The 115,343-nt window shown below is 63.4% G+C and carries 98 protein-coding genes and 2 tRNA genes; 30 read left to right on the top strand and 70 right to left on the bottom strand.

All coding sequences use genetic code 11. The annotated features are described in order from the left end of the window. Window positions 1–17: 17 nt before the first annotated feature. On the bottom strand, window positions 18–2,000 hold the full coding sequence (gene acs / locus ACWFUC_RS12855) for an acetate--CoA ligase (protein ID WP_489625071.1): 1,983 nt from the start codon (window positions 1,998–2,000) through the stop codon (window positions 18–20). A 419-nt stretch (window positions 2,001–2,419) separates the two neighbouring features. Here acs and ACWFUC_RS12850 point away from each other — a divergent pair, with 419 nt between their 5' ends. The 4 genes from ACWFUC_RS12850 (at window position 2,420) to ACWFUC_RS12835 (ending at window position 5,754) form a co-directional block, all read left to right on the top strand. Beyond that, on the top strand, window positions 2,420–3,031 hold the full coding sequence (locus tag ACWFUC_RS12850) for a YqhA family protein (RefSeq protein ID WP_489625070.1): 612 nt from the start codon (window positions 2,420–2,422) through the stop codon (window positions 3,029–3,031). A gap of 31 nt (window positions 3,032–3,062) precedes the next feature. Continuing rightward, window positions 3,063–4,604 (top strand): fumarate hydratase, encoded by a 1,542-nt coding sequence (locus ACWFUC_RS12845; RefSeq protein ID WP_075257626.1) that lies wholly within the window; start codon window positions 3,063–3,065, stop codon window positions 4,602–4,604. Between the two features lie 43 nt (window positions 4,605–4,647). Then, the gene (gene murI, locus ACWFUC_RS12840; RefSeq protein ID WP_489625069.1) at window positions 4,648–5,541 is read left to right on the top strand and encodes a glutamate racemase; all 894 of its coding nucleotides are present in this window, start codon (window positions 4,648–4,650) and stop codon (window positions 5,539–5,541) included. Between the two features lie 137 nt (window positions 5,542–5,678). After that, window positions 5,679–5,754 (top strand) — tRNA-His (locus ACWFUC_RS12835). 118 nt (window positions 5,755–5,872) lie between these two features. Here ACWFUC_RS12835 and ACWFUC_RS12830 read toward each other — a convergent pair. Then, complete coding sequence (locus ACWFUC_RS12830) at window positions 5,873–6,538, bottom strand: response regulator (protein WP_039786075.1); 666 nt, start codon at window positions 6,536–6,538, stop codon at window positions 5,873–5,875. Window positions 6,539–6,939: 401 nt separating this feature from the next. Next, window positions 6,940–7,749 (bottom strand): ferredoxin--NADP reductase, encoded by an 810-nt coding sequence (locus ACWFUC_RS12825; protein WP_489625068.1) that lies wholly within the window; start codon window positions 7,747–7,749, stop codon window positions 6,940–6,942. 323 nt (window positions 7,750–8,072) lie between these two features. On the opposite strand from ACWFUC_RS12825, the gene ACWFUC_RS12820 reads away from it, so the two are divergent. The 4 genes from ACWFUC_RS12820 to ACWFUC_RS12805 all read left to right on the top strand — a co-directional run bounded on the left by ACWFUC_RS12820 (window position 8,073) and on the right by ACWFUC_RS12805 (window position 16,063). Continuing rightward, window positions 8,073–9,848, top strand: a complete 1,776-nt coding sequence (locus ACWFUC_RS12820) for an autotransporter assembly complex protein TamA (protein ID WP_209568507.1) — start codon at window positions 8,073–8,075, stop codon at window positions 9,846–9,848. Between the two features lie 57 nt (window positions 9,849–9,905). After that, window positions 9,906–13,931 (top strand): translocation/assembly module TamB domain-containing protein, encoded by a 4,026-nt coding sequence (locus ACWFUC_RS12815; protein ID WP_489637616.1) that lies wholly within the window; start codon window positions 9,906–9,908, stop codon window positions 13,929–13,931. A 206-nt stretch (window positions 13,932–14,137) separates the two neighbouring features. After that, the gene (locus ACWFUC_RS12810; RefSeq protein ID WP_134221869.1) at window positions 14,138–15,697 is read left to right on the top strand and encodes a sensor domain-containing diguanylate cyclase; all 1,560 of its coding nucleotides are present in this window, start codon (window positions 14,138–14,140) and stop codon (window positions 15,695–15,697) included. Window positions 15,698–15,700: 3 nt separating this feature from the next. Beyond that, window positions 15,701–16,063 carry a hypothetical protein gene (locus ACWFUC_RS12805; RefSeq protein ID WP_039786081.1) on the top strand — a complete coding sequence of 121 codons (363 nt, stop codon included), beginning with the start codon at window positions 15,701–15,703 and terminating at the stop codon, window positions 16,061–16,063. A 57-nt stretch (window positions 16,064–16,120) separates the two neighbouring features. Here ACWFUC_RS12805 and ACWFUC_RS12800 read toward each other — a convergent pair whose 3' ends face one another. The 8 genes from ACWFUC_RS12800 to ACWFUC_RS12765 form a co-directional block, all read right to left on the bottom strand. Beyond that, a complete protein-coding gene (locus tag ACWFUC_RS12800) occupies window positions 16,121–17,593 on the bottom strand; it encodes an ABC transporter ATP-binding protein (protein WP_489625066.1) in 1,473 nt (490 codons plus the stop codon). Then, window positions 17,590–18,417: an ABC transporter permease gene (locus ACWFUC_RS12795; protein ID WP_489625065.1), complete on the bottom strand. Its 828-nt coding sequence runs from the start codon at window positions 18,415–18,417 to the stop codon at window positions 17,590–17,592. Before ACWFUC_RS12795 ends, ACWFUC_RS12800 begins: the two co-directional genes overlap by 4 nt. After that, window positions 18,414–19,394 carry an ABC transporter permease gene (locus tag ACWFUC_RS12790; RefSeq protein ID WP_489625064.1) on the bottom strand — a complete coding sequence of 327 codons (981 nt, stop codon included), beginning with the start codon at window positions 19,392–19,394 and terminating at the stop codon, window positions 18,414–18,416. The genes ACWFUC_RS12795 and ACWFUC_RS12790 overlap by 4 nt, the downstream gene beginning before the upstream one ends. Continuing rightward, window positions 19,385–20,962 carry an ABC transporter substrate-binding protein gene (locus ACWFUC_RS12785; protein ID WP_489625063.1) on the bottom strand — a complete coding sequence of 526 codons (1,578 nt, stop codon included), beginning with the start codon at window positions 20,960–20,962 and terminating at the stop codon, window positions 19,385–19,387. Before ACWFUC_RS12785 ends, ACWFUC_RS12790 begins: the two co-directional genes overlap by 10 nt. 11 nt (window positions 20,963–20,973) lie before the next feature. Then, the gene (locus ACWFUC_RS12780; protein WP_310160570.1) at window positions 20,974–23,091 is read right to left on the bottom strand and encodes a TonB-dependent siderophore receptor; all 2,118 of its coding nucleotides are present in this window, start codon (window positions 23,089–23,091) and stop codon (window positions 20,974–20,976) included. A 275-nt stretch (window positions 23,092–23,366) separates the two neighbouring features. Continuing rightward, the gene (locus ACWFUC_RS12775; RefSeq protein WP_121038628.1) at window positions 23,367–24,353 is read right to left on the bottom strand and encodes a magnesium and cobalt transport protein CorA; all 987 of its coding nucleotides are present in this window, start codon (window positions 24,351–24,353) and stop codon (window positions 23,367–23,369) included. 30 nt (window positions 24,354–24,383) lie between these two features. Further along, complete coding sequence (locus ACWFUC_RS12770) at window positions 24,384–25,274, bottom strand: DMT family transporter (protein WP_039786234.1); 891 nt, start codon at window positions 25,272–25,274, stop codon at window positions 24,384–24,386. A gap of 46 nt (window positions 25,275–25,320) precedes the next feature. Continuing rightward, window positions 25,321–26,724, bottom strand: a complete 1,404-nt coding sequence (locus ACWFUC_RS12765; RefSeq protein WP_489625062.1) for an MFS transporter — start codon at window positions 26,722–26,724, stop codon at window positions 25,321–25,323. A gap of 198 nt (window positions 26,725–26,922) precedes the next feature. Here ACWFUC_RS12765 and pabB point away from each other — a divergent pair, with 198 nt between their 5' ends. Then, window positions 26,923–28,752: an aminodeoxychorismate synthase component I gene (gene pabB / locus ACWFUC_RS12760; protein WP_489625061.1), complete on the top strand. Its 1,830-nt coding sequence runs from the start codon at window positions 26,923–26,925 to the stop codon at window positions 28,750–28,752. 23 nt (window positions 28,753–28,775) lie between these two features. Here pabB and ACWFUC_RS12755 read toward each other — a convergent pair whose 3' ends face one another. The 6 genes from ACWFUC_RS12755 to ACWFUC_RS12730 all read right to left on the bottom strand — a co-directional run bounded on the left by ACWFUC_RS12755 (window position 28,776) and on the right by ACWFUC_RS12730 (window position 39,385). Beyond that, window positions 28,776–30,317 (bottom strand): efflux transporter outer membrane subunit, encoded by a 1,542-nt coding sequence (locus ACWFUC_RS12755; RefSeq protein ID WP_134134856.1) that lies wholly within the window; start codon window positions 30,315–30,317, stop codon window positions 28,776–28,778. Window positions 30,318–30,339: 22 nt separating this feature from the next. Next, complete coding sequence (locus ACWFUC_RS12750; protein ID WP_286869175.1) at window positions 30,340–33,576, bottom strand: efflux RND transporter permease subunit; 3,237 nt, start codon at window positions 33,574–33,576, stop codon at window positions 30,340–30,342. Between the two features lie 12 nt (window positions 33,577–33,588). After that, the gene (locus tag ACWFUC_RS12745) at window positions 33,589–36,738 is read right to left on the bottom strand and encodes an MdtB/MuxB family multidrug efflux RND transporter permease subunit (protein WP_489625060.1); all 3,150 of its coding nucleotides are present in this window, start codon (window positions 36,736–36,738) and stop codon (window positions 33,589–33,591) included. A gap of 15 nt (window positions 36,739–36,753) precedes the next feature. Further along, complete coding sequence (locus ACWFUC_RS12740; RefSeq protein WP_489625059.1) at window positions 36,754–38,346, bottom strand: MdtA/MuxA family multidrug efflux RND transporter periplasmic adaptor subunit; 1,593 nt, start codon at window positions 38,344–38,346, stop codon at window positions 36,754–36,756. A gap of 30 nt (window positions 38,347–38,376) precedes the next feature. Continuing rightward, window positions 38,377–38,619, bottom strand: a complete 243-nt coding sequence (locus ACWFUC_RS12735; RefSeq protein WP_489625058.1) for a hypothetical protein — start codon at window positions 38,617–38,619, stop codon at window positions 38,377–38,379. Window positions 38,620–38,836: 217 nt separating this feature from the next. Next, on the bottom strand, window positions 38,837–39,385 hold the full coding sequence (locus tag ACWFUC_RS12730) for a Spy/CpxP family protein refolding chaperone (protein ID WP_039786102.1): 549 nt from the start codon (window positions 39,383–39,385) through the stop codon (window positions 38,837–38,839). 235 nt (window positions 39,386–39,620) lie between these two features. Between ACWFUC_RS12730 and ACWFUC_RS12725 the strand changes: the two genes are divergently transcribed. After that, entirely contained in the window at window positions 39,621–40,358 is a 738-nt protein-coding gene (locus ACWFUC_RS12725; protein WP_199900344.1) for a response regulator, read from the top strand. Further along, window positions 40,355–41,737 carry an ATP-binding protein gene (locus ACWFUC_RS12720; RefSeq protein WP_489625057.1) on the top strand — a complete coding sequence of 461 codons (1,383 nt, stop codon included), beginning with the start codon at window positions 40,355–40,357 and terminating at the stop codon, window positions 41,735–41,737. Before ACWFUC_RS12725 ends, ACWFUC_RS12720 begins: the two co-directional genes overlap by 4 nt. Before the next feature lie 89 nt (window positions 41,738–41,826). Here ACWFUC_RS12720 and trpS read toward each other — a convergent pair whose 3' ends face one another. From trpS to rpsP, 11 genes are all read right to left on the bottom strand, one after another. Continuing rightward, window positions 41,827–42,870 (bottom strand): tryptophan--tRNA ligase, encoded by a 1,044-nt coding sequence (gene trpS / locus ACWFUC_RS12715; protein ID WP_489625056.1) that lies wholly within the window; start codon window positions 42,868–42,870, stop codon window positions 41,827–41,829. A 275-nt stretch (window positions 42,871–43,145) separates the two neighbouring features. Next, the gene (locus ACWFUC_RS12710) at window positions 43,146–43,703 is read right to left on the bottom strand and encodes a glycine zipper family protein (RefSeq protein WP_489625055.1); all 558 of its coding nucleotides are present in this window, start codon (window positions 43,701–43,703) and stop codon (window positions 43,146–43,148) included. A gap of 48 nt (window positions 43,704–43,751) precedes the next feature. Next, window positions 43,752–44,096, bottom strand: coding sequence for a hypothetical protein (locus tag ACWFUC_RS12705; protein WP_034332345.1), 345 nt, complete (start codon window positions 44,094–44,096; stop codon window positions 43,752–43,754). A gap of 319 nt (window positions 44,097–44,415) precedes the next feature. After that, window positions 44,416–45,804 carry a class II fumarate hydratase gene (gene fumC / locus ACWFUC_RS12700; RefSeq protein WP_134134844.1) on the bottom strand — a complete coding sequence of 463 codons (1,389 nt, stop codon included), beginning with the start codon at window positions 45,802–45,804 and terminating at the stop codon, window positions 44,416–44,418. Between the two features lie 417 nt (window positions 45,805–46,221). Then, window positions 46,222–46,572, bottom strand: coding sequence for a DUF3579 domain-containing protein (locus tag ACWFUC_RS12695; protein WP_008327247.1), 351 nt, complete (start codon window positions 46,570–46,572; stop codon window positions 46,222–46,224). A gap of 305 nt (window positions 46,573–46,877) precedes the next feature. Then, the gene (locus tag ACWFUC_RS12690) at window positions 46,878–47,837 is read right to left on the bottom strand and encodes a CobD/CbiB family protein (protein ID WP_121038589.1); all 960 of its coding nucleotides are present in this window, start codon (window positions 47,835–47,837) and stop codon (window positions 46,878–46,880) included. 163 nt (window positions 47,838–48,000) lie between these two features. Further along, window positions 48,001–48,672 (bottom strand): CoA pyrophosphatase, encoded by a 672-nt coding sequence (locus ACWFUC_RS12685; protein WP_134221848.1) that lies wholly within the window; start codon window positions 48,670–48,672, stop codon window positions 48,001–48,003. 107 nt (window positions 48,673–48,779) lie between these two features. Beyond that, window positions 48,780–49,163 carry a 50S ribosomal protein L19 gene (gene rplS / locus ACWFUC_RS12680; RefSeq protein WP_008327243.1) on the bottom strand — a complete coding sequence of 128 codons (384 nt, stop codon included), beginning with the start codon at window positions 49,161–49,163 and terminating at the stop codon, window positions 48,780–48,782. Window positions 49,164–49,344: 181 nt separating this feature from the next. Beyond that, window positions 49,345–50,100, bottom strand: a complete 756-nt coding sequence (gene trmD, locus ACWFUC_RS12675) for a tRNA (guanosine(37)-N1)-methyltransferase TrmD (protein ID WP_121038584.1) — start codon at window positions 50,098–50,100, stop codon at window positions 49,345–49,347. 84 nt (window positions 50,101–50,184) lie between these two features. Further along, entirely contained in the window at window positions 50,185–50,805 is a 621-nt protein-coding gene (rimM, locus tag ACWFUC_RS12670; protein ID WP_209533439.1) for a ribosome maturation factor RimM, read from the bottom strand. 70 nt (window positions 50,806–50,875) lie between these two features. Next, entirely contained in the window at window positions 50,876–51,130 is a 255-nt protein-coding gene (gene rpsP / locus ACWFUC_RS12665; protein WP_008327198.1) for a 30S ribosomal protein S16, read from the bottom strand. Window positions 51,131–51,444: 314 nt separating this feature from the next. Between rpsP and ACWFUC_RS12660 the strand changes: the two genes are divergently transcribed. Beyond that, entirely contained in the window at window positions 51,445–51,873 is a 429-nt protein-coding gene (locus ACWFUC_RS12660) for a TM2 domain-containing protein (protein ID WP_134134839.1), read from the top strand. An 81-nt stretch (window positions 51,874–51,954) separates the two neighbouring features. On the opposite strand, the gene ACWFUC_RS12655 is transcribed toward ACWFUC_RS12660, so the two are convergent. The 11 genes from ACWFUC_RS12655 to ACWFUC_RS12605 form a co-directional block, all read right to left on the bottom strand. Then, window positions 51,955–53,739, bottom strand: coding sequence for an acyl-CoA dehydrogenase (locus tag ACWFUC_RS12655; protein WP_489625054.1), 1,785 nt, complete (start codon window positions 53,737–53,739; stop codon window positions 51,955–51,957). Between the two features lie 95 nt (window positions 53,740–53,834). Further along, window positions 53,835–54,764 (bottom strand): electron transfer flavoprotein subunit alpha/FixB family protein, encoded by a 930-nt coding sequence (locus ACWFUC_RS12650; RefSeq protein WP_039787724.1) that lies wholly within the window; start codon window positions 54,762–54,764, stop codon window positions 53,835–53,837. A gap of 2 nt (window positions 54,765–54,766) precedes the next feature. Then, a complete protein-coding gene (locus tag ACWFUC_RS12645) occupies window positions 54,767–55,522 on the bottom strand; it encodes an electron transfer flavoprotein subunit beta/FixA family protein (RefSeq protein ID WP_343743089.1) in 756 nt (251 codons plus the stop codon). Between the two features lie 220 nt (window positions 55,523–55,742). Then, window positions 55,743–56,702, bottom strand: coding sequence for a 2-hydroxyacid dehydrogenase (locus tag ACWFUC_RS12640; RefSeq protein ID WP_489625053.1), 960 nt, complete (start codon window positions 56,700–56,702; stop codon window positions 55,743–55,745). Between the two features lie 169 nt (window positions 56,703–56,871). Then, window positions 56,872–57,813 (bottom strand): sugar kinase, encoded by a 942-nt coding sequence (locus ACWFUC_RS12635; protein ID WP_489625052.1) that lies wholly within the window; start codon window positions 57,811–57,813, stop codon window positions 56,872–56,874. 11 nt (window positions 57,814–57,824) lie between these two features. Further along, window positions 57,825–58,568: a sugar phosphate isomerase/epimerase family protein gene (locus tag ACWFUC_RS12630; RefSeq protein ID WP_034332365.1), complete on the bottom strand. Its 744-nt coding sequence runs from the start codon at window positions 58,566–58,568 to the stop codon at window positions 57,825–57,827. Next, window positions 58,565–59,299 carry an amino acid ABC transporter ATP-binding protein gene (locus tag ACWFUC_RS12625; RefSeq protein WP_134221841.1) on the bottom strand — a complete coding sequence of 245 codons (735 nt, stop codon included), beginning with the start codon at window positions 59,297–59,299 and terminating at the stop codon, window positions 58,565–58,567. The genes ACWFUC_RS12630 and ACWFUC_RS12625 overlap by 4 nt, the downstream gene beginning before the upstream one ends. Then, a complete protein-coding gene (locus ACWFUC_RS12620) occupies window positions 59,286–59,936 on the bottom strand; it encodes an amino acid ABC transporter permease (protein WP_121038556.1) in 651 nt (216 codons plus the stop codon). Before ACWFUC_RS12620 ends, ACWFUC_RS12625 begins: the two co-directional genes overlap by 14 nt. Next, window positions 59,936–60,631, bottom strand: coding sequence for an amino acid ABC transporter permease (locus ACWFUC_RS12615; protein ID WP_121038554.1), 696 nt, complete (start codon window positions 60,629–60,631; stop codon window positions 59,936–59,938). The genes ACWFUC_RS12620 and ACWFUC_RS12615 overlap by 1 nt, the downstream gene beginning before the upstream one ends. 126 nt (window positions 60,632–60,757) lie before the next feature. Next, complete coding sequence (locus tag ACWFUC_RS12610; protein WP_121038551.1) at window positions 60,758–61,561, bottom strand: transporter substrate-binding domain-containing protein; 804 nt, start codon at window positions 61,559–61,561, stop codon at window positions 60,758–60,760. A gap of 303 nt (window positions 61,562–61,864) precedes the next feature. Beyond that, window positions 61,865–62,992, bottom strand: a complete 1,128-nt coding sequence (locus ACWFUC_RS12605) for a LacI family DNA-binding transcriptional regulator (RefSeq protein ID WP_489625051.1) — start codon at window positions 62,990–62,992, stop codon at window positions 61,865–61,867. A 394-nt stretch (window positions 62,993–63,386) separates the two neighbouring features. Here ACWFUC_RS12605 and ACWFUC_RS12600 point away from each other — a divergent pair, with 394 nt between their 5' ends. The 8 genes from ACWFUC_RS12600 (at window position 63,387) to ACWFUC_RS12565 (ending at window position 72,154) form a co-directional block, all read left to right on the top strand. Further along, window positions 63,387–65,507, top strand: a complete 2,121-nt coding sequence (locus ACWFUC_RS12600; protein WP_489625050.1) for a TonB-dependent siderophore receptor — start codon at window positions 63,387–63,389, stop codon at window positions 65,505–65,507. A 75-nt stretch (window positions 65,508–65,582) separates the two neighbouring features. Then, on the top strand, window positions 65,583–66,137 hold the full coding sequence (gene mchS3 / locus ACWFUC_RS12595; protein ID WP_489625049.1) for an MchS3 family protein: 555 nt from the start codon (window positions 65,583–65,585) through the stop codon (window positions 66,135–66,137). A 500-nt stretch (window positions 66,138–66,637) separates the two neighbouring features. Further along, window positions 66,638–67,825 (top strand): acyl-CoA dehydrogenase family protein, encoded by a 1,188-nt coding sequence (locus ACWFUC_RS12590; RefSeq protein WP_489625048.1) that lies wholly within the window; start codon window positions 66,638–66,640, stop codon window positions 67,823–67,825. A gap of 138 nt (window positions 67,826–67,963) precedes the next feature. Beyond that, the gene (locus ACWFUC_RS12585; protein ID WP_489625047.1) at window positions 67,964–68,923 is read left to right on the top strand and encodes an ABC transporter substrate-binding protein; all 960 of its coding nucleotides are present in this window, start codon (window positions 67,964–67,966) and stop codon (window positions 68,921–68,923) included. A 3-nt stretch (window positions 68,924–68,926) separates the two neighbouring features. Beyond that, window positions 68,927–69,724 carry an ABC transporter ATP-binding protein gene (locus ACWFUC_RS12580; protein WP_259434550.1) on the top strand — a complete coding sequence of 266 codons (798 nt, stop codon included), beginning with the start codon at window positions 68,927–68,929 and terminating at the stop codon, window positions 69,722–69,724. A 44-nt stretch (window positions 69,725–69,768) separates the two neighbouring features. Then, window positions 69,769–70,539 (top strand): ABC transporter permease, encoded by a 771-nt coding sequence (locus tag ACWFUC_RS12575; protein WP_489625046.1) that lies wholly within the window; start codon window positions 69,769–69,771, stop codon window positions 70,537–70,539. Window positions 70,540–70,653: 114 nt separating this feature from the next. Continuing rightward, a complete protein-coding gene (locus ACWFUC_RS12570) occupies window positions 70,654–71,214 on the top strand; it encodes a nuclear transport factor 2 family protein (RefSeq protein ID WP_134134823.1) in 561 nt (186 codons plus the stop codon). A gap of 127 nt (window positions 71,215–71,341) precedes the next feature. Next, a complete protein-coding gene (locus tag ACWFUC_RS12565) occupies window positions 71,342–72,154 on the top strand; it encodes an alpha/beta fold hydrolase (protein WP_489625045.1) in 813 nt (270 codons plus the stop codon). Between the two features lie 3 nt (window positions 72,155–72,157). Here ACWFUC_RS12565 and ACWFUC_RS12560 read toward each other — a convergent pair whose 3' ends face one another. Both ACWFUC_RS12560 and ACWFUC_RS12555 read right to left on the bottom strand, forming a co-directional pair. Beyond that, window positions 72,158–72,481: an antibiotic biosynthesis monooxygenase family protein gene (locus ACWFUC_RS12560; protein WP_489625044.1), complete on the bottom strand. Its 324-nt coding sequence runs from the start codon at window positions 72,479–72,481 to the stop codon at window positions 72,158–72,160. 25 nt (window positions 72,482–72,506) lie between these two features. After that, window positions 72,507–73,433 (bottom strand): LysR family transcriptional regulator, encoded by a 927-nt coding sequence (locus tag ACWFUC_RS12555; protein ID WP_489625043.1) that lies wholly within the window; start codon window positions 73,431–73,433, stop codon window positions 72,507–72,509. A 204-nt stretch (window positions 73,434–73,637) separates the two neighbouring features. Between ACWFUC_RS12555 and ACWFUC_RS12550 the strand changes: the two genes are divergently transcribed. Then, entirely contained in the window at window positions 73,638–74,138 is a 501-nt protein-coding gene (locus ACWFUC_RS12550; RefSeq protein ID WP_121038533.1) for a flavin reductase, read from the top strand. A gap of 259 nt (window positions 74,139–74,397) precedes the next feature. Here ACWFUC_RS12550 and ACWFUC_RS12545 read toward each other — a convergent pair whose 3' ends face one another. The 6 genes from ACWFUC_RS12545 to ACWFUC_RS12520 all read right to left on the bottom strand — a co-directional run bounded on the left by ACWFUC_RS12545 (window position 74,398) and on the right by ACWFUC_RS12520 (window position 82,709). Continuing rightward, window positions 74,398–74,625: a formate dehydrogenase subunit delta gene (locus tag ACWFUC_RS12545; protein ID WP_489625042.1), complete on the bottom strand. Its 228-nt coding sequence runs from the start codon at window positions 74,623–74,625 to the stop codon at window positions 74,398–74,400. 61 nt (window positions 74,626–74,686) lie between these two features. Further along, window positions 74,687–75,529, bottom strand: coding sequence for a formate dehydrogenase accessory sulfurtransferase FdhD (fdhD, locus tag ACWFUC_RS12540; RefSeq protein ID WP_489625041.1), 843 nt, complete (start codon window positions 75,527–75,529; stop codon window positions 74,687–74,689). A 79-nt stretch (window positions 75,530–75,608) separates the two neighbouring features. After that, on the bottom strand, window positions 75,609–78,482 hold the full coding sequence (fdhF, locus tag ACWFUC_RS12535; RefSeq protein WP_489637615.1) for a formate dehydrogenase subunit alpha: 2,874 nt from the start codon (window positions 78,480–78,482) through the stop codon (window positions 75,609–75,611). 53 nt (window positions 78,483–78,535) lie between these two features. Next, entirely contained in the window at window positions 78,536–80,098 is a 1,563-nt protein-coding gene (locus ACWFUC_RS12530; RefSeq protein WP_489625539.1) for a formate dehydrogenase beta subunit, read from the bottom strand. Further along, complete coding sequence (locus ACWFUC_RS12525; RefSeq protein WP_489625039.1) at window positions 80,098–80,574, bottom strand: formate dehydrogenase subunit gamma; 477 nt, start codon at window positions 80,572–80,574, stop codon at window positions 80,098–80,100. Before ACWFUC_RS12525 ends, ACWFUC_RS12530 begins: the two co-directional genes overlap by 1 nt. A 488-nt stretch (window positions 80,575–81,062) precedes the next feature. Beyond that, the gene (locus tag ACWFUC_RS12520) at window positions 81,063–82,709 is read right to left on the bottom strand and encodes an OFA family MFS transporter (protein WP_489637614.1); all 1,647 of its coding nucleotides are present in this window, start codon (window positions 82,707–82,709) and stop codon (window positions 81,063–81,065) included. Between the two features lie 229 nt (window positions 82,710–82,938). Between ACWFUC_RS12520 and ACWFUC_RS12515 the strand changes: the two genes are divergently transcribed. Together ACWFUC_RS12515 and ACWFUC_RS12510 are read left to right on the top strand one after the other, a co-directional pair. After that, a complete protein-coding gene (locus ACWFUC_RS12515) occupies window positions 82,939–84,006 on the top strand; it encodes a substrate-binding domain-containing protein (RefSeq protein WP_034332988.1) in 1,068 nt (355 codons plus the stop codon). 135 nt (window positions 84,007–84,141) lie between these two features. After that, window positions 84,142–85,125, top strand: coding sequence for a LysR family transcriptional regulator (locus ACWFUC_RS12510; protein WP_489625037.1), 984 nt, complete (start codon window positions 84,142–84,144; stop codon window positions 85,123–85,125). Between the two features lie 10 nt (window positions 85,126–85,135). Here ACWFUC_RS12510 and ACWFUC_RS12505 read toward each other — a convergent pair whose 3' ends face one another. After that, window positions 85,136–86,050: a LysR family transcriptional regulator gene (locus ACWFUC_RS12505; RefSeq protein WP_034332993.1), complete on the bottom strand. Its 915-nt coding sequence runs from the start codon at window positions 86,048–86,050 to the stop codon at window positions 85,136–85,138. Window positions 86,051–86,218: 168 nt separating this feature from the next. Here ACWFUC_RS12505 and ACWFUC_RS12500 point away from each other — a divergent pair, with 168 nt between their 5' ends. From ACWFUC_RS12500 to ACWFUC_RS12485, 4 genes are all read left to right on the top strand, one after another. Then, window positions 86,219–87,157 (top strand): D-hexose-6-phosphate mutarotase, encoded by a 939-nt coding sequence (locus tag ACWFUC_RS12500; RefSeq protein WP_489625036.1) that lies wholly within the window; start codon window positions 86,219–86,221, stop codon window positions 87,155–87,157. 210 nt (window positions 87,158–87,367) lie between these two features. Continuing rightward, complete coding sequence (locus tag ACWFUC_RS12495) at window positions 87,368–88,447, top strand: tartrate dehydrogenase (RefSeq protein WP_489637613.1); 1,080 nt, start codon at window positions 87,368–87,370, stop codon at window positions 88,445–88,447. 287 nt (window positions 88,448–88,734) lie between these two features. Then, a complete protein-coding gene (locus tag ACWFUC_RS12490) occupies window positions 88,735–89,175 on the top strand; it encodes a surface-adhesin E family protein (protein ID WP_034332390.1) in 441 nt (146 codons plus the stop codon). Window positions 89,176–89,253: 78 nt separating this feature from the next. Next, window positions 89,254–89,338, top strand: a tRNA-Leu gene (locus ACWFUC_RS12485). 738 nt (window positions 89,339–90,076) lie between these two features. Here the strand turns inward: ACWFUC_RS12485 and ACWFUC_RS12480 are convergent. Continuing rightward, a complete protein-coding gene (locus tag ACWFUC_RS12480; protein ID WP_489633704.1) occupies window positions 90,077–90,985 on the bottom strand; it encodes a LysR family transcriptional regulator in 909 nt (302 codons plus the stop codon). A 109-nt stretch (window positions 90,986–91,094) separates the two neighbouring features. Between ACWFUC_RS12480 and ACWFUC_RS12475 the strand changes: the two genes are divergently transcribed. Beyond that, on the top strand, window positions 91,095–91,901 hold the full coding sequence (locus ACWFUC_RS12475; protein ID WP_489625034.1) for a substrate-binding domain-containing protein: 807 nt from the start codon (window positions 91,095–91,097) through the stop codon (window positions 91,899–91,901). Window positions 91,902–91,958: 57 nt separating this feature from the next. Further along, complete coding sequence (locus ACWFUC_RS12470) at window positions 91,959–93,266, top strand: MFS transporter (protein ID WP_489625033.1); 1,308 nt, start codon at window positions 91,959–91,961, stop codon at window positions 93,264–93,266. Here the strand turns inward: ACWFUC_RS12470 and ACWFUC_RS12465 are convergent. The 20 genes from ACWFUC_RS12465 to ACWFUC_RS12370 all read right to left on the bottom strand — a co-directional run bounded on the left by ACWFUC_RS12465 (window position 93,170) and on the right by ACWFUC_RS12370 (window position 112,367). Further along, on the bottom strand, window positions 93,170–94,828 hold the full coding sequence (locus ACWFUC_RS12465; RefSeq protein WP_489625032.1) for a methyl-accepting chemotaxis protein: 1,659 nt from the start codon (window positions 94,826–94,828) through the stop codon (window positions 93,170–93,172). The two genes, ACWFUC_RS12470 and ACWFUC_RS12465, sit on opposite strands and share 97 nt — an antisense overlap. A gap of 208 nt (window positions 94,829–95,036) precedes the next feature. Continuing rightward, a complete protein-coding gene (locus ACWFUC_RS12460; RefSeq protein WP_489625031.1) occupies window positions 95,037–96,122 on the bottom strand; it encodes a porin in 1,086 nt (361 codons plus the stop codon). A 256-nt stretch (window positions 96,123–96,378) separates the two neighbouring features. Then, window positions 96,379–97,326, bottom strand: a complete 948-nt coding sequence (locus ACWFUC_RS12455) for a PDR/VanB family oxidoreductase (protein WP_204725164.1) — start codon at window positions 97,324–97,326, stop codon at window positions 96,379–96,381. A gap of 38 nt (window positions 97,327–97,364) precedes the next feature. Continuing rightward, entirely contained in the window at window positions 97,365–97,808 is a 444-nt protein-coding gene (locus ACWFUC_RS12450; protein ID WP_489625030.1) for a RidA family protein, read from the bottom strand. Next, window positions 97,805–98,854 carry an aromatic ring-hydroxylating oxygenase subunit alpha gene (locus ACWFUC_RS12445; RefSeq protein WP_034338505.1) on the bottom strand — a complete coding sequence of 350 codons (1,050 nt, stop codon included), beginning with the start codon at window positions 98,852–98,854 and terminating at the stop codon, window positions 97,805–97,807. The genes ACWFUC_RS12450 and ACWFUC_RS12445 overlap by 4 nt, the downstream gene beginning before the upstream one ends. A 34-nt stretch (window positions 98,855–98,888) precedes the next feature. Beyond that, window positions 98,889–99,122 (bottom strand): recombinase-like helix-turn-helix domain-containing protein, encoded by a 234-nt coding sequence (locus tag ACWFUC_RS12440; protein WP_034338512.1) that lies wholly within the window; start codon window positions 99,120–99,122, stop codon window positions 98,889–98,891. Further along, on the bottom strand, window positions 99,122–99,427 hold the full coding sequence (locus ACWFUC_RS12435) for a hypothetical protein (protein ID WP_375163968.1): 306 nt from the start codon (window positions 99,425–99,427) through the stop codon (window positions 99,122–99,124). The genes ACWFUC_RS12440 and ACWFUC_RS12435 overlap by 1 nt, the downstream gene beginning before the upstream one ends. A gap of 41 nt (window positions 99,428–99,468) precedes the next feature. Then, window positions 99,469–100,623, bottom strand: a complete 1,155-nt coding sequence (locus ACWFUC_RS12430; protein ID WP_489625029.1) for an FAD-dependent monooxygenase — start codon at window positions 100,621–100,623, stop codon at window positions 99,469–99,471. A 23-nt stretch (window positions 100,624–100,646) separates the two neighbouring features. Further along, a complete protein-coding gene (locus ACWFUC_RS12425; protein ID WP_121038470.1) occupies window positions 100,647–101,618 on the bottom strand; it encodes a VOC family protein in 972 nt (323 codons plus the stop codon). A 19-nt stretch (window positions 101,619–101,637) separates the two neighbouring features. Next, window positions 101,638–103,116 (bottom strand): aldehyde dehydrogenase, encoded by a 1,479-nt coding sequence (locus ACWFUC_RS12420; protein WP_489625028.1) that lies wholly within the window; start codon window positions 103,114–103,116, stop codon window positions 101,638–101,640. 22 nt (window positions 103,117–103,138) lie between these two features. Continuing rightward, the gene (locus tag ACWFUC_RS12415; protein WP_489625027.1) at window positions 103,139–103,939 is read right to left on the bottom strand and encodes an aspartate dehydrogenase; all 801 of its coding nucleotides are present in this window, start codon (window positions 103,937–103,939) and stop codon (window positions 103,139–103,141) included. Between the two features lie 10 nt (window positions 103,940–103,949). Next, window positions 103,950–105,671, bottom strand: a complete 1,722-nt coding sequence (locus ACWFUC_RS12410) for a thiamine pyrophosphate-binding protein (RefSeq protein WP_489625026.1) — start codon at window positions 105,669–105,671, stop codon at window positions 103,950–103,952. Next, entirely contained in the window at window positions 105,664–106,488 is an 825-nt protein-coding gene (locus ACWFUC_RS12405) for an SDR family oxidoreductase (protein WP_039787815.1), read from the bottom strand. The genes ACWFUC_RS12410 and ACWFUC_RS12405 overlap by 8 nt, the downstream gene beginning before the upstream one ends. Before the next feature lies 1 nt (window position 106,489). Continuing rightward, window positions 106,490–107,323, bottom strand: coding sequence for an IclR family transcriptional regulator (locus ACWFUC_RS12400; protein WP_166675535.1), 834 nt, complete (start codon window positions 107,321–107,323; stop codon window positions 106,490–106,492). A gap of 5 nt (window positions 107,324–107,328) precedes the next feature. Then, on the bottom strand, window positions 107,329–108,225 hold the full coding sequence (locus tag ACWFUC_RS12395) for an alpha/beta fold hydrolase (RefSeq protein ID WP_489625025.1): 897 nt from the start codon (window positions 108,223–108,225) through the stop codon (window positions 107,329–107,331). Window positions 108,226–108,242: 17 nt separating this feature from the next. Continuing rightward, entirely contained in the window at window positions 108,243–108,779 is a 537-nt protein-coding gene (locus tag ACWFUC_RS12390; protein ID WP_034340408.1) for a cupin domain-containing protein, read from the bottom strand. A 67-nt stretch (window positions 108,780–108,846) separates the two neighbouring features. Next, complete coding sequence (locus ACWFUC_RS12385) at window positions 108,847–109,617, bottom strand: SDR family oxidoreductase (RefSeq protein ID WP_166675534.1); 771 nt, start codon at window positions 109,615–109,617, stop codon at window positions 108,847–108,849. A gap of 40 nt (window positions 109,618–109,657) precedes the next feature. Beyond that, window positions 109,658–110,518, bottom strand: coding sequence for an ABC transporter permease (locus ACWFUC_RS12380; protein WP_209582990.1), 861 nt, complete (start codon window positions 110,516–110,518; stop codon window positions 109,658–109,660). Window positions 110,519–110,520: 2 nt separating this feature from the next. Further along, window positions 110,521–111,516, bottom strand: a complete 996-nt coding sequence (locus tag ACWFUC_RS12375; RefSeq protein ID WP_034340420.1) for an ABC transporter substrate-binding protein — start codon at window positions 111,514–111,516, stop codon at window positions 110,521–110,523. Window positions 111,517–111,581: 65 nt separating this feature from the next. Then, window positions 111,582–112,367 (bottom strand): ABC transporter ATP-binding protein, encoded by a 786-nt coding sequence (locus ACWFUC_RS12370; protein ID WP_489625024.1) that lies wholly within the window; start codon window positions 112,365–112,367, stop codon window positions 111,582–111,584. A gap of 705 nt (window positions 112,368–113,072) precedes the next feature. Between ACWFUC_RS12370 and ACWFUC_RS12365 the strand changes: the two genes are divergently transcribed. Continuing rightward, on the top strand, window positions 113,073–114,701 hold the full coding sequence (locus ACWFUC_RS12365) for a methyl-accepting chemotaxis protein (protein ID WP_489625023.1): 1,629 nt from the start codon (window positions 113,073–113,075) through the stop codon (window positions 114,699–114,701). 12 nt (window positions 114,702–114,713) lie between these two features. Here ACWFUC_RS12365 and ACWFUC_RS12360 read toward each other — a convergent pair whose 3' ends face one another. Beyond that, window positions 114,714–115,247 carry a hypothetical protein gene (locus ACWFUC_RS12360; RefSeq protein ID WP_489637612.1) on the bottom strand — a complete coding sequence of 178 codons (534 nt, stop codon included), beginning with the start codon at window positions 115,245–115,247 and terminating at the stop codon, window positions 114,714–114,716. Between the last annotated feature and the right edge of the window lie 96 nt (window positions 115,248–115,343).

Below are 115,343 nucleotides of genomic sequence, written 5' to 3'. Positions count from 1 at the left end.
CAGCGGCGACTTCAGGCTTACTGCGCTTCTTTCAGCTGATCCAGGATGGCCGGATTTTCCAGCGTGGAAACGTCCTGGGTGATCGCCTCGCCCTTGGCCAGCACGCGCAACAGACGACGCATGATCTTGCCCGAGCGCGTCTTGGGCAGGTTGTCGCCGAAGCGGATTTCCTTGGGCTTGGCGATGGGGCCGATTTCCTTGGCCACCCAGTCGCGCAATTCCTTGGCGATCTGCTTGGCTTCTTCACCGGTCGGGCGCGGCCGCTTCAACACCACGAAGGCGCAGATCGATTCGCCGGTGGTTTCATCCGGCTTGCCCACCACGGCCGCTTCAGCCACGATGCTGTTGGCCACCAGCGCCGATTCGATCTCCATGGTGCCCATGCGGTGACCCGACACGTTGAGCACATCATCGATACGGCCGGTGATGGTGAAGTAGCCGGTCTCCTTGTTGCGCACCGCGCCGTCGCCGGCGAGGTAGATGTTGCCACCCAGTTCTTCCGGGAAGTAACTCTTCTTGAAGCGTTCCGGATCATTCCAGATCGTGCGGATCATCGACGGCCACGGACGCTTGACCACCAGGATGCCGCCATTGCCATTGGGGATGTCATTGCCGGTCTCGTCGACGATGGCCGCCGTGATGCCCGGCAGCGGCAGCGTGCACGAACCCGGCACCTGGGGCGTGGCACCCGGCAGCGGCGAAATCATGTGGCCGCCGGTCTCGGTCTGCCAGAAGGTATCGACGATGGGGCAGTTCTCGCGGCCGACGTTCTTGTAGTACCACATCCAGGCTTCCGGATTGATGGGCTCGCCCACCGAACCGAGGATGCGCAGCGAAGACAGGTCGTATTGCTTGGGATGAACCTTCTCATCCGCATCGGCCGCCTTGATCAGCGAACGGATCGCCGTCGGCGCAGTGTAGAAGATGGTGGCCTTGTGGCGCGCCACCATGTCCCAGAATCGGCCGGCGTTCGGATAGGTCGGCACGCCTTCGAAGACGATCTGGGTCGCGCCCACGGCCAGCGGACCGTAAGCAATGTAGGTGTGGCCGGTGATCCAGCCGATGTCGGCGGTGCACCAGTAGACATCGTCGGGCTTGATGTCGAAGGTCCACTTCATGGTCAGCACGGCCCACAGCAGGTAGCCCGCCGACGAATGCTGCACGCCCTTGGGCTTGCCGGTGGAACCTGAGGTGTAGAGGATGAACAGCGGATGCTCGGCATCCACCCATTCCGGCTCGCAGGTGTCGGGCTGGTGCGCGACCACGTCGGAGAGCCACAGGTCACGGCCTTCGACCCAGTTGATCTCGGCACCGGCGCGCTTGTAGACCACCACGTGCTTCAGGGTATCGCAACCGCCCATGGCCAGGGCTTCGTCGACGATGGATTTCAAGGGCAGCTGCTTGCCGCCGCGCACCTGGTAGTCAGCGGTCAGCACGGCCACGGCACCGGCATCGATCACGCGTTCGTGCAGGGACTTGGCGGAGAAGCCGCCGAAGACCACCGAGTGCGTCGCGCCGATACGGGCACAGGCCTGCATGGCCGCCACACCTTCCACCGACATGGGCATGTAGATGACCACGCGGTCGCCCTTCTTGATGCCCAGCGATTTGAGGCCATTGGCGAACTGGCAGACCTTCTGGTGCAGTTCGCGATAGGACACGCGGGTCACCTTGCCGTCGTCGGCTTCGAAGATGACGGCGGTCTTGTCGGCATTGCCGTTTTCCAGGTTGACGTCCAGGCAGTTGTACGAGACGTTCACCTGGCCATCGGCGAACCACTTGTAGAACGGGGCGTTGGATTCATCCAGGGTCTGGGTGAAGGGCTTGTGCCAGTTGAGGTTGTCCTTGGCCAGCTTGGCCCAGGTGCCTTCGTAGTCTTTCTCGAATTCGGCGTTCAGGGCCTGGTAGGCGTCCATGCCCGAAATGGCGGCGTGACGGGCCAGCTCGGCCGGGGGTGCGAATACGCGGTTCTCTTGCTTGAATGTCTCGATGTCTGCCACGGTAGTCTCCAGTAGGTTTGTTTTTGCTTTCCGCAAAACATAGGCCGTTTCACTTACTCAGTCCTTACACAAGCAGCGCCCCTGTCGGGCGGGAGGCCGCTTGCATCAGGGCTGGGACAGCGATGGCTGCCCCCTTGCGCCAACCCGGGCAGGACCGCACCCGGCTGGCTCCATGGACGCAGACCTTCATATCGCTGCGATGTTCTCTGATGTTCAAGACAACATATTGGCATTCTGGCACAGGTCGATGTTTCCCGCAGGCACTGCGCACGCGGGATGCAGGGCAGGCCCCGGAAATGGGCCAAGGGCGTGTAGAATACGGCCCCAAATCCGGAGCCGGACAGTGAGCGCAAACGCAGCTGCAGCGGCGCACCGGATATCGTCATCCTCAGCCAGAATCACGCGTAGCACGGACACCCATGAAAAACTCGTCGCCCCAGCCTCCCCGCAAGATCGGCATCCTGCCCAACCTGATTTTCATGAGCCGCTGGCTGCAGCTGCCGCTCTACCTGGGCCTGATCCTGGCGCAGTGCGTCTACGTGTATCACTTCTGGGTCGAGCTGGTGGATCTGATCGGCGCGGCCATGGGCAGCGCCAGTTCGCTGGACCACATCCTGGATGCGGTCGCCATTCCCGGCGCCACCCGCCCCGAGAAGCTCAATGAACAAACCATCATGCTGGTGGTATTGGCCTTGATCGACGTGGTGATGATTTCCAACCTGCTGATCATGGTGATTGTGGGCGGATATGAAACCTTCGTCTCGCGCATGAACCTGGAAGGCCATCCGGACCAGCCCGAGTGGCTCTCGCATGTGAACGCTTCTGTCCTGAAGGTCAAGCTGGCCACGGCCATCATCGGGATCTCGTCGATCCACCTGCTCAAAACCTTCATCAATGCCAATCTGTATGACGCCAAGACGCTCATCGCCCAGACCGGCATCCATATCGCTTTCCTCTTGTCGGCCATGGCCATCGCGTATTGCGACCGGCTGATGGTGCATCCTTCCGACCCCTCCGACAAGCCGCACTGACTTTGCCTCATCCAAACCGAGAGAACCAGCCATGACCATCATCAAGCAAGACGATCTCATCGAATCCGTCGCCGCCGCGCTGCAGTACATCAGCTACTACCATCCGGCCGATTACATCCAGCATCTGGCGCGCGCCTACGAGACCGAGCAGAGCCCGGCCGCCAAGGATGCGATCGCCCAGATCCTGACCAACTCGCGCATGTGCGCCGAGGGCAAGCGCCCGATCTGCCAGGACACCGGCATCGTCAACGTGTTCCTGAAGATCGGCATGGGCGTGCGCTTCGAGGGCTTCTCGGGCTCGATTGCCGACGCCGTCAACGAAGGCGTGCGCCGTGGCTACTCGCACCCGGACAACGTGCTGCGCGCCTCCATCGTGGCCGACCCGCAATTCGAGCGCAAGAACACCAAGGACAACACCCCGGCCGTGATCCACATGGAACTGGTGCCCGGCAACACCGTGGACGTGCAGATTGCCGCCAAGGGCGGTGGCTCCGAGAACAAGACCAAGTTCGTCATGCTCAACCCCTCCGACAACCTGGTGGACTGGGTCCTCAAGACGGTCCCGACCATGGGCGCCGGCTGGTGCCCGCCGGGCATGCTGGGCATCGGTATCGGCGGCACGGCCGAGAAGGCCATGCTGATGGCCAAGGAAGTGCTGATGGAAGACATCGACATGTACGAGCTGCTGAAGCGCGGCCCGCAGAACAAGACCGAAGAGCTGCGGATCGAGCTCTATGAGAAGGTCAATGCACTGGGCATCGGCGCACAGGGCCTGGGCGGCCTGACCACCGTGCTGGATGTGAAGATCATGATGCACCCGACCCACGCGGCTTCCAAGCCGGTGGCCATGATCCCCAACTGTGCCGCGACCCGTCACGGCCACTTCGTGCTGGATGGTTCGGGCCCGGCCTACATGGAACCGCCGTCGCTGTCGGATTGGCCGGAAGTGCACTGGGTGGCCGACACCGAGAAGTCCAAGCGCGTCAACCTGGACACCCTGACCAAGGAAGAAGTCGCCTCCTGGAAGCCGGGCCAGACCCTGCTCTTGAACGGCAAGATGCTGACCGGCCGCGATGCCGCCCACAAGCGCATCCAGGACATGCTGGCCAAGGGCGAGAAGCTGCCGGTGGACTTCACCAATCGCGTGATCTACTACGTCGGCCCGGTCGATCCGGTGCGCGACGAAGTGGTGGGTCCGGCTGGCCCGACCACCGCCACCCGCATGGACAAGTTCACCGACATGATGCTGGAGCAGACCGGCCTGATCTCCATGATCGGCAAGTCCGAGCGCGGCCCGGCCGCCATTGAGGCGATCAAGAAGCACAAGTCGGCCTACCTGATGGCCGTGGGTGGTTCGGCCTACCTGGTGTCCAAGGCGATCAAGTCGGCCAAGGTGCTGGGCTTTGCCGACCTGGGCATGGAAGCGATCTACGAGTTCGACGTCAAGGACATGCCGGTGACGGTGGCCGTGGACGCCAACGGCATCTCGGTGCACAACACCGGGCCGGCCGAATGGAAGGAAAAGATCGCCCAGAGCGTGTCCCTGTCCAAGATCCCCGTCACCACGGCCTGATTCGATACCAGGCCAACCCCGTTGCAGGAGCGCGCGCAGCACCATGAATGAAGCCGTCAAGCAGGTCAGTGCGCCTTCTGCCGCCGGGTCCGACAGCAGTAGCCCGATGCCGGCCGCAGCCAACGCTGCGGTCGGCATTTTCGATTCCGGTATCGGCGGCCTGTCGGTGCTGCGGCACATTCATTCCGCCCTGCCCCGTGAACAGCTGATCTACTTCGCCGACTCCGGCTATGCACCCTATGGTGACAAGACCGAGGCGCAGATCGTGGAGCGCTCGCTGACCATCGCATCCTTCTTGCTGGAGCAGGGAATCAAGGCCCTGGTGGTGGCCTGCAACACGGCGACGGCGGCGGCCATCCAGGCGATACGCGCGCGCTGGCCGCAACTGCTCGTGGTGGGCATCGAACCCGGCCTCAAGCCTGCCGCGCAGCAAACCCGCAGCGGCACCGTCGGCGTGCTGGCCACCCGCAGCACGCTGGCCAGCCAGCGCTTTGCCTTGCTGCAGCAGCAGATGGAAGCCCGGTATCAGGTGCGCTACCTGCCCCAGGCTTGCGTGGGGCTGGTGGACCTGATCGAGAAAGGCGAACTGTATTCGCCGGCCACGGTGCAATTGCTGGAGCGCTACCTGGGTCCGCTGCTGGAACAAGGGGCGGATACGCTGGTACTGGGCTGCACCCACTACCCCTTCGTGCGACCAGCCATCGAAAGCGTCTGCCAGCGCCTGGCGGGCGGCGTTCCCGACATCATCGATACCGGCCAGGCCGTGACCCGGCAGTTGCAACGCCTGCTGGCCACCGAAGGCCTGGAAGCGCAAGCAGCGACCGGATCGCTGGCGGGCTTTACCACGGCCAGCCGCTCGACGCTGGAACAGGCTTTCCGGGGACTGCTCAAGCTTGATCCGCCGGTGCAGGCCTTGCAGCCGCAAACGGGCGGCTGACGCGGATAGGTAGGGCTGCGGAAAGAAATTTCAGGGCAATTGCCAATTTGCATTGAAATATGTTGCCATTCCCTGCAAGTGTTTGTATAATCTTTTGCTTACTTGATGACGGACGCAAGTCTGTCTGACAGTCGACGGTGGCTGTAGCTCAGTTGGTAGAGTCCAGGATTGTGATTCCTGTCGTCGTGGGTTCGAGTCCCATCAGCCACCCCAAAGATTCATGCAAAAAGCCCGGTCCTGGTGACCGGGCTTTTTGTTTTGGCGCGCTGTATGTGCGTCTGGCTGCTCTCTGCCAAGCCGGCACCCCTGCGGTGCCGGGAGGCCGCAGACCTCAGTTGATCATCCCCGTCGAATACGCATACTTGATCAGCTCCGCATCCGTACTCAGGCCCAGCTTGCGCATGGCGTTGTTCTTGTGGGTACTGATGGTGCTGGGCGTACGCGACAGGCGCACGCAGATTTCACCCAGAGACTGGCCTTCCACGAACAGGCGCACTACTTCCAGTTCGCTCTGGGTCAGCTCGCGCACCAGGCCGAAACCTTCACCCTGCGCCCAGCTCATCTCCAGCTCGCCACGCAGCGAGACCGGAAAATACAGCTGCTTGCTGCTCTGCGTGGCCAGGCAGGCATTGATCAGCTCGTCGGTCTTCTCGCGCTTGTTGATGACGGCAAATACGCCCATGCGATACAGGCGGCGGATCACCGCACCATTGTTCATCGCGGTGTAGACAATCACCTTGGTCGACGGATGCTCGGTCTTCAAGCGCTTGACCAGCGCAAAACCATCCGACTCGTCGCTGTCATCGGCCGGCATGGCGAAGTCGGTAATGACGATTTCGCACGGCGAACGCTTCAGCGCACTGATCAGCGCCTCGCCATTCTCAACCTCCAGGTCGATGCGGATTTCCGGCAAACGCGCCAGCTCACCCCGAAGCGCTCCCAGCACGATGGGATGATCATCGGCAATGGCAACGTGCAGGACTTTCTTCAAATTCATGCTACCCCCAAATGGTTCAATTGACTGACAGGTGGCGACGCCGCGACATCATTGCCCTCGCTCATCCTCCCCTGATTCGCCTCGACTTGCGGCCCTCGATTTGTCTGCATCGATGTCGACTCCCCCGCCCAGGGCGATGCCGCAACGGCATCGCGAAAAATTCCACTCCTAGGAGATAGAGAAAATCTGGAGAAAATAGAAAGGAAACTGCGTTATTCCCACAAAAAATCGAATAAATTCGACGTGTCAATAGAAACTATTCTATCTACGGCTTATAGCGGAGATATCTAAAAGATATTTGTTGAAAGGCTCGACATCGTTTGAAGTCCACCTGCGTTTTCACGCACCCTCTTCTTCGATGTCTCACTCGCTTCAGTTGCTTCACCTGTCACAGCACAATCTCACCAATAATCCTCGGTCACGAACTGTCCGCCCCCGGTGCGCCGCAAGGGCGTCATGCCGCGCTCGCGCAGCAGCTCACGCACCTCGGTGACCATGTCCGGATTGCCGCAGGCCATCACGCGGCTGTGCTCGGGTGCCAGGGTCAGTCCGCTGGCCTGTTCCAGCCGGCCTTCCTTGAGCAGGGTAGTGATGCGTCCGGCCAGCCAGCCCGGCTCGTCCGGCAGAGCGGCATCACGCGTCACGCAGCGCAGCAGTTGCAGGCGCCCCGGCCACCCTTGCGCACGGGCCTGTTGCTGCAGACGGGAGAAGGTCTCGGCGTAGGCCAGTTCCTCGCGCTGGCGCACCCCGTGCACCACCACCAGATCGCTGAACCGCTGCCACACCTCCGGCTGCTGCAGGATAGCGACATAAGGCCCCAGCCCGGTACCCGTGGCCAGCATCCACACCTGCCGGCCGTCAACGAAACGGTCAGCCGTCATGAAGCCATAACTGAGCTTCTCGACCCAGACCGCATCGCCCGGCTGAAGCTGGTTCAGGCGCGATGTGAATTTTCCTTCAGGGACGATGATGGCGTAGTACTCCAGATAGTCGTCCCCTTCCGCCGAGGTGATGGAATAGGCACGCGAGACCACCTCGCCGTCGATCTCCAGTCCCAGGCGCGCGAACTGGCCTGCCGTGAAACGATAGCCGGCCGGGCGCGTGGTGCGGAAGCTCAACAGCTTGTCAGTCCAGCGATGTACCCATATCAGGCGCTCACAGGTCGCTTTTTCCGAATACGCATCAATACTCACACTCACACTGCTGCTCACTGCATTCTCCTTCGATGTGCTGCCAGATTGCCCGCGCGGCAACCACTGCCGGGGCATTACAATAGCGGGATGAACAGGAGCGAGGGCCATTCAGCCCTTGCTCCGGCACGACCGCAAGCGGCGGGGCAACGAACCAGTGTCACGAGAGACACCCGGGACGACCCGGACATGAAGCTTTCGCCGCCTGCACCGGCCAGGAACTATCCGCGCCGCGCGCGGGTCAGGCCTGAGTGGCGTGCGCCGCCAGCCCTCATCCTACCCGACTTGCCCCACGGCGCGTCAGGCTGGCCGCCTCAACCGACAACCGATGATGCAGTGAATCAATGACTTGGACCCGCAGCCTGGCCATCGCCTTTTTATTTTGCGCCGCCGACACCGCCCACGCCGCCTACAAGGTACAGATCGACGCACCCAAGCCGGTGCAGTCGCTGCTGAAGGATTTCCTCGATATTTCGCGCTACCAGGACCGCGACGACATCAGTGATGAACAGCTCAAGTTCATGATGGATACCGCCGGCGACCAGGTGCGCGAACTGACCTCCACCGAGGGTTATTTCACCCCGGTCACCAAGGTCAGCGCGCAGACCGAGGCCGGTGCCGAAGGCAAGCAGGCCGTACGCCGCATCACCATCAGCGTCGACCCCGGTCCACGCACCGAGATCAGTTCGGCCGAGGTCAGCGTCACCGGCGTGGCCGCCCGTGACGATCAGGCGACCGTGGCCCGCCTGCGCGAGGATTGGTCGCTGCCCGTGGGCCAGCCCTTCCGCCAGGAAGACTGGAACCGTGCCAAGAACGCCGGCCTGGAAAAGCTGCAGCAAAAGAAATACGCCGCCGCCCGCATCGCCAGCTCCGAGGCGCGCGTCGATCCGGACGAACACCAGGCCGACCTGGCCGTGCGCTATGACAGCGGCCCGGCGTTCACGCTGGGCCCCTTGCAGATCACCGGCACGCGGCGCTATCCGGAAAGCATCATCCGCAACGTCAATCCGCTCACCGTGGGCGAGCCCTATGACGTCAATCGTCTGCTGGCCCTGCAGCGGCAGATCCAGAACACGCCGTATTTTTCCAATGCCATCGTGGCCATCGATGACGATCCCGAGCACCCCGAGCAAACGCCGGTGAAGGTGCAGGTCACCGAATTCCCGACCCAGCGCGTGCGTGCCGGTGTCGGCTACAGCACCGATACCGGTGCCCAGGTCGAAGGCCGCTATTCGCACTACAACGTGTTCAACAAGGCCTACGTTTTCGACAGCCAGCTGCGTCTGGAGCAGAAGCGCCAGTACGGCGTGCTGTCGCTGGCCATGCCGCCGGATGACAAGGCCTTCGTCAACAGCATCAACACTTCTTACGACCGTACCAAGCTCGAAGGCATCGACCTGCGCAGCCAGCAGGTCGGTTTCAAGCGGGCCCGCAACAGCGAGAATTACGACACCACCTACTCGCTCACCTACTACCGCGACGAGCTGAGCCAGGAAGATGGCAGCACCCTGCCCGCCAACACCATCGTCACGCCCGGCAAGCACCGTGCGCTGGTGCCGGGCTTCGCGTGGTCGCGCCGCAATGTGGATGATCCGATCTTCCCGCGTAAAGGCAATCTGCTGACGCTGGAAGCCGGCTTCGCGCTCAAGGGCTTGCTGACCGACCAAAGCTTCTCGCGGCTGTATGGGCGTTTCAAGCAGTTCCTCCCGGTCGGCAAGCGCGACATCGTGGTGCTGCGCGCCGAGCTGGGCGGGGTCTTCACCGCAGGCAGTGCCGGCGCGGTACCGCCCTCGCTGCTGTTCCGTACCGGCGGCAATGACTCGGTGCGCGGCTACAGTTACCAGAGCATCGGCAACGAGCAGAATGGCACCGTCTATCCGACCAAGTACCTGGCCGTGGGCAGCTCGGAATACCAGCGCTGGTTCAGCGAGAACTGGGGCGCGGCGGTGTTCTACGACGTCGGTGCCGCGGCCGACAACTGGAACAACAAGACCTTCTATCACGGGGTCGGCACCGGTGCGCGCTGGCGCAGCCCGGTCGGCACACTCAATCTGGACCTGGCCTATGGCATCCAGAAGCGCCAGATCCGGCCGCACATTTCGCTGGGCATCGCCTTCTAGCGCCCGGGCAGCATCCGCGCAGTCTCCCGATGAACTGAATTCGAATCACCCACCAGCATGAGCGAACCGCAACACGATCCGCAGCAAGCCCCCTCCGCACCGCCGCCGCGCCGTCGCGCCAGCCGCGGCCGCCGTATCGCCGCCTGGAGCGGTGGCACCGTGGCCCTGCTGGTGCTGGCCGCCGCCGGTGCCGCCCTGTATGCCACCCATACCGAGAGCGGCGCTCGCCTGCTCTGGAATACCGCCGTCAAGACGCTCGACGGCAAACTCTCCGGCCAATTGCTGGGCGGTACCGTGGCCGACGGTCTGCGTCTGCGCGATCTGCATTACCAGGATGAGAAGCGCATCCTCGACATCGACAGCGTGGATGCGCGCTGGCATCTGGCGCTGCTGCAACGCAGATTCAGTATCGATTACCTGCGCGTGGGCAAGGTGCGCCTGAACCAGCAACCCTCGCCGTCAGAACCGAGCAGCATGCCGGGCTCGCTGGAGATCCCGCTGGCACTGGACATCCGCGAGATCAGTCTGGCCAGTCTCAGCCTGACCCAGGGCACCTCCACCACCGAACTCTCCAAACTGAAATTGCACGGCAACTCCGACGGCGTGCAGCACACGCTGGTGCTGGACAGCCTCACCACGCCGTTCGGTGACGCCACCGCCCTGCTGCACCTGAACGGCAAGCAGCCCTTCGCCATCGGCGGCGGGCTGGAACTGGCCGGTGCCTACCAATATGGCGAAAGCAAGGAGCAATACCAGCTGGCGGTGCAACTGTCTGGCTCGCTGCAGGAACTGGGCATCGCGCTCACCGCCGGCGGCGACAAGCTCAAGGGCCATGCCGACATCGTCGCCACGCCCTTTGCCAGCGTGCCGCTCAAACGCGCCAAGGTGGACCTGCAACACCTCAATCCGCAAGCCTTCAACGCCGCCGCACCAGCCGCCGACCTGAACCTGCGCGCCGACCTCGCGCCGCCCGCCGGGCTGGCCGCCGACGCACCGCTGCAAGTCGCCGGCCGCGTCGAGATCGACAACGCCCGTCCCGGCAGTCTGGACCAGCAACGCCTGCCGCTGCTCTCGGCCAGCGCCGACCTGAAACTGGACCTGCAGCAACAAACCCTGTCACGGCTGGAGATCCGTCTGCCGCAGCAAGGGCGCATCGAAGGCAGCGGCCAGTTCCGGCCCGGCAGCAGCGAGCCCGGCACGCCGGAACCGCTGTCCGGACAGTTCAAGCTGCGCGTGAGCGATCTGGACCTGAACCAGCTGCATCGCCAGGTGCGCCCGACCCGGCTGTCCGGTCCGGTCGACCTCACGCTCGCTCCCGACGCGCAGCAAGTCCTGCTGACACTGCAGGACAGCACGCTGAAGCTGCATGTGGACAGCGTGATCGGCCAAGATCGCGTGCAACTGCGCGAAGCCTCGCTGACGGCCGGCAAGTCGCGCCTGGAAACCTCCGGCACGCTGCAGACCGCCGCTGCCATGGAGTACGCCTTCAAGGGCCGCCTGGTGGACTTCGATCCGACCGCCGTGCTGCAGGCAGTGACGCCGCCGCCCGCCAGCACGGGCAAGGGTCGCAAACGTACCGCAGCAGCGGCTTCAAAACCGGTGCCGGCGCGCATCAACATGGATTTCAATGCCGCCGGTGCACTCTCGCCTGAGCTGAAGCTCAAGCTGGGCTTCCGCATCCATGACAGCACCTACGACGCCCTGCCCATGAGCGGCCAGGGCGACATCAACCTGGCCGGCATGCGCCTCTTGCCCAGCCGCGCCAATGTACAGATCGCCGGCAATACGCTGGATCTGGACGGCAGCTTCGGCAGCACCCGCGACAAGCTCAAGCTCAAGGTCGATGCGCCGCAACTGGCGCGCCTGGGTTATGGCCTGGGCGGGCTGTTGCGGGTGGACGGCATCCTCAGCGGTACGCGCGAACGCCCCAACCTGCTGGCCAGTTTCCAGGCCGAGCAACTGGCCTTCGGCCCGCACAAGCTGCATCACCTGTCCGGCCAGAGCGAGTTGCACAGCAACCTCGCTGCCGGCGTGGCTTCGCCCGACAACCGCCTGGCCCTGAGCCTGGAAGGCGATGGCTACAACGGCCCGCAAGCCGAACTGGCACGTCTGTCGCTCAAGCTGGATGGCACCTATGCCAGCCACACGCTGGCCCTGCAAGCCAAGGGCAAGCTGGCTGATCAGGTGCTGGACCTGAACCTGGCCGCGCACGGGAAAGTCACTGAAAAGACCCTTGGCAACTATGGCTGGGCCGGCAGTCTCGACCAGTTCAGCAACCAGGGCTTGCCGCGCATCGCCATGACCAGCCCGCTCACGCTGGACGCCTCGGCCGAGGGCATCGAGGCCGGCAGCACCCGCATCGAGATCGACCGTACCGCGCTGGATCTCAAGCGCCTGTCCTACCGCCAGGGCCGTCTGGCTTCCGCCGGACAGGTACGCGCGCTGGATGTGGGCCGGGTGCTGGAACTGGTACAGCAGTTCACCGGCACGCCGCCACCGGTCAAGACCGACCTGGTGCTGGACAGCGACTGGGACTTCAACTTGGCCGAGACCGCCAGCGGCTATCTGCAGATCGCGCGCAAGTCAGGCGACGTGCGCGTGACCACCAGCGTCGGCGAAGCGGCCATGGGCCTGTCCGAACTGCAGCTGCGCAGCCAGTTCCAGGGCGAGCGCATGAACGTCACCGGCCGCGTCAACGCCGCCCGCATCGGCACGCTGGACCTCGGCGGAGATATCGGCCTGCGCCGGGTGGACACGCTGCTGGCGCTGGCCCCGGAGTCTCCGCTGAACCTGAAGGCCAGTCTCGATGTACCGGAACTCAAGCGCGTGGGCGACCTGATCGGTCCGCAAGTGAGCCTCAACGGCAAGCTGGCCGCCAGCCTCAATGCCGGCGGCACGCTGGCGCAGCCGCGCCTGTCCGGGGCCATCAATGGCGACAACCTGGCCGTGACCGAATTCGACCAGGGCATCCAGCTCAAGGATGGCATCGTGCGCATCGTCATGGACAGCAACGTGATCGAACTGCGCCAGATCGAATTCCACGGTGGACGCGGCACCCTGCGCGCCGGCGGCAAGATCCAGCTGGGGGCCGACAATCCCGACCTCAACGCCACCCTCACCGCCGACCATCTGGAACTGTTCGCCAGCCCGGACCGCCAGCTGATGCTCTCCGGCGAAGGCAAGATCAGCAACGTCAACGAACAGTTGCGGGTGGATGGCAAGTTCACCGTGGACCGTGCCCTGTTCGACCTGCCCAAGAGCAGCGCCCCCAAGCTGGGCGATGACGTGGTCATCGTCAGCCGCAGCGGCAAGAACCGCGTCGGCGCGGCGGCCTCCTCGCAACAGAAACTGGAAGCGGCCACCGAAAAACCGGCCAGCAAGTTCGCCCCGGTCATCAACCTGGCGGTCGACCTGGGCAACGACTTCCGCTTCCGCGGCAGCGGCGCAGACCTGCGCTTGCGGGGCGATATGAATGTTCGCAGCGAACCGCTCTCGCCGCTGCGCGCCACGGGCACCATCAACGTGGCCGAGGGCAGTTATGAAGCTTTTGGCACAAAACTCAATATCGAGCGTGGCATCATCAACTTCCAGGGGCCGATCGCCAATCCCAACATCAACATCCTGGCCATGCGCCGCAACCAGGACGTCGAAGCCGGGGTCTCGGTGACCGGCAATGCCAACCAGCCGCGCGTGCAGCTGGTGTCCGAACCCAACGTGCCGGATGACGAAAAACTGTCCTGGATGATGTTCGGCCACGGCACCGACAGCTCCAGCATCGGCCAGCGTACCGCCAGCAGCCAGGCGCTGGCGCTGGTGGGCAACATGGGCGGCAAGCGCATCGCCAAGGATATCGGGCTGGACCAGTTCAGCATCGGCTCCAGCGAATCGGGACTGACGGACGACCAAGTGGTCAACCTGGGCAAGGCCATCACCGAGAAGATCACGCTGGGCTACGAGCAGAGCCTGCAGGGGGCCGCCAGCGTGGCCAAGGCCACCTGGCAGATCTCGCGGCGCTGGTCGGTAGTGGCGCGCGCCGGGACCATCAATGGCCTGAACATCCTCTTCAGCCGCCGTTACGACTGAGGCGGGCACACCACGGCAGCGGGCATCAGGGGCCCCGCTGCCGCACGTGCAGCACGGGGAGGCTTGCCCTTGCGGAGGGGGAATCTGTTAATCTCCGTACAAGTTCAGGACATCCCTGATAGACGTGCCCAACAGCTTCAACAACAATGCAATCGGGCAAGAAAGGTGCCGGGGGGGAAACGCCGTTTCCGGGGGAAAGCGACAACATGCCAGAACAAAGAATTCAGCGCGCATCCAAGACGGCCAAGCTGTTCGTGGTCGTGGTCTGTCTCATCATCGTGGTACTGGAGGCCTGGTCGGCCTGGCGAGCCTATGAAGTGGCCACCGACGAGGCCATCCGCAATGCCTCCAACATGGCGCTGGCCCTGACCCAGCATGCCGACCAGTCCTTCAAGGAAATCGACGTGGTGCTGCTGGGCATCCAGGAGCACATGGAATATGACGGCCCCGGCGTGGCCGGCCGTCGCCGCACCCACGAATTCATGGTGGCCTCGGTGGCCGCCGTGCCGCAACTGGCCGGGCTGATGGTGTATGACGAAACGGGTCTGGCCATCGGCACCTCGCAAGCCACCCTGGAGCACCGCTACATCCAGGATGATTATTTCCTGCATCACCAGCGCCTGCGCACCGACCAGGCCTACATTGGCAAGCCCATGCGCAGCCGTACCAACGGCCAGTGGATCGTGACCATGAGCCGCCGCATCAACCATGCAGACGGCAGCTTTGCCGGGGTGGTGGTGGCCGATGTCGATCTTTCCCACTTCCAGCGCTATTACGAACAGTTCGCCATCGGCCGCGATGGCGCCATCCTGTTCGGACTCAAGGAAGGTACCGTGATCTACCGCCAGCCGCTGCTGAGCTATTCGATCGGGCTGGACATCTCCAAGTCCACGCTGGTCACCAATTACCTGAGCAAGGCCGAACAAGGCAGCTTCGAGTTGCGCTCGCCGCGCGACGACATCGTGCGCCTGACCAGCTTCCAGCATTGCAGCCTGTATCCCTTGTTCGTGGCGGTGGCGCTGGCCAAGGACGACGTGCTGGAAGACTGGACGCGGCGCGTGTGGATCCGCGGCATCGCGGTGATGCTGTTGCTCATCATCATCGCCTATGGCGGCAATCGCCTGGTGGCGCAAGTGGCCGGGCGCGAGAATGCGGAGCTGGAAGCCATCACCGCGCGGACCGAACTGGAACGCCTTTATCGCACCCTGGAAGCGCAGTCGCAGAAGGATGGCCTGACCGACGTCTTCAACCGCCGCTATTTCGATGCCGCCCTGACGGCTGAACTGGCGCGCCTGAACCGCTCCGGCGAATCGCTCTCGCTGATCATGGTGGATGTGGACCATTTCAAGCGCTACAACGATACCTACGGCCACGCTGCGGGCGACATCTGTCTCAAGCAGGTGGCCGCCGCCCTCAACAGCGTGGCGCGCCGCCAGGGCGACATCGTGGCGCGCTACGGCGGCGAGGAATTCGCGCTGATCCTGCCCAATTGCAATGCCGCCAGTGCCAGCGCCATTTCCAGCCGCCTGGTGCAGGCCGTACGCGCCCTGAACATCCCGCACGAAGGCAGCTCGGTCGGCCATGTCACCATCAGCGTGGGCGCCGCCAGCCTGGCCAGCGGCAAGGGTGCGCAGGTCGATGCACGCGAACTGATCGACACCGCCGATGCCGCTCTCTATCGCGCCAAGGAGCAAGGCCGCGACCGCGCCATCCAGCATGACTATCCCCGCCTGTCCGTGATCTCCGACTATCCTGGCCTGAGGTGAACGATGCGCTGCCTGATCCGCTACCAGTTGCGTGATGAAGCCAGTCCGGCCCATCACGAATTCATCACCGAAGCATCCGATGCCGAACAGGTGATCCGGCACCTGACCGAATTCCTGCATCCGGAGGTGGTGTTTGAATTTCTGCCCATGCAGCCCGGCGGCAAGGACAGCATCACCCAGCTGCGTGCGCGCATGGCGCATGCGCGCGATTATCTGGAACAGTATTGCGGCTTGCAGAGCCTGTCCTACATGCTTCTGCCCGAGGGCGCGACCTCGGCCCAGGGCAAGTGGAACAGCGTGCTGTTGAGCGGCCAGATGGCCTCCGGATCACTGCACCCGGAAGGCCGCGACGAAGACAGCGCCTGAGCGGCCGGCGGTCAGCGCCCCGCTGTATTACGCCAGGCTCAGGCTGTATTGCGCCACTCAGGCAGGCTGCGCCGCCGGCCCCAGGTGCAAGCGGCGATCCGCCACACAACGCACGATATCGGCATCGTGCGTCACCAGCAGCACGGCACTGCCCGCCTGCCTGGCTTCTTCCACCAGCAAGGCAATGACTTCCTGTTGGGTCAGCGGATCCAGGCGCGAGGTCGGTTCATCCGCAAAGATCAGTGCCGGCTGCATCAACAGCACGCGCGCCAGCGCGATGCGCTGCAGCTCGCCGCCCGACACCTGGCGCGGCAGACGCTCCAGCAGTGCGGGCGAGACACGCATGCGTGCCAGCAGCGCTTCCAGGCGCTGCCAGTCGAGGCCGTGCAGGCGCACCAGATCGCGCAGTGACTGACGCAGCGTGACGGCGGGCGCGAACGCTGCCGCCGGATCCTGATAGATCTTCTGGAAGGCGGTAAGCGCCAGGCCGGGAGCGCGCGTGACCTGCCCGGCATCCGGCGACAACAGGCCCAGCACGATGTTGCCGAAGGTGGTTTTGCCGGCCCCGCTGGGTCCGCTGATGGCGACGATTTCGCCGGCATGGATACGGGCACTGACATCGCTGAACAGCGCCTGCTGGCCGAAAGTCTTGGCCACCTTGCTGACCTCGACGATCACCGGTGATGAAGGGCCGGCGCTCGCCCCAGTTGCTACCGGTGGCGTCCAGCAGGCCGGATCCGCCGCCAGCAGGCGGCGCGTATAGGCATGCTGTGGCCGGGCCAGCAGCGCGTCGGCCGGACCGCGTTCCACCAGGCATCCGTTGAGCATCACCGCCAGTTCACCGCCCAGCGCTCGCGCCAGCCATACATCATGGGTGATGCACAGCAGGCTCATGCCCTGCTGCTGCGCCGCCTGCAGCAAGGCCAGCACCTCGCCGCGCCGGTCCGCATCCAGCCCCTTGGTCGGCTCATCGATGATCAGCAGCGGTGCGCCAGCCGCGTGCGTGGCCAGGAAGGCTACACGCTGCGCCATGCCGCCCGAGATCATGAAGGGATACTTGTCGGCCGCGTCCTGCAGCCCCAGGCTGGCCAGTGCCTGCCCGGCCAGGGTGCGCGCTTCTTTGCGTGCAGCGCGCAGGCTGTCGTCCTGGGTATCGGCGGCGGGATGGCTGACCAGTTCATAAGTTTCGGCCACCTGGCGCGCGACCGTCATGGTCGGGTCCAGCGCCAGCCAGGGTTCCTGCGGCAGCAGCGCAATGCGCCGTCCCCAGCCGCGCTGGCGCACGGCGGTATCGGCCGCATCACTGCGCTGGCCATCGATCTCGATCTGCCCGCTGCAGCGCAGGCTGCCCGGCAGATTGCCCATGATGGCCTGGGCCAGCAGCGACTTGCCCGAACCGCTCTCGCCCAGCAGGGTCATCACCCCGCCGCGCGCAATGGAAAAATCGATGCCCTGCACCAGCGCGCTCTGGCCGTGCCAGACGGACAGGTCCTGCACCCGCAAAGCCGCATCCGGGGAAAGTGTGTTCATGCCTGTCCCTTCTGTGGTGACAACAACAGCAAACCCAGCAAGGTGAGGAACAGTACCCCTACCGGCGCACCCAGCAGCCACGGCGCCTCGCGGTAATACGGCAGCAGTTCGATCATCATCACGCCCAGTTCCGGCGTGGGCGGCTGCAAGCCGACGCCAACGAAACCAAGTGCCGACATCGCCAGCACCGCCCCCGCCAGCCCGAAGCGCATCAGCGTGAACAGGCGCGGCAGGAGTGCCGGCAGCAGGTGGCGCCGCACGATGTAGCCGGGACCAAATCCCAGCAAGCGCGAGGCTTCCACCTGCGGACTCGCCAGCAGGATGCGGCTGGCCGCACGCACTACGCGGAAATATTCGACCCACAAGGCCAGCGAGATGCCGACATAGAGCGGCCAGAACCCGCCCGGCGCAAACGCCGCCAGCAACAGCACCAGCAGCAGGCCCGGCAAGGCCAGCACGGCGTCCGCGAAGGCCGCCAGCACGCGCTCGATCCAGCCGCCGCACCACGCCGCCAGCAAACCGATGAGCACACCGGGAATGGCTGCCGACAGCACGCTCACCACCGCCAGCGACAGCGACAGCCGGGTGCCGTGCACCAGTCGCGCCAGCATGTCGCGGCCGAGCTGGTCATAGCCCAGCGGATGGGCCAGGCTGGGTGCTTCCAGAAAGCGCGCCAGTTGCTGGCGCGCCGGATCGGCATCGATCAGCAAGGGTCCCAGCCACGCGAACAGCACGATCAGCGCCAGCAGCAGTACGCCTGCGATCTGCGCGGTGCTCCAGCGCCGCGCCTCGGGTTCAAGCAAATAGTCGGAAGACAGGCTCATGGTCGGCGACGCGGATCGATGAAAGCGCAGGCGGCATCCACCAGCGCGTTGAAAAGAACGAAGAGCAGGCCCAGCACCAGCGCCGTGCCCTGGATCATCGGCACATCGCGTCCGAAAATGGCATGCACCAGCGCGTGGCCGATGCCCGGCCAGGCGAAGATGGTTTCCACCAGCACCACACCTTCGACCAGCATCACCAGCTGCACGCCCAGATAGGCCGTGACCGGCGCAGCGACATTGCGCACGCCATGGCGCAACAATGCCTGCGCGGGAGTGAGGCCCTTGGTCAGCGCGAAAGCGAAATACTCGGAGCCCCGCACCTGCACCATGGCATCGCGCGCCACCCGGCAGGACACCGCCGCCAGCCCCAGGGCCAGCGTCAGTGCCGGCAGCAGGATGCCGCCGTGGTCGGTGTGCCCGGCCGCCGGCAAGGCGCCCAATTGCACCGAGAACAGCAACACCAGCACCAGTCCCAGCAGGAAGGACGGCAAGGCCCGCAACAACACCGACACCGCCAGCGTGGCGCGGTCCAGCCAGCCACCGGGATGCAGTCCCGCCAGCACACCCAGGGTCGGACCGATCAGCAGCGACAGCACCATCGCCAGGAAAGACAGGCGCAGCGTCGGGCCCAGCTGATGCGTGATTTCCACCAGCACCGGCAGTGCCGTCACTTGCGACACGCCCAGGTCCAGATGCAGCAGGCGGCTCCACCACTCGCTCAAGGCCATGAACCAGGGCTGATCAAGGCCCAGTTCGGCGCGCACGGCCAGGGCCGCTTCGGTGGTCACCATGTCGTAGCCATAGCGGCCGGCGGCGATGCGATAGGCCATGTCGCCGGGCAGCAGGCGCGTCATGAAGAAGCACAGCGTGCCGACCAGCAGCGCCACCAGCGCTGCTTGCAGCAAGCGCTGGCCCAGGGCGCTGGCCAGTCGCCGGCGCGTGGCCGGGGGTAAGGTCAGGAGGCGGGTCAGGTCCATTGCAGGGAAGCGATGCGGTAACTGCGTTCAAAGGGATCGATGCTGGCACCGCGCAGGCGGCGGCTGACGGCGCAGGTCTGGCGATACCAGACCACCGGGATCACCGGCAACTGCTCCTGCAGTACCGCCACGATGCGCGCGCGTTCGGCGCGGCCGCTGTCGGCCTCACCGGCCGGAGTGGCAGCCAGTTTGGCCAGCAGGGCCGGCACTTCCTGGTTATGCCAGCCCATGGCACCCCAGTCACCGCCCTGCGGGCCGAAGTCCTGCAGGAGACTGGCCACCGGGTCGGGCAGGTTGCCGTAATTGCGAGCGGCCAGCGCCATCTGCAATTGGCCGCTGCGATGGCCGGCGGGAATGTCGCTGGAATTGCCGATGGTCACGCGCACGGCGATGCCGATCTGGCGCATCTCTTCCTGCAAGGCGGTGGCGATCAGCGGCAACTCGGGACGGTCCACAAAGGTGGTCAACGTCAATTGCAACTTCTGGCCGTCCTTCCAGCGTGTGCCATCGGCACCGAGACGCCAGCCAGCCTCTTCCAGCAGGCGGCGGGCCTGCTTCAGATCGGTATGCAGGGGCGGCAGGCGAGTGTCATGCCAGCGTGCCAGCGAAGGCGGCAGCAGTTGCGTGGCCCCGAGGTCGGCATCGCGCAGCAAGGCACGTGCGATGCCCTCGCGCTCGATGCACAGGGCAATGGCGCGGCGCACGCGTACATCGGCCAGGAAAGGATGACCGGCATTGAGCTTCAGGAGAGTGGTACGCGGCAGCATGGCCGACAGCAGCACGGCACGCGGACTGTCCTGCAAGGCGCGGATGCTGGGGGGATCGAGCGAGAAGGCCAGGTCGGCCTGTCCGCTCTGGACCAGCAGGGTGCGCGTTTCCGCACGCGAGACGCTGATGTAGCGGGCCCGCTGCACCGCCCTGCCCGGCGCGGCCTCCACCCGTTCGGCATCGAACTGCTGCGGCAGACTGATGGACGTGATGCGAAACGGCCCCGTACCGAGAATGGCCACCACATTGCCCTGCGCATCGAAACTGGCCGGGGCCAGGATCTGCGTGGAGTAATGCGTGAGCAGATAAGGCAGCGGACCAAAGGGCTGGCGCAGGGACAGTACCAGTTCACTTTGCTGTACAGCCATCCCGGTGATCCCTGCCAGTTGCAGTACACCTGGCCGGACAGCGGCGCGCTGCAGACAGGCCAGGATACTGGCGGGCGTGACGTCGCTGCCATCGTGGTAGCGCCGTGCACGTGGCAGGGCAAAGCGCCATTGCAGGCCATCGGCACTGACCTGCCAGCCCGTGGCCAGTCCCGGCCGCAACTGGCCGGCATCATCGACTTCCAGCAGGGTCTGCAGCACCTCCATGCGGGCGAACATGTAGCCGGAGCGCGAAGGGTCGAGCCCGGTGAGTTCCCACGGACCGACCACGGTCAGGACATCGCTGCCGGTTTGCGTGATGGCGTGGGAATGGGGCCCGGCCTCATCGCCATGCGCCCATGCCAGCGGCCACGGACTCGCTGCCAGCAGCGCCAGCAAGGCGCGCCGGCGCGGCGCGGGGGGTGGACAAGCCAAGTGGCGCTCCTTCAGAACTTGACGTTGAGCGCCAGCGTAGCGGTACGCTCATCACCCGGCATGATCCATACGTTGCTGTAGGAGCTGCTGTAATACCGCTTGTTGAAGAGATTGTTCACGTCCAGCGACAGCTTCATCTTGGGCGTGAACTGCCAGTAAGCCAAGGCACGCGCCGTCACGTAGGCGGGCAGCTTGAAACTGCCGGCCTGGTCACCGGTACGGTTGCCCACGTAGTTCAGGCCACCACCGATACCGTAGGGCGAGCCACTTGCGGACGCATCTTCAAACACCGCCAGTACACTTCCCGATACACGCGGCACGTTGATCAGCCGCGAGCCCACCGTCAGGGTGTTGTCCTTGCTGACGTAAGCGTCGGTATAGGCAAGGTTGCCGGTCAGGCGCCAGTGGTGGCCCAGGCGTGCGTTCGCATCCAGCTCCACGCCCTTGCTGCGCACTTCGCCGGCGGCAATCGAGAAGGACGGATTGGCCGGGTCGGTGGTCAGCACGTTCTGCTTGGTGATGTCAAACACGGCCAGCGTCGCGCCGCTGCGCTGGTCTTCACTCTGGAACTTCAGGCCGATTTCGGCGGCGCGCGAAGTCTCGGGACTGAAGGCGTTGCCGCTGACATCGCTGCCGCTGTTGGGACGGAAGGATTTGCTGGCGCTGACGTAAGCTGACCACGCAGGCGTGAACAGATAGGTCAGGCCCAGGCGCGGGGAATAGGCGGTCTTGTCCTGGCGGGTGGTGGTACCGGTGCGCAGGTTGTTGAGCGTGGAGCGGAAGCCGTCGGCACGCAGGCCGGCCAGCAATTTCCAGCGATCGCCGAGACTCACCTGGTCCTGCAGATAGAGCGCGGTGCTGATCTGGCGTTCGCTGGTATCGGTGTTGGGCGCGGGTGTGGGCTGCGGCTGGCCGTAGACCGGGTTGTAGATGTTGAGCGCGTAGGGCGCGGCAGCGGTCGGGTTCACGCGCAGCATGCGCTGATCCAGCGTCAGCCAGTCCACTTCCGTGCCCACCAGCACTTCATGCTGCATGCCTCCGGTCTGCAGCTTGCCGCCCAGTTCCGCCTGCAGCGACGTGTCGTGCCAGCTGTAATCGCGGTAGCGGCGCTGGCGGCGCAGGGTGGCGTTGTCGGCCTGCAGGGCCGAGGCTTCGGTGGAGTAGCCATCCAGCGTGCCATCCTTGTGGAACACGCCGGTGCGCAGATGCCAGTTGTCGTCCAGGCGATGCTCCAGCGTCAGCAGGTGGTTGGTGTTCTGCATCTTGATGTCGCCATCGCGCGGCTCGCCCAGGAAGCGCGAGACCGGCAGCACGCCCAGATTGCCGTTGACGGCCACGATGCCGCGATCCAGCGGGGCCTTCTGGCGCAGGTATTCGCCTTCATAGTTCAGGATGGTCCGGTCGCTGAGCACCCAGGTAAAGGCCGGTGCCAGGAATTCGCGGTCGCTGCTGACGTTGTCGCGGAAGCTGTTCTTGTGCTCGAAGGCCGCATTGAGCCGGTATGCCACTTCGCTGTTGAGCGCGCCGGTGGAATCGACTGCGCTGCGGTAGCCGCCGCGGCTGTCCACCGACAGATCCAGCGAATTCGCACTCTTGAACTGCGGCTTCTTGGTGACCACGTTGATGGTACCGCCCGGCTCGCTGTTGCCGTACAGCGCTGCGGCCGGCCCCTTGAGGAAATCGATGCTCTCGACATTGGCGGTATCGCGCGGGGGCGCGTAGCCGCGATTGGAGGCGAAGCCATTCCAGAGAATGTTCATGCCGCCATTCTCGCTGCCGGAAAATCCACGGATCGAGTAGTTGTCCCACAGCCCGCCGAAGTTGTTCTGCTTGGCCACGCCGCTCACGTAAAGCAGCACATCATCCAGGCGCGTGGCGGCCAGGTCATCCATCAGTTGCCGCGAGACCACCTGCACCGACTGCGGCAACTCCTGCAACGGGGTCTCAGTCCGGGTGGCACTGGAGGTGGTGCTCTGGCGGTATTGCTGGCGTTCACCGGTACCGGTGACCACTACCTGCCCCAGGCCCTTGTCGGCGCTGGCGTCGTTATCGGCGCTCCAGGCCAGTTGCTGGCTCTGGCCCATGGCGAGCGCGCCCAGCACGGCGGCCCGCAGTGCGGTCATTTTCATCTTTTCCCTTGTGATGTCGTTGTGCTGCGGCTGGGTACGTGGCTGCCTGACCGCGATGGAGTGACCGTCGTGCGCGGTCAGGGCGGGATTCTAATGCAACTTTGTTGCACTTATCAAGAAGAATGAATCGCATTCAGGACGCGAGTCCGGATTCGGGGGACAAGATGTGGCCACCAAGAGACGCCGAGAGCAGTGTAGCGATGCAAACGAGCCGGCGGGTGCGACATATTGCCGCACCCGCCGGAGGTCTTTACACAGGTTTCAGAAAAAGCGCTCTAGAGCCAGCCCGCCTTGCGCAAACGCCGCCACAGCAGCGTGCAGGCGGTGATGATGCCGCCCAGCACCAGCGGGAAGCTCCATTGCCAGGACAGCCCCGGCATGTGCGCGAAGTTCATGCCGTAGAGGCTGAAGATCATGGTCGGGATGGCCAGGATGGCACCCCAGCCGGCCAGGGTCTGCACGATCTCGTTCTGGTGGATGGTGACCTGGGCCAGGTTGATCTGCACGGCCGACTCCACCATTTCACGCAGGCGGTCGCCGGTATCGATGAAGCGCACCACGTGATCGTAGATGTCGCGGAAGTAGGCCTTGCCCTCCTTGGTGATGAGCCCTTCATGGAAGCGCAGCAGCTGGGTACACACGTCCAGCAGCGGCGTGGCCGCCGAGCGCAGGCGGATCAGCTGGCGCTTCAGCTGGTACAGCTCCTGCAAGTAGGCCTTGCCGCTGAGCGCACCGGGATTGAAGAGCTGTTCCTCGTACTGGCTGAACTTGGTTTCGAGGTCGTCCATGATGGGACGATAGTTGTCGACCACGAAGTCCATGATGGAATACAGCACGAAACTGGGTCCGCGCACCAGGCGCTCGGGCAGCATCTCGCAGTGCTCGCGCACCTTGGCATAGCTGCGCGAGGCACCATGCCGCACCGTGACCACGAAGCGCGGACCGGTCAGGATGTGGGTCTCGCCGAACAGCACTTCGCCGCCGGCCAGCTGGGCCGTGTGCAGCACCACGAAGAGGGTGTCACCGTACTCCTCGATCTTGGGCCGCTGGTGCGCGGCGTAGGCATCTTCCACGGCCAGTTCGTGCAGGCAGAATTCTTCCTTGATCTTGTTCATCAGCTCGACGTTGGGCTCCAGCAAGCCCAGCCAGACGAAGGTGCCCTCTTCTTCCAGCACGTCGCTGATTTCATCGAGGCTGATGTCGCGCAGCTTCTTGCCCTTCTTGTAGACCGTGCAGTTGACGATCATGGCGGGATCGATCATGTCTCTTTCCTGTTCCTGTTTTTTATGAGATCAGCCGGTGCGCCAGCGCAGTCGCTGCTTGAAGACCTGGGCCATGATCACGCCGGCCAGCGTGATGAGCCCACCGATGGCGTGATAGCCGTGCAATTGCTCGCCCAGCGCCACCACCGCAATGATGACAGTGAAGACCGGCATCAGGTTCACGAAAATGGCACAGCGGCTCGCCCCCAGATACTGCACCCCGCGCATCCACAGGAACTGCGACAGGATGGAGGCGGCAATGCCCGCATAGAGCAGGATGGGCAGGTTCTCGCGTGTGAGCGGCGAATGATGGCCCAGCACGTAGCCGGGAAACAGCAGCACCACCGCCATCAGCACCTGCATGTACAGCAGTTGCCAGGTACGCAGCGGCAACGCCCAGCGGCGCAGCATGACGCCATAGAGGCCATAGGCGATGGTGGCCAGCAGCATCAGCAGGTCGCCCGTGACCACGCCCTGGTCGAACAGCGCCAGCGGATGGCCGCGCCCGATCAGCACGGCCAGTCCGAAGAGCGAGAGGATGCCGCCAGCCAGGGTGCCGACCGTCGGCGGTTCAGAGAGCAGCTTGATGCTCAGTACCAGCGTGAGCAGCGGCATCAGCGAGGCGATGATGCCCATGCTGGTGGCCGACGCCGTGGCCGCCGCGAAATACGCCAGGCTCTGGAACAGCACCATCCCGAGCAAGGCCAGCACCAGGATCTTGCCCAGATAGGGACGAATCTGCGCGCGCGCCGCCCAGGTCGGCCGCGCCAGGAAGGGCGACATCAGCAGCGCCGCCAGCACCCAGCGATAGAAGGAAATATCTTCCGGGGCAATCACGCCCGCAGACATCTTGCTGATGACGGTATTGCCGGCCCAGATCAGGACCGCGCCCAGCGGAAACCACAGGGACTTGTACGTCATGGGCTGCATGGTTCTCCTCGTTATGCGTGGGCCTGATGACGCTGCATCAGGCCGGCTTGTTCTCTTGCTGCCCGGCCATCTCGGCCCCGGCGTTGGGTGGCAGCTGGCGCAGCATCAGCAGGGCCAGCGCCGACACTGCCCCCACCACCAGGAAGGCCGGCCAGAAGTCCTGCGCCACCAGCGTGGCATGGCCCTGGAGCTCGTTGGACATCTGCAGCGCAAAACCGGCCAGCACCACGCCCATGCCGATCGACAACTGCTGCGCCACGCTCGCCATGCTGGTGGCCTGGCTCAGGCGGACCTTGTCGACATCGGCATAGGAAATCGCATTGAGGCTGGTGAACTGCAGCGAGCGGAAGCAGCCGCCAACCAGCAGGATGATCAGCATCACCAGATAAGGCGTCTGCGGCGTGAAGGTAGCCAGCGCCCACAAGCCCAGCACGCCCAGCGCGCCATTGACCAGCAGCACCCGGCGAAAACCGTAGCGGCGCAGGAAGCGCGCGGCGATGGTCTTCATGAACATCGCACCCGCAGCCGAAGCGCAGGTCAGCAGGCCCGAATGGAAAGGCGTATAGCCAAAGCCCAGCTGCAGCATCAGCGGCAGCAGGAAGGGAATGGCCCCGATGCCCACGCGATACAGCGAGCCGCCGAAGACGCCGGCCCGCAGCGTGGGGATCTTCAGCAGCGCCAGGTCGATCAGCGGTGCCGTGGCGCGGCGCGCGTGCCAACCGTAGGCGCACAGGAACAGCACACCCGCTACCACGCAGGCCAGCGAGATATCGCCCGAGACCAGGTGACGGCCCGACGTCGCCAGTCCCATCATCAGCAGCGAGCAGCCCAGCGCCGAGAGGATGAAGCCGACGATGTCGAGCCGTGAAACCTGTTCCGCCTTCAGATCAGGAATGAAGCGCGTGGCAAGATACAGACCGAGGACGCTGATCGGAATGTTGATGAAGAAGATCCAGCGCCAATGGAAATAGGTGGTGATGAAGCCCCCCAGCGGCGGCCCCAGTACGGGACCGAACAAGGCCGGAATGGTGAGATAGGACAGCGCCTTGACCAGGTTGACCTTCTCCACGCTGCGCAGGATCACCAGCCGTCCGACCGGCACCATCATGGCCCCGCCTATGCCTTGGAGGAAACGCGCAGCGACGAATTGCGGCAAGGTCGAGGACGCCCCGCAGAGGATGGAGCCCAGCATGAACACGCAGATGGCCGCGCGGAAGATGGTGAGCGAGCCGAAGCGGTCAGCCATCCAGCCGGAAATCGGAATGAAGACCGCCAGCGAAACCAGGTAGGAGGTCAGCGCCAGCTTGAGCGAAATCGGATCGACCTTCATGTCCAGCGCCAGCGCCGGCAGGGAAGTCGAAATGACGGTGGAATCCATCTGTTCCATGAACAGCGCACAGGCGACGATCAGGGGAATGATGAAGGTGCGGGGTATGGGCATCGTCAAGGGTGAGGATTAAGAGTGCGAAGGCGGCGTGCAGCGCGAATGACCGGCAATTGACCGACGTTGCGTGCCGCCCGGCAAGCCTTCAAGTATACCTTTTACGCTATCATGCTGCCGACCGCGCCCCGCGACGGCTTGCCCGGCGGCATCCCTGTCCCTGCGGCCTTCCCCGCTCTTCTGTTTGCACGGCCCTTCATGAACGATTGCTTCGCCCTCCTCGACGACCACCAGGCCAGCCCGGCCGAACCGCGCTCGCGCCTCTATACCGGGCATGTGCGCACCCTGGCCTGCGCGGATGCGGCGGGCTTCCCGGCGATGCTCGAAACGATGCAGGCGGCGCTGGCCGAGGGGCAGCACGCCGTGGCCTTGTGGAGCTATGAACTGGGCGCGGCGCTGCAGGGCTTGCCGCATCGTGCGCTCTCCGGCCCTTTGGCGCGCGTGCTCTTGTTTGCGCATTGCGCGCATTTGTCGGCCGCCGAAGTGGATGCATGGCTGTCTGCGCAAGTGCAATCCGACAACGCGGGCATTACACGTCTGCGCAGCAACGTCGATGAGGCCGCCTTCACTGCAGCCATCGACCGTATCCGCGAGTACATCGCGGCCGGTGATACCTACCAGGTCAACTACACCTATCGCCTGCACTTCGATGTGCTGGGTGATCCCATCACCCTGTACCGTCACCTGCGTGCGCGCCAGCCGGTGCCGTATGGCGCACTGGTGCGCGATGACGCGGGCGGCATGGTGCTCTCGTGTTCGCCGGAATTGTTCGTCGCCCATCAGCAAGGAACGCTCAAGGCCAAGCCCATGAAGGGCACCGCACGCGCCGTACCGGCCACACAGGAAGGTGCGGACACGCTCAATGCCCAGCGCGCCCTGGCCCTGGCCAACGATGAAAAGAACCGTGCAGAAAACCTCATGATCGTCGACCTGCTGCGCAATGACCTGGGCCGCGTGGCGGTGCCGGGCTCGGTGCAGGTGCCGCATCTGTTCGACGTGCGCCGCTACGGGCAGGTGCTGCAGATGACTTCGACCATCCGCGCCCGCCTGCGCGAAAACGCCACGCTGGCCGACACGATGGCTGCGCTCTACCCTTGCGGCTCGATCACCGGTGCGCCCAAACGCCGCACCATGCAGATCATCGATGAACTGGAGACCGCGCCGCGCGGACTCTATACCGGTGCCATCGGCTGGTTCGCGCCGCCGCGTGCGGAGGGTCCGGCCATCGGTGACTTCTGCCTCTCGGTACCGATCCGCACGCTGGAATTGCAGGCAGCCCAGGACGGTGTGCGCCAGGGTGTGATGGGGGTTGGTGCAGGCATCGTCTACGACAGCGAGGCTGCGTCCGAATTTGCGGAATGCCAGTTGAAGTCAGGCTTCCTCACGGAATTGGCACAAAGCGTCAGCTTGTTTGAAACCATCCACGCCACGCGCGCTGGCTGCCGCCATCTGGAGCTGCATCTGGCGCGCCTGAAGAATTCTGCTTCACAGCTGGGCTATCCCTGCGATACGACGGCGATTGCACTGCGGCTCGATGCGGCCTGTGCTGAACTTTCTGACCAAACGTCCTATCGGCTGCGGCTGGCGCTGGATGCCCAGGGCGGCATCACGATCCAGCATGCGCCCCTGAACCCGCTGACCGCTCCGGTCAAGGTCTTCCTGGCCGACAACGCCACCGACAGCAGCGACCTTTTCCTGCGTCACAAGAGCAGCCAGCGCGCCTGCTACGACGCCGCCTGGCAGGAGGCCGAACGACGGGGCGGCTTTGACCAGCTCTTCTTCAATGAACGGGATGAACTGACCGAAGGCGGCCGCAGCAATGTCTTCGTCAGGATCGGCGGCCGCTGGTGCACGCCACCGCTGGCTTGCGGCGTCCTGCCGGGCGTGATGCGGCGCGTACTGCTGGACGACCGGCAATGGGATGCGGTGGAAGCCGTCATCACCCGCACCGACCTGCTGGCGGCAGAGGAAATCGTGGTCTGCAACGCCTTGCGCGGTGCCGTGCCAGCGGTGCTGGTCACCGCCTGACCCGACTACACACCCAATTCAACTCAACGCAGCGCTGCGTTGTCCTTCAATCCCTTGGCCTTGTCGGCCACCTGCTGTTGCAGCGGGCCGAGGTCATCCAGGCTATGCCCGTCCCAGCCCCCGCCCAGCGCCTTGGCCAGCAGCACGCTGGCGGCCATGCGGCGGTTGAGGATGCTCAATGAAGTCAGCTCGGCCGACAGCGCGGTGGCCTGTGCCGTGATGACGTTGACGTAGCTCACCGTCCCCGCCTTGTACTGATTGGTCACCAGCGTGACGGCCTGGCGTGCGGCCTGCAGCGCTTCGCCTTGCACCGCCGCTTCCTGCTCCAGGATGCGCAGCGCGGCCAGGTTGTCTTCCACATCCTGGAAGGCGGTCAGCACCGTCTGCTTGTAGGTGGCGACCGTGCCGTCATAGGTGGCAATGGCCTGGTCGGTGGCCGCTGCGCGCGCACCGCCATCGAAAATCGTTTGCGCCAGTTGCGGACCGAGCGACCAGACGCGTCCCGGCAGCGTGAACCAGTCGGCGAAGGTCGAGCTTTGATACCCGCCCGAGGCCGACAAGGTCAGGCTGGGAAAATACGCCGCCTTGGCTACGCCGATCTTGGCATTGGCCGAGGCCACGCGGCGCTCGGCGGCGGCCACATCGGGACGGCGCTCCAGCAGCATCGACGGCACGCCCTGCGGTACCGGCGGGGCCACGGCCGTGAGCGGTGCGCGCGGCAGCGAGAATTCAGCGGGCGTCTTGCCCACCAGCAGCGCGATGGCATGCTCCACTTGTGCTCGCGTGACGCCGTTGTCCAGCGCGGAGGCCTGCGCCGATTTCAGTTGCGTCTGCGCCTGGATCACATCGGACTTGGCCACCAGACCGGCGGCATACTGGTTCTGCGTGACCTGCAGCGAACGCTGGTAGGCCTGCACCGTGTCTTCCAGCAATTGCTGCTGGGCGTCCAGCACGCGCAGTTGCAGATAGTTCTGCGCCAGCTGTGCCTGCGCCGACAGGCGCGCACCGGCCAGATCGGCCGCGCTGGCCTGGGCGCTGGCCTGGCTGGATTCCACATCGCGCCGCACCTTGCCCCAGATGTCCGCCTCCCACGAGGCAGTCAGCGAGAAGGTATAGGAATTGCGCACACTGCCCGAACTGGAACTGCCGGACGATGAATTCGACGAAGTGGACGTGCTGGAAGACGAACCGGCCGAACCCGACCGTCCGCGCGACGCACCGGCCGAGGCCGCCAGCGTCGGCGAATAGGCCGAGCGCGAGCTTTGCACCAGCGCCACGGCGTTGCGGAAATTGGCTTCGGCCAGCGCCAGGTTCTGGTTGGAGATATCGACCTGCTCGGCCAGCGCATTCAATTGCGGATCGCCGAACATTTCCCACCACTTGCCATCGGCAGCGAGGTCGCGCGGCTGGGCCGGCTTCCAGTTCTGGCCTTCCTTGAAGACGGCGGGGCCGATGTCCATCTGCGGGCGCACGTAGTCGGGGCCCACCGAGCAGGCCGCCAGCGCGAAGCTGGCCGCCAGCACGGTCAGCAGGGGCTTGAGTTTGAACAGGTCTTGATGCGTCATGCGTTTCTCCATGGCGGCAGCCTCAGGCCGCCGAGGTTTCTGTCTTGTTCTTGCGGCCGAAGCGGCGGCGGCTCCAGGCGCTCAGGCGTTCCATGTACAGGTACACCACCGGGGTCGTGTAGAGCGTGAGCAGCTGGCTCACCACCAGCCCGCCCACGATCGAGATGCCCAGCGGCTGGCGCAGTTCAGCGCCATCGCCGTGGCCGATCGCCAGGGGGATCGCACCCAGCAACGCTGCCATGGTGGTCATCATGATGGGACGGAAGCGCAGCTTGCAGGCCTCGAAGATGGCATCGCGCGGCGACATCCCGCGATTGCGTTCGGCATCGATGGCGAAGTCCACCATCATGATGGCGTTCTTCTTGACGATGCCGATCAGCAGGATCACGCCGATCAGGGCAATGAGGCTGAAGTCGGTGCCGGTCACCATCAGCGCCAGCAGCGCGCCCACCCCTGCCGAGGGCAGCGTGGAGATGATGGTGATGGGATGGATCAGGCTCTCGTACAGGATGCCCAGCACGATATACACCGCCAGCAAGGCCGTGAGGATCAGGATGGGCTGGCTGGAGGTGGAAGCCTGGAAGGCATTGGCCGTGCCCGCGAAGGTGCCCAGCACGCTGGTCGGCACGCCCAGTTGCGCCATGGCGCGGTCGATGGCGGCGGTGGCCTGCGACAGCGACACGCCCTCGGCCAGGTTGAAGGACAGCGTGGAGGCCACGAACTGGCCCTCATGGCTGACCGACAGCGCCGTGGTGGTGGGCTCGAAGCGCGAGAAGGCCGCCAGCGGGATCTGTGTCGATGCCGCCGTCGAGATGGTTTGCGCCAACCCCGTGTTGGCATTCAACTTGCCGGCTGCCGACAGCGCCGGCGGTGTCGAGAGGCTGGAGGTGGTCGGCGAGAGATTGGACGAGCCGGCCAGGCTGACATAGGTATCGCGCAGGGTTTCCGGACTCTGCCAGTATTGCGGGGCCGCTTCCATCACCACGTGGTACTGGTTCATGCCGCTGTAGATCGTGGAGATCTGGCGCTGGCCGAACAGATCCGACAGGGTGGAGTCGATCAGCTGCGGCGTGACGCCGGCCCGCATGGCGGTCTCGCGGTCGATGGTCAGCGTGGTCTGCAGGCCGTTGTCCTGCTGGTCGGTGCTGATGTCTTCGAGCTCCTTCAGGTTGGACAGCGCCAGGCGAATCTTGGGCTCCCAGATGCGCAAGAGTCCGACATCGTCCGACTTGAGTGAATACTCATACTGCGAATCGCTCTGCCGCGCGCCGATGCGGATGTCCTGCACCGGCACCAGGAACACCCGCGCACCGGCCACCTTGGCGGTCTTGATGCGCAGCCGTGCCACGATCTTGTCGGCACTGTCTTTTCGTTCAGAGAGCGGTTTGAGCGTCACGTACATGAAGCCGCCGTTGCGCCGTTGTCCGCCGGTGAAGGCCACCACATCGGAGACGGCCGGATCGGCCTTGACGATGTCGATGAACTCGTTGAGCTTGGTGCGCATGGCCTGGAAGGAAATGGCCTGGTCGCCCCGGATGCCGCCGACCAGGCGGCCGGTATCCTGCTGCGGGAAGAAGCCCTTGGGAATCGCCTTGTACAAGTAAACGTTCAATGCAATCGTGCCCAGCAGGATCAGCATCATCAGCGGTGCAGCGCGCAGGGCCCAGGCCAGCGTGCGTTCGTAGGCCAGCAGCATGTCCTCGAAGATGGCCGCACTCTGGTCGGCAATCTTCTGCAGCCACGGGTGGCGGCGCTCGCGGCGCGCGGCATCGCCCTCAGGATCATGGCGCAGCAGCTGCGCGCACATCATGGGCGTGGTCGTCAGCGACACCACCAGCGAGACCAGGATGGCCACCGACAAGGTGATGGCGAATTCGCGGAAGAGCCGCCCGACGATGCCCTCCATCATCAGGATGGGAATGAAGACGGCGATGAGCGAAATGCTCATCGACAGCACCGTGAAGCCCACCTCGCGCGCGCCCAGCAAGGCCGCCTTGTAAGGCTTCATGCCGGCTTCGATGTGGCGCGAAATGTTTTCCAGCACCACGATGGCATCATCGACCACGAAGCCGGTGGCAATGGTCAGCGCCATGAGCGAAAGATTGTCGAGGCTGAATCCGGCCAGGTACATGATGCCGAAGGTCCCGATCAGCGAGACGGGAACGGCCACCGCCGGGATCAGCGTAGCCCGCGCATTGCGCAGGAACAGGAACACCACCATGATCACCAGCGCCACCGACAGCATCAGGGTGAACTCGGTTTCCTTCAGAGAGGCGCGGATGGTCGGGGTGCGGTCCAGCACCACCTTCATGTCGATGGCCGACGGGATCGAGGCCTGCAACTGCGGCAGCAAGGCGCGCACGTTGTCGACCGTCTCGATGATGTTGGCGCCCGGCTGGCGGTTGATGATGATGAGCACCGAAGGCTTGCCGTTGGAAGAACCGGCATTGCGCACATCGGCCACCGAGTCGCGCACCTCGGCCACATCCTGCACCCGCACCGGCGTGCCGTTGCGGTAGGAGACGATCAGCGGCGCATATTCAGCGGCGGTCTTGGCCTGGTCGTTGGCGTAGATCTGCCAGTTGCGGCCATCATCCTCCAGCAAACCCTTGGGGCGATTGGCATTGGTGGCGGCCACGGCCGTGCGCACGTCGGCGCTGCCGATGCCGTATTTGTTGAGCGCCGTCGGATTGAGCTCGATGCGCACCGCCGGCTGCGAACTGCCGCCCACGCTCACCTGCCCCACCCCGCGCACCTGCGACAGTTTCTGCGCCACGATGCTGTCGGCAGCGTCATACATCTGGCCCTGGGTCATGGTGTCGGAGGTCATGGCCAGGATCAGGATGGGCGCATCGGCCGGGTTGACCTTGCGATAGGTCGGATTGCTCGGCATACCGGTAGGCAGCAGGTTGCGCGCGGCATTGAGCGCGGCCTGCACGTCACGGGCGGCACCGTCGATGTCGCGGTTCAGGTCGAACTGCAGGGTGATGCGGGTCGAGTTCTGCGAGCTGGTCGAGGTCATCTCGGTCACGCCCGCAATCGCGCCCATGGCGCGTTCCAGCGGCGTGGCCACGGTGGCCGCCATGGTCTCGGGGCTGGCGCCCGGCAGCGAGGCCGAGATCGAGATGGTCGGGTAATCCACCTGCGGCAGCGGCGAGACCGGCAGCAGGCGGAAGGCCACCATGCCCGCCAGCGCAATGCCGATGGTCAACAGCGTGGTCGCGATGGGACGCTTGATGAAGGGAAGCGAGATATTCATGCGCGCATCCGCTTACACCGCCGGCGGCAGCGTGGCCGGCTTGCCGTCATCATCATCCTCGCCGCCATGGCCCGGCTCACGCTGCCCGAAGCGCGCACGCAGACGGCGGCCCAGGCTGTCGAAACCGAGATAGATCACCGGCGTGGTGAACAAGGTCAGCACCTGCGACACCAGCAGGCCGCCGACCATGGTGATCCCCAGCGGCTGGCGCAGCTCGGAGCCGACACCGGTGCCCAGCATCAGCGGCAGCGCACCCAGCAGTGCCGCCATGGTGGTCATCAGGATGGGGCGGAAGCGCAGCAGACAAGCCTGGTAGATCGCCTCGCGCGGGCTCTTGCCCTGGTGCCGTTCGGCTTCCAGCGCGAAGTCGATCATCATGATGGCGTTCTTCTTGACGATGCCGATCAGCAGGATGATGCCGATGATGCCGATGATGCCGAGATCGGTCCCCGAGATCATCAGCGACAGCAGCGCACCCACACCCGCCGAGGGCAAGGTGGAGAGGATGGTGATGGGATGGATGTAGCTCTCATAGAGCACGCCCAGCACGATGTACATGGTGATGATGGCCGCCAGGATCAGCCACAGCGTATTGGACAGCGAGGCCTGGAAGGCGAGTGCCGCGCCCTGGAAGTTGGTGACGGTGGAATCGGGCATACCGATCTCGTCTTCAGCCGCCTTGATGGCCTTGACCGCTTCGCCCAGCGATGCGCCCTTGGCCAGGTTGAAGGAGACGGTCGCCGCCGGGAACTGGCCGATGTGGTTCACCACCAGCGGGGCCGTGCGTTCGGTGACGGTGGCAATCGAGGACAGCGGGACCTTGCCGCCGGCCGAGGTGACCAGGAAGATGCTGTCCAGTGCCTCGGGGCCGCGCTGGAATTCCGGCTTGACCTCCATCACCACGCGATACAGGTTCGATTGCGTGTAGATGGTGGAGATCAGGCGCTGGCCGAAGGCGTTGTAGAGCGCATTGTCGATGGCGGCCGTGGTGATGCCCAGGCGTGAAGCGGCATTGCGGTCGATCTCGATGTAGGCCTGCAGGCCCTGGTCCTGGAGGTTGGTGGCGACGTCGGCCAGTTGCGGTACCTGCTGCAGACGTGCGATCAGCTTGGGCACCCAGGTACTCAACGTGCCCGGATCGGCATCTTCCAGCGTGAACTGGTACTGCGTGCGCGAGACGCTGTCTTCGATGGTCAAGTCCTGCACCGGCTGCATGTAGAGCGTCACGCCCGGCACCGCCTGCGTGAGCTTCGGTTGCAGGCGGCGGATCACGTCCGAGGCCGAGACATCGCGCTCTTCATGCGGCTTCAGGTTGATGAGCATGCGGCCGCTGTTGAGCGTGGCGTTGGTGCCATCCACGCCGATGAAGGAGGAGAGGCTTTCCACGGCCGGATCTTCCAGCACCACCTTGGCCAGTTGCTGCTGCTTCTCGCCCATGGCACCGAAGGAGATCGATTGCGTGGCCTCGGAGATGCCCTGGATCACGCCCGTATCCTGCAGCGGGAAGAAACCCTTGGGCACGAACACGTACAGCAGCACGGTCAGGCCCAGCGTTGCCACGGCCACCAGGAGCGTCAGCTTCTGGCGCTCCAGCACCCATTCCAGCATCACGCCATAGCGCGCGATGATGCGGTCGAAGAAGGCCTGGCTCTTGTGATAGAACCAGCCCTGCTCTTCTTCCGGCTGGTGGCGCAGCAGGCGCGCGCACATCATCGGGGTGAGGGTCAGCGAAACCACCGCCGAGATCAGGATGGAGACCGCCAGCGTGACCGCGAATTCGTGGAACAGGCGGCCGACCACATCACCCATGAAGAGCAGCGGGATCAGCACTGCAATGAGCGAGAAGGTCAGCGAGATGATGGTGAAACCGATCTGCTCCGCGCCCTTCAGGGCCGCCTGCATGGGCTTCATGCCTTCTTCGATGTAGCGCGAGATGTTCTCTATCATCACGATGGCATCATCGACCACGAAGCCGGTGGCAATGGTCAGCGCCATGAGGGTGAGGTTGTTGATCGAAAAGCCCGCCAGGTACATCACCGCAAAAGTGCCCACCAGCGACAGCGGCACTGCCACGCTGGGAATGATGGTGGCCGGCACATTGCGCAGGAAGACGAAGATCACCATCACCACCAGCGCCACCGAGAGCAGCAGTTCGAACTTCACATCTTCCACCGAAGCGCGGATGGTGGTGGTGCGGTCGGTCAGGATGTGGACATCGATGGCACCCGGCAGGCTGGCCTGCAGCTGCGGCAGGATCTTCTTGATGCTGTCGACCACGGCGATCACGTTGGCACCCGGCTGGCGCTGGATGTTCACGATCACCGCCGGCTGCTGGTTGGCCCAGGCGCCGAGGCGGACGTTTTCTGCACCATCAATCACATCGGCCACATCCGAGACGCGGATGGGCGCACCGTTCTTGTAGGCAATGATGAGGTTGCGGTATTCATCGGCCGAACGCAGCTGGTCGTTGGCATCGATGGTGGAGGCGCGCGTGGGGCCGTCGAAACTGCCCTTGGCCTGGTTGACGTTGGCGTTGCCAATGGCGGTGCGCACGTCATCCAGGTTGAGACCTAGCGCGGCTACCGCTCGCGGATTCAACTGCATGCGCACGGCCGGACGCTGGCCACCCGACAGGCTCACCAGACCGACGCCGGACAATTGCGAAATCTTTTGCGCCAGGCGGGTATCGATCAGGTCCTGCACCTTGGGCAAGGGAATGGTCTTGGAGGTGACCGCCAGCGTGATGATGGGCGTATCAGCCGGATTGACCTTGCTGTAGACCGGCGGCATCGGCAGGTCCGAGGGCAGCAGGTTGCTGCCGGCGTTGATGGCGGCCTGCACTTCCTGCTCGGCCACGTCCAGGCTCAGATCCAGATTGAATTGCAGCGTGATCACCGAAGCCCCGCCGGAGCTGGTGGAGGACATCTGCTTCAGGCCCGGCATCTGGCCGAACTGGCGTTCCAGGGGCGCGGTGACCGAGGAGGTCATCACGTCCGGACTGGCGCCGGGATAGAGCGTGACCACCTGGATGGTCGGGTAATCGACTTCGGGCAGGGCCGACAGCGGCAGGAGCCGGTAGGCCACGATGCCCACCAGCAGGATCGCCAGCATCAGCAAGGATGTGGCGACCGGCCGCAGGATGAACTGGCGCGAGGGATTCATGCGTGAGCCTTGTGCTTACTTGGCGCCGTTGGCGTTGCCTGCATTGTTGGCGGGGGTATTGCTGCCGTTGCCACCACCGGCAGCCGCTTCACGCTGGCGCCGCAGCTCCATCATCTTCTGGCGGCGCTGGTCTTCGGGCAGCTTCTTGATCTCTTCGCCGAATTCACCGGCGTCGATGCGCTTGTTGATTTCGGCCCAGCGTTTCTGGCGTTCTTCCGGACTCAGGTTGCCTTGGCCACCCTGCCCGCCCTGTCCTGCCTCACCGCCCTGGCCACCCTGGCCGCGCTTGCCATGACGGCGTTCCGGATTCTCGGTAGTCAGCTTGTTGGCCGGATCATCCGCGCCGCCGCGTGCCACCGCTTCCACCTTGGCACCTTCGCGCAGGCGGTCGATCCCGTCGATGACCACGGTTTCACCGGCAGCGATGCCATCGGTGATGACGGTCTGGTCATCCTGCACCGGACCGGTCTTGACCGGACGCACGGTGACGGTGTTGTCTTCCTTGACCACGTACACGAACAGGCCCTTCGAACCGCGCTGGATGGCCGCCGTCGGGATGACGATGGCCCCCTCCTCGGTCTTGAGCTGCAGGCGGATATTGACGAACTGGCTGGGGAAGAGCGCGTAATCGGTATTGGGGAACTGCGCCTTGAGCTTGACGGTACCGGTGGTGGAGTCGACCACGTTGTCGATGGTCAGCAGCACGCCATCGGCCAGTTTCTTCTTCTGCTCCCGGTCCCAGGCCTGGGCCGGCAGCTTGCGGCCGCTCTGCAGTTGCTGCAAGACCTTGGGGATATTGTCTTCGGGGATGCTGAAGATGGCCGTGATCGGCTGCAGTTGCGTGATGATGACCAGCCCGTTGGTATCGCTGGTGGTGACGTTGTTGCCCACATCGGCCTGGCGCAGGCCGAGGCGGCCGCTGATCGGCGCGGTCACACGGGTGAACGACAGTTGCAGGCGGGCGCTGGCGACGCTGCCCTCATCGGCCTTGACCGTGCCTTCGTATTGCTTGACCAGCGCGGCCTGGGTATCGACCTGCTGGCTGGCGATCGAGTCCTGCGACAGCAGGGTCTGGTAGCGCTTCAGGTCCAGGCGGGCCGAGGCCAGCAAGGCGCGGTCGCGCGCCAGTTGCCCTTCGGCCTGGGTCAGCGCGGCCTGCAGCGAGCGCGGATCGATCTCCGCCAACAGGTCGCCGGCCTTGACCACCTGGCCTTCCTTGTAATGCAGCTTCATCAGCTGGCCATCCACACGGGCCCGCACGGTGGCCGTGGCGGTCGGGGTCACGGCCCCCAGGCCATTGAGGAAGACATCGACGTTCTGCACCTGGGCCTTGGCCACGCCGACCGGCATGGTCTGGCTCGCGAAGGCGCCGGGACCGCCGGGACGGCGCGCGCCCGGTCCACCGGGGCCGCCTGCGCCAGGGCGTCCGCCCGGGCCGCCCATGGCAGCCATCTGCTCCTGATCGGCCTTCTTCTTGGACCACCACTTGTAGCCGCCACCGGCCGCCAGCGCCGCCACCAGGACCCAGAACCACCAGCGGCGCAGGATGCTGCCGCGAGATGAAGCGTTGGAGGGAGACGGCTGCTTGGAATTGGGAGTATTTGTCATGTCAGGAAAACCAGTGAACCGATCACGTCATCAAGTAATCACGTCAACGGGCCGCCACCATGGCAGCCCGCCGGCATTTATCTGCGCTTTTTCATGTATTTCTTTCAGTACAGATTTCTGTACTGCCTTCTGCTCTTTTTTCTGTACAACGTTCTGCACAGGAATCTGTGCAGGATTCTGTACATTTTTCTGTCTTTCACGACAGGCAAAACGCCAGCTGAAAGCACAAGCGAAGGCGGCCCCTCCTGCCGGAGCAAGGCCGCCCGCCGTCATTCTCTCCGACCAGCCTGACAGCCGTGCAACATTGTCGGCCAGCCACCCCGCGTCCGGGCTGGCACGCAGTGTACCCAGCTATTGCCCGGCTTGCACGGGCTACCAACAAGAACAGCCTTGCGGGGAGACGCAAGGCTGCAAGGGTGGGACTGCCCGCTGCGCCGCCATCAGGCATCCGCCCACCTGCGGCGCAGCGGCAAGTCCTGCCTGGCCGGGATTACTTGGCCGGCGGGGCGTCCGGTGCCGGCTTGCCGTCACGCGGGGGGCCCTTGCGGTCGCCGTGGCGCATGTGCTCCATCTTTTCCCAGCGATGGCGTTCCATCTTGGCGTGTTCGGCATCAAAGATCTTCTGCTGTTCCGGCGACAGGGTCGCGTAGAAGTCCTTGGTGGCGGCGATGCGTTGCTCGGCGAAGGCTTCACGCTTGCGCATCATGTCCAGCTGCTTGTCCAGGCGTTCCGGGGTGGACAGCTTGGCCCATTCGTCCTTGTTGGGACGGCCGGCCTGGTCGAAGGGGGCCGGCTTGGTCTTGTCAAGGAAGAGCTTCCAGGCGGCTTCCTGCGAGGCCGTGATCTTGAGCTTGTCGTGCAGCTCGGCCTGGTGCTTGGCGCGCATCTGCTCGAACTTGGCGATCTGTTCCGGGCTCGGGGCATGGCCGCGGGGGCCGTCCGGGCCGCCCGGGGGCATCTGGGCGAAGGCCGACAGGGTCACGGCGCTGATGCTCACGGCGGCGATGCCGGCCAGGATACGGTTTTTCATTGTCAACATGGCTTGCTCCTTTCAGGGGATGGTGCTCTGATGCGTTCGGCAGCGACGTGCTGCCTTGGCATGGTTCCCATTAAACCGGCGGCGTGTATCAACGGTTTTTCCGCTGTGGCGTCATTTGTATCGCTTTGTATATACGGGAGCTGCCCAGGTATCGTTTTATTTCTGCCCCGCTCCTTGTAAAGACCCGATACAAATCCGCCCTGCACGGACGGACAAGTTCGGCATAATGCGATCCATGGATACAAATACTCACATCCTCGTCGTCGACGACGACCGCGACATCCGCACCCTGCTGGCCGAATACCTGGACAGCAACGGCCTGCGCACCCTCACCGCCACCAATGGCAGCGAAATGCGCCGCGTGCTGGAAGAATCGCGGGTAGACCTGATCGTGCTGGACCTGACCCTGCCGGGCGAGGACGGCCTCACCCTCTGCCGCAACCTGCGCGCCACCTCCTCGGTGCCGGTCATCATGCTGACTGCACGCGGCGAGCCGCTGGACCGCATCCTCGGACTGGAAATGGGGGCCGATGATTACCTGGCCAAACCCTTCGAGCCGCGCGAACTGTTTGCCCGCATCCGCAGCGTCCTGCGCCGCACGCAGGCACTGCCGCCCAACATGGCGCAGCCGGATGTGGCCACCATGCGCTTTGCCGGCTGGACGCTGGACCTCACCGCACGCCACCTGGTCAACAAGGATGGCGTGGTGGTGGCCTTGTCGGGGGCCGAGTTCCGGCTGCTGAAGGTGTTCCTCGACCATCCCAACCGCGTGCTCAATCGCGACCAGTTGCTGGAACTCACGCAAGGCCGCGAATCCGATCCCTTCGACCGTTCGGTGGATATCCAGATCAGCCGCCTGCGCCAGAAACTGGGCGACGATGCCCGCACGCCGACCATCATCAAGACCGTGCGCAATGAAGGTTATGTGCTGGCCACCACGGTCACGGCCGAAGGCGCAGGCCGGTCGGCATGAAGAATTTCATTGGCTCCATCGGCAACCGCATCTTCTTCCTGCTGCTGGGCGGGATCGTGGTGGCGGTATTCGCCACCAACTGGCTGGCCGGCAACGAGCGCCGCAATACCTTGCGCGAACTGCGCTTCCAGCACCTGGCCGACCGCGTCGAACAGATCGTGCAGGCGGTGGACGACATCCCGCCGGCACAGCGCCCCATCGTGCTGCAGGCCGCCACCAACTTCGGTTTCGAGGCACGCATGGTGGAGGACATGAACGACGCCATCGGTCCCAATGCCAGCACCAGCCCGCTGATAGAGATGCTGCAGGCACGCCTGGGCGAGGACCGCAAGATTGCCGTGCAGCGCGAGAGCGAGTGCCCGCCCCTGCGTGCCGACGACGGACGAGGACCGCGTCGCGATACCTGCCGCGTCATCTACATCAGCCTGCATGACCAGGCGCTCATGCGCCTGCGCCTGCACCAGCCGGGCGAACCGCCTGCCCTGCGCGGGCGTGGTCCGGGCGGGCCGGCCGGTCTGTTCGGGCTGCAATACATTCTGCTGTTTTTGGTCCTGATCGCCATGCTGGCCTGGCTGGTGGCGCGCATGGCCACGCGCCCGATCCGCCAGCTGGCGCAAGCCGCTTCGCGCCTGGGCAGCGACATCGACCATGCACCGCTGCCCGAGACGGGACCGACCGAGATCCGCCAGGCGGCCCACGCCTTCAATGCCATGCAGGCGCGCATCCGCCGCCAGATCCAGCACCGCACCCACATGCTGGCGGCCATCACGCATGACCTGCAGACCCCGTTGACGCGCATGCGCCTGCGGCTGGAGAAGGTCACCGATGCCCCGCTGCAGCAGAAGCTCATCGACGACCTGGGCGTGATGCACGGCATGGTGCGGGAGGGGCTGGACCTGGCGCGCAGCATGGATTCTTCCGAGAAGATCCAGGCGCTGGATATCGATTCCCTGCTCGACAGCGTCTGCGCCGACGCCGCCGATGCCGGCCAGGATGTGGCCCTGCAAGGCAGTACCCGCGCCTTCGTGCTGGCCCAGCCGGGCGCACTGCGGCGCTGCCTGACCAACCTGATCGACAATGCCTGCAAGTACGGCAAGTCGGCGCGGGTGTCCATCGCGCTGGAACAGCAGAAGATCGCCATCCGCATCCGCGACCAGGGGCCGGGCATTCCGGAGTCCGAACTGGAGGCGGTGTTCGAACCCTTCTATCGCCTGGAGGCCTCGCGCTCGCGCGATACCGGCGGCACCGGGCTGGGGCTGACCATTGCGCTCAATATCGCCGAGAACCATCACGGCCAGCTGCGCCTGCGCAACCTGCAGGAAGGCGGACTGGAAGTGCTGCTGGAATTGCCGCCGATGACGCCGACCAAAAATCGGTAAAAAACTTCACCCAGGCATGTAAAAAACCGCCGCAAACCCTGTTGGGATGCGGCGGTTTTCATTTATCGGCCAAAAAGCGCCGAGCCGGGTCACCCGAAGTAGTTCAGGCCCAGGGCGGCGTTGACTTCCGACATGGTCTGCGCGGCCACGGCGCTGGCGCGTTCGGTGCCGCGCTTCAAGATGGCCAGCACTTCGCCGCGATCCTTGGCGAATTCTTCGCGACGGGTGCGGATGGGTTCGAGCATCTCCTGCAGGATTCCTTCCAGGCGACGCTTGACCACGCTGTCGCCCAGGCCGCCCCGGGTGTAGTGGGCCTTCAGTTCGGCCACGGCGTCGCGGTCGGGGTCGAAGGCATCCAGGAAGGTGAAGACCACATTGCCCTCGACCTGGCCCGGATCATCCACGCGCAGGTGGTTGGGGTCGGTGTACATGCGGTGTACGGCCTGCTTGATCTCGGCCGGGGTCGCGCCGAGGGCGATCGAGTTGCCCAGCGACTTGCTCATCTTGGCCTTGCCGTCGATGCCGGGCAGGCGGCCGGTTTCGGAGAGCACTTCCTTGCACTCGACCAGCACTTCGCGGTCCACGGTGGCGTTGAATTTGCGCACCAGTTCATTGGTCTGCTCGATCATGGGCAACTGATCGCTGCCCACCGGCACCAGTTGGCCCTTGAAGGCGGTGATGTCGGCAGCCTGGCTGACCGGATAAGTCAGGAAGCCGGCCGGGATGTCGCGCTCGAAGCCGCGCAGGCGGATCTCTTCCTTGATGGTGGGGTTGCGTTCCAGGCGCGAGACCGTCACCAGGTTCAGCAGCACCATCGACAGCTCGTAGAGCTCACGCACCTGGGACTGGATGAAGATGGTCGACTTCTCGGGATCGATGCCCACGGCCAGGTAGTCCAGCGCCACTTCGAGCACGTTGTCGGTGACTTTCTGGTGGCGGCCGACGTTGTCGGTCATGGCCTGGGTATCGGCCAGCAGCAGGAACTGGCGCGAGGTTTCCTGCAGCGCCACGCGCGACTTGAGCGAGCCGATGTAGTGACCCAGGTGCAAGGGACCGGTAGGACGATCGCCGGTGAGGACGACGGGCAAGCTGCTGCTGGTGGTGGGGGTGGAGCTCGTGGCGTTCGAAGACATGGTCATTCCTGATCGTTAATCTCTGGAATGCCGCCGGTCCCGAAGCTGAAGAAACAATGCCGCCGGAACCGGCGGCATCATGGTCACATGGTCAAGCTGTGTGAAAACGGGCCGCCTCGTTCAGGCGCGCCACCAATGCTGGGTTTTCGCAAGTTGATCTTTTCGGAAAAGCATGGCGGCGAGTATAGCACCGGCAGCGCGCCATGTTGCGTTGCATAAGAAAAAACCGCCTGCAAGGAGGCGGTTCAGGCGCTGGGCTCGGCTTGTGCGCGGGTTCAATACGCGCCCGGTGGCGGACCGTAATACACCGGCGGTGGGCCGTAATACCCCGGGGGCGGCGGCGGTGCGTAGTAGCGCGGGCGATAGGTATAGACGGTGGTGGTCTGCACCGGCTGCTGCACCTGATTACCCTTGCTGTACATGCACTGGGTATAGGTCATGTCGTAGCGCTGCTGCATCGAGTAATTGCCTCCGGCGGCGGCATCGCTGCCGGCGGCACTGCCCACCAGCAGGCCACCGCCGGCACCGATGGCCGCGCCCGCACCGGCATTGCCCGAAGCTGCACCGATGAGCGCACCGGCCACGGCACCCACGGCAGTGCCGACTGCGGCGCTGTTGGCGGCATTGTTCTGGGTCTGCGCGGCCTGGCCGCCGATGGCGTCCTGGGCGTATTGCTGGCATTGCTGCTGGTCGGCGCGGAACTGTTCGTAGGTCTTGTCCTTGCCGGGCATGGCCATCACCGACGGGCCGGTCGGCACGCTCACGCAGCCACCCAGCGCCAGCATGGCGCCGACGGCGGTCACGGTCGCGGCGGTCTTGTAGAGGGGTTTCACGATGTTTCCTTTATCGGGGATCGACGAATTACGTAGCTTGGGCAAGGCTTATTGCGGCGGCGTACTGCCCGGCACGCCCGGCGTATTGGGCACGACCTTCATCCAGGGGCTGGGGCAGTTCTGGACGTAGGGATAGTAGGACTTGGACTCGGCGCAGTAGTACCAGTAGTCCTGGCGCTGCGGCTCCACGTAGACCGGTGCGGGGGCCCGCTCCACGTAGACCGGCGGCGGGTAATACACCGGTGGCGGATAGTAGACCGGGGGCGGCACCCACACTGGTCCACCGATCACCACGCCACCATAGAAGCGCCCGTGCGCATAGGCCGAAGCGCTGGCGACCAGGCCGGCTACCGCCAGCACGCCACAGACGCCAATTGCCGCTAGTTTTTTCATGTTGTTGCCCTCGGGGGTGTCTCAGAATAGTTGGAAGGTCTGGAATGCTTGCCGGATGGCATCAAGGCCGCGTTCCCCACGCAGCCGTATCAGCCTGTAATCCTTGCCTGGTGCGGCTTGCAGACGCATCTGGCGCAGGAAAGCAATATACGCCGGGGCTGCGGTGAAATCTTGAGATGTTTCAATTCGTAACCCTAATCAACAGAGATATACACGGGGTTGAAAAGGCTTTGCAATCAGGGGCTTGAGCCTCGTTTCCAAGCAGCAAAAAGGGCATGGCGATTACGCCATGCCCCATCTGCCAAACCCGTGTACGGCTTCAACCCGGCCGCGTCATCTGCTCCGGCTTGATCCACTCGGCAAACTGTTCTTCCGTCACATAACCGAGCGCCAGCGCCGCCTGCTTCAGGGTGGTGCCGTCGTGATGCGCCTGCTTGGCGATCTTGGCAGCCTTGTCGTAACCGATGTGCGGGGCCAGGGCCGTCACCAGCATGAGCGACTTTTCCATCAGATCGCCGATGCGGCTGTGGTTGGCTTCGATGCCGCGCGCGCAGTGCTCCTCGAAGCTGGCCATGCCGTCGCCCAGCAAACGAACGCTCTGCAGGAAGTTGTGAATGATCACCGGCTTGAACACATTGAGCTCGAAATTGCCGCTGGCACCGCCAATGTTGAGCGCCACATCATTGCCGAACACCTGTGCGCACAGCATGGTCATGGCTTCGCATTGGGTCGGATTGACCTTGCCCGGCATGATGGAACTGCCCGGCTCATTCTCGGGAATGGTGATCTCGCCCAGCCCCGAACGCGGACCGGAAGCCAGCCAGCGAACGTCGTTGGCGATCTTCATCATGGCTGCCGCCAGGGTCTTGAGTCCGCCGTGCGCGGCCACCAGGGCATCGTGCCCGGCCAGCGCGGCAAACTTGTTGGGCGCGGTCTTGAAGGGGAAACCGAAGTACTTGGCCAGCTCGGCCGCCACGCGCTCGCCGAATTCGGGATGCGCGTTCAAACCAGTGCCGACCGCCGTGCCGCCAGCGGCCAGCTCGGAGATGGCATTGAGGGTGGCGATGATGGCCGACTCGGCATGATCCAGCTGGGCCACGTAGCCCGAGAACTCCTGGCCCAGCGTCAGCGGCGTGGCGTCCTGCAGGTGGGTGCGGCCGATCTTGACGATGTCGGCAAACTGCGCGGACTTGTCCGCCAGCGTGGCGCGCAGGGTGTGCAGCGAGGGAATCAGGTGCGTGGCCACCGCCATGCAGGCCGCCACGTGCATGGCCGTCGGGAAGATGTCGTTGGAGGACTGGCCGCGGTTGACGTCGTCATTCGGGTGGATCAGGCGATCCTCGCCGCGCACGCCGCCCAGCAGTTCGGAAGCGCGGTTGGCCAGCACCTCGTTCATGTTCATGTTGCTCTGGGTGCCGGAACCGGTCTGCCAGACCGACAGCGGAAACTCCAGCGGATGCTTGCCGGCGATGACCTCATCGGCCGCCGCGATGATGGCGTCGGCTTTCTTGCCGTCCAGCTTGCCCAGGTCGCGGTTGACGGCGGCACAGGCGCGCTTGACGGCGGCCAGGGCCACGATCAGCTCGGCCGGCATGCGCTCGGTGGAAATGTGGAAGTGGTGCAGCGAACGTTCGGTCTGCGCGCCCCACAGGCGATCGGCAGGGACTTCGATCAGGCCAAAGGTGTCGCGCTCCATGCGGTGGTTCATGATGCTGGTTCTCCGTGATGAGAGGGCCGCGGGCGGCCCGATGATCCCGTGAGACTCTGGCGCAAGCTGAAGGCTGAGTCACCGACGAGACCGACAAGATGACGGTTAGGGCCTGTTCACATTAAATCTGCGAGTGCGAGAGGTCGCCAAGCGTTGTCTGCCTAGGCGCGGCGACGCGCCGTGGTGGTGCCACGGCAAGGAGCTGCAACAACGGCAGGCGACGCTTGGCGGCCTCTCCCGGAGGGTTGCCCCCAGAAGGCGTGGTGGCAACGCATCTCGCAGATTTAATGTGAACAGGCCCTAGTGTAACGGCTGGCAGGACCGCCCGCAGGAAGCGGCGGCATGAAGCTGGCGAGGGTACGGCAATGCGGCAGGCAGACCGGGACGGCGGATTGCCGCAGCGGTCGTGGCGAGGAATCAGCCGGCCTTGTTGTCCTTGGGCGGATCCGGCAGCACACAGGCCTCGACCACTTGCAGGTCGTTGTCCTTGGCGAAGTTGACCACGAAGTGATAGGCCAGCGGCTCCAGCTCGCGCAGGGCTTCGTTGACCACCACCGAGCGCACGCCATCGATGTGGGTGGGCAGCACGTAGGGAGAATATTTCAGGTGTGCATTGCGACCGCCACTGCCTTCGGGACGGAAGCACGACATCACGCCGCACAGGCGCTCCGCCCAGTCGCTGGGGCGGAACTGCCGGCCATCCGAGGTCTTGCCCAGGATGATGAATTCTTTGGCCGGTGCGTTTGCGGGTTTGATGGGATCAGCCATACATGCATTCTTCTAAAGCGCTTGCAACCGAATGCCCTTGTCCTGGTGGGACCGGAGCCCTGGAGTCCGCGGTGCCTCGGCGATCCACTGCCTGGGTGCCTGCGGAAGTAAGTATTATATCTTATAGAAGACTTGGCTTCTACCGGTCTCCCCCGGCTACTGCGTGCCGCTCATGGTCTGCGGGCAAGGTATGCTCCCTGCACGTGGCGGCCTTCTGAAGTGAAGTCGGAAGTATACCGGGTTGGCGAGAATCGCGTTCCCAAAAACAAAGCGGGCCTGAGCCCGCTTCTTCAAGGACCAGTCGCCTAGCCCATCCACACTGCCACCGACAGCAGCAGCAACAGGAACATCCACAGCAGCAAGGCGCGCCAGACCAGGCCTACGGTGCTCTGCAGGGTGCGTGGCGAGGGGGTGTCGCCGGGCAGGCCGTCGGTTTCTTCCGGCATGGAATCGACCGTGGCCGCATCGGCCGGCAGGATGATGCCGGCAGCCGCTTCCTTCTCGGTACCGAAACGCACGCCCATGGCCCCGCCACCGGCCGCCAGGATGATGCCGGCGGCTTCGTCGTCCCAGCGGCTGGCGAAGTTGCGCCAGGCGTAGATGGCATCCTCGAAGTTGCCGACCACGGCGAAGGCGGCGGCCGTCAGGCGTGCCGGAATCCAGTCGATCCAGTAGAAGGCCTGGGCGGCAAAGCGGCCGAAAGCTTCATATTTCATGTGATCCGGCTCGTTCCAGGCGCGCGAGAGATATTCGGCGACTCGGTACATCACCGCCAGCGCCGGACCGACCGGCATCAGGAACCAGAAGAACACGCCAAACACGTGGCGATGCGTGGTGATGAGCGCGCGCTCGGAGGCGATGCGTGAAATTTCGCTCACATCCATCGCCGTGGTGTCCTGCTTGGTCCATTCGGCCAGCAGGGTGCGGGCGGTCATTTCGTCGCCCGTGTTCAGGGCCAGCTGGATGGAGGTGAAGTAATGGCTGTAATGGCGGAAGCCCAGGGTCATGTAGACCACCAGCACGTTCCAGGCAAAGGCCGCCACCAGGCTCACATGCAGCAGCAGCCAATAGATCAGCGCCACCGGCACCGTCAGCGCCCCCACCATCACCACCCAGCCCAGGCGGCCATGATGAGCGTGCCCGGCGTTGAACCAGCCTTCAATGGTGGCCGCGAAAGACTTGATCGACGCGTATACCGGATTGTCTGCGCGCAGTGGTTTGAGTTGTTCGATTAACAGCGCAAAGAGAATGGAAAGAAATGTCATCAAGCTGCCTTAGGTGTCTCTGTAGCCCGTACGATAGCGCAGTGCAAGAGGGGAATCAAACAATTGATTCGTTGATCACAATCAAGAGCGTGATGTCACGGATTTTTACTTATTTGAACATTAAAAGCGACATTGCGTATCTGCGAGGCGACAAATGCTGCCACTAGCTGCGCAGGAAGTGGAACAGGTTGCGCAGCATGCCCGCAGTCGCGCCCCAGATGAAGTAACGGTCATAGGGCATGGTGTAGAAACTGCGCCGGCCTACCGGTGCCGGCAGCTCGACGGAACGGCGCTGATGGTTCAGGCCATCCATGAGGAAAGCCAGCGGCACTTCGAAGATCTCGGCCACTTCGCGCGGATCGCCCACGGCCTCGAACGGCGGCTGTATCAGTCCGGCCACGGGCGTGACCCGATAGCCGGTGCCGGTGAAGTAATCGGGCAACGAACCGATGACTTCGATGTGCTGGCGCGCCAGGCCGATCTCTTCTTCGGTCTCGCGCAGGGCGGTCTCGATGGCCGAACCGTCATAGTCTTCGCGGCGGCCACCGGGGAAACTGATCTGTCCTGCGTGATCCTTCAGGTCAGCTGTGCGCTGAGTGAAGAGTACCGTCATCCCCTCCTCCCTCAGCACGATCGGGATCAGTACCGAAGCGAGCCGGAAGCGTCCCTTGGACTCGGCCAGGCGCGCCATCTGGTCGCCGCTGTGCTCGGGCTCCCAGCGCGGCGGGTCGGCGAAGCGCTGGCGCAGCCAGTCGGCATTCAGGCGCGCGGCCTCCAGCGCAGTTTCGCCGGCGACGGCATCCACAGGCAGATTGACGGGATCGAAACTGGCCACGTTGTGCTCGCTTGATCGTGAGGTTGTCAGGACTTCAATCGGGTATCAGAAACGAAAAAGGGGCGTCGCGAGACACCCCTTTTCCTGACGCATCAACAGGCGACCGATTACTCGGCAGCAGCAGCCTTTGCCGCACGGCTGGGCAGCTTTTCCTTGATACGTGCCGACTTGCCCGAACGTTCGCGCAGGTAGTACAGCTTGGCACGACGCACGTCACCACGACGCTTGACTTCAATCGAGGCGATCAGCGGCGAGTACAGCTGGAAGGTACGCTCAACGCCTTCGCCCGAAGAAATCTTGCGGACGATGAAGTTGGAGTTCAGACCACGGTTACGGCGGGCGATAACGACGCCTTCGTAAGCCTGAGCGCGCTTGCGGGTACCTTCAACCACGTTCACGTTGACAATCACGGTGTCGCCGGGGGCGAAGTCGGGAATGTTCTTGGCGAGACGCGCGATCTCTTCTTGCTCGAGTTGCTGGATCAGATCCATTTTTTGCTCCTGTAACCATCTTGCCGGCGCCATTGCCACGAGGGCGGATTGTAAAGCCCGGTAGAGGATGGGGTTTCAAACACGGTGACATCGGCCACCGCACGGTGCAGGTCCGTTGCCGGGCCTGCGGTACTGCATTTGCTGCTAAAACTTCACTCGGGCGATCTGCTCGCGTGCCGGCTTACTGCTGCGGCAAACTGCCCAGAAACTTTTCATCGGCCTTGCTCAGCAAGCCCTGCTCGCGGGCCCTGACGATGAGGTCAGGACGCTTGCTCTGCGTGGCTTCCAGTGCCCGCTGCCGGCGCCATTTCTGGATCTCGGCATGGTGCCCACCCAGCAGGATGGACGGCACCGGTTCACCTTCATAGACTTCCGGACGCGTGTAATGGGGCGAGTCCAGCAATCCGTTGACGAAACTGTCTTCCACTGCCGAGGCACTGTCGTTGAGCGCACCCGGCAAGAGCCGGATCACGGCATCCATCAGCGCCATCGCCGGCAATTCACCTCCGGAGAGGACGAAGTCCCCGATGCTGATTTCCTCGTCCACGCACTTGTCGAGCAGACGCTGGTCAATTGCTTCATAGCGTCCGCACAGCAACACCGCCCCGCTGTCCTGCGACAGCCGCACCACGCGCTCATGCGTCAGCGGTGCGCCTTGCGGTGAAAGATAGATCACACGCGGCCGGGCCAGACCCAGCGCTTGCTGCCGCTGCTGCGCCGCCTCGATGGCAGCCTGCAGCGGCTTGGCCAGCATCACCATGCCGGGGCCACCGCCATAGGGGCGGTCATCCACGGTGCGGTGATTGTCAGTGGTGAATTCACGCGGATTCCACAACTGCAAGCCCCAGCGCTGCTGCTCCAGCGCCCGGCGGGTAATGCCGGACTGCGTCAGCGCGGCGAACATCTCGGGAAACAGAGTGACGACATCAAACTGCATCACGCCTCCATTTCCTGGGTTCTTTTGAATCGTTTGAATCTGCTCACATCAGCGAGCCGGAAAAGAAAAAACTGACCTTGAAGGTCAGTAATCCTTGTCCCAGTCGACGATGATCTTTTTTTCGCTCTGCTGCACCGTCTTGACGAACTGGTCGACAAACGGAATCAGCAGTTCGGGCGCCGCCGCGGATTTCTCCTTGGCCCCCTTCTTCGGCTTTGCGTCGGCAGCGGGTTGCGGTTGCGGCTCGGGCGCAGTTTCCTGCACCGGGGCCTTCACCACCAGGATGGGATGGGCGCCGTTGTCCATCATGTCGGACACCACGCCCAAGGCTTCACCCTGGAGATTTTCCACTGCCGAGCCGATCAGATCGACCCAGTAGAATTCATTGTCATCCAGCGCCGGGAAGTGCTTGCGGGAGATGGAGACCACCGTTCCCTTCATCGCTTCGGCCGCATTGCGGTCCGCTACCCCGGTCAGGCGCGCAACGACATCGCCGCTGTGCCCCTTGGACTGCATGACATCGACATCCTGCTTGGGCTGGCCGGATTTCTCCAGCCACCAGGTCTTGGCATTCAACAAGGCATCTGCCTCGGAAGAATAAGGACGCACACGAATCCAGCCCTGGATTCCGTAGGCTCCGGTCACATGGCCAACGGTCACGAGATCGTCGGGTGCGGAGAACCCCGCTTGGGCTTGATCAGTCATGAGTACACCAGACCTGTTCTTCATCCGGGCGTCAGCAAAACTGACGCGGAATCAGACAGGAAAACCTGTATTAAGCAGCAGCCTTGGAACCGGCTTCAGCGACCAGGCGAGCAACGGTCGGCGACAGTTGTGCGCCAACGCCTTGCCAGTGAGCCAGACGGTCAGCAGCGATACGCACGGTTTCTTCCTTGCCGGAAGCGACCGGGTTGTAGAAGCCGATGCGCTCGATGAAACGGCCATCGCGACGATTGCGCGAGTCGGTTGCAACGATGTTGTAGAAGGGGCGCTTCTTGGCGCCGCCACGAGCTAAACGAATAACGACCATAATGGTTCCAGTAAGAATACGGACACGGAAAAGCCGCAGATTATAACGGACTTCCGCACACCCGGGCAAGCTGCTTGGTGCTTTTGTGCCAGAGACCAACGCACAACGCCCTGCAAACTCCCCAAAACACGGCAAAAGTGATGTCTTTTGGCATCACTTTTGCCCCACCTCCAGCCAGGACTGCCGCATCGCAGCTTGTCCTGACGGAAATCACCCTGCGCCAGGGGCTCGGCTATACTGCTGCCAGACCTGACCACAACACGGCCGCCAGCGTCATCTCTGGCGGCTTACAACAGAATAAAGAGACGCGCAGCATGCCCTTGCCTTCCGCACCCCGCCACAAGAACAAGACCCTGACGACTTTCCTGGCCACCGCTTTCGGCAGCATCGGCCTGCACCGTTTCTATCTCCACGGCGGCCGTGACCGCTTCGGCTGGCTGCATATCCTGGCCATTCCCCTGTCGCTGGCCTTGATGGCAGCACGGCCGGACGCACCCAAGCTCTTCACCGGCCTGCCCTTCGTGCTGTCGGCGCTGATTGCCTGCCTGGAAGCGCTGGTACTGGGCCTCACGCCGGACGACAAGTGGGATGCGCGCTACAACGCCGGCAGCGGCAAGCGTTCTGAATCGCACTGGATCCTGGCGCTGATCCTGGTCCTGACCGTGGGATTGGGCGCCATGGGCGTGATCGCCCTGCTGGCGCGCAGCTTCGACCTGCTCTTCACTGGCGGGGCCTTCGGCTGAGCTGCTGCCCTGCCCTACGATCCCAATGAACAAGCCCGGAACATCGTCTACGATGTTCCGGGCTTTTGTTTGAAGCCGGAATCAGAACTGCTCTTCGGCCAGCGCCATCACCGCTGCACCGCCATCGACGATGGCCGTGCGATAGGCCAGCGCCTGCGGCAGGATCTGCTCGGCATAGAAACGCGCGGTCGCCAGCTTGGCTTCGTAGAACTTGCCGTCACCCTCACCGGACTTGAGCTTGCCCGCCGCAATGGCCGCTGCACGCGCCATCTGCCAGCCACCCAGCACCACGCCGGCCATCTTCAGATACGGGACGCTGCCCGCGAAGACCGCCTTGATATCGCTCTTGACGTTGGCCACCACATACCCGACCACCTGTTCCAGCGCACCGGCGGCTTCGGCCAGGCACGCCGCGATGGGCTGCAGTTGCGCATCGCCCTGCAGTTCGGCCACGGTCTGGCGCACCTGGTCGATGATGCCCTTGGCAACAGCACCGCCGTCACGCACGGTCTTGCGGCCCACCAGGTCATTGGCCTGGATGGCCGTCGTGCCTTCGTAGATCGGCAGGATGCGGGCGTCGCGATAATGCTGGGCCGCGCCGGTTTCCTCAATGAAGCCCATGCCGCCATGTACCTGCACGCCGGTGGAGGTCACATCGATGGACATCTCGGTGATCCAGCCCTTGACGATGGGCACCAGGTATTCGTAGAAGGCCTGGTTGGATTTGCGGGTGGCTTCGTCATCGCTGAAGTGCGCCGCATCCGACGTGGCCGCGGCCACATAGGACAAGGCCCGCGCCGCCTCGATCTGGGCGCGCATGGACATCAGCATGCGGCGCACATCGGGCTGGTGGATGATGGCCACCGGACCGGGCGAGCCGGCCAGGTCGCGCGACTGGATGCGGTCGCGGGCATAGGACACGGCTTTCTGATAGGCACGCTCCGACACCGACAGCCCCTGGATGCCCACGGCAAAGCGCGCCGCATTCATCATGATGAACATGTATTCCAGGCCGCGATTCTCTTCGCCGACCAGGGTGCCGATGGCGCCGCCATGGTCACCGAACTGCAGCACGGCGGTCGGGCTGGCCTTGATGCCCAGCTTGTGTTCGATGGAAACGCAGTGCACGTCATTGCGCGCGCCCAGCGACCCGTCGGCATTGACCAGGAACTTGGGCACGATGAACAGCGAGATGCCCTTCACGCCTTCGGGCGCATTGGGCGTGCGGGCCAGCACCAGATGGACGATGTTCTCGGCCATGTCGTGCTCGCCATAGGTGATGAAGATCTTGGTCCCGAAGAGCTTGTAGGTCCCGTCACCCTCCGGCACGGCGCGGGTACGCACCAGTGCCAGGTCGGAGCCGGCCTGCGGCTCGGTCAGGTTCATGGTGCCGGTCCACTTGCCGGAGATGAAGTTGGCGATGAAGGTTTCCTTCTGCTGCTGGGTGCCGGCCGTCATCAGCGCTTCGATGGTGCCATCGGTCAACAGCGGGCACAGCGCGAAGGAGAGATTGGCCGAGTTCAGCATCTCGATGCAGGGCGTGGCCAGCAGCTTGGGCAGGCCTTGTCCGCCGAACTCCACGGGATGCTGCACGCCTTGCCAGCCGGCTTCACCAAACTGGCGGAAGGCCTCCTTGAATCCGGGACTGGTGGTGACCTTGCCGTCGGCCCAGCTGCTGGGGGCCTTGTCGGCAGAATGGTTCAGCGGGGCGATCACTTCACTGCAGAAACGGGCGTTTTCTTCGAGAATGGCCTCGGCCGTTTCCGGCGTGGCATCCTCGCAGCCCGGCAGCGCATTCACGGCTGCCAGACCGGCCAGTTCGTTCATGACGAACAACATATCCTTCACGGGCGCGGTGTAACTCATCTCCAACCTCCAATGCGGAACGCTCTGGCGGCGTTCCTTGCTTGCACGAAAACACCCCGGCCGGAGCCGGGGCGAATACTACGGTTCAGGACAGATCAGCCAAGCTGCTTGACCAGCTCGGGGACGACCTCGAAGAGGTCACCCACCAGGCCGTAATCGGCCACCGAGAAGATCGGCGCTTCCTCGTCCTTGTTGATGGCGACGATGACCTTGGAGTCCTTCATGCCAGCCAGGTGCTGGATCGCGCCGGAGATACCGACAGCGATATAAAGCTGGGGCGCGACGATCTTGCCGGTCTGGCCGACCTGCCAGTCGTTGGGCACATAGCCTGCGTCGACCGCAGCGCGGGAGGCGCCCATGGCGGCGTTGAGCTTGTCGGCCAGCGGTTCCAGGATCTTGAAGCTTTCCGCCGAACCCATGCCACGGCCACCGGAGACGATGATCTTGGCAGCGGTCAGTTCCGGACGATCCGACTTGGCCACTTCACGGCCCACGAAGCTGGACTTGCCCGAATCGGCCACGGCCGGGATGCTTTCCACGGCCGCCGAACCACCCTGCGCGGCCGGATCGAAACCGGTGGTGCGCACGGTGATGACCTTGATCGGGTCGATCGATTGCACGGTGGCAATGGCGTTGCCGGCGTAGATCGGACGTTCGAAGGTATCGGCCGACTCCACCTTGGTGATGTCGGAAATCTGGCCCACGTCCAGCTTGGCGGCCACGCGCGGCAGGATGTTCTTGCCGTAGGCAGTGGCGGGCGCCAGGATGTGGCTGTAATCCTTGGCGATGGCCAGGACTTGTTCGGCCACGTTCTCAGCCAGGCCGTCGGCGAATTGCGGGGCATCGGCCAGCAGTACCTTGGCCACGCCTGCCACTTGTGCGGCAGCATCTGCAGCGGCCTTGGCATTGGCGCCGGCCACCAGGACGTGGACATCGCCACCGGCTTGCGCTGCGGCGGTGATGGTGTTGAGGGTGCTGCCCTTGAGGCTGGCGTTGTCGTGTTCAGCAATAACGAGTGCGGTCATGATCAGATCACCTTGGCTTCATTTTTCAGTTTGGCGACCAGGGTCGCGACATCCGGCACCTTCACGCCGGCGCTGCGCTTGGCAGGCTCGGTGACCTTCAGGGTCTTCACGCGCGGGGCCACGTCCACGCCCAGCTCGTCGGGCTTGACGGTATCGAGCTGCTTCTTCTTGGCCTTCATGATGTTGGGCAGCGTGACGTAACGCGGCTCGTTCAGGCGCAGGTCGGTGGTGATGATGGCCGGCAGGGTCAGTGCCAGGGTTTCCAGGCCGCCGTCCACTTCTCGGGTCACGGTGACCTTGCCGTCTTCCAGCACGACCTTGGAAGCAAAGGTGGCTTGCGGCCAGCCCAGCAGCGCCGCCAGCATCTGGCCGGTCTGGTTGCAGTCGTCGTCGATGGCCTGCTTGCCCAGGATGATCAGCTGCGGCTGCTCCTTCTCGGCCAGGGCCTTGAGGATCTTGGCCACGGCCAGCGGCTGCAGTTCGACATCGGCCGCCACTTCGGCCAGGATGCCGCGATCGGCACCAATGGCCATGGCGGTGCGCAGGGTTTCCTGGCACTGGGTCACGCCGGCGGAGACGGCGATCACTTCGGTGACCTTGCCGCCTTCTTTCAGGCGCACGGCTTCTTCCACCGCGATTTCGTCAAACGGGTTCATCGACATCTTGACGTTGGCGATATCGACGCCGCTGCCGTCGCTCTTGACGCGCACCTTGACGTTGTAATCCACGACGCGCTTGACTGGTACTAATACTTTCATCGCATGGCCCTTGCAAAAAGGAATTGACGTAAACGTAAACTTCCGCAGGATTATAAAAGCAAAACGGGGTGCCTACCGGTTTTTAGCACGATCGTTCTTTTTAATGTTTGCAGCATACACCAAAGATTCACGTGAGCGGAAGAGGAAATGAAGAGAAGCTGAAAAAAACTTCATGCAGCGGAATTGAAGCGCGGCCTGCCCGCAGGCAACACCGCGCTGTTCAGACCGCCAGGTGGGGTACCGGTTCGCCGCGCAGGCCGGCCAGCAGGTTGGAGACGGCCAGCTCGGCCATGGCCAGCCGGGTTTCATGGGTGGCCGAACCGATGTGGGGCAAGGCCACCACGTTGGGGAGTTGCAGCAGGGGCGATTCGGCGGGCAGCGGCTCGACTTCGAACACATCCAGGCCGGCCCCGTAAATGGTCTTGTCCTGCAGGGCCGCAATCAGCGCCGCCTCATCGACGATGCGCCCGCGCGAGGCATTGATGAAGATGGCGCTGCGCTTCATGAGCGCGAATTCGCGTGCGCCGATCAGGCGTTCGGTATCGGCATTCAGGGGCAGCATGACGCAGACGAAGTCCGCCTGGGCCAGCAACTCATCCTGGCTGACGTAGCGCGCATCGAGTTCGCGCTCGGCCTCGGGATCGGGGCGGCGGTTGTGATACAGGATGGGCATGCCGAAACCATGATGCGCCCGCCGCGCCACCGCAGAGCCGATGCGGCCCATGCCGATCAGGCCCAGCGTCTTGCCGTGCACGTTCACGCCGAACTGGGCCTCGCCGATGCTGCCCTTCCAGCGACCGGCCTTGACGTATTCGGCCAGTTCCACCACGCGGCGCGCGGTGGAGAGGATCAAGGCAAAGATGGTGTCAGCAGTCGCTTCGGTGAGCACGCCGGGCGTATGCGCCAGCATCAGCCCGCGCCGGCGAAAATAATCCAGGTCGAAATTGTCCACGCCCACCGAGATGGTGGAGGCGATCCTGAGTTGCGGCGCGCCCTCCAGCATGTCGTTGGTGATGGGCAGGCTGGCGCCGATGATGCCGTCGGCAGTCTTCAGCGCTACGAGAAAATCGGCGCGGTTGTCTTGCGTAATACGGTCGAAGAGCGTTACGTCGCATTCCGCCTGCAGGCGCTGCAGCAGATGTTCGGGCAATTTTTTGTAGACGACTACGTGCGGCTTCATCGGTGTTCCCATCAATCAAAAAGGACGGTGACGCAAAGTACATCCCGGATTACCGTTCGGACTGAGTAGCGGCGCAGCCGCGTATCGAAGGCGCTCCGGCAAGTGCGCCTTCGATAGGGCCCTGGCGGGCCTACTCAGTCCGAACGGATTGCGGTGTGTTCAGACAGGGTTACGAGGCCGCCTCCAGCTCGGCCCGGGTGGGCAAGCCTTCCATGTCGCCTACCACCTGGATGGCGAACGCCCCGATGCGGTTGCCGCGCATGACGGCCTGGGGTACCGGCAAACCTTCCAGCATGCCGCTGATGACACCTACTGCGAAGCCATCCCCGGCGCCCACGGTATCGACCACTTCCTTCACCGGCACGCCAGCCACCCTGCCCTCGCCTTCACTGTTGCGCCAATAAGCGCCCTCCGCGCCCAGCTTGATGACCACCATCTTCACACCGCGCTCCAGGTAGAAGCCGGCAATGGCGTGCGGATCTTCATATCCGGTAAGAAGCGTCCCTTCCGACAATCCCGGCAGCACCCAGTCCGCCTTGAAGGCCAGCGCATTCAACTGCTGCGCCATGACTTCGCGCGAGGGCCACAGCATCGGCCGCAGGTTGGGATCGAAGGAAATCGTCTTGCCCTGCGCCCGCATGAACTCCATGGCGTGATGGGCAAAGGCCATCGTCGTGGGCGACAAGGCCGGCGCGATGCCGGTGGCGTGCAGGTGCCGCGCCGCGCCGAAATACGCCGGATCGAAATCCTCCAGCGACAGATGGCTGGCCGCCGAGCCCTTGCGGTAATACTCGATGGCGGGGTCTGCTCCATCCACCGCCTTGGCCTTCAGCTGGATGGCCGTGCGGAATTCCATGTCGGTCAGCACGCGGCTGACCTCCACGCCTTCCTGCGCCACGCGCTTGCGAATGAAGCGGCCGAAGGCATCATTACCCACCCGGCTGGCCCAGCCCACCTTCAAACCCAGGCGCGCCAGGCCGATGGCCACATTGGTCTCGGCACCGGCCAGGCGGCGCGTGTATTTTTCCACTTCTTCAAACGGGCCGACTTCATCGGCCACCAGCAAGGCCAGGGCTTCGCCCCAAGTCACCACATCCAGTTGCATCGTCATTGTGCTTGTCCTCAGACGGCCGCCAGCATCGCCACGTGGCGGCGCGTCGTTTCTTCCAGATCCGTGCCCACCAGCGGGAATTCGATGGCCCGCAGGATGCCCGTGGGGAAATGCGCCAGCATGGCCGGCCAGTGCGTATCCTGCGCCTGCAGCGGCACGGCCTTGAGCTTGCCCTTGTCTTCCTGCACGCCCTTGCAGTGCACGTAGCGCACATGCGGTGCCAGCGAGCGCGCGGCGGTCTCGGGATCGACGCCCTGCCAGTGCCAGTTGCCCATGTCGAAGGTCATGCCGAAGGCATAGCCATTGCCGGTGCACAGTGCCAGGAAGCTGACGATGGGCTCCAGCCGTCCGCCCTGCGGGGTCTGGTCGTTTTCCAACAAGACTTCAATGGGGGAATGCGAGAGGAAGCGCAGCAATGATTGCAGATCACTGGCGACAGAGAAATGACCGAGCGATACCTTCAGGAAACGTGCACCGAGCTCCTCGGCCTCGTTCATCGCCTGCCCGATCTGCTCGCGATCAAATCGCCCGTCGGCACGGAACAATTCCAACGGCGCGGAATACACCGAGAACAGCTTGTGCTGCTCCAACAGCGCGCGCAAGGCCGGCAAATCCTGCGGACCATCGAAGAGCTCACGCCGTATTTCAAGGCCAGCCGCCCCGGCCGCCGCCACCATCGGGACCAGGTCGGCATGGCCGACCCGCCGCACCAGGTCCGCCCCATAGGCCGAGGCGGCGACCAGGACCGGACTCACTTGAGCGCCCCTGCACCGATGAACTGCCTGGCTTCCGGCGTCTGCGGATCGGCGAAGAATTCCTTCGAGGGGCGCGCTTCCCACACCTTGCCCTGGTGCATGAAGACGGTGAGGTCCGCCACCCGGCGCGCGAACTCCATCTCGTGCGTCACCAGCAGCATGGTCATGCCGCCGCGTGCCAGCTCTTCCATGACCTTCAGCACTTCGGCGGTCAGTTCCGGGTCCAGCGCCGAGGTCACTTCATCGAACAGCATCACCTGCGGCTCCATGGCCAGCGAGCGGGCGATGGCCACGCGTTGCTGCTGGCCGCCGGAGAGCTGCTCGGGATAGGCGTCGCGCTTGTGATCCAGGCCGACCTGCTTCAATACCTTGATGGCCGTCTCGCGGGCAGTGTCGGTAGCGGTCTTCTTGACGATGCGGGGTGACAGCATGATGTTCTCCTCCACGGTCAGGTGCGGAAAGAGATTGTAATGCTGGAACACCATGCCCACATCCTTGCGCAATTCGATGAGGTGTTCGTGCTTGTTGGTGAGCTTGTGGCCGGCCACGGTGATGCTGCCGCCGTCGATGGTCTCGAGCCCGTTGATACAGCGGAGCATGGTGCTCTTGCCGGAGCCCGAACGGCCGATGATGGCCACCACCTGGCCGCGCTCGACCGACAGCGAAATGCCGTTCAACACCTGGTTGCTGCCGAAGCGCTTGGTGATGTTGTCAATCTCAACGATGGGCATGGTATTTCCTCTCCAGGGCAAAAGCGAAACGGGACAGCGGATAACAGAAAACGAAGTAGATACCGGCCACGATGGGGAAGACCAGGAAAGGCTGGAAGGTCGCATTGCTGACCAGCTTGCCGGCCTGCGCCAGTTCCACCAGGCCGATGATGGAGGCGATCGAGGTGTTCTTGACGATCTGCACCAGGAAGCCCACGGTCGGCGGCAGCGAAATACGCACCGCCTGCGGCAGGATCACGTAGCGCAGCTGCTGCCAGCGCGTCATGGCCAGGGCAGTCGACGCTTCCCACTGCGGCACCGGCACGGCCTCGATGCAGCCGCGCCAGATCTCGCCCAGATAGGCGCTGGAATAGATCGTCATGGCGATGGTGGCGGCCACCATGGGCGGGAGCTTGTAGCCGAAGATCGCCAGTCCGTAGAAGGACAGGAACAGGATGATCAGCACCGGCGTGCCCTGGATGATCTGTATATACACCGCCGAGAGCAGCCGCAGCGGGGCCAGGTGCGAGGTACGCATCAGGGCCACGATGAAGCCGGCGATGCCGCCGCCGATGAAGGCCAGTGCCGAGAGCAGCAGCGTCCAGCGCGCCGCCTCCAGCAGGAACATGAAATTATCGAAGGAAAATTCAGCGAGCATCACATCCTCCTCGGACGAGCCACGCCCAGGCGGCGACGGCGTTTGAAGACCACCAGTCCGATCAGCCAGAAGGCCAGGCGGAACAGCAATGCCAGCAGGATGTAGAGCACCATCACCACCAGGTAGATCTCGAAGCTGCGGAAGGTCTCGGCATCGAGCAGGTTGGCCGTGGCCGTCAGCTCCTCAGCCGAGATGGCCGAGACGATGCTGGAGGCCAGCATCATCAGCGTGAACTGGCTGGCCAGTGCCGGATAGACTTTTTCCAGCGCGGGTGTCAGCACCACATGCCGGATCACCTGCCCGCGCGTCATGGCCAGCGCCTGCGCCGCCTCGATCTGCGAAGGGTGGATGGCCATCATGCCGGCCCGCACGATCTCGGTGGAGTAGGCCCCGAGGTTGACCGTCATGGCCACCAGCGCGGCGATGTTGGCATTGACCTGTACGCCGATGGAAGGCAGGCCGAAGAAGATGATGAACAGCTGTACCAGGAACGGCGTACTGCGGATCAGCTCCACGTAGGAGGTAACCGCCAGCCGCGCCGGTGCGCTGCCATGAATGGAAATGATGGCGCCGAAAATGCCGACGGCCAAACCGCAGATCATCGACAGCGCGCTCAACCGTATGGTGAGCAGTGCGCCGACCAGCAACTGATCCAGGTGCTGGAAGATGAACGCGAACTGAAAATCGTAATGCATCGTGTGCTCCTCCGACAAACCCGCGCCGTCCGCTCATCCCCTGAACGGCGCGTGATCTGTTCTTCTCAGGCTGCGCAGTTCATGGCTGCGCAGCCGCTTCTGCAAGACAGATTCCGCAGGACGGAATCAGAACACCGGCAGGTTGGGCAGCGGGCCGGCCCACTTGCGCGAGATGGCATCGAGTTCGCCGTTGAGCTTGACGTAGTAGATGAAGTTGTTGAGCCACTGCTGCAGCTCATACGAGCCCTTGCGCACGGTCATCGAATTGGGTTGTACCGAGTACGGGAACTTGACTTCGATCTTGCCCTGACCACGGCTCTTGACGATTTCATTGGCCATGGTATTGGGAATGGAGATGGCATCGACCTGGTTCGACAGCAGCGCCTGGGTCACCGTGGAGTCATCCTCGAAACGCACCAGTACCGTGCCCGGAGGCGCCAGGCGGGTCAGTGCGGTGTCGTTGGTGGAACCGCGCGAGACGCCCACTTTCTTCTTGACCAGGTCATCGAGCTTCTTGAAGTTGCTGCCCACCGGGCCGACGATGGAGAGTTCGAAACCGCTGTAGGGAATCGTGAACAACACCGACTTGGCACGCTCAGGCGTGGGCGCCAAGGTGGCGGCCAGCATGTCGACCTTGCCCGATTCCAGCGCCGGGATACGGGCCGGCGGCACCAGCGGCACGATCTCCACCGGCAGGCCGAGATACTTGCCGATCAGGTTGGCCACATCGACGTCATAACCGATGGGCACGCCCTTGGCATCGACCGAACCGAAGGGCGGTGTGCCGCTGACCACACCGATGGTGATCTTGCCTTTCTTGGTCAGCTCGGCGATGCTCTGCGCGCTGGCGCTGGCGGCGGTTGCCACTGCGCAGGCAGCGGCCAGCGTCAGTGCGACGAATTTTGCGTTGAAAATGTTCTTGATGCTCATCCTGGTCTCCTGATCAATCAATGCCGTGTGGACGGCAGTCCGTTGAGTGCGACAGGCACCGAATCCCGCTGCCCGCTGGTGCGCGGCCGCAGGGACTCGCTTGCCCCTCTTTGTTGCTGCCTGCTTGTGCTTCCCGCTTGCAGGTCTGTGATGCGGCCGGAAGGCCGTAATACGGTTGCGTGCTGCTGAAATACGGGCGCCATCTTTACTGAACAGCTCTGCAGTCCTGTTACAAGGTCTTACCAGTAGTGCGCAGTGCCACGATCAAAAGCCTGCAACTTGGTACCGGTTCCAGCGCTGGGTTTAACTGCCGCTTGTTTGCGCCATCGGCGCGGGCCGGAGCTTGCTCACGATGCCGCTGACCAGCGCACGCTGCGGATGGCCGTCCACACTGGCGGTCGAACCGCGGCAGATGAGGCGGGGATCCAGCAGCATCTCCATGCGCACCGAGCGCTCGCCGTGGATGCGGACCAGCAAGCGTTCGATGGCCGTAAAGCCGATGTCATACGTCGGTTGTTCGATGGTGCTGATGCCGCTGCCCACCAGCGGTGACCATGCCAGTTCATCGAAACACAGCAGGCCCACGTCATCCGGAAAGCGCAGCGACATGCTCTGCAAGGCCAGCGCGATCTGCAGCGAGACCATGCCGTTGCCGGCCAGCAGGGCCACTCGCCCCGTGCTGCCGGCGGCCGCCCGGCGCAGGAAATATTCGCGCACGACCGTGGCCACATGGCCGGGCTGGTCCACATCCACTTCCAGCGTCTCGCCATGGCAATCGGGACGTTGCGCCATCGCCTGCAAAAATCCCGCCTGCCGCCCCTGCCGCGAACTCACGCCGAACAGCGGCTGCACCACCAGTGCGATATCCGTATAGCCCTGCGCCAGCAGGTGATGCGTGGCCAGTTGCGCGGCCTTGACGTTATCGAGGCCGACCAGGTCGAAGTCGCAGCCTTCCACGTGCCGGTCCAGCAGCACCACCGGAAAGGCCGCCTGCCCCAGCTCGCGCAGCGGCGTCACGTTGCGGCCCTGGGTGTTGAACAGCAGGCCTTCCACGCTGTAGGAATGCAGGGCGGCCAGCGACTGCTTCTCGCGCGCCTCGTCATTGCCGGTGTTGCACAGCATGAGCGTGTAGCCATGCTTCTGGCAGGCCGCTTCCGCACCATGCAGCACGGCCACCGAATAGGGATTGAGGATGTCCGCCACCAGCATGCCGATGAGCCGTGTGCGGCCACCCTTGAGCCCGCGCGCCATCTGGCTGGGCTGATAGCCCAGGCGCGCGATGGTCTTGCCGATCTGGTCGCGCAGCGGTGCCGAGAGCGCGTCGAATTCGCCGCCCAGGTAACGCGATACGCTGGTCTTGGACACCCCGGCCTCCCGCGCAACCTGCGCGATGGTGACCCGGTCGGTGCCGGTCTTGGTGTGTTGTCTCACTATTGCCCGCCAAATCGTTGAACTGCGTCGAGTGATTTGTCTACAGGCTCCGGGCTGCTCATTTATATGAATCTTTTGGAACCGGTTCCAAGATAGCAGCGGGATCCGGGCGGGTCAAACTTATTTCAGATGAAAAATTTGAGCAGATGCCATGAACGGCGCGCTCACGTTCTCGCACGGCAATATGAATGGATCAGCGCATGAGACGGTGGCTTTCCGGCGATTGCTTCATTCCCGCCGTTCAAGGTCTGAAGCCCGGCTCCTGATTGATGCGACGCGCCAAACACCCTGTACGCGCGCCAGGGGACAAGATGCAAACGATCAGTAAATATTTGTTGCCAAGCACAAGAATGCGATATCATGAATAGCAATTATTCTCATTATTATCTGATTCATGCCCTCGCTCTCCCCCGGCGCTCTCGCCGTCCTGCTCGCTTTTTCCGTATTGCCCGCTTCTTCCGTCCTGGCGCAGACTGCCAGCACGGACAACAGTGCGGCATCAACCCAATTGCCCACCGTCGATGTGGTCGCCGATGGCGTCAACGACACCAAGTTCAAGGCCACCCAAAGCCAAGTCAACAAATCGACTACACCGCTGTCGCAAACCCCGCAATCGGTGTCGGTGGTCACGCGCTCCATGCTGGACAGCCAGCAGGCCGTCTCTCTGGCCGATGCGCTGGAGAACGTGCCCGGCGTGGTCGCGCAGCAATATGGCCGGCGCGGCTGGGATGACCTGATCATCCGAGGCCAGGTCGCTTCCGATTCGCTGTATCTGGATGGCCTGCGCACCACCGCCAGCTCGCGTGTGGCCGAGCAGCTGTTCGGCCTGCAGCAGGTGGAAGTGCTCAAGGGACCGGGCTCGCTGCTGTATGGCCTGGTGCTGCCGGGCGGGCTGGTCAACATGGTCAGCAAGCGTCCGCAAGGCAATGACTTCGCCAACGTCGACGTCACCGTGGGCAGCCACGACTTCTACCAGACCACCGTGGACATGAACAAATCGCTGTCGGAAAACGGCAAGCAGGCTTTCCGCATCAACGGTCTCATTTCCAATTCGAACGATGCCACTGACAACGTGTGGTTCAAGAACCGCTACATCGCGCCCTCGCTGTCGCTGGACCTGGGTGCGCGTACCGACTTCACCATCCTGACCAGCTACCAGGAACGCAACTACGTGCGCCAGCAAGGGCTGCCGCTGTCGGGCTCGATCAACAGCAACGTCAACGGCGCGCTGCCGCGCAGCCTGTTCATCGGCGAACCGGGCGCGCGTCCGTATGCGGCCAATGAAACCCGTATCGGCTATGCGCTGACGCACCGCTTCGATGACGGCTGGACGCTCAACAACAACGTGCGTTACCAGCAGTTCGAGATGAGCGGGCAACTGGTGGCAGTTTCTGGACTTTCCGGCCGAACCTTGAGCCGCACGGCAACGGATCAGACCTATGAAGGCCAGACTTTTACCATGGACACCAATGTCCAGCGCAGCTTCGCCACCGTATGGGGTAAGCATGAAGTGACGCTCGGCACCGACTACATGAATTCACGCGAACAAGAGCGGACGATTACCTGTAGCGTCGCCAATTTGAGCAACGCCTACAACCCGAGCTACGGTGCCAGCATCACCTGCCCAACCAGGCTGACAACGGCCAATGCCAAGCTCAGCGACACCTCGGTGCGCGACACCGGATTTTATGCCCGCGACCAGATCAGCCTGGGTGATCGCTGGCAGTTGCTGGCCGGGGTGCGCCAAGATCGTGCGGCAACCTATACCACCAGCAGCATCACCGGCGTGCACTCGGACAACGCTTCCAGCGCCACCACTGCCTCGTCGGCCATCATGGTGGAACTGTGGCGCGGCGTACGCCCCTACCTGAGCTACGCGACCTCGTTCTACCCTAACAGCGGCACCAACTTTGCGGGCGACACCTTTAAACCAGAGACCGGCAAGCAGTGGGAAACCGGCGTCAAGGTCGACCTCGACGACGGACGCACCAGCATCAACTTTGCCGTCTTCGATCTGCGTCGTCGCAACGTACTGGTGACAGACCCCGACCACACCACTTCCAAAATCGCCGTGGGCGAGCAACGTTCGCAAGGCGGCGAGATCAGCGTGACCTCCGACCTGCGCAATGGCCTGAGCCTCAACGCGGGCTACTCCTATACGGCGGCCATCGTGACCGACGACGGCGGCCAGCGCAGCACCACCGTGGGCCAGTGGCTGGACAACGTCCCGCGCCACAACTTCACCACCAGCGCCCGCTATCGCTTCAAGGGCCAGTTGGCCGGATGGGAGTGGAACGGCGGCGTGCACGGCCAGAGCATGATGCGCACCAATGGCTATACCCTGCCCGGCTACGTGCTGGCCGATACCGGCGTGGCCTACAACGCCGAACGCTGGCGCGCTGCGCTCAACGTCAAGAACATCTTCAATACGCACTACTACGCGGGCGGTCTGGCGCGGGCGGTGGCGTTGGGGGATGACCGGACCATCTTGCTGACGCTGGGCTATCGTTACTGATTTCCTGCCCCGCCTTCTCGTGATTCAAGATCGGCCGCTTTCATGCGGCCGATTTTTTTATCCAAATGATTCGACATGCGCCGCTTCATTCACCGCATGGACAGCAAAGAGCACATCACGGCCTGCTTGTTGAGGCATCATGCCGATTCCCTTCCACCCTGGCCCGGAGAAACCCTCATGAAACCGAAGAGATGCTTGCAGCTGTCACGATCACTGATGATGTCCGGATTGCTGATGCTTGCACCTCCCTACATCCATGCCACGGAGAGCGCAGCGGATGACCTCACCCTCCTGCGCCAGACACCCACCTTCGCCCTCGGCCAGGTCGGGTTCATCGGCCACATCAGCGACAGCGAACAACGCTATCGCCGCTTGCTGCAATCCCCGGCCGCGCTGGAACTCTTCACACGACTGATCGACGACGGCTCCGCCACCAAAGAAGCGCGACTCTACGCGGCCTGTGCCCTGCGCAAGCTGAACGCGGCGCAATTTGTGCAACTCACGAACGGACTGCGCAAGGAAGGCGGTCATGTCTCTGTCCTGCGTACAGACATCCTCCAGCGCGAATCCATACAAGATCAATTGCAGACCATCGCGCAGCACGGCTGTGCCGATGCGCATTGGCGTTAGGCGTTACGCCGCACCGGCACATTGAATCAACACGCAATAGAAAAAAAAGAAGACATCCCCTCACCGCAAGGACTGCAGGGAAAGAAGAAGAGAAAAAGCAAAAGAAAAGTGGCGGACTCCCGAAGAAGTCCGCCCGAAATGAAGGCCAGAAGGAGCCTGTGACGAAACTGAACAGTGTTTCCTTTCAATCTCGGCCCCCATGGTAGTCAGTCCCTTCCACTGCAGGCAAATCCGCACCGCCGATTAGCCGCATCAATACTGCAAATACGTCTCCAAGCAGGGCATCCACGCTCTCGCGTTTGGTGCAGGATCGCGCCAAACGCCCTCCCCGTGCGGGTTTCGCGCATCATGCGGGTGCACCATGCACAAGCCTGCGTGCCATCCCGGAGCAGCCTAATCATTATTACTAATATTCATTCGGCCAATTCCTAAATAGAATTTGACCCTGATTTGACCCAGGACGACACTCAGCTACCTCCTTTCAACCAAAGTGGTGTGCCATGAATTCGATCACGCTCGATGTTTATCCCGTCCAGAAAAAAATCGTCACCGCTGCCCCACCGCATGCGGACTCTCCCGAAATGGATACGCTCATTGCGGAAGTGACCGCACGCCGCGACGAGTTCGACCAGCTCGGCCACGTGCCGCGCGACCTCGTGGCCACCATGAAGAAGGCCGGCATCTTCCGCAGCGGCACACCGCGCAAGTTCGGCGGCGAAGCCCTGGCCCCGGCGCCCTTCCTGGCCATGGTCGAACGCATCTCCAAGGCCGATGGCTCGGCCGGCTGGGTGGCCGCCTTCGGTTCGGCCAATACCTATCTCGCCGCCCTGCCCATCGAAACGCAGCGCAAGATCTACGCAAGCGGCCCCGACCAGGTCTATGCCGGCGGCCTCTATCCGCTGCAGGAAGCCAAGGCCGTCCCCGGCGGATGGGAAATCACCGGACGCTGGCACTTCGCCAGTGGCTGCAAGGGCGCAGACTGGATCGGCGTGGGCATCAAGGACAGCAGCGGCGCCGACGACGGCACACCCAAGCCCGCGCTCATGGCCGTGATGCCGGCTTCTGACATCGAGATCATCGACAACTGGAACGTGGTCGGCATGCAAGGGACCGGCAGCCACGATACCCTTCTCAAGGACAAGTTCGTGGCCCATGAATGGACCTGTGCCCGGGGCGCGGCCGGCCTCATCGACGAGCCGCTGTATCGCTATCCGGCCCTGGCCTACCAGGCCGAAGTGCACGCTGCCGTCAACATCGGCCTGGCCCGCGCCGCGCTGGACATCGTCACCGACATGGCCGGCGGCGCCAAGATCATGCCGGGCGCGCCGCGCCTGGCCGACCGCGCGTACTACAAGATCAAGCTCGGCGTCTCCGAAGCCAAGTGGCGCAGTGCCCGCATGTTCTTCTACGACGCCTGCGAACAAGCCTGGGAGCAAATCGTGGCGGGCAATCCCGTCACCGAAGAGATCGACATGATGCTCAAGCTCTCGGCCACCTATGCCGCACGGGTCTCGATGGAAGTCGTCAACGACGCCTACCAGGCCGCGGGCATGGCCGCCATCCAGCGCACCCATCGCCTGCAGCGCATCGTGCGCGATGCGATGGTGGTCACGCAGCACGCGGCGCTGTCGGAGTTGAATTACGAAAGCGCTGGCGCGCTTTTTGCAAAGCTGGGAATCAAGCGCTGATGCGCCTCCCCTCCTGAAAAATTGCCTGCGCTCATGCCTGCGCTGCAGGCGCAAGCGCTCCCCGTGTTTTGCCTTTGTTACTGCCGTGCCTGCCATCTCCACTGGCGTTTCACCAACTTTACAAAGAGGACCCAGCCCGTGACCCACTCCACCGTTTCGCCACAACGCCGCAAGCTGCTGCTCGGCGCCGCCTCCATGCTCGCCGCAGGCGCTGCGCCTGCCCTGCCAGCCCTGGCCCAGGGCGCACCCGTCATCATCGGCGTCGGCGCTGATCCCGTCTTCACGGCCTTCTTTGTGGCCGCCAACGAAAAACTCTTTGCCAAACACGGCGCCCCCAACGTCACCGTGCAGTCCTACACCGACGGCGGCGAAGCGCTCAACGCGCTGGTGGCCAACCAGGTGCAACTGGGCTGTGCCGGCGAACCCACGCACATCGTGCGCCTCTCGCGCGCCGAGCTGCGCCCGCTGGCCGTGACCTATCAATCCAAGACCTACGTCAAGCTGGTGGCCCGCAAGGCCATCACCTCGGCCGACAAGATCAAGAAGTTCGGCATCGTCGCCGGCTCGGTCTCGGAATACGTCACCGGCCTGACCCTCAAGACCCTCAACATCGATCCCGCCAAGGTCGAGATGGTGCGCTCCGGTCCGCCGGAACTGCCGGCCCTGCTGGCGCGCGGCGACATCGATGCCTACTTCGTCTGGGAACCGTGGCCCACGCTGGGCGTGCAACAAGGCGGCCACATCCTCATGACCGCCGGCGACGTCGGCTACACCAGCACCCTGTGGCTCTCGGCCAATGCCAACTGGCTGGCCGCCAACAAGGAAGTGGCCGGCAACATCCTCAAGGCCCTGGCCGAAGCCTCCGAGATCACCCGCAAGGATCCGCCGCGCGCGGCGCAATCGGTGCAGGCCATCACCCGCATCCCGGTGCCGCAGACGCTCAATTCGCTCAAGGACATGGAACCGATCGTGCGCGACTTCACCGACACCGATCTCAAGACCGCCAATGCCATCGGTGAATTCCTGCTGTCGAAACAGGCCATCAAGGCGCCGGTGGACATGAGCAAGATCCTGCAGCGCGGTTTTTACAAGGGGTAAGCCATGGGACATGGATCTTCAGTTTCCATCAAGCGCGTCGGCCTGACCATCGGCAAGAACGAGATCATGGCGGGCATCGACCTCGATATCCGCGCAGGAGAATTCATCTGCCTGCTGGGCCCGTCCGGCTGCGGCAAGTCCACCCTGCTCAATGCGATTGCGGGCTTCCAGGAGGTGGCCGGCGAGATCAGCGTGGCCGGCAAGCGCGTCAAGGGGCCGGGGCTGGATCGCGGCGTCGTGTTCCAGTCCTCCGAGGCACTGTTCCCGTGGCTGTCGGTGCGCGAGAACGTCGAGTACGGTCTCAAGCTGCGCGGCATCCCGGCAGCCGAACGCCGTTCGGCTGCCGAGCGCTATGTCTCGCTGGTGGGCCTGAAACACGCCATCGACAAGTTCCCGGCCGAGCTCTCCGGCGGCATGCGCCAGCGTGCGCAGATTGCCCGGGTGCTGGTCAATGAACCCTCGGTGGTGCTGATGGACGAGCCCTTCGGCGCCCTCGATGCGCAGACCCGCGAGGTGCTGCAAAGCGAGCTGGACCGCATCTGGAAAAGCACCGGCTGTACCATCGTCTTCGTCACCCACGACATCTGGGAAGCCATCCTCCTGGCCGACCGCGTGGTCACCATGACGGCAGGTCCGCGTGCCCACATCAAGACCATCGAAGAAGTCGACCTGCCGCATCCGCGCGATCCGGCCGACCCGGCCTGCATGGCACTGTATGCCCGCATCCGCGACGACATCGGTGCAGAAGTCACGCGCGTGCTGCGCGCACAAGGTTTGATTGAAGAGGAATCCATACAATGACCCAGCTCACACAGACAGCCTCCCCGACGGCTCAAGAGTCGGCCATGCCATCCAGCCTGGGTCGTCGCCTGAAAGCAGCCCGTCCTTTCCTGATCTCGGTGGTCGCCATCGTCGGCGGCCTGGTGTTGTGGCAACTGGTCTCGATGACCACCTCGCCACTGTTCCTGCCCTCGGTCTCGATGACCTGGGCGGCCGCACTGGAACTGATCAGTGACGGCACCCTGCAGCAATCGGTACTGGCCTCGTCCGGACGCATCCTGGCCGGCTGGGGTGCGGGCGTGGCCATCGGCGTGCCGCTGGGCATCTTCATGGGCCGCTTTGACCTGGTGCGGCAATTGCTCGATCCCTACATCGAGTTCTTCCGCTTCATTCCACCAATCGCCTTCGTCACCCTCGCCGTGATCTGGCTTGGCCCGGGCGAACTGTCGAAGATCGCGCTGATCTTCTACACCACGGTCTTCATCGTCACGCTCAACACCATCGCCGGCGTGCAGGCGGTGAACCCGCTGCGCCTGCGTGCGGCGGCCTCGCTGGGTGCCGGGCAATGGAAGATCCTGACCACCGTGATCCTGCCCTCGACCGTGCCCTTCATGGTCACCGGTGCCCGCATCGCGATGGGCAATTCCTTCCTGACGGTGGTCTCGGCGGAAATCGTCTCGGCCCGCGAAGGCCTCGGTGCCCTGATCTGGACGGCGCGCAACTTCAGCCGGACCGAGTGGGTGTTCGTGGGCATCATCGCGCTGGGCCTGCTGGGCTACCTGTTCGACCGCGTACTGCGCATCGCCACCCGCAAGCTGCTGGCGCGCTACCTGTAAGCCCCAAGCCCCTCCTGGCGGCGATGCACTGATCGCCGCTGCCAACCCTGCGCTTGTATGCAGGGTTGGCTTTTCCCATCCATACAAGATCAAGATCACGAGAGACCACGCACCATGACCGACTTCACCCAGGAAATCCAGCAACTCAAACGCCGCCTCGACATCCTCGAAGCCGAGGCCGACATCCGCCGCATCCAGGCACGCTACATGTTCCTGTGCGACACGCCCTGCCCCGAGCCGGTGGCCGATGACGCCGAACGCATCGAGAAGATCCTCGAGCTCTATGCCGAAGACGCCATCTGGGAAGGCGTCGGCTCCTACTACGAGGGCCAGTTCGGCCAGGCCGTCGGCAAGGAAGCGATCCGCAAGCACTTCCAGGCCTTCTGGGGCCAGAAGAAGGATCCGGAACTGCTCCTGAACGTGCACTACCTGACCTCGGAACAGATCCACGTCAATGCCGACTGCACGCACGCCGATGGCCAGTGGGTGCACTGCCAGCCGTGGATCTTCGGCGATGGCTCATCGCTGCTGCGCTCCAGCCGGCTCAACAACCTGTTCAAGAAGGTCGATGGCGTGTGGAAGATCGCACGCACCCGTACCGAAAACGTGTTTGTGGCGCCGCTGGCTTCAGGCTGGGCCAACAATGTGCCGACCTATTCGGTGCTGATGAAGTAACGAAGCGCTGCATTCTTCAAACGATACAAATCATTTATATCGTTTTGCGTTTCACGCTGCTGTTCGTTGTTGATGAGATGACGGGGAAGAGGCTGCGGCCTCTTCACCGTGCCGGAGAGCCATTCCCATGTCCCCTGCCCTTCCCGCCCTCGTGCGCCAGTTCATCCCCACCAGCGCCGGTCCCCTGCACGTGGCCAGCATGGGCGAAGGTTTGCCCGTACTGCTGCTGCACCAGACCCCGCGTTCCTGGGACGAATTCCGCGATGTGCTGCCCCTGCTGGCGCAGCGCTACCGCCCCATCGCCATCGATACACTGGGCTTTGGCGATTCCTGCAAGCCGCCACCTGCGGAGCACAGCATCGAGCGCTGGGCCAGCCTGGCGCTGGAAGTGATGGACAGCTTGGGCATCCGCAAGGCCGCCGTGGTCGGCCACCATACCGGCGCAGTCACGGCCATGGAAATCGCCGCCTCGGCACCCGAGCGGGTGGCGGCGCTGGTGCTGTCTTCCTGTCCCTACAACGACGCAGCACGGCGCAGCGCGCACGCGGGCAAGCGTACGGTGGACGATGTGGAGGTCCGCACCGATGGCGCGCACCTGCAGGAACTGTGGCAGCGCCGCCAGCCCTTCTATCCGGAAGGTGATACCGACCTGCTGACGCGCTTCATGGTGGATGCCCTCAAGGCCGGACCGATGGCCTCGCATGGCCATATCGTGGTCCGCAACTACCCCATGGAAGATCGCATCGGCCTGGTACGCGCACCCACGCTGGTGTTGCGGGCAGGGCGTGATCCACACGCTGCGCCCTACAGCGAACGTATCGCTCAGGCCATTGCAGGCAGCCAGTGGCAGACGCTGGACGACGGCATGGTCCCGATGCCGGACCAGATGCCAGGCCCCTTTGCTGAAGCGGTGATGGATTTCCTGCAGCGCAGTTGCTGAGTTTCAATCGCGGGTGAAGGCGTAATCCCGCTCCACCTTGCAGATCCGCGTCTTGTAGGCCTCGTACCACTGCTGGCGTCCCAGACGCTGGGCCAGCTGATGATCGAGGTCGCGTTTCCACGCGGCGATGGCCTCCAGACTCGCCCAGTAAGACACGGTGATGCCCACCTCTTCACGCGCCGACTCCAGCCCGAGGAAACCGGGCTGGCGCGCCGCCGCCTCCACCATGGCCTCGGCCATCTCGCCATAGCCGTGATCGCCCTCCGTGCGCAGGGAAGTGAAGATGACGGCGTAGTAGGGAACGTCTCCGGTAACGGCGATGCTCATGATGTGACTCCAGTAGGGGAAAGTGTCAGGCGTTCTCGGCTTCGCGTCCGAACATCTCGATGAGCAGGCTGCGCAGCCACTGGATGCCCGAGTCCGCCGAGAAGCGCGTGTGGGTGTAGATGCTCACTGGAATGCGCGGCATTTCCAGTGGCAGGTCCAGCAGCACGCAGGCCTCATCGACGTTATGGCGCTCGGCGATGCTGCGCGGCAGGAACAGCGCCAGGTCGGTATCGCGCACGATCTGCGGGGCCACCGTGAAATGCGGCATGCGCAGCGCGAAATCGCGCTTCACGCCGGCGTTGCGCAGCACGTCCTCGGCCAGCTGGTGGCCGGTGGTATTGGTGTTGGCGTAGACATAGCGCAGCTGCAGCAGGCTTTCCATGGTCAGGGGCTCGCCGGCCTGGGGATGGGTCTTGCGCAGCATGCAGACGTAGTCGTCATTGAGCACCAGCTGGCTCTGGCAATCCTCGGGCAGGCCCGGCAGGTAGCCGAAGGCCAGGTCGATGTCGCCGTTGCGCATGGCGGCACCCAGATTTTCCATGGCCATCTGCTGCACTTCGATGGAGACGTGCGGTGCGGCGTGGGCCAGTTCTTCCATCAGCAAGGGCAGCACGTGGCTGCAGGACATGTCGGACATGACCAGGTGGAAGGTCCGCGTGGCCGTGGCCGGATCGAAGCTGGCGTGGGTATGCAAGGCTTCGTGGATGATGCCCAGGGCGCGCGAGATGGGTTCATGCAGGCGGATCGCGGTTTCGGTCGGCACCATGGCACTGGTACTGCGCACGAAGAGCGGATCATCGAACATTTCGCGCAAGCGGCGCAGGGCGTGGCTGACGGCGGGCTGGGTCAGGTGCAGGCGGTCGGCGGCGGCGGTCAGGCTGCGCAGCTCCCAGATGACGATGAAGGTCTTGAGCAGGTTCAAGTCGACTGCGCCGATATTCATTTGCTTCATGCGGAACATTCCAGACAATCATTTGACCCGTCATTTGTGCAGGGTCTATTGTTCATCCCAGGACGCTGGCCTTCATCGGCGATGCGTTCTCCCTCTCACCTGCTGATCGACATCCGCCTGACGGCGCCGCAGACGCCCGTGCTGATGGCGCAAAGGATACGAAGCCTTGTGCCGGATGTCATCTCTTTTTTGGACGGACCTACCATGAAGCAAGATTTTCGCGACGCCATGGCGCGTCTCTCGGCTGCGGTCAACATCATCACCACCGATGGTCCTGCAGGACGCGCCGCCATGACGGTGAGCGCCGTCAGTTCGGTCTCCGACGAACCGGCCACGGTGCTGGTATGCATCAACGTCAAGAGCGCTGCCCATCCTATCCTGGTGGGCAACGGACGCTTGTGCATCAACATCCTGGCGGGACATCATGAAGAGGTGGCGCGCATGATCGCCGGCATGACCGGGCTGGCGGCCGAGGAGCGCATGGCGCAGGTCGGCTGGGAGACCGGCGACTACGGCCAGCCGGTGCTGCCCGATGCGCTGGCGGTGCTGGAAGGAGACATCGTATTGCAGCAACAGGCGGGCACGCACAGCGTGCTGTTCGTGGAGATCCGGCATATTCGCCTGGCGGCATCACAAGCTGACGGGCTGGCTTATTTTGGACGGCGGTTTCACCGGATTGCGGCGGAGGTGGCGTTGGCGGCGTGAGGCGATGAACACTGCGCAGCGCCCTTGATGGCGGGCTTTTGGCGGACTTTTGGCGGACTTTTTCGATTTTATTGCCGTGAAATTTACCTTTTAAATCAAAAGCTTATTGCGACTTTTTTACGGGTATTGGCGTGCAATTGGCGTTCTGACGATCATCTGTCAGCTGTCTGGTTTAGTTAGGCACTCGCACCCCACTGACAAAAAAAAACCGCTCATCCAACTGAGCGGTTTCCTCGAAGTCACAAGCAAGGCAGCAGCCCTACACCGCCAACTGCTGCATATGCCGGTTCACCGCCTCCAGCACGATGGGATCCAAGCCCTCCCCTTGCGTCTTCTCGATATGCTCAAGGAAAGCCTTGCGCATGCGCGGCTCCCAGAAACGCTTGAGGTGCAAAGCCAGGTCGGCAATGGCCTGGTCGCGGTCCGGCATGGTGGAAAAGAAACTGCCGATCTGGTTGGCCATCTTGACCAGGTGTTCGATATTCATGGTGCGTCTCCTCCTGCTCTGTTCATCGATTGTCCGTCAATTCTTCATCCGCACCGCCGGCTCAACGCAAACGATGCGGCCGCGCATACACCACGTGGCCCTGCTTGCGCACGAAGCCCAGCAGCGTCACATCCGTCTCTTCGGCCAGCCGGATCGCCAGTGCGGTCGGGGCTGATACGGCGGCGATGAAACCGATGCCGACCGTGGCCGCCTTCTGCACCATCTCGTAGCTGGCGCGGCTGGTGATGATGGCCGCGCCCTGCGAAAAATCGGTCTCCTCTTCGGCCAGCGCGCCGATGAGCTTGTCCAGCGCATTGTGGCGGCCCACATCTTCGCGGACCAACACGATGCGGCCCGACGCATCCATCCACGCGGCCGCATGCGTGGCACCGGTGGACTGCTGCAAGTGCTGCCCGGCCTGCATCTGCTCAAAAGCTGCATGCACCTGCTCCACCGAAAACACCGCGCCACCGCGCACTGCCTGCGGATGCCGCACCGCCTGCTCCAGCGTCTCGGCACCACACAGCCCGCAACCGGTGCGCCCGGTAAGGTTGCGGCGCTTTTCCTTGAGTGCCACGAAGCGCTCGGTGGCGATGCGCATCTGTACCTGCACACCTTCGCAGCCGGGGACGATCTCGCATTCATACAGCTCGCCCGGCGCGGCCAGGATGCCTTCGGTAAGCGAGAAGCCCAGCGCAAAATCTTCCAGGTCGGCGGGTGTAGCCATCATCACGGCGTGCGAGATGCCGTTGTATTCGAGGGCGATGGGGACTTCCTCGGCGACCACATCGTCGACCGTCTCGCGCTGGCCATCGCGCCAGCGATCTACCTGCACGCGGGCAAAGGTGGCGTAGTCGCCGGTGGTGTCGTCGATGACGGGGCTGCTGCTGTTGCGTGTGTTCATGCTGTCCTGCTGGATGCGGATGGGTTGGGCTCGTGTCTGCGGAAATCACGCCGGCACGGGCCCGTCAGGCCCGCGCCGCTTACTTCGTCACCAGGGGTTCCGCCGGCACCTCGCCCTTGAGCAGATCGAGCTGCGCACGGTTGAAGCGCTCGTAATGCTGCTGCCATTGCGAGGGCTGCGTCACCGGCATCACCTGCACCGCCGTCACCTTGTACTCGGGGCAGTTGGTGGCCCAGTCGGAGTTGTCGGTGGTAATGACGTTGGCACCCGATTCGGGGAAGTGGAAGGTGGTATAGACCACTCCCGGCTGCACCTTCTCGGTCACCGTCGCCCGCAGCACGGTCTGGCCTGCACGCGACTCCACGCCGACCCAGTCACCCTCGCGGATGCCACGGTCCTCGGCATCGTGCGGGTGGATTTCCAGCCGGTCTTCGCTGTGCCATTGCGAGTTCTCGGTGCGGCGCGTCTGCGCGCCCACGTTGTACTGCGACAGGATGCGGCCGGTGGTCAGGATCAGCGGGTAACGCTGCGTCACCTTCTCGTCGGTGGCGAAATACTGCGTGTTGATGAACTTGCCCTTGCCACGGATGAAGCTGCCCACGTGCATGATGGGCGTGCCTTCCGGCGCTGCCTCGTTGCAGGGCCACTGGATGCTGCCGAGTTTTTCCAGCTTGTCGTAGCTCACGCCATGGAAGCTGGGCGTCAGGGCGGCGATCTCGTCCATGATTTCCGAGGGGTGATTGTACGGCATCGGATAACCCAGCGCTTCGGCCAGCGCCACCGTGACTTCCCAGTCGGACTTGCCGGCCTTGGGCGGCATCACCTTGCGCACGCGCGAGATGCGGCGCTCGGCGTTGGTGAAGGTGCCATCCTTTTCCAGGAAGGACGAACCGGGCAGGAAGACATGCGCATACTTGGCCGTTTCGTTCAGGAACAAGTCCTGCACCACGATGCATTCCATGGCCTGCAAGGCTGCTGCCACGTGCTGGGTATTCGGGTCCGACTGGACGATGTCTTCCCCTTCGCAATACAGGCCCTTGAAGCTGCCATCGAGGGCCGCATCGAACATGTTGGGAATGCGCAGACCCGGCTCCGGGTTCAGCGTCACGCCCCAGGCCTGTTCGAACTGGCCGCGCACGGTGGAATCCGAAATGTGGCGATAGCCCGGCAGCTCGTGCGGGAAGGAACCCATGTCGCAGGAGCCCTGCACATTGTTCTGCCCGCGCAGCGGGTTCACGCCCACGCCTTCGCGGCCGACGTTGCCGGTGCACATGGCCAGGTTGGCGATGCCCATCACGGTGGTCGATCCCTGCGCATGCTCGGTCACACCCAGACCGTAGTAGATCGCGGCGTTGCCGCCGGTGGCATAGAGGCGCGCCGCGCCACGGATGATCTCGGCGGGCACGCCGGTGATGGCGGCCATGGCTTCGGGGGAATTGTCTTCGCGCAGGACGAATTCCTTCCAATCCTTGTATGACTGCAGGTCGCAGCGTTCCTGGATGTAGGACTCGTTCTGCAGGCCTTCCGAAAGGATCACATGAGCCAGCGCCGTGATGATGGCGGTGTTGGTGCCGGGGCGCAGCTTCAGGTGATAGTCGGACTTCAGGTGCGGCGACTTGACCATCTCGGTGGTGCGCGGATCGATCACGATCAGCCTGGCGCCCTGGCGCACACGGCGCTTGATCTGCGACGCGAACACCGGGTGTCCCGCCGCCGGGTTGGCCCCCATGATGAGGATGACGTCCGACTTCATCACCGATTCAAAGGTCTGCGTCCCGGCCGATTCACCGAGGGTCTGCTTCAGGCCATACCCGGTCGGCGAGTGGCAGACGCGGGCGCAGGTATCGACGTTGTTGTTGCCGAAGGCGGCGCGCACCAGTTTCTGGACCAGATAGGTTTCTTCATTGGTGCAGCGGGAAGAGGTAATGCCGCCGATGGAATCCTTGCCATGCTTGGCCTGGATGCGGCGGAACTCGCTGGCCGCATACGACAGCGCTTCCTCCCACGACACTTCGCGCCAGGGATCGTTGATGCTCTTGCGGATCATGGGATTCAGGATGCGGTCCTTGTGGGTCGCATAGCCCCAGGCAAAGCGGCCCTTGACGCAGGAATGGCCCTGGTTGGCCTTGCCGTCCTTGTACGGCACCATGCGCACCACTTCATTGCCTTTCATCTCGGCCTTGAAGGAGCAGCCCACGCCGCAATAGGCGCAGGTGGTGACCTTGCTGTGCTCGGCCTGGCCCAGCATGATGACGGTCTTTTCCGTCAGCGTCGCGGTCGGGCAGGCCTCCACGCAGGCACCGCAGGAGACGCATTCGGATTCCATGAAGGCTTCCATCTGCCCCGCAGATACGCGCGACTCGAAACCACGGCCGTTGATGGTCAGTGCAAAGGTACCCTGCGTTTCTTCGCAGGCGCGTACGCAGCGGTTGCAGACGATGCACTTGGAGGGGTCATAGGTGAAGTAGGGATTGGATTCATCCTTCTTCATCTGGGTATGGTTCTCGCCCTCGTAGCCATAGCGCACTTCGCGCAGGCCGACCACGCCAGCCATGTCCTGCAGTTCGCAGTTGCCGTTGGTGGGACAGGTCAGGCAATCCAGCGGGTGATCCGAGATGTAGAGTTCCATCACGCCACGCCGGATCTCGGCCAGCTTGGGGGTCTGCGTCTGCACCTTCATGCCCGGTTCGCAGGGCGTGGTGCAGGAGGCCGGATAGCCCTTCATCTTGCGGCCATCCTTTTCGATTTCCACCAGGCACAGGCGGCAGGAACCGAAGGGTTCCAGGCTGTCGGTGGCGCACAGCTTGGGCACGTTGATGCCGGCCTCGACCGAGGCGCGCATGACCGAGGTGCCGGCCGGGACCGTCACGGCCACGCCGTCGATCTCCAGCGTGACCAGGTTTTCCGAGGCACGTGCGGGGGTGCCGTAATCCGTTTCGTTGAGCTGATTCATGGTGCAACTCCTTGCATTCGCTGATTCGCTGATTCGTTGATGCGCTGATGGGATCAGGCTGCCTGTTCTCCGGGTGCGCCGAAGTCTTCGGGGAAATGGTTCAGGGCCGACAGCACCGGGAACGGCGTCATGCCGCCCATGGCGCAGAGCGAACCATTGACCATGGTGTCGCACAGGCTCTTCAACAGATGGATCTGCTGCGGCCGCTCCTCGTTGGCGATGATCTTGTCGATCACTTCCACGCCGCGGGTGGAGCCGATGCGGCAAGGCGTGCACTTGCCGCAGGATTCAACGGCACAGAATTGCATGGCGTAGCGGGCCTGTCTGGCCATATCGACACTGTCGTCAAACGCCACCAGCCCGCCATGCCCGATCATCGCGCCGATCGCGGCGAAAGCTTCATAGTCGAGCGGTGTATCGAATTGCGAGGGTGGCAGGTACGCGCCCAGCGGCCCGCCCATCTGCACCGCGCGAATCGGCCGTCCCGAGGCACTGCCGCCGCCGAAGTCTTCCAGCAACTGGCGCAGCGTGAGACCGAACGCTTTCTCCACCAGGCCACCCTGTTTGATGTTGCCGGCCAGTTGGAAGGGCAGCGTGCCGTGCGAGCGGCCTACCCCGTAGTTCTTGTAGAAGTCCGCGCCGCGCGCCAGGATCACCGGCACCGAGGCCAGCGAGATCAGGTTGTTGATGACGGTCGGCTTGCCGAACAGGCCCTCGATGGCGGGCAGTGGCGGCTTGGCGCGCACCACGCCGCGCTTGCCTTCCAGGCTTTCCAGCATGGCGGTTTCTTCGCCGCAGATGTAGGCTCCTGCGCCCTTGCGCACTTCCAGCCGGAAGGATTTGCCGGAGCCGAGGATGTCATCGCCCAGGTAGCCGCGCGCGGTGGCGATGGCGATGGCTTCGTTCATCGTCGCAATCGCATGCGGATATTCGGAGCGCACGTAGACGTAGCCCTCGGTCGCGCCCACCGCGACGGCAGCGATGGTCATGCCTTCGATCAGCGTGAAGGGATCGTCCTCCATGATCATGCGATCCGAGAAGGTGCCGGAGTCGCCCTCGTCGGCATTGCAGACCACGTACTTCTGCGCGGCCGGTGCGCGCAGCACGGTCTGCCACTTGATGCCGGTCGGGAAGGCCGCACCACCCCGGCCACGCAAACCCGAATCGATCATCTGCTGGACGATGGCCTCCGGTGTCTTGGCCAGCGCATTCTTCAATCCGGCATAACCTTCATGGGCCAGATAATCCTCCAGCGAGAGCGGATCGATGATGCCTACCCGCGCGAAGGTCAGGCGCTCCTGGTTCTTGAGGAAGCCAATTTCTTCAGTCAGGCCCAGATGCAGCGTGTGCCGGCCTCCGGCGAGCAGCCCTGCATCGAAGAGGCCGCTGACATCCTCCGGCGACACAGGCCCGTAGGCCACGCGGCCGGCTGCGGTGGCCACTTCCACCAGCGGCTCCAGCCAGAACATGCCGCGCGAACCGTTGCGCACCAGCTTGATGGACTGGCCGCGCTTTTGCGCTTCGGCAGCGATGGCGGCGGCGACTTCGTTGGCCCCGAGGGCCAGCGCGGTCGAGTCGCGCGGAACATAGATGGTCACGGTTTCGTGCGTACTCATCATGCCTCCCGCTTGGCCTGGATCAGGCGCTTGAATTTGTCGGCATCGACGCGGGCGTGCAGCTCGTCGTCGAGGGTGAGGTTGGGACCGATGGCGCACTGGCCCAGGCAATACACCGGTTCCAGCGTGAACTGGCCATCGGCGCTGGTTTCATAGAAACCGCAACCCAGCACATTCTGCGCATGCTCGGCCAAGGCCTCGCTGCCACGCGCCTGGCAGGCCTCGGCGCGGCACACCTGCACCACGTGGCGGCCGGCCGGTTCCTGGCGGAAGAAGTGATAGAACGAGATCACGCCATGCACCTCGGCGCGCGACACGTTCAACTCGCCCGCAATCATCGGGACCGCATCGGCCGGGATGTAGCCGACCTTGTCCTGGATGCCGTGCAGGATGGGGAGCATGGCGCCGGCCATGTCCTTGCGCTCGGCGATGATGCCGCGCACCGCCGCCACGTCGAAAACCTGTTGCCTCTTCATTGTTGCCTCCTGTGTTGCTTCAATGCGGTCCTTGTCCTTCTCCCGGAGGATCTTCTGCGGACCGCGCAAATGACGAATGAAAGGAAAGAGCCGCGCCTAGGGAGGAGCAGCCTGTGGAAAGCAGATCAAGGGATGGGGAGAACAATGCGGCGGCATGACGCTGCCCCGGTGAAGGGTGCGCACGGCCGTGCGAGATGAACCAGCTGGTCTCCGTTGTTGCATGTTCGCCCTGCCTTGATGGGTTGGTGTGAACACTGCGGATGCTGGCCTGCCCCTATCAGGGGACGGGCCATGCTCCTGTTTTTTGATAGTCGCTGACACAAGCTGCCCTGGTTCACGGGGCCATGGCAGCTTGTGTCAGCGGCTTTCGCCGCTGCGGTCCTGCGTGCAGGCCGGGTGGAGCCGGCCTGCGGATGTAACAATGACTTGACTACAAATTCACACGACTGCGTAATCGAAAATTACATCGTCGTTGAGGTGTTGCACAATCAGCGGAACAGCACGGCCGACTTCTGCAGCACCAGGGTGATACCCCAGATCAGCGGAATGCCGACAGCCGCCCAGGCCAGGCCGATGACGACCGGGTTGCCGCCGCTGCCGATCTGCGACATGTCGCCCGAACCGGCGGTGACGGCTGCATCGGCGGCCGACTTTTCGTGGGCCAGCTGCTTTTCACGGGCCAGTTCTTCCGGCGTCATGAAGTGCTTGGCCGCGACCGGGCGGATCAGCAGGTTGCAGATCAGGCCCAGCACCAGCATGCCGGCCAGGATGTACATGGTGGTGTTGTAGACCTCGTTCTTGGGCATGCCCAGGGACAGCTGGTACTCACGCATGTAGTTCACCACCACCGGACCCAGGATGCCGGCGGTTGCCCACGCGGTCAGCAGGCGGCCGTGGATGGCGCCCACCATCTGGGTGCCGAACAGGTCGGCCAGGTAAGCAGGGACGGTGGCGAAGCCGCCGCCATAAATCGACAGGATGATGCAGACTGCGCCGACGAACAGCGGGATGTTGCCCGACTTGGCCGACCACGGCAGGCTCACGTACAGCACGAAGCCCAGCACGAAGAAGATGGCATAGGTCATCTTGCGGCCGAAGAAGTCCGAGCACGAAGCCCATGCGAAACGGCCACCGATGTTGAACAGCGAGATCAGACCGGTGAAGCCGGCAGCCAGTGCCGCGATACCGGCCTTCTGCTCGACCGACAGGTCATTGAAACCGATGTCCACGCCCAGCAGCTTGCCGCCGAAAACTTCCTGCAGCATCGGCGAAGCGATGCCGATGACGCCGATACCGGCCGACACGTTCAGGCAGAGCACCAGCCACACCAGCCAGAACTGGGGAATGCCCCAGACCTTGGAGACGTGCACGTGGTTCTGGGTGATCATGGTCGCCGAGGACTTGGCCACCGGCGGGGTCCAGCCAGCCGGCTTCCAGCCGGTCGGCGGCACGCGGTAGCCGAAGGCACCGGCCATCATGAAGACGAAGTAGATGATGGCCATGACCACGAAGGTTTCCCACACGCCCACGGAGGTGGGGGAGGCAAACTTCTTCATCAGCGCATCGGCCAGCGGGGTGCCGACCAGTGCACCGCCGCCGAAGCCCATGATGGCCATACCGGTGGCCATGCCGCGACGGTCAGGGAACCACTTGATCAGGGTCGACACCGGCGAGATGTAGCCCAGGCCGAGACCGACGCCACCGATGACGCCGGAGCCCAGCCACATCAGCCAGATCTGGTGCGTTTTCACGCCCAGGGCCGAGATCAGCAGGCCGCCGCACCAGCAGATGGCAGCCACCACACCGGCCTTGCGCGGACCGGCGTGTTCCAGCCAGCCGCCCCACAGCGCAGCGGAGATGCCCAGCAGGACGAAGAACATCGTGTACATCCAGCCCAGCATGGAAATCTTCCAGTCACAGGTGGACGAGAAGACTTGCGCGAAGAAGCCGATATCGGTACCGCAAGCGATGGGCGCGGTCACGCCCAGGGCCTTGGACAGCGGCAGCCAGAACACGGAGAAACCGTAGGCCATGCCGATGCACAGGTGGATTGCGAGCGCTGCTGGCGGTACCAGCCAGCGATTGAAGCCAGGCTTGGCGACCGTGTGTTCCTTGTTCAGGAAATCGAAAGCCATTATTCCTCCGAATATTTTATGAGTGTGTGATGTGGGCAAATCGAAGGAAGGATTGCATCGCAAAGCCGGTAGGGGCGGATCGTGACACCGACCCATCTTTGCGGCGATATCCTTCTCTTTTCGTTTATTTATTTATGTACAACACCGCATATATTTTCTATCATTTATGCAGGGTGACGCGAAATTATCACCGATAAACGGCCGTTTCAATATGCTTTCTTTCACATAAATGTTCAAAGTCCACATCAAACCTCACTGGGAAATCGCCTATGACAACGAGGCGGCGCTGGACACGGCCAACTTGTTGACCCTGCTCACCGCGATCCAGCAGAGCGGCTCGATTGCGCGTGCCGCGCAATTGACGCGCTATTCCTATCGCCACGCCTGGGGCCTGCTGCGCGAGGCCGAGCGCCTGTTCGGCAACGCCCTCATTGAAAGCGGGCGTGGCCGCGGCACCACACTGACCGATTTCGCCAGCAAGCTGTTGTGGGCCGATCGCCTGGTGACGGCGCGTCTCTCCCCTACCCTCGACAGCCTGGCCTCGGAGCTGGAGGTGGAGCTGGGCAAGACGGTGGAAGGCAAATCCGAGAAGGTGCGCCTGAACGCCAGCCACGGCTTTGCGGTGGCGGCGCTGCTCAACAAGATCAACGAAGGCCGCCTGCCGGTGGAGGTGCGCTACCGCCACAGCACCGATGCGGTGGCGGCGCTGTCGCGCCAGGAATGCGACCTGGCGGGCTTCCATGTGCCGCTGGGAGAATTCGAGAAACCGGCCATCGCCACCTATGCCAAGTGGCTCAACAAGCGCAGCGATTGCCTGATCCACCTGGCCATCCGCAACCAGGGACTGTTCGTCGAGCCGGACAATCCCAAGGGCTTGCGCGGCCTGGCCGACCTCACCCGCACCGACCTGCGTTTCGTCAACCGCGAAGCCGGATCGGGCACGCGCATGCTGCTGGAACTGATGCTCAATGGAGCCGGCATCCCCCACAAGAAGATCAACGGTTTCGAGAACACCGAGTTCACGCACTCGGCGGTGGCCGCCTTCATCGCCAGTGGCATGGCCGATGTCGGCTTCGGCGTGCAGACGGCGGCGCATCGTTTCGGCCTGGGCTTCATCCCGCTGGTGCGCGAACGCTACTTCTTCGCGCTGCCGGCGGCGTCCTTGCAGGATCCGCTGATCCGCTCGGTGATCGATATCCTGCAATCGGACAGCTTCCGCAAGGTGGTCAACAACCTGGCCGGCTATGACGCCAACGACATGGGCAAGATCCAGACCATCAAGGAAGCCTTCGGCTGACCGGCACCGGCCAGAGGCCACACTGCACCAAGCGCCGCTTGTGGGCGTGGGGCGAAGCGGCTACACTCGCGCCCCTGGCCTGCTGCCGTCCTGGCAGCAGGCCCTTCTCTTTTCGCTGCCACGCCTCCCTGCGCCATGAATTCCGCTGCAAGCCATTCCCCCGCCCTGCCTACTCCCCTGCCTGCGATGCCTGCACTGGCGGGCATGGATGCGCGCCTGCTGCGCCTGCTCGATGCGGTTCTCGATGAAGTCCATCTGGCGCGTGCTGCGGCGCGTGTGGGCCTGCCCCTGCCGGCCGCAGCCAGTGCGCTGGAACGGTGCCGTCAGTTGCTGCGTGATCCGCTGCTGGAAGATGGCGGCACACAGATGCGGCTGACGGCCACGGCACAGGCGCTGCGTGAGTCGGTGCGCCAGCTGCTGGCCGGCGATGCGCAGGCGCAGACGGCCAGCCCGGCGCAACAGGTGCCATTGCAAGCCGCAGTGGCGCAACGCGTGCGCATCCTCATGCCGGACTATCCGGCGCAGGTGGTAGCGCATGCGCTGTATCAGGAACTGGCGGCCGAGCTGCCGTCACTGGATCTGGAATTCCAGACCTGGCTGGGCGACGCCGATGCCGCCGCCCGACTGGAACGCGGGCAGACCGATCTGGTCCTGGGTGCAACCAGGCCGACCGGCCAGCTGCGCGGACGTGAAGTGCTGCAGGAGCGCTGCGTGGCCGTGATGCGGCGCGATCATCCGGCAGCGCATGCGCTGACCTTGTCACGCTGGCTCTCGTATCCGCACCTGCAGATCGCCTGCCACGACACGCTCAACCGCATGATCGACGAGCAGATCGCCATGCAGGGCCTGCGTCGTCGCGTGGGCATGGTGATCCCGAATTTCCTGATGGCCCCGGCACTGTTGCAGGGCTCGGACCTGATCGCGGTCATGCCCATGCATTGCGTGCCGGCCGCTACCGCTGCGCATCCGGTGGCACTGACCTGCCTGCGCCCGCCGCTGCCGCTGGAGGCCCCGCCGCTGCGCTTGCTGCAGCATCGCCGTCACGCGGAAGATGCCTCGGTGGCGCTGGTGGCACAGGTGCTGGAGCGCATCGTGCGGCAGCGATTCGACGGACGTTGAATCCGCTCGGCTACACCGTCGCCGACGATGCCGTGACATCCAGATGCTTCTGCAGGAAGCGCACGCATTCCCGGACCTTGGCCGAATTCTTCAACTGCACCGGATAGACCGCACACAGGTCGGCCTCCTGGAAATACTGCGGCAGCACCCGCACCAAGCGCCCGCGCTTGAGGCTGTCGGCCACATCCCAGATCGAACGCAGGATGATGCCGTGCCCATCCACCGCCCACTGGTGGATGATCTCGCCGTGGTTGGAGGCCAGTCCACCGGACACCTTCACCGTCTCCTGTCCCTTGGGGCCCATCATGCGCCAGATCCCGAAGGACTGGTTGCGCTCGCGGATCACCAGGCACTGGTGCTGGCGCAGCGCAGCCAGGTCGGCGGGCGCGCCATGCTTCTTCAGATACGCCGGACTGGCGCACAGCACGCGCTGGCTGGGCAGGATGCGCTTGGAGAACAGGTGCGGCTCATGCCCCGCGCCCACCCGGATATCGAGGTCGATGCCCTCGTTGACCAGATCGATCTGCCGGTCCACCAGCTCCAGCTGTATCTTCAGTTCCGGATGTTCGCTGGCAAAGCGCGACAGCAGCGGCGACACCACCTTGCGCCCCAGGCCGAAACTGGTACTGATCTTCAACAAGCCGCGCGGCACGCGCTTGGCGCTGCTGACCGTTTCCATCATCTGCTCGACATCATCGAGAATCTTGCGCGCCCATTCGTGGACATTGCCGCCATCCTCGGTCATGACCACGCTGCGCGTGGTGCGATGGAACAGGCGCACGCCCAGCGCCTGTTCCAGCAGGGCGATGCGCTTGCTGATGTAGGCCGGCGAGGCACCCACTTCACGTGCCGATTCTGCAAAGTTGCTGTGGCGGGCCACCACGCAGAACAGGCGCAGGTCTTCAAGCAGGGGAGAATTGTTCACGATATGTAGGCATTGGAGTCCACGATCTGTGGATTATAGTCCCGGACCGCCCTCCGCCCCCAACCTGGCGAGACGCGGCGCATCGCCTGCCCCATCGGCCAATTTCCCGCAAGCGCCCGAAATGTGGCAGTCTTGCGCAATCGCAACGAATTCTCTTGGAGTAGCAGCATGAGCCTCATCGACGAACAGGAAGTCCCGCCCGATCTTCCCCACATCCAGCGCATCGAAGTCAATCAACTGCAATGCCTGCGCGTGCAGACCGAACGCGCCGAACTGCTGATCGCCGAGCAAGGCGCGCAGGTGCTGCGCTACCAGGTGCACGGCCAGGAACCAGTGATCTGGATGAGCGAGGAAGCCGCCTTCGAGGCCGGCAATTCGGTACGTGGCGGCATCCCGGTGTGCTGGCCGTGGTTCGGCGACCTCATGCGCAATCCGCCGCAAGTACAAGCGCTGCACGCCGGTGGCCGCCTGCCGGCGCACGGCCTGGTGCGCGGCATTCCCTGGCTCTTGATGGAAAACGCCATCGAAGGCGACACCGTGCGCCTGGTCCTGGCCATCCCGCCATCGACCGAATCGCCGGCCCTGCGCCACCTGCCGCCGGGCATCGAACTGCGCCTGGAAATCCTGCTGGATGATCGCCTGCACCTGAAACTCACCACCCGCAATGGCAGCGAACAGCACATCGCCCTCACGCAAGCGCTGCACAGCTACTTTGCCGTCAGCAGCATCCACAACGTGACGGTCGATGGCCTCGAAGGCCAGCGCTACATCGAAACCTTGGAAGGCTGGGCCGAGCGCGAGCAGAAGCGTCCGCTGGTGGTCAGCAGCGAGACCGACCGCATCTATCTGGACCTGCCGCCGCACCTGTCCATCCGCGACGAGGGCTGGAACCGCCGCATCCACATCGAGGCCAGCGGTTCCACTTCGGCCGTGGTCTGGAACCCGTGGGTGAGCAAGGCGCGCCGCCTGTCGCAGTTTGCCGATGATGCTTGGCAGCGCATGCTGTGCATCGAGACCGCCAACGTGATGGACGATCTGGTGGAACTGGAACCGGGCGCCGAACACACCATGGGCGTGAGCCTCTGGGGCGAGACGCTGGGCGGCTGACGCGGCCCTCGCAGCAGACTCACCCGAAAAAGGCAGTGCTGTCATGACGGCACTGCCTTTTTTCATGGCTGACGTTTTCTGCACTGTTCACGAATCGTGTTTTATAAAATCACCAGTTCGTGGATGATCCGGCGCGGGAAGCGATTTATGATGGCTGCACTTTACAGACCCGGCATGCCGGTTTCCCCTTTCTCCAGAGGAGCAGCAACGATGAGCAAGACCCACAAGATCGCCGTGATCGCCGGTGACGGCATCGGCCAGGAAGTGATGCCCGAAGGCCTGCGCGCGGTCGAGGCCGCTGCCAGGAAGTTCGGCATCGACATCGAGTTCAGCCATTTCGACTGGGCGCACTGCGGCTATTACGCGCAGCACGGCAAGATGATGCCGGATGACTGGTTCGATCAGTTGAAGGGTTTTGAAGCCATCTTCTTCGGCGCGGTCGGCTGGCCGGCCACGTTGCCCGATCACGTCTCGCTGTGGGGTTCGCTGCTGAAATTCCGCCGCGATTTCGATCTCTACGTCAACCTGCGTCCGGTGCGCCTGATGCCGGGCGTGCCCTGCCCGCTGGCCAACCGCAAGCCGGGCGACATCGATTTCTACGTGGTGCGCGAGAACACCGAAGGCGAGTACTCTGCCATCGGCGGCCGCATGTTTGAAGGTACCGAACGCGAGACCGTGATCCAGGAATCGGTGTTCAGCCGCAAGGGCACCGACCGCATCCTGAAGTTCGCTTTCGACCTGGCGCAGAGCCGTCCCAAGAAGCACCTGACCTCGGCCACCAAGTCCAACGGCATCGCCATCACCATGCCTTACTGGGATGAGCGCGTGGAAGCCATGGGCGCCAAGTATCCGGACGTGCGCCGCGACAAGTACCACATCGACATCCTGACCGCGCACTTCGTGCTGAACCCGGACCGCTTCGATGTGGTGGTGGCCTCCAACCTGTTCGGCGACATCCTCTCCGACCTCGGCCCGGCCTGCGCCGGCACCATCGGCATTGCGCCCTCGGCCAACATCAATCCGACGCGCGAGCTGCCGTCGCTGTTCGAGCCGGTGCACGGTTCGGCGCCGGACATCTTCGGCAAGAACATCGCCAACCCGGTGGCCACGATCTGGTCCGGCGCGATGATGCTGGACTTCCTGGGCAATGGCGAAGGCAAGTATCGCCAGGCGCACGACGCCATGCTGGCGGCCATCGAGGAGGTGCTGGTCAATGGACCGACCACGCCGGACCTGGGCGGCAAGAGCAATACGACCGAAGTGGGCAAGGCGATTGCTGCGGCGATCTGATCGCTGACCGGTCTTCATTGCAGCAACAAGTGGCTCGCCTGGTGCGGGCCATTTTTTCGTGGGGCATTTCATGCGGTGGGGCCATGTTCAATCGTAAAGGGCATGTTAGGATGGCCGCACTTTCATTTTTCGCGATCGATGAGTTGGACATGGCTGCAAGCCTGCGCATGACAGGACACCGCTTGCTGGCGGAGCTGCTCTTCTGGAGCATCACGCTGGTGCTGTTGCTGGAGGACGATGTCGCCATGCTGGCCATGATGCTGACCTGACGCGACGCCCTGCCCCACATGGATCCACGCTTTTCTTCTTTCCTCTCCGCACCCCGCCTGTCCCTTCTGCTGGCGACGGCACTGGCTGCGGCCTGCCTGCCGGCGCATGCCGAGTGGATGCCGCTGGGGGAGAACAACATCGGCAGCTTCTTCATCGACAAGGGCAGCATCGTCAACACGCGCAGCGTGCGGCAGGCGCAGATCCTGCTGAACTGGAACCGTCCGCAGCTGCTGATGGGCCAGGGCAGCAAGACGTATTACCTGTCGGAGATCTCGACCGCCTACTTTGACTGCTCGGCGCGCCAGCTCGGCTTTGGCAGCCGCAAGATGTATGCGCAGGCCGATGGCAAGGGTCAATTGCTGCTGGCACCGCAGCTGGCATATTCGGACGTGAAGCTGCAGGATCCGATACCTGGTTCGACGGGGGAACGGGCCATTGAGGCGGTGTGCGGTAAATAATTTTCACATCGGCGATGCGGCGGGGCCTTCAGGGCTTGCCCGGCGGAGCGAAATCGGTAATAATCGCTGGCTCGCGTCGCCGGGATGGCGGAATAGGTAGACGCACGGGACTCAAAATCCCGCGCCGCAAGGCGTGCCGGTTCGATTCCGGCTCCCGGCACCACAGAATTGTTCGATGCAGTACCGAGATGTTTGAAAGCCCGCAGTGTTCGATGACACTGCGGGCTTTTTGTTGTTCAAGTCCGTCCAGGGACCTGGCATCAGCGTTCCTCCTGGCCCCGGAAGACGTCAAAGTTCTTTGGTGCGCAGCTCGAGAATGATTTCTCCGAAGACTGGCTCGCCGTCGCTACCGCTGTCTGTCCATGGATGATTTCCGTTGACCTGCGCCGTTCGTCAAGGACTTCATTCTTCGTGCATCGCGAGATCGCCTGCCAGCAGGGCCAAGGATGGATCCTGTACCAGTCCGGCTATCCATTTGCCCGGGAAGGCCCGCCCTCTCGGGAGCGAAAATAATTTTCTGCAGCAAGCAGTATCATTTTTCCGCCCACGGCTATATAATCGCCCCCTCTTCGAAAAAAGACCGCCGCAACCGCGCCCTCCAGCGCATGCCGCCACCCCGTTTTTCGACAGGCAGCGAGTCACGGACAACAGCATCAACCGCAGGTCCGGATTGCAAAGAATACAAACAAAAAGGCCCTCGCTTGCGAGGGCCTTTTTTATGGCCAACGGTTTTGCAAATAATTTGCGCAACCCCGCCAGAAACCGCGCCAACGCTGGAAACTTATCCCCGTTTTATGTGCATAAACTTGTGGATAAGCCATTTTCACCCCACGCAAGTGCCGTCCCCGCCTGCCCTCCCAATAAACCGCACAAAATTTAGGCAGCCCTGTGTACCAGAAAATCATTTACGCGGCTTGCTCGCCATCGCCTCGCGCAAGGCTTGCGCCAGCGTCGCGGCCGCCGGTTTCAGGACCCGTCCCTTCAAGGTAATCAAGCCCATCGCCCGGCTCAAGACCGGACTGGTCACCGGCCGCGCCACAATGCCTTTGTAGGGCGCATTGCGAATGGCCAGCTCCGGCAGCAAGGCCACCCCAAGCCCGGCGGCGACAAGGCTGATGGCCCCGGCAACGTGATTGGTCTCATACTGGATCACCGGCCGCTGCGGTACCCGCGCGAAGGCATTGTCGATCAGGCTGCGGTTGCCGCTGCTGGAGGAGACCGACACCAGCTTCTCCCCCGCCAGCGACTTCCAGTGCAAGCTGCTCTGCGCAGCCAGCGGATGATGGGCCGGCATCACCGCCAGATAACGTTCGCGCGTCAATTCCTGGAAATCGATCTCGGCTTCCTGCGCGCCGATGAAGTTCACGCCAAAATCGGCCTCGCCCTTGCGCACGCTCTCCAGCACCTCCGCCGCATTCTCGTCGATGATGCGCACCCGCACATTGGGATGCGTGCGCGCGTACGGTTTCAATACCAGCGGCAGCAAATTGTTGGCCACCGAGGGCACGCAGGCCACCGTCACGTGTTCGCGCCGATGCGCCATGCCCTGCTCCACGCTCCTCACGGCCAGCTCCAGTTCATCCATCACGGCCTGGGCGTGCACCAGGAACAATTCACCGGCAGGCGTGAGCGAGACGCGCCGCGTGGTGCGATCGAACAGCCTTTCCTGCAAGGCCTGCTCCAGATTCTCGATGCGGCGGCTCAGTGCCGGTGCCGTGATGAACAGACCCTCAGCCGCCGCCCGAAAGCTTGACTGGCGCGCGACGGCGAGAAAGGCCTGCAATTCGGCGGTCTCGATATTGATGCGCATTTTTTATCAATCCCCAGAATAATTGCAATTAACTTTTCAACGGATTCTACGCAAACTGCCGGGTTTCATCCCTCACCACGACGAAATACATCGTCATCAGGAGATCCGCATGATCCGTTCCAACTCCACCGCACGCAGTGTGCGCACCTCCCTCTTGCAGCGCAGTGTCCTGGCCCTGGCGCTGGGTGCCGTCACTTCGCTGGCCTCTGCCGCCGACCTGCACGTGGTCAGCTCGGGTGGCTTTGCCGCCGCCTACAAGGCACTGGCTCCCGCCTTCGAAAAGAAGACCGGCCACAAACTCATCTCCGGCTGGGGCCCGTCCATGGGAGAAACCCCGCAAGCCATTCCCAACCGCCTGCAACGCGGCGAACAGATCGACGTGGTCATCATGGTCGGCGACTCGCTGGACAAGCTGGTGGCCGAAGGCAAGGTTTCCAAGTCCGAGCACAAGCTGCTGGCCCTCTCGCGCATCGGCCTGGCCGTCAAGGCCGGTGCCCCCAAGCCTGACATCTCCAGCATTGACGCCTTCAAGCGCACCCTGCTGACCGCCCATTCGGTGGTCTACTCCGACAGCGCCAGCGGCGTGTTCCTCTCCACCAAGCTCTTCAAGCGCCTGGGCATCGACCAGCAGATGGCCTACAAGGGCCGCATGATTCCGGCCGAACCGGTCGGTGAAGTGATCGCCCGCGGCGATGCCGAAGTGGGCCTGCAGCAGATCTCCGAGCTGAAGCCGGTCAAGGGTATCGACATCATCGGACCGATCCCCGAGAGCGCCCAGCAGATCACCCCCTTCTCCGGCGGCGTCGTGGTCGGCACCCATGAACCCAAGGCCGCCAGGGAACTGCTGGACTTCCTGGCCTCGCCCGAAGCCATCGCCGCCATCAAGGCATCCGGCCTGGACCCCGCGCCTCGCTGAAGAATGTGAAGGAAGGCGTCCAAGTACTGCCTCAAAGAGAGAAAGAGAGAGACCGACATGAACACAACAACCAAAACAAGCAGCACCGCCAAGCACTCCAAGCTGTCCACCGTCCTGCGGGTGACCAGCGGCAACTTCCTGGAGATGTTCGACTTCTTCCTGTATGGCTTCTATGCCAGCTACATCTCCAGGACCTTCTTCCCGTCGGACAACGAGTTCGTCTCGCTGATCCTGACCTTCGGCACCTTCGGTGCGGGCTTCCTGATGCGCCCGCTGGGCGCCATCATCCTGGGCAGCTACATCGATCGCGTCGGCCGTCGCCAGGGCTTGATCGTGACCCTGGCCATCATGGCCATCGGCACCTTGCTGATCGCCTTCGTGCCCGGCTATGCCACCATCGGCATCGCGGCACCGATTCTGGTGCTGACGGGACGATTGCTGCAGGGCTTCTCGGCGGGGGTGGAGCTGGGCGGCGTATCGGTCTATCTGGCCGAGATGGCCACGCCCGGCAACAAGGGCTTTTACGTGAGCTGGCAGTCGGCCAGCCAGCAGGCGGCCATCATGGCGTCCGCCTTGATAGGCTATCTGGTCAGCCAGTGGCTGTCACCGCTGCAGATCAGCGAATGGGGCTGGCGCATCCCCTTCTTCATCGGCTGCATGATCGTGCCGGCCATCTTCATCATCCGACGCTCGCTGCAGGAAACGGAAGAATTCATGGCGCGCAAGCACCATCCGGGTTTTGCGGAAATCATGGCCTCGATCACCCAGAACTGGAAGATCGTGGTGGCCGGCATGATGATGGTGGTGATGACGACCGTGTCGTTCTATCTGATCACGGTCTACACGCCGACCTTCGGCAAGACCGTGCTCAAGCTGTCGGCCTCCGACAGTCTCATCGTGACCTTCTGCGTGGGCTTGTCCAACTTCTGCTGGCTGCCCGTCATGGGCGCACTGTCGGATCGCGTGGGCCGTCGTCCGGTACTGGTGGCCTTCACGTTGCTGACCTTGCTGACGGCGTATCCGATGATGTCCTGGCTGGTCGCCGACATCAGTTTCAAGAACCTGCTGATCACCGAGCTGTGGCTGTCCTTCCTCTATGCCAGCTACAACGGCGCGGCAGTGGTGGCGCTGACTGAAGTGATGCCGGCGCACGTGCGCACGGTCGGCTTCTCGCTGGCCTACAGCCTGGCTACCGCGATCTTCGGCGGCTTCACGCCGCTGGTCTCGACCTGGCTGATCGAGTCGACCGGCGACAAGGCCGCCCCCGGTTACTGGATGAGCTTTGCGGCGGTCTGCGGGCTGATCGCGACGCTGGTGCTGTATCGGGGCAAACCGGCAACGGCATCCGCAAGCTCCACTGCCTGAGCAGCCTCTTCCGGTGGCAGCAGCGGCAGCCGGAACACGCCCACCAGTTCGCGCAGCCGCTGCGACTGCTGCTGCAAGGACTGCGCAGCCGCGGCCGCCTGTTCCACGAGTGCGGCATTCTGCTGCGTCGTCTCATCCATGTGCACGATGGCCTGATTGACCTGTTCGATGCCGGTGCGCTGTTCCTGGGTAGCGTCACTGATCTCCCCGACGATGTGCGAAACACGCTGCACGCTGATCACCACGTTTTCCATCGTCGAACCGGCCTGCTCCACCAGACGTCCACCGGCATCCACCTGCGCCACCGAATCATCGATGAGCGCCTTGATTTCCCTCGCGGCGCCGGCGGAACGCTGGGCCAGCGAACGCACCTCCGAGGCGACCACCGCAAACCCCCGGCCCTGTTCACCGGCGCGTGCCGCTTCCACCGCTGCGTTCAAGGCAAGGATGTTGGTCTGGAAGGCGATGCCATCGATCACGCCGATGATGTCGACAATGCGGCTCGATGCTTGGCTGATGCCCGCCATGGTTGCCACCACTTCCTGCACCACCGCACCGCTGCGCCCAGCCACTGTCGCGGCTTCGGCTGCGAGCTGGTTGGCCGCCTTGGCGTTGTCCGCGGTCTGGCGCACGGTGGAGGTGAGTTCTTCCATCGCGGCGGCGGTCTGCTCCAGCGAACCTGCCTGCTGCTCGGTACGCGAAGAGAGATCGAGATTGCCGCCGGCGATCTCGGATGATGCGGTGGCAATGGTCTCGGCCCCCCTTCGCACCTCGCCCACGATGCCGGTGAGGCTGCCATTCATCTGGCGCAACGCCTCCAGCAACTGGCCGAGCTCGTCCCGCCCCCCCTGCTCGATACGACTGTCGAGGTTGCCATGGGCCACCTGCTGCGCCACCCCGACCGCATGCCGCACCGGGCGGGTGATGGAACGCGTGATCCACCACGCGCACACACCGCCGGATGCCACTGCCAGCAGGGCGATGGCCAGCATGATGCGTGTCTTCTGGTGATACTGCGCGGCGGCTTCTTCACCGCTGCGCTCCATCATTCGCGTACCAACGGCGATGTAGCCCTTCAGCCGCACGATGGTGTTCTCCTGATCCTGGCGCAGGGTGGTCAGCAGAAATTCGGTGGCATCCATGGTGGCACCGGTGGAAGCCAGTTGCAGGAAGCGCTGCTGTCCCTCGTGATACTTGCTACGCAAGGCGAGGATGTCGGCAAATGATTTGCGGCCTTGCTCGCTGGACAGGCGCGCCTGCAACTGGTCCAGAGTGGCCGTGATGGCCGCTTCGCCCTTGGCGATGCGGGCAATCTCCTCGGTCAGCTTCTGATGGTCGTCCAGCAGTAGCAGGTTGCGCATGGCGCTGGCGTTTTCACTGATGCGCAAGAGCACGTCATTGGCCAGCAGGACCTGCGGGTATCGGTCCTCGACGATGCGGCGCGTATCCTGGTGCAATGTGAACAGACTGGCGATGGCCAGGACCGTAATGCCGGTCAGCAGCGCCAGCACCAGGCCGAAGCCCAGCGAAAGACGTGTACCCAGTTTGAGGTGTGCAAGCATGAAGACTCTCCGCGACGCAAGAATGCCGGCGGACGCGGCAGCGGTGCCGTCCGGCAATCAATCCGGTATGGATAAAAAAATGGCGGAGAAAACTGCTTCTCCGCCCAAGGCACTACGAAGCGCCCATCCGCTCCAGGAGGGGCGCACGCAAGACCAGACTATTCACAGAAGGTAAAGCGGCCCTCGGCATGAGAGCCTGTTCCGGACATCAGAACGAGTGGTGCATACCGATGGTGGTGACCAGTTGGCCCTGCCCACCGGAGATTCCGGTGGCACCGGAGGCACCGGTACCGTTCATGACGGCAAAGCGTGCATCGCCACCGGCACGCTGGTAAGCCGCCTGCACGTACCACTGGGTGCGCTTGGAGAATTCATGCACATGAGACAGACTGAAGGTGTTCCAGCGTGCGCCCTCCAGCTTGGAGAGACCGTAGCCGAAGTTGATGGTATCGAGCGTTGCGTAGCGCCACGCCGCACCCAGATCCAGGTTCTTCTGCTTGGGCGTGGCACCGCTGGGCAGAGCCAGTTTGACCTGCGTGTAAGCCGTATTGAGACGCACGTTGCCAATGGTATAGCCCAGGCCGCCGGCCGTCGTGGTCAGGCTGTTGAAGACCGTCGCGGCATTGCCCAGACCCACGCTGGTGAGGAAGGTCCCGGCAAATCCTGCAGCACGATTGTTCAGCTTCGAATAGGCCAGCGCCGCACGGAACGGACCATTGGTGTAGGTGCCGCCCGCACTGACGTTGCGGCCATTGCTGCTGTCCCCTGCCACTTCACCGAAGCCGTACATCAGGCTGCCCTGAAAACCACCCAGGGTTGGAGAGGTATAGCGCACGGCATTGTCGAACTGGTAGGTGTTGGCCAGGCTGTCCAGGTTACCCGGATGGAACAGATACCAGTTGGTCAGCTGGAAGCCGTTGGACAACTTGCCCACGTAGTCGAACACGACGTCGGGCATGTGGCCCAGGGTGACTGCACCGAAGTCACCCGACAGGCCGATGGTGCTGTAACGGTTGAACAGCTTGGACGAATTGGGGGTAGCACCACTATCGGTGTAGAAGCCGGCTTCGAGCTGGAAGATGGCCTTCAGGTTGCCTCCCAGGTCCTCGGTTCCGCGAAAGCCGATGCGGTCCGGCTGCATCGTGCCCTGATCCAGGCGCGATACCGAGCCGCCATTGAGGTTGTTGATATAGGCTACGCCAGCATCGAGACTGCCGTAGATGGTCACGCTGCTCTGCGCAAAGGCTCCTGCCGACAGACAGGAGGCCGCTGCGGCCATCATTAACTTCTTCATCAAACTCCCCTTCAACGAATAAAGTCCAAACACGCGGCCAGGCCGCATTCACTCACTGCTCCCCTGTGCCCCGTGCGCAGGAAAGGTGACTTCTGCCGGCAAGGCCGCCGCTGCATGGTCAGCGGTCAGCACAGGCTTGCCGGGTGGCCCGGGTCCGGTGATATTTGTTTCACCTATGGATCGCCGTTCCAAAAATTTTTCAGGCTCAAAAAAATGCCCGGTGCCGGAGCACGGGCATGGTTCTGTGCCGCAGTGGCTAAAGATCCAGCACCAGGCGCTGCCCCTTGCAGCCGGAAACGCACACCATCATGGTCTTGCCGGCGGCGCGCTCGGCCTTGCTGAGGACGCCGTCGCGATGCTCCGGTTCGCCTTCCAGCACACGCGTCTCGCAGGCACCGCAGACCCCTTCGCGGCAGCTGTGGTCGACCGCGATGCCAGCATCGAGCAGGGTATCCAGCAACGATTTGCCGGCCGGCACCGTGAGGCTGGATTTGCTGCGCACCAGTTCGGCGACATAGCTGCCGTGTTGGACGGGTGCCACTTTCTCGGCGGCGAAGCGCTCGATGTGCACGTTGGGCAGACCCAGTTCTTCGCACAGACTTTCAAAGGCGTTGAGCATGGGAGTCGGTCCGCAGCAATAGAAATGCGACTCCTTCGGATAGGCCCCCAATACGGCACGCAGATCAGGCGCGGTACCGGCCTCGTCATCAAAATGGCTGCTCACGCCCGGCTGCCCCAGCAGTTGGGCGGTGAAAGCGGCTTCCTTGCGGGAACGGGCGCAGTAGTGCAGTACCGCTTCCTTGCCCTGGGCCCGCAGGTGGTGATACATGCAGGAGATCGGCGTGATGCCGATACCGCCGGCGATCAGCACCGACAGGGGTGCCGCTTCCTCCAGCGGAAAATTGTTGCGCGGAACCGAGATGGAAAGCGTCGACCCGACCCGCAATTGTTCGTGGACATAGCGCGATCCGCCGCGACTGGCACGGTCGTGGAGCACGCCAACCACATAGCGATGACGCTCGGCCGGTGAATTCGACAGCGAATAGCTGCGCACCAGACCGTTGGCCAGATGCAGGTCGATGTGCGCACCGGCCTCGAAAGCCGGCAACTCGCCGCCGTCGGGCAGGCACAGTTCGACGCTGACAACGCCTTGCGCCTCGAAGCGCATGGCCTGCACACGGACGGAAAGAAGAGGACTGCTCATGAATGCACCACCATCAATTCAGATTCGTTCAAACACGCTCATACGGTCACGCGCACAGCCTGCCGCAGATCCACACCCAGCCGGGCATACGCATCGATTTCCACCGTCAGCTCCGGAAACACCAGAGCGCTGACTTCCACCAGCGTGGAGCAGGGATACGGTCCCTGTTCGCCGAAGAAGTCACGGCGCGCCCGTCCCACCTCATCCTTGTGCGCGATATCGGTCAGGTAGATCACCAGCTTGGTGATGCTGTCCGATGTTCCTCCGGCAGCGCTCACCAGGTCGGCGATCTTGCGGAGCACCACCAGCGTCTGCCGATAGGTATCCAGCGTCTGCTGCCGCGTGGCCGGATGCGCCGTCATGCCAGACATGACGATGTCCTCGCCGATCACCAGGCAATTGGACCAGGTCGCAGCGTCCGGCTCCGGCACGCTGGCGCACTTCACATGACGCATGGCGGGCCCACGGGCGGCGTCGCTCATGCCGCGCGTACCGGTGCCCTGGCCGCCGCCAGTTCCTCCTCGCGCGCCAGCTGGGCCTTGGCCAGTCCGCGCAGATGACGGCGCAGACGCACGATGCCCATATCGTGCTGGTACAGCATCTCGCGCTGGTTGGCATCCGGCTCCATCAGTTCCAGCACCACCCGGTCCTGCTCCAGCACGTTCCAGTGGCGCGCTTCCAGGCGGTTGCGATAGAGGAAGCGCCAGGTATCACGCTGCCAGCCCGAGAGCTTGCGGCAGCGCCAGTGGAAGACGGCAGCGATGTTGTCGACGACGGGCGTGTAGCTGCCGATGATGACGAAGCTGCCACCGGGACCGCCGGTCTTGGGATAGGGAATGGCCAGGCGCATCCAGTGCAGGCCGGTATCGCCCCATTCAGTCCAGTCGAAATTGACGTCACGCTGGCCTTCCTTTTCGAAGACGAAGCCGATGTCGGTCTCGCGGATGCCGAAGCTGGCGGTATTGTCGCCCTCGGCCATGGAGTGCGACTGCTTGTGCAGGAAAGTGCCGTGCATCGGGTCCATCACGTTGTCCAGCACGTAGCGATAGTCGCCCTTCCACTCGGTGTAGCACAGGAAATTGGAATACTCGGGGCTGGTCAGTTCCTCGGGCAGGCGCAGCGGCGGTGGCGTGTCGACATCCTCCAGGCTGTTGTAGAGGAAGATGGCACCGGCCGCTTCAGTCACGTGGAAGCGGCGGGTAGCCTTGGCACCCTCCAGCTTGCAACCGGGGCTGCCGGGCACGCTGGTGACCACACCGTCGAAACGCACCTGCACGCCGTGATAGCCACAGGCGATGCGGTCTCCCATGGGGATGCCCATGGACAGCGGTGCACCGCGATGCGGACAGTGATCTTCCAGCGCATGCAGCTTGCCCGAGGGCTCACGCCAGAACACGAATTTCTTGCCCAGGCGGCGCAGCGAAACCGGCTTCTCAGCCACGAACTCGGATGGGCAGACGGGATACCACAGGTCTTTCAGGCCGACAGCCAGGACGGCATCGACGGGATCATGGGCAGCAGTTCTCATTTGGGTACTCTCCTGTAAGGGCTGGCGGTCGCCGTCAGGCGGCCAGGCGGGCGATCTCTTCCTGATAATTGGCTTCGGTCCAGACACCGGCGTTGTACGGACAGCTCGGACCGGTACGATTGAGATGCGCCACCAGCGCGCTCAATTCGTGGATTCCGGCGGCGTAGGCGCGCTCGATGGAATCGCCCAGCAGATCTTCGAACTGGGTCGGCGGGCGGCGGCGCGCCTGGTGCGGATTGAGATAGACATCGGTAACAGTTGCAACCATCATTGGCCTCCATTTCTGACGCGCTCGCGAATGCGCTCGCGCACGGGAACAAAATCGTAAGTGGGGTAGCACTCGGTACGGAACACGCCCCAGGCCGAGCGTTCAAGCTCGACATTGACTTGCGGCAGCAGCGCTGGCGGCAGCGCCAGCGTGACGATCTGGCCCAGGCCCATGGCCACGGTCCAGGACACCACGCGCGTTCCGGCAACAGGAAATCGCTCCCACCAGTCCATCGTCTTCATGTGGGCCTGAATCCGGTCGAGATTCATGGACTGGTCATGCTTCAGGACGATGGTCAGCAGCATGGTGTCGGCGGGGTCTTCCGGTTTCACTGGCACGCCCTGTCTCATGGAACAACGGCTGCAACTTGCGGCTGCAGCGGTACCTGCCAGGCATCGTAGCCATAGACCCAGTCGGCATTGCCGCCTGCGCGCAGCCAGTTGTTGCCGCGCGATCCGATCTGGATGGTCGAGGCACGCTCCATGCGCAACTGCTCGTATCGGTGCAGAGCAGCGGCCACGTCGCCGAGGGCGGACACGGTGGCCAGGCAGCGTGCCAGCACCACGGCATCTTCGATGGCCATGCCGGCCCCCTGCGCCATGAAGGGCATCATGGGATGACAGGCATCTCCCAGCAAGGCCATGTTGCCCCTGGCCCAGGCCGGCAGCGGATCGCGTTCATAGAGCGCGGTCTTGAGCACTTCGTCGCAGGCGTCCAGCAGCGCCATGGCGTCGGGATGGAAGCCCGCATAGCTGTCGCGCAGTTCCTGCACGTTGCCCGGTGTGGTCCACGATTCCAGATGCCAGCTCTCCTGGGCGGTCGTGGCAAAGATGAAGATGTCCTCGCCGCGATTCAACGGGAAGGTCACGATCTGGCTTTCCGGGTTCGGTCCCCACCATTTGGTGAAGGCCTGCAGGTTGGGGACACCGGCCACTTTCGCTGCAGGCACGACGGCACGGAAAGCCACCACACCCGTGAAGCGCGGGCTCTCCGCGCCGAACATGGCGGTGCGCACGGCGGAATGGATACCGTCGCCGCCGATGAGCACATCGACGCGATCGGTGCTGCCATCGGTGAAGTGCAGGTCAATGCCATCGCCCTCCGCGCGGATTGCTTCAGCACGCTTGGCAAAGCGCACCTGCTCCAGCGGGAACACCCCGGCCAGCGCTGCCAGCAGATCGGCGCGATGGATGGTCAGCTGCGGCGCGCCATATTTCTGTTCGGCAGTGTCGCCCATGGTCAAGCGCGACGTTTCCTCGCCGCTATTCCAGGTGCGGCTGATGCGATGCGTGGGACGTGCAGCGGTCCGGCGCACGGCCTCGCCGATGCCCAACCCGTCCAGTGCGCGGACCGCATTGGGCGTCAGGTTGATGTCTGCACCCACGCGCAGGAACTGGCGTGACTGCTCATACACCACCACCTCATGTCCGGCACGCTGCAGGGCAATGGCTGCCGTGAGGCCGCCGATGCCGGCACCGAGGACTCCGATCTTGAAGGACATGTTGATCTCCTTTGGTCAATGATTTACTTGTCCGCTGCCGCACGGTCGGTGAGGAATTTGCCGCTCGGTCCCTGGGCATTCTTCTGGCGCCGCGTATTGCCGTCGATGCCGCCATCGATGGCCCATTCGGCAAACACCGTCGGTCCGGGTTCGAAGTCGCGTGGTTCCCAGTGCGCATCGAGCTGGTCTTCGTCGGCGTAATACTCGATGAGGCCACCGGCCGGATTCTTGAAGTACCAGAAATAAGCCGAGGAGATCGGATGGCGGCCCGGCCCCAGTTGCGTGTCCCAGCCCTGGCGTGACATGTGCATCCCGCCACCGAAGACCTCATGGATGTCGCGCACCGTGAAGGCCACGTGGTTCAGGCCCGCGCGCGCCTCCGGCGGTTGCAGCAGGAAGATGTCGTGATGGCCGCCGACGTCGGCGCAGCGCAGGAAGGCACCGCGTTCCGGATAACGGTCGGAGGGCACGAAGCCGAAATGCTCGCAATAGAATTTTTCACAGGCCTTCACATCCTTGACGAAGAACACCACGTGTCCTACTTCGATGGGCGCAGCGCGCTCGTAGATGGGGCTGCGCTGGTTGATGCGGTTCTTCTCGTTCCAGGTGTTCATACGGGCGCATTGCAGCTCCACCTCGCGCTTGACCGAGACCTGGAAACGCACCGCCAGTCCGTTGGGATCGGTACAGCCCACGCGCCGGCCGTCGTTGAGGAAACCGGGCAGACCGCCGATGCGACTGGCGAACTTGTCCAGCACCGCCGCCGAGGACACGCCCCACACCACTTCGCGCAGGGTCGGACCGGCCTCGATGGCCGGCGGCAGGCCGGGATCGGCGCTGTCACGCACGATGACGCGACAGCCGTTCTGCGATACGAAGACCAGCTCGGCTGCGCTCTCCTGTTCCAGCACCATGCCCCAGTCGAGGAAGAAACGGCGGCAGGTCGGCAGGTCGTCTGCGCCGTAGATGATTTCGTCGATACCCAAAACGTCCATGTGATTCTCCATTGCGTGTTCAGCCGGCCCAGGGCAGCGGCTGTTCGTTCAGGCCCCAGTACATGGCTTTCTGCTCCATGTATTGGAGGATGCCCAGCCGTCCCTTCTCGCGGCCCAGGCCGCTGTCGCGCCAACCCCCGAAAGGGGTCGAGATCGAGAACTGCTTGTAGGTGTTGATCCAGACATTGCCGGCCTGCACCGCACGGCCCACGCGCCAGGCACGCTTGTAGTCGCGGGTCCAGATGCCCGCGGCCAGGGCGTAGACGCTATCGTTGGCCTGCCGGATCAGATCCTCCTCATCATCGAAAGGCATGGCCACCAGCACCGGCCCGAAAATCTCTTCCTGACAGATCCTCTGGTCATTGCGCACTCCCTCGATGATGGTCGGCGTATAGAAGTAGCCACGCTCGAAGGCGGGGCCCTTGGGACGCACGCCACCGGTGCGGATGCGGCCGCCATCGGTGACGCCCATATCGACGTAACGCTCGATGCCCTCACGATGACGGGCGGTGATCAGCGGCCCCATCTGGGTGCGTTCGTCCGCCGGATCGCCCACGCGCAGCCCAGCGGCACCCGCCGCCAGTCGCTCCATGAACGGTTCATGCAAGGACCGCGCCACGAACAGGCGCGAACCGGCAATGCAGGATTCGCCGGAACTGCTGAAGATCCCGTAGAGCACGCCGGCGACAGCATGATCAATGTCAGCATCCTCGAACACCATGGTCGGCGACTTGCCACCGAGCTCCAGCGACACCGGCATCATCTTGTCGGCGGCGATGTGGGCGATATGCTTGCCGGTGCTGGTGCCGCCAGTGAAGGAAACCCGCTTGACCAGCGGATGCAGCGTGATGGCATCCCCGATGACCGAGCCCTTGCCCGGCAGTACGCTGATGAGGCCTGCGGGTACGCCGGCCTCGATGCACAAACGTGCCAGCGCCAGCGCGGCCAGCGGCGTGACTTCCGCCGGCTTGACCACCACCGCATTGCCAGCCGCCAGCGCCGGTGCCATCTTCTGCGCTTCGCTGGCGATGGGCGAATTCCATGGCGTAATGGCGGCCACCACGCCCATGGGCTCATGCACGCTCATGGTCAGGTTGTCGCCACGCATGGGGGTCAGCGATTCTTCCAGGGTCTCGCAGGCAGCAGCAAAGAACTGGAAGGTGGCAGCAGCGCTGGCGACCAGGTTGCGTGTCTCGCTGATGGGCTTGCCATTATCCAGGCGCTGCAATTGCGCCAGCGCTTCGCCGTTCTCGCGGATCAGCTGCGCCACGCGAAACAGCACGGCAGCGCGTTCGTGCGGTTTCTTCTGCGCCCAGCCACTGGTGCGAAACGCACGGTCGGCACCAAGGATGGCTTCCTCCACATCGGCCACGCTGGCCGCGTGCAGGCTGGCCACCGCTTCGCCGGTGGCGGGATAGAGCGTGGCATAGCGATCACCGGCTCCCGGACGCCACTGGCCGGCAATGCAGATGGGCTGGATGTCATTCAGATTCAACATGGTCAACTTCTCCTGGCCCGGTTCAGATCGACAGCGCATGGGCGCGATTGCCCAGGGCACGCACCACGCTGTAGACGGTCAACGCCGATGTCTTGGGATTGGCGGCCAACGGCTTGCCGCGCATGGTCAGCTCGAAACCGCCGAAGGCACCGCTGGCATCCACGTGGTGAATGTTCTCGCTCACGCCGGGATCGGCATACAGCCGCACCTGTGTCTGGTCCAGCCCCAGCCCGGCCAGCGACAGCGTGGCCGCGACATTGGCATTCTTGGGATAGAGGCGAGCGGCTTCGCGGGCGCTGCCTTCAAAGATCATCGTGGCTTCCTGCAACGTGTCCAGATTGAAGGCCGATTCTGCTGGCGTGTCTTTCCAGGCTTGAGGGGGCTTGCGTCCGGTGTAGATCACCGCATCCAGACCGCCGATCTTGGCGGCGGCCAGCGCATCGATGGCACCGATCGCGCCGGACAGCAGTTGCACCTGCGTGCGCCCGGCACGGGCGGCGGCTTCCAGCTTGTCGACCAGACCGGGTTCGGACAAGGCACCGATGGACACCACCATGCAGGCAATGCCGCGCTCGAGAGCCGGAATGATGTGTTCGCTGATGGCCTGGTGGCCGGCGCATTCGATCAGCAGGTCGGGACGCTCCTCGCCCAGACGCGACACTACCTGCGCCGCGGGTGCCAGCGTGGAGACGATGCTGCGGGCACGCTCCATGTGGGCCTCGGGCACCACCACCATGTCGAACGCCACCTCGGGATCGCTTTTGAGGATTTCCATGACGCCTGCGCCAATGGCACCGCATCCGATCATCGATACGTGCAGCATGCCTTTCTCCTCAGGCCGTGGCCGCTGTCGCGGCAGCCGCAACGACAGCCGCCGCCGCGGCAGCGGCCTTTTCCTTTTCGTTGACCGGCGGGCCGGCAAAAGCGGTCTTGAAGCTGCCGATCGCCAGCATGTCGATTTCCAGCAGGAACGGCCCCGGGGAGGACAAGGCCTCGTCCAGTCCGGCTGCGACTTCGGCAAGATCGCCCACGCGTTTGTGTCGCAACTTGAGCGCCGAGGACAGCTCGGCATAATCAGGCGTATGCAGGTCCACGTAATGGCGACGGCCGCCGTATTGCGCATCCTGAATGTTCTTGATGACGCCATAGCCCTTGTCGTTCATCAGTACGATCACCATGTCGGCCTGTTCCTGCACGGCCGTGGCCAGCTCGCCCAGGTTGAGGATGAATCCGCCGTCGCCGGCCAGCGTGAAGGTTTTCTTGCCGGACTGGGTGACCGCCGCACCGATGGCCGCACCGATGCCCATGGCCAATCCCTGGCCGATGCCGCCACCCAGCGCATGCACGCCGGCGCGGGGATCGAAGATGCGCAGATGGCGGTTGCCCCAGGTGCTGTTGGAGACCGTCACGTCGCGCACCCAATTGAATTCGCGACCGGCGGCCTGCTGCAGTTGCTCCACCAGCGCGCTGTAGGGACCGAGGCCATCGACCAGTCCATGCACCGCCGTGTCACGAGCCTTCTTGAGATCGCCCATGAAATCGGGATCGACCTTGAGTGCCGCCAGGCGATCCGCCAGTCCCGCCAGCACCAACGCGGAATCTCCGCAGACGAAATAGTCGCTGGTATAGCAGCGGCCCTCGGCCGCCGGATCGGCATCGACCCGGTACAGGGGACGTGGCAGCTTGAGTTCGTATTTCAGCGTTTCGTTGCCGCGCAGACGCGAACCGACCACCAGCATGGCGTCGCAGCTCTGGTAGAACTGCTCGACCGGCTTGTGCAGGTTGAAGGCACCCAGCGAGCGCGGATCATCCTCGGGCACGATGCCTCGCCCCTGGGTACTGGTCACGACACCGAAACCCAATGCCAGCAGACGCTGTACCTGCGCTCCAGCGTGACGGGCACCGCCGCCCAGCCACAGCAGCGGGCGCTTGGCTTTCATCAGCCGCTCGGCCAGTTCGTCCAGCGCACGCGCCGACGGTACGCATTGCGGAATGGCCAGCGGTTGCAGATTGATCGGCAGGGGGATCATGGCCGCCTGGATGTCGATGGGAATCTCGACCGAGACCGGCCCCATGGGCGGCGTCAATGCGGTCTGCACGGCCAGCTTGATGGTGCTGATGGCCGTCTCGACGCTGCGGATGCGGAAGGCCGCCTTCGAGATCGCCTTGAGCATGCTCAACTGGTCCGGGGCTTCATGGATGTACGCCAGGCTCTGGTCCAGATAAGGCGTTTCGATCTGGCCGGTCAGATGCAACAGCGGTGTGCCGGCGGTCAGCGCCTCGACCATGGCACCGGCGGCATTGCCGGCGGCAGTACCGGTCGAGGTCAGGCAGACGCCCAGTCCGCCCGTGGTACGTGCATAGGCATCGGCCATGTTGGCACCGCCGGCCTCACCGCGCGCCGGGATGAAACGGATCTTGCCGCGCTCGCCGAAGGCATCGAGGATGGGCATGTTGTGGATCGAGATCACACCGAAGGCAGCCTTGACGCCGCACTGTTCGAGGAAAGCCGCGATCGCGCAGCCGACGGTGACTTTGGGTTGGGTATTAGGCATGGCGGGAAAGTCCTCCTGAAACATCGATATGGCTGCCTGTGGTGTACGAGGAAAGCGGCGTGGCGAGGAATACGATCGCCTGCGCAGCTTCCCGGGGAAGGCCGAGACGGCCAAGTTGGATCTGTTTTCTTGCGGCCAGCGCAGCGGTCCACCGGGCCCAGCTCTGGTCCTGCAGCTCCGGACCACGAGCGGCGTAGCGGCGGCGCCATTGGCCCGATTCCACCAGCCCGATCAGGATGCCGTTGACGCGCACACGGGCGGCCTCCCCGCAGGCCAGTTCGGTGGCCAGCGAACGTACCAGGTTGTGCACGCCGGCGCGGGCGGCCGATGTGGCCACCATGTGCGGCTCAGGTTGGGTCGCCAGCAGCGAGTTGACGCATACGATGGCGGCATCGCCATGCTGCGCACTCATGGCCTGCAGTTGCGGCAGGAAGGCACGCGTCGGATAAATCACCGAAAAGAATTTGAGATGCAGCTCTTCGCTCCAGGCCTCGTCTGGGGTGTCGGCAAAAGTCGAGACGCGACCCTGACCAGCATTGTTGACCAGCATGGAAACCGGGCCCAGCGTGTTTTCCACCGAGGCGGCAAAGGCCCGCACTTGCTCCTGCACCAGTACGTCGCAGGGCGCGCTGTACAACCGCGCCGCGGGATACCGTTCGCGCAGCGCAGCTTCGGCATGCTGCAGACGCTCACCGTCGCGACCACAGAAGGCCACCGCTGCACCCGCTTCCAGCAAGAGTTCCACGGTGGCCAAGCCGATCCCGGAGGAACCGCCGGTGACCACCGCCACCTTGCCCTGGAGAGAAGTCATCGCCATCTCAGCCTCGCCACATGTTGACGACCTTGGCCCCACGCTCCGGTGCATGGTCGAGCAGACGCGAGAGTTCGGCAGCGGTCTCGCGTACGCGGGACACGATCACATCGAGCTGGCTGGCGTCGATATGCGGCGACGGAATGGTGGCACCCAGGGCGGCCACAACATGGCCGGAGTGATCGCGTACGGGAGCCGCCACGGTGGAAATGCTGGTTTCGAAAAAACCTTCCTGCAACACGAAGCCACGCTCCTTGTCGGCCTGCACCATGTCGAACAGTTCCACTACGGTCTTGGGCGTATTGCTGGAGAAGACTTCCAGGTGTTCTTCCGGATACAGGGTGCGCAGTTGCGGCAGGGTCAGGTCTTCCAGCAGTACGCGGCCCAGCACGGTAGCATGCGCCGGCAGACGGGTACCGACGTTGACGTGACTGGTGAAGGCGGTCTGGGTGACCGACTTGGCGACATAGACGATGGAGCGGCCATCGCGTACCACGAGGTTGCAGGAATAGCCGATCTCGTCGCGCAGGCGGTCCAGCAGCGGACGGCCGATCTCGGTCAGTTCCAGCGATGCCAGGTATTCAAAGCCGAGGCGCAGCACCGACATGCCCAGACGATAGTCGCGGCCGCCATCGGCCCGTTCGACGAAGCCCATGCGTTCCAGCGTGGCCAGCAGGCGGAACACGGTGGAGCGTGGAATATCCAGGCGCCGCGCCAGCTCGGGAGCGGAAAGGGTCTTGTCCTGGCGGCTGAATTCGCACAGCAGGCGCAGGCCGCGTTCCAGGCCGGGGACGGAGTACTTGTCTTGCGACTCTTCTTCTGGCATCACTGGTTTGTTCATGATGATTATCTGTTCTGGTTGGTTGAGGTGAATTGCGCGCGCACCAGCGCGGCAAAGGACAACGGCTGCTCGATATAACAGGCATGGCCGGCGCCGTCCACCAATTGAAAGGGAATTTCAAATTGCCGGGCCAGCCCTTCACTGGCCTGCGGGGTGGTGACAATGTCTTCTGCGCCGCAGGCCACCGACAGCCCCCGTCGTGGCGCTGCCTGCAAATAAGTCGCGATATCGTCACCGCACAACAAGTGCACCGCCTGGGTATAACCCGCCACATCGAGCCGCTGCATGTTCCAGCGCACCCAGGCGTGCTGTTCATCACTGGCCTGCATCGACAGCAGACGCGTACGCTGCGCGGCCAGGCCAGCCACACCGAGCCGCTGCAATGCGCCCAGGCGCTCCTGGCGAACCTGTACTGACCGCTCTTGCTGCCCTGCCCCGCCATAGCCGAGGGCCGGGTCGGCCAGCAGCGTGCGTGTGGCGCGGCCATCACCTCGAGCCAGATAGGCTGCGGCCATCAAGGCCCCGAGCGAGTGGCCGACCAGCACGCATTGGCTGATCTCCAGCGCCGCCAGCATCTGCTGCAGGCGCGCCGCGTAATCGCTGGCCCTGGGCATGGCCATCGGCAGCGCTGTGGAGCTGCCATAACCGGGCGCATTCCAGGCGATCACGCGGGCGTCGTTCGCCAGCGCCAATGCCATATGCAGCCAGGATGCCGCGCCGGAGCTGATGCCGTGCAGCAGCACCACCACCTGATCGCGGTCGCTGCGGCCAGCGCTGCGATAACTGACCTGCCCATCGGGCAACGCCACGCGCTGCTCGGGGAAATGGCGATCGAGCAGTACCAGCGACGCGGACAGCGCCTCGCATGACGTGGCGGCCCCGGCGGGCAAGATGGCGGACATGCTCGCTCCCGGGACGATCAGCGCTTGACCGAGGTCAGCGGATGTTCGGGCGGATAGGTCGGCGTGAGAGGCTTCTTGGCCCCCAGCATCACGCACATCAGCGCATCTTCGTCACCGATGTTGATTTCCTCGCGATACACGCCCGGCGGTACCGAAACAACGTCGCGGTCGGTGAGGATGGTTTCGAAGCGTTCACCGTCCTTTTCAAGCACCAGCTTGAGCTTGCCGCGCAACACGAAGAACACCTCTTCGACATCCACATGCAGGTGCGACGGACCTTCGTGGCCGGCCGGAATGATCATGGTCGAGAAGGTGAAGTGCTCCGACGGAATCACGTTGGCATCGTGCGCCACGCCGGTGCCGCCGGTGCCGATGTAGCGCATCTGTGCGCGGCGGTACTTGGGGTCGTAGTCGGCCTGGAACTTCAGCGCGTTCCAGTCGTACTTGCGGGTCGACAGACGCGCCACGCGCGATTCCATCCAGTCGGCGAAGCTGGCCCCTGCCGGGCGATCCCAGCTGCGGCCCATGTTTTCCTGCTCGGACATATCGGTCATACTTTTCTCCTTGAATTGGTCCTGAATTGATCCGGTTGCACGGAGTTGACTTGCCATACAGGCCGCTTCAATGCATCACGAAGCCACCATTGACGGCCATCACCTGGCCGGTAAAGAAACGCGCCATATCCGACAGCGCGAAGACGACGGCACCGCATACGTCCTCGGGCAACTGATCACGCTGCAGGGCACGGCCCTCCAGGTAATGCTGGTGGCGCGCCTGCGGCACATACTCAGTGGCCTCCACCAGCGTCAGCCCGGGCGCCACGGCATTGACGGTGATGTTGTCGGCACCGACTTCACGCGCCAGCGAACGGGTCATGCCGATGACTGCACTCTTGCTGGCCACATAGGCCAGCAGGTTCGGCGCCCCCCACAACGGCGTATCCGAGGACAGGTTGACGATCGCGCCGCGCCCCGAGGTCCGCAGTGCCGGCAGGCAGGCATTGGTCATGAGCCAGGTGCCGCGCACGTTGACATCCATGACGCGATCCCACATTTCCAGCGCCAGTTGCTCGCTGCTCTTGCCACCGGAATTGGTAATGGCGGCGTTGTTGACCAGGCCATCGAGCCCGCCCATCCAGGCGATGGCAGCCTGTGCACAGGACTGCACTGAGGCAGGATCGGCCAGATCCAGTGAAAAACCTTCGACCGCCAGGCCGCGCTGCTGCAGCGTCGACACCGATGCTGCCAGCGTGTCCTGCAGGATATCGGCCATGGCCACTCTGGCACCGGCAGCGGCGATGGCCTCGACGAACGCCAGGCCGAGGCCGCGTGCCGCGCCCGTGACCAGAATGCGTCGTCCTGCCAGAAGAGTCGCCGTACTTGTTGCTGACATGTTCATGCTCCTGTTACCGATCGGAAAATCGCACTCAATATCAGACGGTGCTGGTATTGGCCTTGGGCAGGTAGTGCAGCACCTTGCGTTCGGCCCACACCACGGCCCCGTAGGTGACCACACCGATAAGCGTCAATGCGACGATGGAGACGAACACGGCAGCTGTATTGCCCTGCCCTTCGCCATCGACCAGCAGATAGCCCAGCCCCTGATTGCCTCCAACCAGCTCGCCGACGGTCACGCCGATCACTGACAGCGTGGAGGCGATGCGCAAGCCGGAGAACAGGGCCGGCAGCGCCGAACGGAACTCGACCAGATGGAAGATCTGCCAGCGGCCGGCGTTGAGCGTGCGCACCAGGTTGACCATGTCCGGGTCGACGGTACGGATTGCCGAGAGCACATTGATCATGATGGGGAAGAACACGATCAATACCGCCACGATGATCTTGGGATAGATGGTGTAGCCCAGCCACATCACGAACAGCGGCGCAAACGCCACCTTGGGTGCAATCTGCAGTGCCAGGATGTAAGGCGAGAGCATCGCCTCGGCACGCGGCGACAAGCCCAGCGCCACCCCTACTGCCAGCCCCAGCAGGGCCCCGAAGAGGAAACCGAACACGACTTCCATGGCAGTGATGCCGAAGTGCTGCAGCAGCTGCGCGTTGTTCCACATCACCACGCCTTCACGCACCACCTGCATGAAGTTGGGAAGGATGTATTCCGGCATGCCGAGCATGCCGGGGCCCCATTGCCAGGCGGCGATGAAGAGCACCAGCAGCACCAGGCTACCGCACACGGTCTGCGCCTTACCGCTCAGGAACTGGCGGCGCGGACGGGAAGGAGCGGCTGCGGATGGCTCGGAACTGGACATGGTCAGGTCTTTGGCTGTCGTGGTGTTCATGATTACTTGGCCACTCCCACGAACTGGTTGGTGAAGAGTTCATTGACCGGTGTCGCCTTGCTCACGATGCCTTCGCTGACGTAGAACTTCTGTACCGCGTCCATGCGTGAGGGATCAATCTGGCCCAAGGTTTTCTGGCTGGCATAGACATACTTGTTGTACATCTCGAAGGTAGTCTGGATGCTGGCCTCCTTGCCCTTGTAGGTGGGCAGCGCGGCGACGTAGTCATCGGCTGCGGCCTTCGGATCTTTCATGATGTCCTGCATGCCGCGCAGGGTGGCACGCACCAGCCGCTTCAACAGTTCCGGGTTTTTCTTGATGGTGTCATCGGAGGCCAGAATGGCTTGTGCCATGCTCTTGAAGCCACCGTTGTCCAGCAACTCCAGTTTTGCGCCGGCATCAGTGGCATTGACCACCCAGTCGGGTACGCCTGCAAAGCCCTGCGACTTGCCGGACGTATAAAGCTGCCACACGCCGGAGGGGCCGGCCGCCTGGATCTGCACGTCAGTCTTGGACAGGCCGGCCGTCTTGAGGCTGCCGAGAAAAGCGTAATAGGTCGTATCGGTATAGGACATGACGGTGACGGTCTTGCCCTTCAGATCCTTCAGGGTCTTGATGCCCTCAGCCGGATTGGCCGCCACCATGGTCACCGAACCGGCCCCCAGTACCGCGATGGCCTTCACCGGAATGCCATTGGCCCGCACCACGATGGGGGTATCACCGATGGCGCCACCAATGACGGCATTGCCGGCACCGATCTGCTTGGCCACATCGACGCCGCCCTTGGCGACGATGAAACTGACCTTGAGGTTCTCATCGGCGTAATAGCCCTTGTGCTGTGCCAGTACCCAGGGCGCGAAGGCCGGTGAATTCGGTGGAGCGGGCAGCAGGTAGGTCACTTCTTCCGGTGCCGCTTGGGCCATCGCCGGGACGACGAACGCGCCGACGGCAGCGACCAGGGCAAGTGCACTGGTGGCGGATGCAAACAGGTTCTTCATGTTTCAGGCTCTCCCTTGAGGTCTCTCTGTTGACGGGGTGAAGACGGGTGAAGATGCAGCGTGAATCAGTGGAGTTCGGCGGTTTCCTTGCCCACCTTGAGCAGTTCCATCAGGCGTCCCTGCAAGGGGCCGATCTCGGGCAGCTTGCGGCGCTCCAGCGGGTTGTCGCGGAACGGCAGGTTGACCTCGATTTCCTCGACGATGGTGCCGGGACGTTCGCTCATGACCAGCAGGCGATCCGACAGCGCGATGGCTTCCACCAGGTCATGGGTGATGAAAAGCGCAGTCTTCTTCTTTTCATAGAGCATCTTGGCCAGGTCCTGCTGCAGCACCATCTTGGTCTGCGCATCCAGCGCCGAGAAAGGCTCGTCCAGCAGCAATACCTGCGGATCCACCGCCAGCGTTCGTGCCAGAGCGGCACGCTGACGCATGCCGCCGGAGAGCTGGTAGGGGTAATGCTCCTCAAACCCCTTGAGGTGGCACTTGGCCAGCAACTCGTCGGCAACGCGGCGGCGCTCGGCCTCGCGCATGCCGTCAATCTCCAGACCCAGGGTGACGTTGGCGCGAATATTGCGCCAGGGCATGAGAAGGTCTTTCTGCAGCATGAAGGCCACCTTGCGCACCGGCTTGATGACCTTCTCGCCGCCAACGAAGACTTCGCCCTCACTCGGCAGATACAGCCCGGCCCCCATGTTGAGCAGGGTGCTCTTGCCACAGCCCGAGGGTCCGATGATGGAGACCACTTCGCCACTCTTGATGGAGAGGTTGACGTTGGTGACGGCAGCGCGCGCTTGCGCTGTCTGGCGATCGACAAAGCTCTTGCCGACCTTGCGGAATTCGATTTCGATCATGTTGCCTCTGCTGATTGCCCCAGCGCGCGAGTGCGCCCCGGCTAGTCTTCCCGGCTGCCGTCACTGGTGGACGGGTGCCTCCTGCCGGGCACCATATTGTTCCATATATGAAACCGCAATTTATATATGAGAGATATTCAACGCCAATATAGCAGATATCTCGGCGCCGAATAACTTATTTTGTTCCATATATGAACTACTGATTTATATAGAAACCGCTTTAAACAATTAAGCAATTCGCGTACCAGCAGTGGAGGCAGCATCTGAGCGCTGTCATTTCGGGGCAAGCAGCAAATTCGCCCCGAAATCTCCCTCCTTCGCCTGCGTAGGGTGCAGGCTTCGCACCGTCGTGGCTCTTGTGGTAGCGATGCGACGCCCTCTTCGCTGCGCTGGCAATCGCCTCGCACAGGAGAACGGATCGCACTTGTGTCAGAGAAAAATAATCACATCCTGATGGATCTTTTCTGGCTGAGCTTACTCAATAGCGTTACAACACCCGTGCAATCGTTTCAAAATTGAAGAAATTGATGGCAATAAACCATGCAATTGGCTCAAAACCACCGCACCAACATGGTGAAAAGCTATTTTGCATCACTTATATATGGGAAAAGTCACAAAACCTGCACAAGGCGACAACAGCCACGGCAGGCCTGAAGGGGGGTTGCAACCCAATCGGCAGCACATTTCATACACAGGGGCTTTTTCATGAACAAACTGAAGGTATCCACTCGCCTGGCGTTAGGTTTTGCCGGCGTCATCGTCCTGCTGCTCGTCATCTCGCTGGTGGGCATGTGGGGCTTGTCCACGGTCAAGAGCAATCTAAGCAACATCGTCGCCAACAACCAGCAAGGTGCTCTGGCGGACGTCATGAACAACAGCGTGCGTATTCGTGCTCTGGCCATCCGCAACATCGCCCTGTTCCAGGATCCGGCGCTGGTGTCCGCAGAAATCGAACGCATCAAGGTGCAGGAAAAAAGCTATCAGGAAGCTCGCGACAAGCTGCGCAAGCTCTTTGACGCGCCGGATACCTCCCGCAAGGAACGTGAGTTCTTTGATCAGATCGCGCAAAACGCCGCCGATACCGAGCCGCTGCTGAAACAGGCCGTCACTCTGGCCCAGGAGAACAAGACCACTGATCTGATCAACCTGCTGGTCCAGAAGATTCGTCCGGTGCAGGCCAAGTGGCTGGACAACCTCGATGCGCTGGGCCGCCTGGAAGATGATCTCAACGATCAGGCCGCCGCCGATGCCGAAACGACCTATCAACGCATCGCCACGACCATCTGGACCCTGGTGGCTGGCTCGGTGCTGCTGGCCTTGGGCGCAGCCTTCCTGATCGTGCGCAGTGTCCTGCGCCAGCTGGGTGGCGAACCGGCCGATGCCCAGGTCCTGGCGGCGCAGATCGCCCAGGGCAACCTGGCGGTGAGCATCCCGCTGGCCAAGGGCGACCAGCACAGCCTGATGGCCTCTCTCGACAACATGCGTGCCCAGCTCACCAGCATCGTCGACGGCATCAAGCGATCCGCCGAATCGATTTCCACTGCCGCCGGCCAGATCGCGGTGGGCAATCTGGATCTGTCACGCCGTACCGAAGAGCAGGCGGCTTCGCTGGAAGAGACCGCCTCCAGCATGGAAGAGATCACCTCCACCGTCGAGCAGAACACCCAGAACGCCGGCCAGGGCAACCAGCTGGCGCGCGCGGCCTCGCTGCACGCGCAGAAGGGAGGCGAAGTGGTGGAACGCGTGGTCGATACCATGAAGGATATTTCGCAAAGTGCCTACAAGATCACGGAGATCATTTCCACCGTGGAGGGCATCGCCTTCCAGACCAATATCCTGGCCTTGAACGCCGCGGTGGAAGCGGCGCGCGCCGGTGAGCAGGGACGCGGCTTCGCGGTGGTCGCCAGCGAAGTGCGCTCGCTGGCCCAGCGCAGCGCCTCGGCGGCCAAGGAAATCCGTGGCCTGATCGAGTCGTCGGTGGAACATGTGGAAGCTGGCCAGAAACTGGTCGATGAAGCTGGCCAGACCATGGATCAGGTGGTGCAATCGATCCAGCAGGTCAACGACCTCATGAGCGAGATCACGGCCGCCTCCAGCGAACAGAGTTCGGGGATCAGCCAGATCAACATCGCCATCTCGCAAATGGATGAAGTGACGCAGCAGAATGCGGCGCTGGTGGAAGAGTCGGCCAGTGCGGCGCAATCCATGGCGCAACAGGCTGACAGTCTGCGGGATGCCGTATCGGTGTTCCGGCTGGAACAGGCTCAGCCTGCCGTGCCTGCATCGCGCGAGAAGGTGATTCAACCGGGTATGGCACTGCTCAGCCCGGCCTGAAATTAACACACGCTAAGTTGTATCCCTGGCCCGCTGGTGCTGCGCTTCCGCAGCCTGGTGGGCTTTTTCTTTCAGGCGCGCCATGTTCATGCCGATGGCGACCACCACGGCAGAGGCGCTCCAGAACCAGAAGGCCGGTCGCTGGGCGAATTCCTGTTCAGGCGTGAAGGGAATCCACATGGTGTCCAGTGCCACAAGGACAAAGAAGACCGAGCTTGCTGGCCGGGCCAGCAACTTCTCACTGAACGAAATGAGCAGAGAGAAGATCAGGCCGAGGTTGACGACGCTGTAGAAAGACATCGCCAGCCCCAGCCAACTGGGTTTTTCAAGCAGGAAGAACGGCATCATGAGCGAATAGACGAAGGCCAGCGCCCCCGGTTCGGTACCGAGCACGGGTACTACCAGCGAGACCATGAACAATAGCCAGCCAGCCTGGATTACGCGGCGGGCGCGCTTGAGATGAGGTGTCGTATCCGGCGCGGGCGCAGCGGGCAGCATCTCCGGGCGGGGCGGGGCAATGAAGAGATCGCGAAGCGACTTGGACATGAACAGGCCCGTTGGCAAGGGTGGCTGAAGAGGAAGAAGACGGACCTGGAAAAGACAAACGGCGAACCCGAAGGTTCGCCGTTGTCCTTGTTCGTC

Source organism: Herbaspirillum sp. Her4 (assembly GCF_057961335.1).
Note: the sequence above shows the minus strand (reverse complement) of the source record. Positions and strands in the feature narration are given on the sequence as shown.

What these genes read in the sequence shown, in the direction of transcription:
- ACWFUC_RS12850 (WP_489625070.1), top strand. Translation starts at nt 2,420, where the DNA reads ATGAAAAACTCGTCGCCCCAGCCTCCCCGCAAGATCGGCATCCTGCCC.
- ACWFUC_RS12845 (WP_075257626.1), top strand. Translation starts at nt 3,063, where the DNA reads ATGACCATCATCAAGCAAGACGATCTCATCGAATCCGTCGCCGCCGCG.
- murI (WP_489625069.1), top strand. Translation starts at nt 4,648, where the DNA reads ATGAATGAAGCCGTCAAGCAGGTCAGTGCGCCTTCTGCCGCCGGGTCC.
- ACWFUC_RS12830 (WP_039786075.1), bottom strand. Translation starts at nt 6,538, where the DNA reads ATGAATTTGAAGAAAGTCCTGCACGTTGCCATTGCCGATGATCATCCC.
- ACWFUC_RS12820 (WP_209568507.1), top strand. Translation starts at nt 8,073, where the DNA reads ATGACTTGGACCCGCAGCCTGGCCATCGCCTTTTTATTTTGCGCCGCC.
- ACWFUC_RS12815 (WP_489637616.1), top strand. Translation starts at nt 9,906, where the DNA reads ATGAGCGAACCGCAACACGATCCGCAGCAAGCCCCCTCCGCACCGCCG.
- ACWFUC_RS12810 (WP_134221869.1), top strand. Translation starts at nt 14,138, where the DNA reads ATGCCAGAACAAAGAATTCAGCGCGCATCCAAGACGGCCAAGCTGTTC.
- ACWFUC_RS12805 (WP_039786081.1), top strand. Translation starts at nt 15,701, where the DNA reads ATGCGCTGCCTGATCCGCTACCAGTTGCGTGATGAAGCCAGTCCGGCC.
- ACWFUC_RS12800 (WP_489625066.1), bottom strand. Translation starts at nt 17,593, where the DNA reads ATGAACACACTTTCCCCGGATGCGGCTTTGCGGGTGCAGGACCTGTCC.
- ACWFUC_RS12795 (WP_489625065.1), bottom strand. Translation starts at nt 18,417, where the DNA reads ATGAGCCTGTCTTCCGACTATTTGCTTGAACCCGAGGCGCGGCGCTGG.
- ACWFUC_RS12790 (WP_489625064.1), bottom strand. Translation starts at nt 19,394, where the DNA reads ATGGACCTGACCCGCCTCCTGACCTTACCCCCGGCCACGCGCCGGCGA.
- ACWFUC_RS12780 (WP_310160570.1), bottom strand. Translation starts at nt 23,091, where the DNA reads ATGAAAATGACCGCACTGCGGGCCGCCGTGCTGGGCGCGCTCGCCATG.
- ACWFUC_RS12775 (WP_121038628.1), bottom strand. Translation starts at nt 24,353, where the DNA reads ATGATCGATCCCGCCATGATCGTCAACTGCACGGTCTACAAGAAGGGC.
- ACWFUC_RS12770 (WP_039786234.1), bottom strand. Translation starts at nt 25,274, where the DNA reads ATGACGTACAAGTCCCTGTGGTTTCCGCTGGGCGCGGTCCTGATCTGG.
- ACWFUC_RS12765 (WP_489625062.1), bottom strand. Translation starts at nt 26,724, where the DNA reads ATGCCCATACCCCGCACCTTCATCATTCCCCTGATCGTCGCCTGTGCG.
- pabB (WP_489625061.1), top strand. Translation starts at nt 26,923, where the DNA reads ATGAACGATTGCTTCGCCCTCCTCGACGACCACCAGGCCAGCCCGGCC.
- ACWFUC_RS12755 (WP_134134856.1), bottom strand. Translation starts at nt 30,317, where the DNA reads ATGACGCATCAAGACCTGTTCAAACTCAAGCCCCTGCTGACCGTGCTG.
- ACWFUC_RS12750 (WP_286869175.1), bottom strand. Translation starts at nt 33,576, where the DNA reads ATGAATATCTCGCTTCCCTTCATCAAGCGTCCCATCGCGACCACGCTG.
- ACWFUC_RS12745 (WP_489625060.1), bottom strand. Translation starts at nt 36,738, where the DNA reads ATGAATCCCTCGCGCCAGTTCATCCTGCGGCCGGTCGCCACATCCTTG.
- ACWFUC_RS12740 (WP_489625059.1), bottom strand. Translation starts at nt 38,346, where the DNA reads ATGACAAATACTCCCAATTCCAAGCAGCCGTCTCCCTCCAACGCTTCA.
- ACWFUC_RS12735 (WP_489625058.1), bottom strand. Translation starts at nt 38,619, where the DNA reads ATGACGGCGGGCGGCCTTGCTCCGGCAGGAGGGGCCGCCTTCGCTTGT.
- ACWFUC_RS12730 (WP_039786102.1), bottom strand. Translation starts at nt 39,385, where the DNA reads ATGTTGACAATGAAAAACCGTATCCTGGCCGGCATCGCCGCCGTGAGC.
- ACWFUC_RS12725 (WP_199900344.1), top strand. Translation starts at nt 39,621, where the DNA reads ATGGATACAAATACTCACATCCTCGTCGTCGACGACGACCGCGACATC.
- ACWFUC_RS12720 (WP_489625057.1), top strand. Translation starts at nt 40,355, where the DNA reads ATGAAGAATTTCATTGGCTCCATCGGCAACCGCATCTTCTTCCTGCTG.
- trpS (WP_489625056.1), bottom strand. Translation starts at nt 42,870, where the DNA reads ATGTCTTCGAACGCCACGAGCTCCACCCCCACCACCAGCAGCAGCTTG.
- ACWFUC_RS12705 (WP_034332345.1), bottom strand. Translation starts at nt 44,096, where the DNA reads ATGAAAAAACTAGCGGCAATTGGCGTCTGTGGCGTGCTGGCGGTAGCC.
- fumC (WP_134134844.1), bottom strand. Translation starts at nt 45,804, where the DNA reads ATGAACCACCGCATGGAGCGCGACACCTTTGGCCTGATCGAAGTCCCT.
- ACWFUC_RS12695 (WP_008327247.1), bottom strand. Translation starts at nt 46,572, where the DNA reads ATGGCTGATCCCATCAAACCCGCAAACGCACCGGCCAAAGAATTCATC.
- ACWFUC_RS12690 (WP_121038589.1), bottom strand. Translation starts at nt 47,837, where the DNA reads ATGACATTTCTTTCCATTCTCTTTGCGCTGTTAATCGAACAACTCAAA.
- rplS (WP_008327243.1), bottom strand. Translation starts at nt 49,163, where the DNA reads ATGGATCTGATCCAGCAACTCGAGCAAGAAGAGATCGCGCGTCTCGCC.
- trmD (WP_121038584.1), bottom strand. Translation starts at nt 50,100, where the DNA reads ATGCAGTTTGATGTCGTCACTCTGTTTCCCGAGATGTTCGCCGCGCTG.
- rimM (WP_209533439.1), bottom strand. Translation starts at nt 50,805, where the DNA reads ATGACTGATCAAGCCCAAGCGGGGTTCTCCGCACCCGACGATCTCGTG.
- rpsP (WP_008327198.1), bottom strand. Translation starts at nt 51,130, where the DNA reads ATGGTCGTTATTCGTTTAGCTCGTGGCGGCGCCAAGAAGCGCCCCTTC.
- ACWFUC_RS12660 (WP_134134839.1), top strand. Translation starts at nt 51,445, where the DNA reads ATGCCCTTGCCTTCCGCACCCCGCCACAAGAACAAGACCCTGACGACT.
- ACWFUC_RS12655 (WP_489625054.1), bottom strand. Translation starts at nt 53,739, where the DNA reads ATGAGTTACACCGCGCCCGTGAAGGATATGTTGTTCGTCATGAACGAA.
- ACWFUC_RS12650 (WP_039787724.1), bottom strand. Translation starts at nt 54,764, where the DNA reads ATGACCGCACTCGTTATTGCTGAACACGACAACGCCAGCCTCAAGGGC.
- ACWFUC_RS12645 (WP_343743089.1), bottom strand. Translation starts at nt 55,522, where the DNA reads ATGAAAGTATTAGTACCAGTCAAGCGCGTCGTGGATTACAACGTCAAG.
- ACWFUC_RS12640 (WP_489625053.1), bottom strand. Translation starts at nt 56,702, where the DNA reads ATGAAGCCGCACGTAGTCGTCTACAAAAAATTGCCCGAACATCTGCTG.
- ACWFUC_RS12635 (WP_489625052.1), bottom strand. Translation starts at nt 57,813, where the DNA reads ATGACGATGCAACTGGATGTGGTGACTTGGGGCGAAGCCCTGGCCTTG.
- ACWFUC_RS12625 (WP_134221841.1), bottom strand. Translation starts at nt 59,299, where the DNA reads ATGCCCATCGTTGAGATTGACAACATCACCAAGCGCTTCGGCAGCAAC.
- ACWFUC_RS12620 (WP_121038556.1), bottom strand. Translation starts at nt 59,936, where the DNA reads ATGCTCGCTGAATTTTCCTTCGATAATTTCATGTTCCTGCTGGAGGCG.
- ACWFUC_RS12615 (WP_121038554.1), bottom strand. Translation starts at nt 60,631, where the DNA reads ATGCATTACGATTTTCAGTTCGCGTTCATCTTCCAGCACCTGGATCAG.
- ACWFUC_RS12610 (WP_121038551.1), bottom strand. Translation starts at nt 61,561, where the DNA reads ATGAGCATCAAGAACATTTTCAACGCAAAATTCGTCGCACTGACGCTG.
- ACWFUC_RS12600 (WP_489625050.1), top strand. Translation starts at nt 63,387, where the DNA reads ATGCCCTCGCTCTCCCCCGGCGCTCTCGCCGTCCTGCTCGCTTTTTCC.
- mchS3 (WP_489625049.1), top strand. Translation starts at nt 65,583, where the DNA reads ATGCGCCGCTTCATTCACCGCATGGACAGCAAAGAGCACATCACGGCC.
- ACWFUC_RS12590 (WP_489625048.1), top strand. Translation starts at nt 66,638, where the DNA reads ATGAATTCGATCACGCTCGATGTTTATCCCGTCCAGAAAAAAATCGTC.
- ACWFUC_RS12580 (WP_259434550.1), top strand. Translation starts at nt 68,927, where the DNA reads ATGGGACATGGATCTTCAGTTTCCATCAAGCGCGTCGGCCTGACCATC.
- ACWFUC_RS12575 (WP_489625046.1), top strand. Translation starts at nt 69,769, where the DNA reads ATGCCATCCAGCCTGGGTCGTCGCCTGAAAGCAGCCCGTCCTTTCCTG.
- ACWFUC_RS12570 (WP_134134823.1), top strand. Translation starts at nt 70,654, where the DNA reads ATGACCGACTTCACCCAGGAAATCCAGCAACTCAAACGCCGCCTCGAC.
- ACWFUC_RS12565 (WP_489625045.1), top strand. Translation starts at nt 71,342, where the DNA reads ATGTCCCCTGCCCTTCCCGCCCTCGTGCGCCAGTTCATCCCCACCAGC.
- ACWFUC_RS12560 (WP_489625044.1), bottom strand. Translation starts at nt 72,481, where the DNA reads ATGAGCATCGCCGTTACCGGAGACGTTCCCTACTACGCCGTCATCTTC.
- ACWFUC_RS12555 (WP_489625043.1), bottom strand. Translation starts at nt 73,433, where the DNA reads ATGAAGCAAATGAATATCGGCGCAGTCGACTTGAACCTGCTCAAGACC.
- ACWFUC_RS12550 (WP_121038533.1), top strand. Translation starts at nt 73,638, where the DNA reads ATGAAGCAAGATTTTCGCGACGCCATGGCGCGTCTCTCGGCTGCGGTC.
- ACWFUC_RS12545 (WP_489625042.1), bottom strand. Translation starts at nt 74,625, where the DNA reads ATGAATATCGAACACCTGGTCAAGATGGCCAACCAGATCGGCAGTTTC.
- fdhD (WP_489625041.1), bottom strand. Translation starts at nt 75,529, where the DNA reads ATGAACACACGCAACAGCAGCAGCCCCGTCATCGACGACACCACCGGC.
- fdhF (WP_489637615.1), bottom strand. Translation starts at nt 78,482, where the DNA reads ATGAATCAGCTCAACGAAACGGATTACGGCACCCCCGCACGTGCCTCG.
- ACWFUC_RS12530 (WP_489625539.1), bottom strand. Translation starts at nt 80,098, where the DNA reads ATGAGTACGCACGAAACCGTGACCATCTATGTTCCGCGCGACTCGACC.
- ACWFUC_RS12525 (WP_489625039.1), bottom strand. Translation starts at nt 80,574, where the DNA reads ATGAAGAGGCAACAGGTTTTCGACGTGGCGGCGGTGCGCGGCATCATC.
- ACWFUC_RS12520 (WP_489637614.1), bottom strand. Translation starts at nt 82,709, where the DNA reads ATGGCTTTCGATTTCCTGAACAAGGAACACACGGTCGCCAAGCCTGGC.
- ACWFUC_RS12515 (WP_034332988.1), top strand. Translation starts at nt 82,939, where the DNA reads ATGTTCAAAGTCCACATCAAACCTCACTGGGAAATCGCCTATGACAAC.
- ACWFUC_RS12510 (WP_489625037.1), top strand. Translation starts at nt 84,142, where the DNA reads ATGAATTCCGCTGCAAGCCATTCCCCCGCCCTGCCTACTCCCCTGCCT.
- ACWFUC_RS12500 (WP_489625036.1), top strand. Translation starts at nt 86,219, where the DNA reads ATGAGCCTCATCGACGAACAGGAAGTCCCGCCCGATCTTCCCCACATC.
- ACWFUC_RS12495 (WP_489637613.1), top strand. Translation starts at nt 87,368, where the DNA reads ATGAGCAAGACCCACAAGATCGCCGTGATCGCCGGTGACGGCATCGGC.
- ACWFUC_RS12490 (WP_034332390.1), top strand. Translation starts at nt 88,735, where the DNA reads ATGGATCCACGCTTTTCTTCTTTCCTCTCCGCACCCCGCCTGTCCCTT.
- ACWFUC_RS12480 (WP_489633704.1), bottom strand. Translation starts at nt 90,985, where the DNA reads ATGCGCATCAATATCGAGACCGCCGAATTGCAGGCCTTTCTCGCCGTC.
- ACWFUC_RS12475 (WP_489625034.1), top strand. Translation starts at nt 91,095, where the DNA reads ATGATCCGTTCCAACTCCACCGCACGCAGTGTGCGCACCTCCCTCTTG.
- ACWFUC_RS12470 (WP_489625033.1), top strand. Translation starts at nt 91,959, where the DNA reads ATGAACACAACAACCAAAACAAGCAGCACCGCCAAGCACTCCAAGCTG.
- ACWFUC_RS12465 (WP_489625032.1), bottom strand. Translation starts at nt 94,828, where the DNA reads ATGCTTGCACACCTCAAACTGGGTACACGTCTTTCGCTGGGCTTCGGC.
- ACWFUC_RS12460 (WP_489625031.1), bottom strand. Translation starts at nt 96,122, where the DNA reads ATGAAGAAGTTAATGATGGCCGCAGCGGCCTCCTGTCTGTCGGCAGGA.
- ACWFUC_RS12455 (WP_204725164.1), bottom strand. Translation starts at nt 97,326, where the DNA reads ATGAGCAGTCCTCTTCTTTCCGTCCGTGTGCAGGCCATGCGCTTCGAG.
- ACWFUC_RS12450 (WP_489625030.1), bottom strand. Translation starts at nt 97,808, where the DNA reads ATGAGCGACGCCGCCCGTGGGCCCGCCATGCGTCATGTGAAGTGCGCC.
- ACWFUC_RS12445 (WP_034338505.1), bottom strand. Translation starts at nt 98,854, where the DNA reads ATGAGAACTGCTGCCCATGATCCCGTCGATGCCGTCCTGGCTGTCGGC.
- ACWFUC_RS12440 (WP_034338512.1), bottom strand. Translation starts at nt 99,122, where the DNA reads ATGGTTGCAACTGTTACCGATGTCTATCTCAATCCGCACCAGGCGCGC.
- ACWFUC_RS12435 (WP_375163968.1), bottom strand. Translation starts at nt 99,427, where the DNA reads ATGCTGCTGACCATCGTCCTGAAGCATGACCAGTCCATGAATCTCGAC.
- ACWFUC_RS12430 (WP_489625029.1), bottom strand. Translation starts at nt 100,623, where the DNA reads ATGTCCTTCAAGATCGGAGTCCTCGGTGCCGGCATCGGCGGCCTCACG.
- ACWFUC_RS12425 (WP_121038470.1), bottom strand. Translation starts at nt 101,618, where the DNA reads ATGGACGTTTTGGGTATCGACGAAATCATCTACGGCGCAGACGACCTG.
- ACWFUC_RS12420 (WP_489625028.1), bottom strand. Translation starts at nt 103,116, where the DNA reads ATGTTGAATCTGAATGACATCCAGCCCATCTGCATTGCCGGCCAGTGG.
- ACWFUC_RS12415 (WP_489625027.1), bottom strand. Translation starts at nt 103,939, where the DNA reads ATGCTGCACGTATCGATGATCGGATGCGGTGCCATTGGCGCAGGCGTC.
- ACWFUC_RS12410 (WP_489625026.1), bottom strand. Translation starts at nt 105,671, where the DNA reads ATGCCTAATACCCAACCCAAAGTCACCGTCGGCTGCGCGATCGCGGCT.
- ACWFUC_RS12405 (WP_039787815.1), bottom strand. Translation starts at nt 106,488, where the DNA reads ATGGCGATGACTTCTCTCCAGGGCAAGGTGGCGGTGGTCACCGGCGGT.
- ACWFUC_RS12400 (WP_166675535.1), bottom strand. Translation starts at nt 107,323, where the DNA reads ATGAACAAACCAGTGATGCCAGAAGAAGAGTCGCAAGACAAGTACTCC.
- ACWFUC_RS12395 (WP_489625025.1), bottom strand. Translation starts at nt 108,225, where the DNA reads ATGTCCGCCATCTTGCCCGCCGGGGCCGCCACGTCATGCGAGGCGCTG.
- ACWFUC_RS12390 (WP_034340408.1), bottom strand. Translation starts at nt 108,779, where the DNA reads ATGACCGATATGTCCGAGCAGGAAAACATGGGCCGCAGCTGGGATCGC.
- ACWFUC_RS12385 (WP_166675534.1), bottom strand. Translation starts at nt 109,617, where the DNA reads ATGTCAGCAACAAGTACGGCGACTCTTCTGGCAGGACGACGCATTCTG.
- ACWFUC_RS12380 (WP_209582990.1), bottom strand. Translation starts at nt 110,518, where the DNA reads ATGAACACCACGACAGCCAAAGACCTGACCATGTCCAGTTCCGAGCCA.
- ACWFUC_RS12375 (WP_034340420.1), bottom strand. Translation starts at nt 111,516, where the DNA reads ATGAAGAACCTGTTTGCATCCGCCACCAGTGCACTTGCCCTGGTCGCT.
- ACWFUC_RS12370 (WP_489625024.1), bottom strand. Translation starts at nt 112,367, where the DNA reads ATGATCGAAATCGAATTCCGCAAGGTCGGCAAGAGCTTTGTCGATCGC.
- ACWFUC_RS12365 (WP_489625023.1), top strand. Translation starts at nt 113,073, where the DNA reads ATGAACAAACTGAAGGTATCCACTCGCCTGGCGTTAGGTTTTGCCGGC.
- ACWFUC_RS12360 (WP_489637612.1), bottom strand. Translation starts at nt 115,247, where the DNA reads ATGTCCAAGTCGCTTCGCGATCTCTTCATTGCCCCGCCCCGCCCGGAG.